Source organism: Yersinia sp. IP36721 (assembly GCF_003634395.1).
GTDB lineage: Bacteria > Pseudomonadota > Gammaproteobacteria > Enterobacterales > Enterobacteriaceae > Yersinia > Yersinia entomophaga.
Map to the genome: position 1 here is coordinate 57,672 of NZ_QCZL01000005.1, position 115,343 is coordinate 173,014.

The following is a 115,343-nucleotide window of genomic DNA, read 5'->3' on the forward strand; positions in this document are numbered from 1 at the left end:
GTCAGCCTTCAATTCGCGATGTGTCCTTTGATCTGCATAAAGGGGAAATTCTCGGCATTGCCGGTTTAGTGGGGGCGAAACGCACGGATATCGTCGAAACGCTCTTTGGCATTCGCGAGAAAATCAGCGGAACCATCAAACTACACGGTAAATCCATCAATAATAACAGTGCCAACGAAGCGATTAATCATGGCTTTGCGTTGGTTACGGAAGAGCGCCGTTCTACCGGTATCTATGCGTATCTGGATATTGGTTTCAACTCTCTGATTTCTAATATTCGTAATTATAAAAATAAATTTGGTCTGCTGGATAATAGCCGGATGAAAAGCGATACCCAATGGGTGATTGATGCCATGCGGGTAAAAACTCCCGGCCATAGAACCAGTATTGGCTCACTTTCCGGCGGAAATCAGCAAAAAGTGATTATTGGCCGTTGGTTATTGACTCAACCAGAAATATTAATGTTGGATGAACCGACGCGCGGTATTGACGTTGGGGCTAAATTTGAGATTTATCAGCTCATTACCGAACTGGCGAAAAAAGGAAAAGGGATAATTATTATTTCATCCGAAATGCCAGAGCTGTTAGGGATCACCGACAGAATTCTGGTTATGAGCAACGGTCTGGTTGCGGGAATTGTCGAAACGAAGCAAACCTCGCAAAACGAAATATTGCGTCTTGCATCCTTGCACCTCTAATCTAGTTGAAGGTTCTTATTATGAATGCGTTAAATAAGAAAAGCTTGCTCACTTATCTTAAAGAGGGCGGGATTTATGTAGTTTTGCTGGTGCTGCTGGCAATTATCATTTTCCAAGACCCAACTTTTTTAAGTTTGATGAATTTAAGTAATATTTTAACTCAGTCCTCAGTACGTATTATTATCGCGTTGGGCGTTGCCGGGTTAATTGTGACTCAGGGTACGGATTTATCCGCCGGACGACAGGTCGGTTTGGCTGCGGTCGTTGCCGCGACTATGTTACAAGCGATGGATAATGTGAATAAGGTTTTCCCTGATTTACAAACCGTACCTATTCCATTCGTTATTTTAACTGTCTGTCTGATTGGCGCAATTATTGGTTTGGTTAACGGTATTATTATCGCCTATTTAAACGTCACGCCGTTTATTACCACTTTGGGCACCATGATTATCGTTTATGGAATCAACTCCCTGTATTACGATTATGTGGGCGCCTCTCCAATTGCCGGCTTCGATCCTGCGTTTTCCTCATTTGCTCAGGGATTCCTGCGATTCGGTGATTTTAAACTCTCATACATTACGTTTTACGCATTGATTGCTATTGGCTTTGTTTGGGTGCTGTGGAATAAAACTCGTTTCGGTAAAAATATCTTCGCCATCGGTGGTAATCCAGAGGCGGCAAAAGTTTCTGGGGTTAACGTTCCGCTAAACTTAATCATGATTTATGCATTGTCCGGGGTGTTTTACGCCTTCGGCGGGATGCTGGAAGCGGGACGTATCGGCAGTGCCACCAACAACCTCGGTTTTATGTATGAATTGGATGCCATCGCAGCCTGCGTGGTTGGCGGCGTATCCTTTAGCGGCGGGGTAGGTACGGTCTTCGGCGTGGTCACCGGGGTTATTATTTTCACGGTCATTAACTACGGTTTGACCTATATCGGCGTAAACCCTTACTGGCAGTACATTATTAAGGGCGGAATCATTATCTTCGCCGTGGCGCTGGATTCACTGAAATATGCCAAGAAGAAATAAAGGCTAATTGAAAGACGGTCTCGATTAAGAGAAAAGCCAGCCAGGAGTCATCCGGCTGGCTTTTGTTTTTTTATACAGTTTATGGCGACTGAGATTCTTGGTTCTGGCGCCGCGAGGGACGCTTCGGCGGCATACGCCACTTCGATTCCCTCGCCGCACTCCCCCGTTACTACCTCGGTTGTTCAACACCCAGGTGCGGCACGCTCGCGGATCAGGTTATTTCTCTCGCTTATCAGCTGCCAGCTTATGTTCCAGTTCGACCAATTGTTCCGGTGATACCGCAGGATAACCCTGAGCATCATCAGGCACGATATGCACAGCCGGAATAGGAATCAGTGGCCCAAGAAAACGCGGCTCGCGCTTCAAAATATAGAGGTCAGTCAATGCACCCAAGCGAGCAAAAATCTCTCTGACTCGCACCGAAAGCATATTTTTCGGTGAAGGAACCGCATAGCACTGCGCCTGAATCCCCATGTGCATGGCTATAAACAGCGCGCGTTCGCAGTGGAAACGCTGCGTGACGATAATAAAATCGTTGGTGTCGAATACCTTGCGGGTGCGAACGATAGAGTCCAGCGTGCGGAAACCGGCATAGTCCAGCACGATATCTGCAGGAGCCACGCCAGCGGCAATAAGATCTCGTCGCATGGTCATCGGCTCATTATAACTTTGCTGCGCATTATCGCCGCTTAACAGCAGGTAGTTTACCTTGCCGCTGTTGTAGGCGTTAATCGCCCCTTGAATACGATAAAGGTAAAACTGATTGATGACGCCGGTACGATAATATTTTGCCGTTCCCAGCACCACGCCGACCTGACGATGAGGTAATTGTTGAATTTCATCATAGATATAGGGGGCGGTTTTCCAACTAATCCAACGATCGAGCACAATAGCCGACGCCATCAGCAATCCTGCGATGATAAATAAGCTGAAAATCAGGCGTTTCCACATTCTCGGGCCTTGGTTGCGTCGATGCTTGGGGTTATCTGCAAGGCTACTTTACCTGATACGGCGGCGCAAGACGTGACGAGGGCAGTTAAGCTGATTTTTGTCATTAAAAAGCAAGGATTTCTCTAACTGGATAGAGATTAACCTGCCCGAGGGCAGGTTGAGGTAAAACTAGAATGAGGTACGCTTGTAGGTTCGGTACTGAGGCTGCCAATAATTATGTTCGATAGCCTGCGCCAGCGCGTTATCAGAGGTGACGGTCGCCACGCCCTGTAACTGTGCGGCTTTACCCACCTGCATCGCAATACTCTTGGAAACAGCCTGAATATCATCGATATTCGGTAGTAAAGCCCCTTCACCGTGAATAGCCAGCGGAGAACAGTCGGCCAATGCGCGGCTGGCGGCCATCAGCATGCCATCGGTAACGCGACGGGCACCGGATGCTAATACGCCCAAACCGATACCCGGGAAGATATAGGAGTTGTTGCACTGAGCAATAGGGTAAATAGTCTCTTTGTAGCTGACCGGCGCGAACGGACTCCCGGTGGCGACCAAGGCTGCGCCGTTCGTCCAGTTCAGAATATCTTCCGGACGCGCTTCTACCCGTGAGGTTGGGTTCGACAGCGGCATCACGATAGGGCGCGCACAGTGGCTGTGCATCTCGCGGATCAATTCTTCAGTAAACAAGCCCGGCTGGCCGGATACGCCGATTAATACCGTTGGCTTGGCGTGACGAACCACGTCCAGCAGTGAGATAGCATCGTTTTTCAAATCCCAGTTTTGCAGATTTTCGCTTTTCTGCACCAGCTTGCTTTGGAAATCCAGCAGGTTTGGCAATTTATCTGTCAGTAAACCGAAGCGATCGACCATAAACACGCGGCTGCGAGCTTCTTCTTCACTTAAGCCTTCGGACATCATCTGCGCGATAATCTGTTCTGCGATCCCGCAGCCCGCGGAACCTGCTCCCAGGAAGGTGACGGTTTGATCCCGCAATTGACTACCGGCGGCACGGCTGGCGGCAATCAGGCTGCCCAGCGTCACGGCGGCGGTGCCTTGAATATCATCGTTAAAGCAGCAAAGCTCATCGCGGTAACGGTTTAGCAGTGGGGTCGCGTTTTTCTGGGCAAAATCTTCAAACTGCAATAATACGTTTGGCCAGCGGCGTTTGACTGCCTGAATGAATTCATCGACAAATTCGTAATATTCGTCGCCGGAAATACGCGGATGACGCCAGCCCATATACAGCGGATCATTCAGGCGTTGCGGGTTATTGGTGCCCACGTCCAGCACTACCGGCAGGGTATAAGCCGGGCTGATACCGCCACAAGCGGTGTACAGAGACAGTTTTCCGATGGGAATTCCCATGCCGCCGATGCCCTGATCGCCCAGACCTAAAATACGTTCACCATCGGTCACAACGATGACTTTAACGTTTTGTTTGGTGGCGTTTTGCAGCATATCGTCAATGCGATCGCGGTTCGGATAGGAAATAAACAGCCCGCGAGCACGGCGATAAATATCAGAGAAATGCTCACAGGCTTCCCCGACCGTTGGTGTGTAAATAATGGGCATCATTTCGCTCAGATGCGCTTCCAACAGGCGGTAAAACAGGGTTTCGTTGGTATCTTGAATATTGCGCAGATAGATGTGTTTATCATCATCATTTTTGAAGTCTTGGTACTGGCGATACGCTCGCTCAGCCTGTTCTTCAATAGTTTCAACTGCTTCAGGTAACAGTCCATGCAGGTTAAAGTGGCTGCGCTCGTCGTCAGTAAAGGCGCTGCCTTTATTCAATAAGGGAAATTCCAACAGAATCGGCCCTGCGTAGGGAATGTACAGCGGGCGTTTACTTTCGTATTCAAGTTCCATGAGTTTTACTCTTAAGCGTTATCGGATAGCCGTTACTGACTCCGATCCTAAGAGATAGGGAAAATATGTACAGCATTTGTTAGCAATTTATAACAATTGCCAACAGAAATGAGAGTTAAAGAGCAAAAATCAGCGTGGTAGTGATTTTAATTGGCGCGAATAATGGCGCTTATTAAAGCGCCTGATTACTTTAACTGTTAATTAATTACACAACTCATATTTATTAAACATTAGCACTCATTTTGCTTATTTATATGCGTTATGGGAGTTTGTAACAGTGAGTTCTATGCGCTGGCCGTATGACACTTCCAGCGTATTGCCATCGGGATCGGCAAAATACGCCCAATAACCGACGGGTTCACCGGAATCTTGCGGTGCAGATCGCAGACAACCCTCTGCGCTAGCCAGAGCAACCAATTCATCGACTCGTGCTCGACTCGCGCAGGCAACGCCGAGGTGTCCGAAAGGCCCTAACGCTGTGTCTTTTAGCTCCGGAGATTGCACTAGAACGATAGCAAAGGGGCGACTGTGATCGGTCATCCATGCTACTTCCATACCGGGTTTGCCTCCTGCCCGACGGTGAACCAGGGTCATTCCGGCGTAGCGCTGATAGAAATCCAGACTGATATCAATATTTTTCACCACTAATGCAATGTGGCTTAGCCCTAAATCGAGCGAATGATTGGTATCGATTACAGTGGTTGTCATAAGTATTTCTCCGGTTAATAACTTGAGGTTCTCTTAACCGGTCAAATGATTCATTATTCACTCAATGATTGATAATCGATATTTTATCTAGTGAGTATTCATTACATGAATAATTTGCGTGCCATAGATCTTAACCTGCTGGTTATATTGGATGTTTTGCTCAGTGAACGGCACGTATCCCGAGCGGCTACGCGGTTGCACATGAGCCAACCAGCAGTGAGCCACGCGCTGAATCGGCTACGTTATTTGCTGGATGATCCGTTGCTGGTGCGTGCGCCCGGTGGTTTTCAGCTTACCCGTCGGGCGCTTGAGTTAGTTGAACCTTTGCAGCAGGTCCTGGAGCAGGTTCGACAATTGGTAGGTTCTGCTCAATTTGTTCCAGCGCAGGCTAGCCAAAGCTTTCGCATGGCGTTATCTGATTATGGTGCAGCCATTGTGCTGCCGGGGTTGCTTCAGCGGTTACGCCAGCAGGCTCCGGGCATCGATCTGGTGGTGGTGCAGCTCAGCAGGGAGCAGATGGTTGAGCAAGTGCTTGCGGGGCAGTTAGATCTGGCGCTGGGTGTGTTTCCCCATTTGCCCGCTGGGTTAAGCAGTTGCAGGCTATTTGAAGAACATTTTGTCTGTGTTGCTGATGCGAATCATCCATTGGGGAATGAAAAGCGCCTAACGCTAGATGATTATCTGGCTCAGCCGCATTTGCTGGTTTCTATGCGTGGCGAAAGTGCGGGAGAAGTGGAGGCGGCACTGACGGAATTGGGCCTTCGACGACGGATTGTCGCAATTATGCCGCACTTTCTGGTGGCACCGCAGGCGGTGGTGGGGACGGATTTACTTTTGACGATCGCCAGCCGGGTCGTAGCGACTCAGCCAGAATCAATGAGGCTACAACGCCTTGAGCTGCCTTTTGTCGTACCGAGCTTTGATTTTGTGCAAATCTGGCATCCACGTAATAGTCACAAGGAAGATCAGCGTTGGCTGCGGCAGCAGGTGGTGGAAAGTCTCTGAAAACGAGCGCCCCGGCGAGGAAAGAAAAATCCGGGGCGGTTAAAGCGGTTAGAAAGTCGCGCGGCGAACGTCCGTGCAGCCGATAGCCGCCAGCGTGGCCTGAGTTGCATCCCACTGGCTTAATACCGGCGTTGCAGGTTCAGCCAGAACCGCGCGGCGCACAGTCAGACAATCGCTACCGGACATATTCATCAGAATCAGCGCGGCCTGAAGTGGAGGCAAGCTTGGGTTAAAAGCGGCATTTTCCGCATAGCGTCCGGCGAAAATTGCCCCCTTTGTATCTTCCAGAGCGACGCCGCTGTGCGCCTGGCTATAAGGTGCATGGCTGCGGTTAGCGGCCTCCAGAGCGGCCTGAGCCAAAGCGTCGCTATCATTAAGGTGATAACCGTGATCGACCGAATCCATCAATAATGTGCTGATTTCCAGATCGTTAGGGCCAAATGAATCAGGCAGATAGTCACCAAGCGTTGCCGCTGGACGACCTGGTAGATGGATATGTAAACCGGTGCCGCTGTTTAATTCATTCATAAACTGACGACAATGACCGCACGGAGTGTAATTTACGGTAATGGAGACTAAACCGCCTTCTCCCCGCAGCCAGGCGTGGGTAACGGCACACTGTTCGGCGTGAATGGTTTGTTGCAGCGGTGCGCCGTTGAATTCCATATTGGCACCGAAATACAGATTGCCGCTTTTACCGCGAGCGATTGCCCCTACTTTAAAATGGGATATCGGCGTGAGTGAGCAGGCGGCAGCCAGCGGTAACAGGGCGAATGCCAGTTCTGCATCATTCAGCCCACTGAGAGTTTTTACCGTTTCGACTTCTGCGGCGGTAAGCATTGCAGGGAAATGATCGTTGCTCAGCAGTGGCTCCAGGGCGGATTGCAATGCTGTTGGCAGCTCTGCCAGTGGGGCGCGAAAACGTGCTTGCATAGAAATTCTCTCCAATATTAACGGGAAACTATTTTAGGCAGCTTGCGCAGTCTTAATTGTGATGCGGATCTCGTTGTATATGAAATTTATGCAATGAATATATTAAATGAGAGATTTATCTCAAATTTATATACTTAAAATTACTTATTTGGTGTTCATTGCGCTTATTTAGCCGATTAAACCTGTTTGACCGAATAGCCTGTTTAACCGAATAAATGCAGCAATATCGGGAACAGGAACGGAGCCAACAATGAGGTAATGATCCCGCAAATCACCAATGCCAGTGAGCTAAATGCGCCTTCTTGAAAATCGACTTCAGCGCAGCGGGCGGTACCCAATGCGTGAGAAGCGGTCCCCATAGCTAACCCGCGGGAGGCTTTAGTGACAATTCTTAGCCGATTAAACAAGGTATGGCCGAATACTGCCCCTAAAATTCCGACAAAAATCACGCAGACGGCGCTGATAGCCGGAATGCCGTTTATAGAATCTGCCACTGCCATCGCGATAGGCGTGGTGACAGACTTCGGTAATACCGATGCGGCGATCTCCGGTGTTGCTCCCATCCATAAGGCTATCGCGGTGCCGCTGACCATCGCCGTGATGCTGCCGATAAAACAAATGGTGATAATGGATTTCCAGCGTGCGCGGATCTGGTGCAATTGCTCATACAACGGAAAAGCGAGCGCCACTACTGCTGGTTGCAGCAGGTCATTCAGAATTTTGCTGCCTTTAAAATAATTGGCGTAGGGCATATGGGTCAGCAGCAGCAAGGGAATGATGATGACCATAGATACCAGCAATGGATTGAGCAGTGGCATTTTCAACCAAATCGCCAGCTTACGCGCGCCAAAGAACACCAGCAGCGTTAAAGGCAGCGACCACCAGATATGCTCCATTATTTGTCCTCCGACTGTTCATCTACCGAACCGACGATCTTGCGTTCCCGATGGACAAACTGCGAGCTGTAACCCACCACGATCATGACCACTAACGTACTGATAAAACACGACACAATAATAGGACCAAACTGTTTACTGAGCTGGTCGTAATACTGCATCACGCCGACACCAATCGGTACAAAAAGCAGTGCCATATAGCGGATCAGAATATGACAGCCGGGTTTGACCCAGCGAGACGGCAGGATTTGCGAAGACAGCAGGGCGAACAGAATCAACATGCCAATAATACTGCCCGGAATGGTCATTGGCAGCAGCGCGGACAGTGCGTTACCCGCCCATAAACACAGGTAAATAAAGATAAAGGCCCGTAGGTATTGCCAGCAAAGTGTAATCACATTGCGCATAATAAGTGTCCTAAGTAACGGAGGCATTCATCATACAATTATGCCGAGAAATGTGCTACCGATCACACCATGAATTATATCTATGCTTTTATGCCATTTGCGATGGCACACTTTCGTGACGCTGGCATGACTCGCGCCCGGTTGGGCTAGATTTTTTCTGATGATTGATTAAATACATTATCCTGCGCTTTTGCCAACTGATAACCGCGATAGAAAAAGGCCAAACCGAGTAATGCTGCCACCATCAGCATCACAAACATCATTTCCGGCGCGGCGTAGGCCAGCAAAAATCCGCACATCACCGGATTGATAGCTCCCCCCAGATTGCCTAGATTTTGTGCCCCGTAATAGCTGCCTTTCAAATTCGCAGGAGCAATGAAGTCGATGAATAAATACTCCACTGGAATCACGATAATCTCGCCAAAAGAGAAGATGGTCATCGCTAGCATCCACATCGGAATAGAACCCTGAGCGGTCATAAAGCCTAACAGACCCACAATAAAGAACAGAGTACCGAGCATCAGCCAGCGTATTAGGTTCTGCTGATTCATACGACGACTTAATAAATACTGGAACGCAATCACAATCACGGCGTTGACCGTCATGATCGACCCTATCACCTGATAGGCAAATTTCGCGTTGGAAACGGTGATCAAATATTGCGAAAGGTAGCCAGTAAATTGCCCGAAGACGACGGCGCTCAACATGCTGCCGAGCGTGAAATAGACCAAGCGTTTATCCTGACGCAGAATGCGGAACGTTTGGGCGAAATTCAGCGGCGCAACGCTTTTGAGTTCAAGACTATCTTCCCGCTCTGGCGGGATGCCGAATTTGTCTAACAGAAATATCAGTGTGATAGCGACGGCTAAAGCCAGGCCACCAGACATCAAAAAAGGCAGCATAGGGCTGAACGCCGCCATCAGCACGCCCAGCGCCGGGCCAACCGCCCAGCCAACGTTAACTAACGTATAGTTTGCAGAGAAAGCTTTGATGCGCTGAGCCACCGGTAGCCAATCGGCGAAGCAGGCTTTGACCGCAATGCTAAATACCGAATAGGCCGAATGTAGCACTGCCAGCACTAAAATAATCCACGCCGGTTGTTCAATCCACGGCAAGGCAAAGAAGGTGAGGGCAAACAGGGCAATAGCCACAAAAATCAGATGATTTTTATTAAACTTATCGACCAGAAAACCGCCGTACAGGCTGGCAATAATCCCCAGAGTCAGGCTGGCACCCAAAACTAAACCGACGCGATCCGGCGCTAGCTGGAAGTGTTCTGCCAGATAAATGGTAATAAAGGGCAACGTAATGGCACGCCCAATAGTCAACACTAATGAAGACAGCAGAAGTGTGACCACCAACGGAGGAAATCCTTTCATAGTGTTATCTTTTTATTATGTTAATTGAATGTGACAATGGCTCAGGCAGATACCATAGACGATTGTAATAATAAAAAGAGAGGGGGAACGGAAAATATTTTTAGAAACAGCAGATCAACCTGAATCGATCCGCTGGTAGCAGCGCGTTATCCTAAATATTCGATAATAGAAAGACCGCCGTTGTAATCCGTACTGTAGATAATTCCTTGCGCATCGACAAAAACATCGCAGGATTGAACTACCTGCGGGCGATCCGGTCGCTTATCCATCATTTTAGTCGGCGCAGCGGGCACCAATGCGCCGGTTTCCCTCGGCTGGTATGGATTACTGATATCGTAGGCTCGCACACCGGCATTTTGGTAGGTGGCAAAAATCAGCGACGAGCTGATAAAACTGCCGGGACGGTTTTCATGCAAATTATGTGGGCCGAAATGTGCGCCTTTTTTGACGTAATCCCGTTCATTTGGTACCGGAAAGGTGGAAATACTAATGGGGTTACTCGGCTCGCGAATATCAAAGACCCAAATGTGCTTTTCCCCGTCTTCCTGATTATCCAATACCGCTTCGTCCAATACGATCAACAGATTTCTGTCAGGCAACGGCAGTGCAGTGTGAGTGCCACCGCCAAAAGGTGGGCTCCAGTTACGATGGCAAATCAGTTTTGGCTGGTAGCGATCGCTGACGTCCAACAGCGTCAAACCGCCGTCGCGCCAGCTTCCGTAGGCGGTATCCCCGCTGATAATGGCATGGTGCAGCGCATAGCGCTGACCGTCTGGCCAGCTTGGTGTTTCTCCGCCAGCGCTATGCATGCCCGGTAGCCAATAACGGCCAGCCACCGCTGGATTGCGTGGATCGGCCATATCGATAGTCAGGAAAATATAATCGCTGTAACCATCCAATAAGGCTGAAACGTAGGCCCAACGTCCGCCAACGTAAACTATTCGGTGAATTCCAATTCCATCCAACGGTAAAAAGCCGATTTGTCGCGGCTGGTCGGGAATGGAAATATCAAAAATTCGTAAGCCCGCGCTCCAGTTTCGCTCCCCCTGCCGGGTATTGACGGTTTTGCCTACCGATTGAGTGTAATAGACTTTTTCCTCGGCAAAACTAGCGTCAGCAAACAGATCTCGGGCATTAATCACCAATAGCAGATCGTCGTGAGTTTGTAGATGCACGTTCCAAGTATTCGGCGGCGCAGGGATAAAACCGCTGGGGCGCGGATTTTTTGCATCCCGAACGTCAACGATTGATACACCTTGAGAAACCATATGGCCGATATAGGCGTAGCCGCGATGCACCATCACCTGAACGCCATCAGGCCGCCCGCCCTGATCGCTATGGCCAATCAGCCGCATATTGCGGCTGTATTCTGGCTTTGGTAGCGAGCTGTGGGTTGTCATAAGTTTGCTCCGCGGTTATTGACCATTTTTGGCCGCCAGCGTGGCGAACCAAGGGGAATTAAAATCGTCAGATTGACCCCAGCCCGGAATAATTTTGCTCAGACTGGCGACGTTAACCGGCCCCGGCTGACTGGCGAGCAGAGCCTGAGGAATGGCGGCCGCGCGGAATTCATAGGTTGGCGGAGTTGCCTCTCCGGCAATTTTTTTCGCCACCAAACGCAGGTTAACCGCCCCAATTAACTTAGGATCAACCGCTACGCTGACTTTCCATGGACTATTTGCTTCGCGCATCAATTGCAAATCTTGATTTGAAATATCAATGCTATACAGTTTGATCTCATCGCGGCCATTTTCTTTCAATGCCTTGTAAGCACCTTGAGTAAAGGCATCCCAGGTGCCCCAAATAGCATCGATTTTTCCTTTTGGATACTTCGCCAAAACCGCGCCCACTTTATTCGCCGTGTCTCCCTGTACGTCAGAGGAGACGGCACCGATAGATTCCAGCTCATGAATGCCAGGATGCTGTTTTAGCAGCGCCTGATAAGCGGCCTGGCGGCGTTCCATCGGCGGGAAACCGGCAACCCATAGCTTGATAATATTGGCGTTGCCGTTGAAATCTTTCACTAACTGGCCGAATGATTCGTTAGTTAATGAGGCGTCATCTTGCTGCGTGAGGGTAACGCCGGGAATATTGCCTGAAACCGCGGTATCAAACACGGATACCGCGATGCCACTGGCGGCAATACGTTTCACCAGTTCGGTAGAATAGGGATCGCGGCCTTGAGACAAGATAATGCCGTCGTATTTTTGGCTAATAGCCTGATTGACGAAATCCTGAAAACGCGCGTCATCCCCGTTACTGAGGAAGGTATCGACTTTAAAACCCAGTTTTTTACCTTCTTTTAATACGCCGGAAAGGAACTGAGTGGTGTTGTCATCCGAACCCAGGTTGCGGATGACCGCAATTTTAATTTGTCCCTGATGATTAGCGATAGCGTTTGGCACCGGCGCCAATGTCGTGCTTTCGGCGGCAAAAAGCGGCAGGGTGGTAAGCAGGCTCAAAGCCAGCAAAGGGGGGGCAATTTTCTTCATCAGGGGCTCCGTTGTGATGTTGGTAATGTGTGCAAGCAAAGGGTAATTGATTTTGTTTTTATGGCTACCTTTACGTCTGGACGTCCAGATGGTTTTTTGCATCATAACCAATTATTTTTTGATAAGGAATTAACTTTGTTATGAATTTTTGGATTTATTTATATCTTTTAGTTTGGCAGCAGTCGTCACGCCGTTTGCAGCAATTCTGTTAGAAAAAGGCATATCGGCGGAAAGCTAAAAACCAGCTGAAAAGCGAGGTTAGTCGACTATCGGAAAAGGTGATGAATGGGTACTGCGATATCTATTAAGGATCGCAGAACAGAGAAAAACCTTGTGAATAACAATGTTGTTTTGGTTTTCCAATAAGTACCTATTGATAGCACTGCATTTTTTCTATTTTTGAATTATCTACGGTATTATTGGTCAGATATTGACGTAAAGTTTATGTGATGTTCATTAAGTGAATTAAATAAATAAAAACTAAACAGTAGTTAAACAAAATGGCTTATGCCAGCCTCCTGTTAGTCAATAAAAATAGACAGCGCTAAGGGAATAGAAGTCACCATGGGTAAAGTTAGCAAGCTATTCAATCGGTCTGGGGCCGATAACCATTCGATATTTAACTATACTGATGCAGGAAACTTCTACTCGGGTTTGAGTGATAACTTATCTTTCTACTCTATGTCGCGTGGAGAGTTTTTTATTGTTTTTATGCGCTATATATTGGTGCAACCGTTGCTGCTGATTTTGCTGGATGTGTTATGGCCTGAGCAGTTTGATGATTTAATCGTTATTTCCGTACAGTCGTGGCCAGCGCTCTTGTCTTTGGTGCTGCTGATGCCGTGCTACTACCGCCTAAGATCACAGGGTTTAAGTCCCTACCTGCTCCTGGTGCATTTGTTTCCACTGATTAGCTATCTTCCTCAAAATATGTTTACGCTGCCTTTATGCGGCGCATTTATACTTTATCTGTTATTTATCAATATTTATCCGGGTTATCATTTGGACTGTGAGCGGAAAACAGAACTTAAGAATGAGCAACCAGGAGAATATCCATTTGGATTGACGTTTGTTTGTTTTTTAGTCTTGAATTTATTACCCTTTCTTTATTTGGATATGGATGACGCCGCCATTTTGTTAATTATGGTTTCGTGGATCTCTTTCCTGTTAACCAAGTTTCACTGGCCAGTTGTGGTGATAAATATTGTTGGTTCTGTGGGTGTTTTTCTTTTCCTCAGCTCTGATTTCTCAGATTTGAAGCATCATAAGAATATTATTATTAATGCGGTGATAAAAATATCACTGTTGGATTCAGTGTTATTTCTGATGTTTTCCCTCAGCCTGTTCCTGAATATGTTGTTCTGGCTGGAAGAGTACCAGCGGGATAAAGGGAAAGTGGTGAAGCAATAGCGAGAGTAATAATACTCTTTATTTCAATAGGATAAAAAAATGCCGGTCAGGTTTCCCCTCCGGCATTTTTATTTCTTGCCAGCCACACTAACCCGGCTGGCAAACTCAGAACTTATTTAACCTGCATACCAGGCTGAGCGCCGCTGTCTGGGCTAAGCAGGAAGATATCTTTCCCACCTGGGCCTGCGGCCATCACCATACCTTCGGAAATACCGAAGCGCATTTTGCGTGGAGCCAGATTAGCTACCATGACGGTCAAGCGGCCTTCTAACGCTTTAGGATCGGGATAAGCGGAGCGAATACCAGAGAATACCTGGCGAGTTTCACCGCCAAGATCCAGAGTCAGTTTCAGCAGCTTATCGGAACCTTCAACGAAATCAGCTTGTTTGATCAGCGCGATACGCATATCAACTTTGGCAAAATCATCGAAATTAATAGTGTCCTGAATAGGATCATCTGCCAACGGGCCAGTAACGACGGCGGCGGGTGCCAGATTTTCTTTAGAATCGCCAACCATCTCGTTTACTTTATCCAGATCGATTCGGTTAAACAGCGCTTTAAACGGACTAATCTGATGATTTAGCAACGGTTGCTCAATACTATTCCAGGTCAGTTCGGTATTGAGGAAGGCCTCAGTACGTTCAGTCAGCGCGGGCAGCACGGGTTTCAGGTAAGTCATCAACACGCGGAACAGGTTAATGCCCATAGAGCAAATAGCCTGTAGATCGGCATCGCGGCCTTCCTGCTTCGCGACTACCCAAGGTGCTTGCTCATCCACATAGCGGTTAGCCACGTCAGCCAGCGCCATGATTTCGCGAATGGCTCGACCGCTTTCACGGCTGTTGTAAGCCTCGGCGATAGATGCTGCTGCATCGATAAAGGTCTGATATAGCTCAGGATCGGCCAGTTTATCGGCTAATTTACCGTCGAAACGTTTATTGATAAAACCGGCGTTACGTGAGGCCAGATTCACCACTTTATTCACGATATCGGCATTCACGCGCTGTACGAAGTCTTCCAGATTCAAATCGATATCATCGATGCGTGAAGACAGTTTCGCCGCGTAGTAATAGCGCAGGCAATCGGCATCCAGATGTTTCAGGTAGGTGCCCGCTTTAATAAAGGTGCCGCGAGACTTCGACATTTTAGCGCCGTTAACCGTGACATAACCGTGTACAAACAGGTTAGTTGGTTTGCGGAAGTTACTGCCTTCCAGCATGGCCGGCCAGAACAGGCTGTGGAAGTAAACGATGTCTTTACCGATAAAGTGGTACAGCTCGGTGGTGGAGTCTTCACGCCAGAATTCATCGAAATCCAAATCGCCGCGTTTGTCGCACAGATTCTTAAATGAACCCATATAACCGATAGGCGCATCCAGCCACACATAGAAATATTTACCCGGCGCGTCCGGTACTTCAAAACCGAAGTAAGGTGCATCGCGGGAGATATCCCATTGTTGCAGACCGGAATCGAACCATTCCTGCATTTTGTTTGCCACTTGTTCTTGCAGTGCACCGGAGCGAGTCCAGGCCTGAAGCATTTCGCTGAATGCAGGCAAATCGAAGAAGAAATGTTCGGATTCACGCATTACCGGCGTAGCGCCGGAAACGGCAGATTTCGGCTCGATAAGTTCAGTCGGGCTGTAGGTCGCGCCGCAGACTTCACAGTTATCGCCGTATTGATCCGGAGCTTTACACTTCGGACAGGTACCTTTTACAAAGCGATCCGGCAGGAACATGCCTTTCTCAGGATCGTACAGCTGAGAAATGGTGCGGTTCTTAATAAAGCCGTTTTCTTTCAAACGACGATAAATCAGGCTCGACAGCTCGCGGTTTTCATCACTGTGAGTGGAGTGATAGTTGTCGTAGCTGATGCCAAAACCGGCGAAATCCTGTTGGTGTTCCTGGCTCATCTCCGCGATCATTTGCTCAGGTTCAACGCCCAATTGCTGTGCTTTCAGCATGATTGGCGTGCCGTGGGCATCATCCGCACAAATGAAATGAACCTCATTGCCGCGCATTCGCTGGAAACGGACCCAGATATCAGCCTGGATGTGCTCGAGCATATGACCGAGATGAATAGAACCGTTAGCGTATGGTAGCGCGCACGTCACCAATAATTTTTTCGCGACTTGAGCCATAGTAGGAAATTGCTTTCTGTAATAGGAATAAGGGGTCTTTGATGTTAACCGATTCGGCCGGTTGTCGCTAGGGTCAGCGGACGACTGGCGGCGCTTAAGTCAAATCAGCGGGCTTTGACGCAGTTTTTCTTTATGAACTCCACGCGATTAGCCGAGTTCTGATATGCTAAAGCTTATTGTCTTTAGGTTAATAACGATAAATTCAAGGAGCCGGGATGAGCCCAAAATCCCCCGAGCAGACCACCCCTGACCTGCTGCAATCTCAAGTTTCCAAGGTGCTTACCACCTTCACCCATCCGACGCTGCAAAAAGACCTGATCACCCTGCGCGCTTTGCATCACTGTGCGCTGTTGGATAATGTGCTGCATATCGAACTGATTATGCCTTTCGCCTGGCAATACGGATTTGAAACGCTGAAAGAAACCGTCAGCGGTGAGCTATTACAGCTAACCGGTGCCAAGGCGATCGACTGGAAGTTATCGCACAATATTACGACGCTGCGCCGTGCCAACGATCAGCCGGGGGTAAAAGGCGTGCGTAATATCGTCGCCGTCAGTTCCGGTAAAGGCGGGGTAGGGAAGTCGAGTACCGCGGTTAATCTGGCCTTAGCGCTAATTGGGGAAGGCGCTAAAGTGGGCATTCTGGATGCGGATATTTATGGCCCGTCGATTCCAAACATGCTGGGTACGATGAATGAGCGCCCAACTTCGCCGGATGGCAAGCACATGTCGCCGATCCAGGCTCATGGGCTGGCCACTAACTCTATTGGTTATTTGGTGACAGACGAAAACGCCATGGTGTGGCGCGGGCCGATGGCCAGTAAAGCGCTGATGCAGATGTTGCAGGATACGCTGTGGCCGGATCTGGATTACCTGGTGATCGATATGCCTCCGGGCACCGGCGATATTCAACTGACGCTTTCGCAGAATATTCCGGTTACCGGCGCGCTAGTCGTAACCACGCCGCAGGATATTGCCCTGATCGATGCGATGAAAGGCATTGTGATGTTTGAAAAAGTGAATGTGCCGGTGCTGGGTATTATCGAAAACATGAGCATGCATATTTGCAGCAACTGCGGTCATCTGGAGCCAATATTCGGCACCGGTGGGGCAGAGAAACTGGCCGAAAAATATCACTGCAAGCTATTGGGGCAAATTCCACTGCATATCTCTTTGCGTGAAGATTTGGATCGCGGCGAACCGACGGTTATCAGTCAGCCTGCCAGCGAGTTTACCGATATTTATCGCCAACTGGCTTCAAACGTGGCGGCAGAAATGTACTGGCAAGGTGAAGCCATCCCGACGGAAATTTCTTTCCGCGCGCTATAAGATCTTCCCTAGAGCCAAAATGGCCTGTCCGTGCCTTACGCGCAGGCCATTTATTCTTTCAGCCAGGTTTTAGCCTTAAAATTCTGCTGCCAATGGGCTTATTTCCCCATTCTGCCAAATAATTCACCTATCTGGCCTGCATTGCTACGCCTTAGCGCTGGCGTCATGCCAGTGAACTCCTTATAATTGGCGCGTTCTTAGCACCCCCGTGCTTTGCCCCCCTTCACACTACGTAATCAGGTCTTTAATTTTATGACTGACAAGGCACATCAGTGCGTCATTATCGGGATTGCCGGCGCATCTGCCTCCGGGAAGAGTCTTATTGCCAGCACGCTGTATCGCGAATTGCGTGAACAGGTTGGCGATCAACATATTGGTGTTATTCCAGAAGATAGCTACTACAAAGATCAAAGCCACCTGTCGATGGAAGAGCGTGTTAAAACCAACTATGACCATCCCAACGCTATGGATCACAATCTGCTGCTACAGCATTTGCAATCGCTGAAAGCGGGCACCGCGATTGAATTGCCGCTGTATAGCTATACTGAACATACGCGTAAAGAAGAAACCGTTCGTCTCGAACCGAAAAAAGTGATTATTCTGGAAGGCATTTTGTTGCTAACTGATATTCGCCTACGTCAGGAAATGAACTTCTCTATTTTCGTCGATACTCCGCTGGATATCTGTCTGATGCGACGAATGAAGCGTGACGTGAACGAACGCGGTCGCTCCATGGAATCGGTGATGGCGCAGTACCAGAAAACCGTGCGTCCAATGTTCCTGCAGTTTATCGAACCTTCCAAGCAGTACGCTGACATTATCGTACCGCGCGGCGGCAAAAACCGTATTGCCATTGATATTCTGAAAGCCAAACTTAGCCAGTTCTTCGAGTGATATCCGTCTGGATCTTTGCTCTTTTCTATGGCAGTTTTTGTAACATACGAATTTAAATGGAGATTTGATCGATGAGACTGTGCGATCGTGATATAGAAGCGTGGTTGGATAATGGCAAGCTGGTTATCACTCCACGTCCGCCGGTAGAACGGATCAACGGCGCTACAGTCGATGTTCGCTTGGGCAACCAATTCCGCGTATTTCGCGGTCATACGGCGGCATTTATCGATTTAAGCGGCCCGAAAGATGAAGTCAGTGAAGCGCTGGATAGAGTCATGAGCGATGAGATTATCTTGCCGGAAGGTGAGGCATTCTTCTTGCATCCAGGTGAGCTGGCGCTGGCCGTAACCCACGAATCAGTCACTATTCCCGATGATTTGGTCGGTTGGCTGGACGGGCGTTCCTCTTTGGCTCGTTTAGGGTTGATGGTTCACGTTACCGCTCACCGAATCGATCCCGGCTGGCAAGGGCGTATTGTGCTGGAGTTCTATAATTCCGGTAAGCTGCCGCTGGCACTGCGTCCGGGGATGTTGATTGGCGCACTGAGCTTCGAGCCGTTATCTGGCCCGGCAGCGCGCCCGTATAACAGCCGTCAGGATGCAAAATATCGTGGTCAGCAAGGGGCGGTTGCCAGTCGTATCGATAAAGACTAAGTCGCGTTAGCCTGTATTCCTGTTTGGACAAGAGGACGTCATGAGAAGATTACTGACAACGTTAGCCATCTTGCTGGTGGTATTAGTCGCGGGGATGAGCGCGCTGGTACTTCTGGTTAATCCGAATGACTTTCGTGCCTATATGGTCAAACAGGTCGAAAAAAATAACGGTTACCGACTGGCACTGGAAGGGGATATGCGTTGGCACGTATGGCCGCGCTTAAGCATTATTTCTGGCCGAATGTCACTCACAGCACCCGGTGCTGATGCGCCGGTTGTCAGTGCAGAAAATATGCGGCTGGATGTCAAACTCTGGCCGCTACTCTCTCATCAGCTAGCGGTAAAACAGGTGATGTTGAAAGGTGCTGTGGTTCGCCTAACGCCTGATAGCGAAGCCCGTTTACAGCCAGATGCCCCTGTGGCTCCGGCGGGAAATGCGCCGGTAACGGAAAGCACATCCTGGAAGCTGGATATTGATAAGGTGCAGGTGGCCGATAGCCTGCTGATCTGGCAGCGAGATGCTGACCAAATTAATGTTCGCGATATCAATTTATTACTCGAGCAAGGCCCGCAACGTCAGGTAAAAGTCAACCTGAGCAGCCGGGTTAACCGCAATCAGCGAGATCTGACATTCTCCCTTGACGCCGACGTGGATATGCAAAATTATCCGCAACATATGGGCGCGAAAATCAGCCAGTTTACTTACAAACTGGATGGTGCCGACGTTCCGGTTGGCGGGATTGCTGGCCAAGGTTCGCTGGTGGCGACCTACCAGCAAAATAACCAGCAGGTCAGCATTGAGCAGCTTAACGTTAGTGCCAATAATAATGTGCTAACCGGCAGCGTTCAGGCGCGGTTGGGCTTTATTCCTCACTATGATCTGGATCTGAAAAGCGACAGTCTCAATCTGGATCAACTGTTTGGCTGGCAGGCAAAAAGCGCGGACACTTCCTCATCTGCCAGCAGCAGCAAACCTTTGGTAGCCGCAGCGCCGGTTATTGCCAGTCAGGAAACCGACGTGGGTCGGGATTTACAAGGGCTGCGTGATTTCACTGCCAAACTGGCATTAACCGCGACCAATCTGGTTTATCGCGGAATTAGCGTGAATCAATTTAACGTGCTGGCGGATAATCAGCAGGGAAAACTGTCGGTGAGCCGTCTGTCCGGTCAGGCATTAAAGGGTGAGTTTTCTTTCCCCGGCACTTTGGATGTCACCGGTAAGCGCTTACTCATTGCTGTTGAACCAACCATTAATCATGTGGATCTGGGGCCGGTGTTACAGGCTGCGGAATTGCCATTGGTCCTGACTGGGCAATTCTCGATGACTGGTCAGTTATCCGGCGAAGGGTTTGGCGTGGAGTCCTTTAGCCGCCGTTGGAACGGCGATGCGAAACTTTCAATGGCCAATGCCCAACTGCACGGCATTAATATCCAGCAGCTAATACAGCAGGCGGTCACGCGTAGCACTAGCGACGTGACCGCGGCGGAGCGTCTTGAACGCTATACCGAAGTCAGTCGTCTACAGACTCAATTGGCACTCAATAAAGGTTTATTGAAAGTCAGCGAGCTGAACGCGGATTCGGCTCTGATTTCGCTAAAAGGCAATGGTTCGCTGAACTTACCGGGGCAACAAGCCGATATGAATTTGGCGGTCCGTGTTATTCAGGGCTGGAATGGTCAGGATAAGCTGGTTAAAACGCTGCAAAATACCGATATTCCGCTGCGTATTTACGGCCCGTGGGCGAGTTTGAAATATCAGTTAGACGTAGAGCAGTTACTGCGCAAAGAATTGCAGCAACGAGCGAAAAGCGCTCTCAATGAATGGGCGGAGCGTAATAAAGATAAGCGCAACGGTCAGGATTTGAAAAAGTTGCTGGATAAACTGTAATTACATTTCGGGTTGGCAGTGGGGAATCCGGCTGCCAGCCTATTTTGGTTGATAAATTGTTATTTTATTGTTTGTACCTCTAACGTTTTTCCCCCTTAAAGCTAGACTTCTCATCACAGATTCCCTCTTCTGTATAAAATCCCTGCTTATCCTTGATAGATGTCATAAACTCGCGGACTGACTTTAGGCAGAGTGCAGAACGTATTTTTGTCCAATTCACGAAGAAAATAATACCCGGATGCGCTAAGTTCCGGCCTGTATCGGGTAAGAGAGGATTAATGTTGGATCTATTGATTGGGGTGGTTGTGGCGGTAGGCGTTGGCCGCTATATCATTAAGGGCTATTCAGCTACTGGGGTGCTGATGGTCGGTGGTTTACTGTTGCTGATAATCAGCGCACTGATGGGAAAAAGCGTGTTACCGGCCAGCGCCACGTCAACCGGCTGGCGGGCTACTGACATTGTTGAGTATGTCAAAATCCTGTTGATGAGCCGCGGTGGCGATCTCGGCATGATGATCATGATGCTGTGCGGGTTTGCTGCCTACATGACGCACATTGGTGCCAATGATGTGGTGGTGAAGATTGCCTCCAAGCCGCTGCAAATGATTAACTCGCCGTATTTGTTAATGGTCGCCGCGTATATTGTGGCTTGCCTGATGTCACTGGCGGTTTCTTCAGCTACCGGGCTGGGCGTATTACTGATGGCAACCTTGTTCCCGGTTATGGTGAACATGGGCATTAGCCGTGGCGCCGCAGCGGCAATTTGCGCCTCGCCGGCGGCGATTATTCTGGCTCCTACTTCTGGTGACGTCGTGCTGGCGGCAAAAGCATCGGAAATGCCACTGGTTGATTTCGCTTTTAAAACGACTTTGCCAATCTCTATCGCCGCGATTGTTTGTATGGCGATAGCGCATTTCTTCTGGCAACGTTACCTGGATAATAAAAGTCAGGAAAAGCATGAAATGATGGATGTGAATGAGATCACAACCAATGCGCCGAGCTTTTATGCCATTTTACCCTTTACGCCGATTATTGGCGTGCTGATTTTTGACGGAAAATGGGGACCAGAGCTACACATTATTACCGTTCTGGTGATTTGTATGTTGTTGGCCGCGGTTATTGAATTTGTGCGCAGTTTCAGCGCTAAAACGGTATTCGCCGGTCTGGAAGTGGCCTATCGCGGAATGGCGGACGCTTTTGCCACCGTCGTAATGCTGTTGGTGGCGGCGGGCGTATTTGCTCAAGGGCTGAGTACGGTTGGTTTCATCAGTGGGCTGATTGGACTAGCTCAATCCTTTGGGACTGGCGGCATAGTGATGATGCTGGTGCTGGTCACTATTACCATGCTGGCGGCAATGACTACTGGCTCAGGTAATGCACCTTTCTATGCCTTCGTCGAGCTGATCCCGAAACTGGCGGCTCAAATGGGGATAAACCCAGCCTATCTGGTTATCCCGATGCTACAGGCGTCAAACCTGGGACGCACCTTGTCACCGGTTTCTGGCGTAGTGGTTGCGGTTGCGGGGATGGCGAAAATATCACCGTTTGAAGTGGTAAAACGTACTTCAGTACCGGTTCTGGTCGGATTGGTGGTGGTTATCGTGGCGACCGAAATTCTGGTTCCACTGCGTTAAGACTTAAATAGATTAAGCAGTTAGACAGGGTGTTAAATGGATAGCGTCAGGCATAATACGTCAGAGCCTGACGCTATCGGCAGTTTCATTTCTTATACTTCGTCGTCCGGTTCCGGCACTTTCAGCGGAGTAATTTTCACTTTTAGAATCCGGTGGCTGCTCACTTCCTGCGGCTCAAACAGATAATCCCCGATCTGCAATTGCTCACCGACCTGAGGAATACGCTGGGTGTGTTCCATCAATAATCCCGCCAGCGTGTGATATTCCCTTTTTTCATCAATAGGTAAGGGTAAATACATCACCAAATCCTCGAGCGGCATATAACCGTTGGCAATCCAGGTACCGTCATCGATTTGCTGAATATCATGACGAGCATCCGGTACTTCACCGGCTACCGGCAGATTACCAGCGATGGTTTCCATCACGTCGGTTAATGTCACTACGCCTTCAATGGATCCAAACTCATCAACCACAAACGCGAAATGGGTTTGCGCCTGACGGAACTGCTCCAAAGCCATTAGCAGTGAAACTTGCTCAGGGAAAATCAGCGGCTGACGAATCAGTGCGCGTAAATCCAGTTTCTCTTGCGAAAGCTGCTGTTTTAATAGGTCAATAACGTGTACGACCCCTAAAGGCTCGTCGGTGGTGCTATCTTCGGTCACCACAATTCGGGTATGCAGATTTTTAGTCAGCAGAGCAGTTAGTTTTTCCGGTGGATCGTTCAGATCCAGATATTCCACGTCGTGGCGTGAAGTCATGATGCTGCTGACCGTTCGCTGAGCTAGTCCCAATACGCGCTCGATCATGCGCCGTTCCTGCTGGTTAAAGACTTCCTGATTTTGGCGCCCTTGATCTGCAATCAGGCTGGCGGTGTGGTTATCCAGCCCGGCTTCTTCATGTTTACCACTCAAGATCCGCAGTACCGCTTCTGCGGTTCGTTCACGCAGCGGACGCGCCGAGGTGAGGAAACGACGGCGGTTAAACTGCGCGAACTGATTCAGTGATTCAATAATTACTGAGAAACCAATAGCTGCATACAGGTAGCCTTTCGGAATATGATAGCCAAAACCTTCTGCGACTAAGCTAAAGCCGATCATCAGCAGGAAGCTTAAACACAAAATAACAATGGTTGGATGCGCGTTAACAAAACGAGTCAATGGCTTGCTGGCCAATAGCATCATGCCGATAGCAATGATTACGGCCGCCATCATGACCGCCAAATGGTCAACCATTCCGACCGCGGTGATGACAGAATCCAATGAGAAAATGGCATCCAGCACCACGATCTGCGCCACTACCGGCCAGAATTTTGCGGTTTTACGCTGATTATTTTGCTGGTGATCTTTACCTTCCAGCCGTTCATTTAGCTCCATAGTGGCTTTGAACAGCAGGAAAATCCCCCCAATCAGCATGATCAAGTCTCTGGCGCTGAAAGGGTGCTCGGCAAGAGTCACCAGCGGTGCAGTGAGCGTCGCCAGCCAAGAGATGCAGGCCAGCAGTACCAAACGCATCGCTAAAGCGCAAAGCAGCCCGGTGACTCGTGCTTTATCCCGAAGATGACGGGGGAGTTTATCTGCCAAAATGGCTATAAAGATGAGGTTATCAATGCCTAATACAATTTCTAGCACGATTAGCGTTGCCAATCCGGCCCAAATTGTTGGATCCATGATCCATTCCATATGCCCAGTTTCACCCTCTATTTCTACGGCTTATGCCGCAGTCAGAATAATGGGCGCTGATCGGGTAAAATTCAACTCTCAATAGCCTCGGGGCCAAGAACTGCGGGGGAATTGACCGAAGTGATGAGTCATTATCCGAAAATCAGACAGGTATATCGTAATGAGGCTGAGATTATCCTAAGGTAAAGTTAATTAGTGGGTTAGCCTATTGTTTACATGATCTAGAATGAACTTAATAAGCAACATGGTTTTATCGGTGACAGATGCAAAAAAATGACGATAGATACCTTGCTTGCTAATATATGGCGGATAAATATAGAGTGATTTTTACTCATCCATTTATCTGATTTGTAATAGATTGAGATACATTTTTGCTGTGGAACTGACCTGTTTAGGCATACATTCTCACTCTTGCTAAAAATGTGCCACCGCACTGAATTTAACTGGTTGATAGCTCGCCGCAGTAGGTTGTCTGAGAATAAGGTAGGGCAGATGAAGAAGAATTTGAAGGCTGTAATTCCTGTGGCTGGTCTTGGCACTCGAATGTTGCCAGCGACCAAGGCAATTCCGAAAGAAATGTTGCCGGTCGTGGATAAACCATTGATTCAATATATCGTGAATGAATGCGTAGCCGCCGGAATTAAAGATATCGTTCTGGTCAGTCACTCATCGAAAAATGCGATAGAAAACCATTTTGATACCTCATTTGAGCTAGAAGTTACGCTAGAGTCACGAGTAAAACGACAGTTACTTAATGAAGTGCAAAATATTTGCCCGCCGGATGTCACAATTATGCAAGTGCGTCAGGGGCAGGCCAAAGGGCTGGGGCACGCAGTGCTGTGCGCGCAGCCAATGGTCGGTGATTCGCCTTTTATTGTGCTCTTGCCGGATGTGTTACTGGATGATTCTACTGCCGACCTGTCGCGGGAAAACCTGGCCAGCATGATTAAGCGTTTTGAGGAAACCGGCCATAGCCAGATTATGGTGGAGCCTGTTCCGCAGCAAGATGTGTCTAAATACGGCATTGCAGATTGCGGTAACGTGAAACTGCAGCCGGGCGACAGTAGTCTGATGGCCGCCGTAGTCGAAAAGCCAAGCGTGGCGGAAGCGCCGTCAAATCTGGCGGTCGTTGGGCGTTATGTGTTGTCCGCGGATATCTGGCCACTGCTAAAGAAAACGCCGAGCGGAGCGGGCGGCGAAATTCAGCTGACCGATGCTATTGCTATGCTGATGGAGCAGCAACCGGTAGAAGCATTCCATATGACGGGCAAATCCCATGATTGCGGCGATAAACTTGGTTATATGAAAGCTTTTGTGGCCTACGGTGTTCGCCATGATACAGAAGGCGAAAAATTCTCTGCCTGGTTAAAACAGCAAATAGACGCATAACGCAGAATCCGCGCGTAATTTTTGAATAACAGGCTTTATTTGCATGAAAACTCGTTAGGTGAATATGACTAAATTAAAAGCAGTCATCCCGGTTGCCGGCTTAGGTATGAGAATGCTGCCAGCAACCAAAGCCATTCCAAAAGAAATGCTGCCAATCGTTGATAAGCCGCTGATTCAACACGTTGTTAACGAATGTGTTGCCGCAGGTATCACCGATATTATTTTGATCACACATTCCTCAAAAAATGCCATAGAAAACCATTTTGATACTTCCTACGAATTGGAGGCGATGCTGGAAGCTCGAGTGAAGCGCCAGCTGCTGGAGGATGTGCAATCTATCTGCCCGCCGGGTGTAACCATTATGCATATTCGTCAGGGTCACCCGGAAGGACTCGGCCACGCAGTGCTGTGTGCTAAGCCGCTGATCGACGGTCAACCTTTCGTGGTTCTGCTGCCTGACGTCCTCATTGATGACGCTAAGTCTGATTTGACCAAAGATAATCTGGCTCAGATGATAACGCGTTTTGAAGATACCGGCGCAAGTCAGGTGCTGGTTCAGCCAATGTCTGTTGAAGAGCTGCCAAACTACTCGGTCATTACCTGCGAAGCGCCGGGGCTGGCTCCGGGTGAGGCAAGCCCGATAGTGGATATGCAAGAAAAGCCAGAAAATCTGACCGGAATGAAGTCAAACCTGTCAGCGGTTGGCCGTTACGTTCTTTCCGCCGATATCTGGCCACTGTTAGAGAAAACCGAACCGGGTGCCTGGGGACGTATTCAGCTGACTGATGCTATTGCTGCGTTGAATGCTCTACAACCGGTGGATGCGGTAGCGTTGACTGGTCAGGCTTATAACTGTGGCGAAAAACTGGGTTATATGCAGGCCTATGTTGCTTACGGTTTGCGTCATCCGGTTCAGGGGGATGAGTTCAAGGCCTGGTTAAAGGATTTTGTGTCTTAATCCGCTGAAATGATCGTAAATCAGGCAACCGTTAGGTTGCCTTTTCTTTTGGGACGGCGATTATTTTGCCTCAGGCAAACGACTGCGTACAGCAACTGGCCGGTTGTGCTGTCTATCGCACCAATCACTACCCACCTGACATAATCCTGAGTTAACATGTTTCCCACTGCAAAAACCTGCGGGCTTATCGGCCAATCGCGGGTGTCATCCTTTAGACAGGAGTTTTTTTAATGTCCAAACAACAGATCGGCGTTGTCGGTATGGCGGTAATGGGCCGTAACCTGGCGCTTAACATCGAAAGCCGCGGCTATTCCGTTTCCATCTTTAACCGTTCATCAGATAAAACCGACGAAGTGGTTGCTGAAAACCCAGGAAAAAATCTGGTGCCGAGTTATACCGTTGAAGAGTTTGTGGATTCACTGGAAAAACCGCGTCGTATTTTGCTGATGGTGAAAGCAGGTGAAGCTACTGACAAAACTATCGCGTCGCTGACTCCTCACCTCGATAAAGGTGACATTTTGATCGACGGCGGTAATACCTATTACAAAGACACCATTCGTCGTAACCGCGAACTGTCTGAGCAGGGCTTTAACTTCATCGGTACCGGCGTGTCCGGCGGTGAAGAGGGTGCCCTGAAAGGCCCTTCAATTATGCCTGGCGGTCAGAAAGAAGCTTACGAACTGGTTGCTCCAATTCTGGAAAAAATTGCCGCTCGTGCTGATGACGGTGAAGCCTGCGTAGCTTATATCGGCGCTGACGGTGCTGGTCACTATGTGAAAATGGTGCACAACGGTATCGAATATGGCGATATGCAGCTGATCGCTGAAGCTTATTCTCTGCTGAAACAAGCGCTGGGTCTGAATAATGAAGAACTGGCTGCGACTTTCTCCGAATGGAATAAGGGCGAGCTGAATAGCTACCTGATTGACATCACAAAAGATATCTTCACCAAGAAAGATGAAGAAGGTAAATATCTGGTTGATGTGATTCTGGATGAAGCCGCAAACAAAGGTACCGGTAAGTGGACCAGCCAGAGTTCTCTGGATCTGGGTGAACCTTTGACTCTGATCACCGAGTCCGTCTTTGCTCGTTACCTTTCTTCCCTGAAAGATCAACGTGTTGCTGCATCTAAAGTGTTGACCGGCCCAACGGTTAAAGCTTTCGAAGGTAATAAAGCAGAGTTTATCGAAAAAGTTCGCCGCGCGCTGTATCTGGGTAAAATTGTTTCTTACGCTCAGGGCTTCTCTCAGCTGAAAGCGGCTTCCGACGAGAATAACTGGGATCTGCACTACGGTGAGATTGCTAAGATCTTCCGCGCTGGCTGTATCATTCGCGCGCAATTCCTGCAAAAAATCACCGATGCTTATGCAGATAATCCTAAGATTGCAAACCTGCTGTTGGCTCCTTACTTCAAACAGATCGCTGATGAATATCAGCAAGCGCTGCGTGACGTTGTGTCTTATGCGGTTCAGAACGGCATCCCAACGCCTACCTTCTCTGCTGCAATCAACTACTACGACAGCTATCGTTCTGCCGTACTGCCTGCCAACCTGATTCAGGCGCAGCGCGACTACTTCGGTGCGCATACTTACAAACGCACTGATAAAGAAGGCGTTTTCCACACTGAGTGGATGGAATAATTGCTTAGTTTAGCGATATAAGCGTGAATGCATGATATTTGGCAGCGCCCATCATTGTAACTGATAATCCGTTAGCCTGATGATGTGAGCTGCCCGTAATAGAACGTTTCTTGCAAACTATGCCTTAATCTGTAACAGCAATAGCCAGATTTCGCTAACGAATAGATAGTTCTAATGATGTATTGACCAGATCTGTCGTAATAAACAGCCCTCGCAGATTAAAATGTGAGGGCTTTTTTACGTCGAAATGCCATTGATAACGGGAAGGCTATTTCTCGTGGCGTTCCCGTAGGCGGCCGATCACTTTACTGAGATCCAAATTCTGATCTTGCAGCAGAACCAGCAAATGATAAATCAGATCGGACGCTTCATTCGTCAGTTCTTCTCGATCGTTTACCGTTGCCGCTAGCGCGGTTTCTACACCTTCTTCCCCAACTTTCTGGGCGATACGCTTGGTGCCGCTGGCGTAGAGGCTGGCGGTATAAGAACTTTCAGGATCGGCGTTTTTACGTTCAGCTAGCAATTGTTCGAGCTGATACAGGAAACCCCAGTCGCTAGCTGCCGGCGAAAAGCAGCTGTTATTGCCTAAATGGCAGGTTGGGCCAATCGGATTCACTAAAATCAAGAGGGTATCGTTATCGCAGTCAGGGTAGATATTGACTACGTTGAGGAAATGGCCAGAGCTTTCGCCTTTAGTCCATAGACGCTGTTTGGTGCGGGAGTAAAAGGTGACTTTGCCTGATTTCTCCGTTGCTGCCAGCGCTTCCCGATTCATGTATCCCATCATCAGAACTTCACCGGAGACGGCATGCTGAACGATAGCGGGCATCATGTTATCGACTTTTTTCCAATCTAGCTGGTTGATCTGTTGTTCAGTTAACACACTCTTATCTCCACGCCTTGTTCAGACAAATAGGTTTTTAACTCGCCAATATTAATGATCTGTTTATGGAATACCGATGCTGCTAAAGCGCCATCGACGTCCGCATCGCGGAAGGCTTGCAGGAAATGTTCCGGCGTACCCGCGCCGCCGGATGCGATCAAGGGTACACGGCAAATGGCGCGCATTTGTTTGAGCTGACGTAAGTCATAGCCGTTGCGTACTCCATCCTGATTCATCATATTCAGAACAATTTCACCGGCGCCGCGTAACTGTACTTCACGAATCCAGTCTTCGGTTTGCCAGGTGGTGGCTTTGGTGCGTTTTTCATCGCCGGTAAATTGATAAACCTGATAACTATCGCTTTCGGCGTCGTACCAGGTATCAATCCCGACGACGATGCACTGTACGCCATAGCGTTCGGCCAAACGAGTGATCAAGGTTGGATCGGCCAGAGCCGGAGAATTGATAGAGATCTTATCTGCGCCGTAAGTCAGGATCTGGCCAGCATCCTCGACGCTCTTAATACCACCAGCAACGCAAAAAGGAATATCGATCACTTCGGCAACGCGAGCTACCCAGCTTTTATCCACGACCCGACCATCGGATGATGCGGTGATATCATAAAACACCAGTTCATCTGCGCCTTCTGCGGCGTAACGCTGTGCCAGAGGAACGATATCGCCGATGATTTCATGGTTGCGAAACTGAACGCCTTTGACAACCTGCCCGTCTTTCACATCCAGACAGGGAATTATGCGTTTTGCCAGCATGCGATCGCCTCCTTCACATTAAATTTACCGTCTAGTAAGGCGCGGCCTACAATAACGCCTTGTACTCCGCTGGAGCGTAGTCTGGCAATATCGTCCAGACAGCCAATACCACCAGAGGCTTGAAAAGCCACTTGTGGATAGCTGGCGCAGACTTCCTGATACAGTTCGACGTTAGAACCTGCCAGCGTGCCGTCGCGAGATATATCGGTGCAAAGGACGTGTTTCAGACCAAAAGGCAGGTATTGTTCGATAATTTGTTCTAGTGTGACGTTGGAGTTTTCCTGCCAGCCGCTGATAGCTACTTCTTTACGGCCGGTTTTATCAATACGCACATCCAACGCCAGGACAATCGCATCGGCTCCGTAACGTTCAAACCAGCTCTGTACCAACTCTGGCTGCCTGACCGCCGTTGAACCAATCACCACGCGGGTGGCGCCAGCCTTCAACAAGGCTGCTACATCCTGTTCATTACGAATGCCGCCGCCGACCTGCACCGGTACTTCTACGCCGGCCAGTAGCTCACGTAATAATGGGATCTGGCGGGCCGCAGGATCTTTAGCTCCGGTTAAGTCGACCAGATGTAAAACCTGCGCGCCTTGCTGCTGATAATCCTGTAAACGCGGCAATGGGTGATTGCCGTAATCGCGCTGTTGGCCGTAGTCGCCCTGATGCAAACGCACCACTTTGCCTTCGATCAAATCCAAAGCGGGAATAATCATGGTGCCTACATCTCCAAAAAGTTTTTCAGCAATTGTGCGCCTGCTGCACCCGAACGTTCCGGATGAAACTGCACGCCAAAGAAGTTGTCTTTTTCAACCGCGGCGGTAAACGGCTCGCCGTAGTTGGCCTGGGCGATGGTATTTGGACATATTGGCATCGCATATCCGTGGACAAAATAGAAGTAGGTGCCATCGGCAATGCCGCGGAACAGATGATTACCTGCCTGAGCAGAAATCTGATTCCAACCCATATGCGGTAGCGGTAAGCCAAAATCGGTCATGAGTTTTACCGGTGCATCGATGATACCCAAGGTGTCGATACCGCCGCTTTCTTCACTGTGGCTAGCCAAAAGCTGCATGCCCAGACAAATCCCCAGAACCGGCTGAGTACAGGCTTTAATCAACTCGATCAGTTCTCGCTCTTTGAGCTGTTCCATGGCGGCATGGGCGGTACCTACGCCGGGCAAAAACAGCTTATCGGCTCGTAGTGCGATGTCCGGATCGCGGCTAATGACCGGTTCATAGCCCAAACGTTGAACGGCGTAGGTCACGGAGGAGAGATTGGCGCATCCGGTGTCCAGAATGACCACGTTCATTACAGCACTCCTTTCGAGCTTGGCAGCGTATTGCCTTCGACGCGAATGGCCTGACGCAGCGTGCGGCCAAAGACCTTAAACAAACTCTCAACTCGGTGGTGATCGTTGCGACCTTTGGTTTTCAGGTGCAGGGTACAGGCCATGGCGTAAGACAGCGAACGGAAGAAGTGCTCAACCATTTCGGTGCTTAAATCCCCAACGCGCTGATAATTAAATTCGGCTTTATATTCCAGATGCGGGCGGCCTGAGATATCCAGTGCGCAGCGCGCCAGACATTCGTCCATCGGTAGTACAAAACCGAAACGGCCAATACCACGTTTGTCACCCAGCGCACTGTTAATGGCTTCACCTAGCGCTAATGCGGTGTCTTCCACGGTGTGGTGATCGTCGATATAAAGATCGCCGCTAACCTGAATATCCATACGGAATCCGCCGTGGGTGGCTATCTGATCCAACATATGATCGAAGAAACCTACGCCAGTTTTGATTTTGCTGCCACCTTCCCGATCCAGCCACACGTTCACATCAATGGCCGTTTCTTTGGTCACGCGGTTAACGTGAGCGTGGCGATCTCGCTGAGTCAACTGTTTGGCTATCTGTGACCAGTTCAGACCATCACGTTGATAGCGCAGTCCACTGATGCCCATATTTTCGGCCAGCTGTAGATCGGTTTCTCTATCGCCAATCACATAGCTATTGGCTCCGTTCATCACGCCGTCGGTCAAATAGTTTTCTACCAGTGCCGTCTTAGGCTTGCGACAGGCGCAGTTATCTGCCGGGAGGTGCGGACAAATTAAGACGTCTTCGAAGTGGATGCCTTGGGAAGTAAAAATCTGCATCATCAAACTGTGCGGCGGATCGAAGGATTCCTGAGGGAAACTGTCCGTTCCCAGTCCATCCTGATTAGTGATCATCACCAGTTTGTAACCGGCTTTTTGCAGAGCCAGCAGAGCAGGTATCACTTCCGGTTCCAGCGCCAGTTTATCCAGCCGATCAACCTGATAGTCTTCTGGCGGTTCAGCAATCAGGGTGCCGTCGCGGTCAATAAAAAGAAATTTCTGGCTCATAACGTTCCCTTCAAAGGCTGGATGATGATGTATTGGTTGCATTGGGGCTATTTATACCGGGTAAAGTGGCTAGGGCTGAAATAACCCGTTCGCATTCCTGACGAGTGCCGATAGTGATACGCAGGCACCCAGACAATCCCGGCTGTTTATTCTGGTCTCTCAGGATAATACCTTGATCCCACAAGCTTTTAAACACGCTACTGGAAGCAGAAAATCGTGCCAGAACATAGTTGGTTTCACTGGTAAACACCTGTTCTACGCAGTCGCAATTTTGCAATTCGCCGATGAACCATTCGCGAGTTGTTCGTATCTCGGCCACTCGCTGGCGCATGGTGGCGATACCTTGCGGACTCAGTGCCTGCGCTGCGATATCCGCCACCGGAGTGGAAAGCGGATAAGGAGCAATCACTTTAAGTAGCAGCTGGATAATATCGTTGTTAGCTAGCGTAAAGCCACAGCGTAAACCGGCTAAAGCAAAAGCTTTAGATAGCGTGCGCAAAATCACTAAATTCGGATAATCTTTTAACCATTCGCTGACGCTAGCCTGCGGGCAAAACTCGATATAAGCCTCATCTATCGCCACCACAGCGCGGTCTTTGGCCAACTCCAGTACCTGACGCAAGTCCTGCTGATTAATCAGGTTGCCGGTGGGATTGTTTGGGCTACAGACATAAAGGACTTTTACGCCATCCAGACTGTCGGCAATCGCCGGTAAGTCCAACTGCCAGTCTTCTTTAGCGGGTACGGTACGCCGTTCTACGCCAAAGGTTTCTGCGCTGACCGAATACATGCCATAGGTCGGTGGGCAAAATAAAATGGCATCCTGACCCGGTTCGCAAAAGGCACGAATCAACAGTTCGATACCTTCGTCTGCGCCTCGGCTGACCAAGACTTGATCGGCCGCTATGCCTGCATAATCGGCATAGCGTTCAATGACTTGCTTAGGCTGACATTCTGGGTAACGGTTAAAGGTTTGCGCCGTTAAGGTAAAGTTCGGCGCTTGCGGATATTCGTTGGCGTTTAGCCATACATCGCCGTTACCGCCCAGTCGGCGCGCAGACATATAAGGAGTCAGCTCGCGCACATTGGCGCGGGCCAGTTCGATAATAGACGCACTCATTTTGACTCCTTTTTAATGGCGTTAAGGGCGGTAACTCGCAGGGTAACGGCATTTTTATGGGCCGTTAACTGTTCAGCCTGCGCCAGAGTTTCAATGGTCGGCGCTAAATCCAGTAAACCTTGCGGTGTTAACTGTTGCACAGTCATGCGTTTTACGAAGTCTGCCAAGCCTAAACTTGAATAAGTCGAGGTATAACCGTAAGTCGGTAATACGTGATTGGTGCCGGAGGCGTAATCGCCAGCGGATTCCGGAGACCAATCGCCAAGGAATACCGAACCGGCGTTATCAATCAGAGCGACCATTTTTTCGGGTTCACGCGTTTGCAGAATCAAGTGCTCCGGACCGTATTGGTTACTGATATCAATACATTGCTGGAGATCTTTGGTGACAATCAGACGACTGCTTTCCAGCGCCTGACGGGCGATAGAAGAACGAGAAAGCTGAGCTAGCTGTTTTTCCACTTCAACGGCAACGGCCTGAGCAATGGCGGCATCCGGAGTCAGCAAAATCACCTGAGAATCAGGGCCATGCTCTGCCTGAGAAAGCAAATCTGAAGCAACAAAGGCTGGCGTAGCGCCGCTATCGGCAATCACCAGCACTTCTGACGGACCTGCGGGCATGTCAATAGCTGCGCCGTCGAGGCGTTGACTAACCTGACGTTTCGCTTCCGTGACATAGGCATTGCCCGGCCCGAAGATTTTGTCCACTTTGGGTACGGATTCGCTGCCAAAAGCCATGGCGGCAATAGCCTGTGCACCGCCAAGCTGGAACACTTCTTCAATGCCACAAAGCTGCGCGGCATAGAGAATTTCATCGGCAATCGGCGGCGGTGAACATAGCACTACGCGTTTACATCCGGCGATGCGAGCTGGGGTTCCCAACATTAATACGGTTGAAGGCAGCGGGGCAGAACCGCCTGGAATATACAGGCCGACGGAAGCGATAGGGCGCGTGATTTGCTGGCAGCGCACTCCCGGCTGGGTTTCGATGTCAACCAGCGGCGTTTTTTGTGCTTTATGGAAAATTTCAATATTGCGTACCGCCTGCGCCATTGCCTGTTTAACATCATCCTTCAGACGTGCGGAAGCGGCGGCAATATCGGCAGCGCTGATACGAATATCGGCTACCTGCACTTTGTCAAAACGCTGGCTGAAGTCGCGCAGGGCGCTATCACCCTCGCTTTTCACCCGATCCAATATCTCATTCACCGCGGCAGTAATACGCTCTGAGGCGTTGATTGCCGGGCGTGTCAGTAACGCTTTTTGCTGTTCTAAACTGCATTGCTGCCAGTCGATCAGAGTATTGAAGTTCGTCGGCTGCATGGTTTACTCCATCATCTTTTCAATAGGAAGGACCAAAATAGAGCTGGCGCCCAGTGCTTTTAGTTTCTCCATGGTTTCCCAGAACAGGGTTTCGCTACTAACCATGTGCATGGCTACGCGGCTTTTATCACCGGCCAATGGCAGAATCGTTGGGCGTTCGGCGCCTGGAAGTAGGGTAATGATTTCATCCAGACGTTCGCTCGGCGCGTGCATCATGATGTATTTCGATTCTCGAGCTTGAATAACGCCTTGAATTCGGGTCATCAGTCGGTCGATTAGCTGCTGTTTAGCTTCTGGCATTTCGCCATCTCGTTGAATCAAACAGGCTTTTGAACGATAAATTACTTCTACTTCTCGCAGCCCGTTGGCTTCCAATGTTGCACCGGTAGAGACTAAATCGCAGATGGCATCGGCCAGACCCGCGCGGGGAGCCACTTCAACGGAGCCATTCAGTAAACAGGATTTAAAACGGACGCCTTGTTTATCAAGGTATTGCTTTAGCAGGTGCGGGTAAGAGGTGGCAATTCGGCTATTTTGCAAGCATTGTGGGCCGCTATATTCCGCATCCAGCGGGGTCGCCAGAGACAGGCGGCAAGTACCAAAATCCAGGCGGCGCAGGGTAAAGTAACGAGGATCTTCCCCTTGGGCGCGGCGGTTAAGTAATTCTTCTTCCAGTACGTTTTCGCCAATAATGCCCAAATCGACTACGCCGTCCATAACCAGACCGGGGATATCGTCATCGCGAACGCGCAGGATATCGATAGGCATGTTCTCTGCGAAGGCAATCAGGCGCTGTTGTTGCAGGTTGATTTTGATACCGCAGCGTGACAGCAGTTCTTGGGAATCTTCGCTCAGGCGGCCTGATTTCTGCATTGCGATACGTAAACGTGTTTTATCTAACATGGTAAACCTCATAACTTATTCATTTAAATTCAAAAGTTTTGGGCAACAAAAAAGCCCTCGGAAGATGATCTTCCGAGGGCTTTCTTTAATGCGTTCTTACGCCACCTGGAAGATTCGTTAACCGTCTTCCAGCACACATCGGCCTGTCAGACTAGTCAGGATGATGGTGATGATGGTGATTAAATTGAACGCGATTCATAATGGTTTCTCACTTGGGGTTATGGACTCGCTGCCGATAACCAGAATTTGTAAAGTATCGTTTGCTCTGTCAATCAACCTAAACTATCTGATGATGTGAAAGCAATCTTTTTTTATTAAGATGATTTTATTTCACGCATGATAACCCATGTGGTTCGGGGCTATCCTCTTATTCAGATGAATCATTGCTGGCGTGGAATTTGTAAGCCGTATATTTAGCTTGTTACGCCTTGGTATTATCCTGATTTGAGGGTAATTTGGCATGATGAATGGAAGACGACTCGGCCGAAGCCCAATGGCTTAGGAGCCTGAGCCATGAGTTTTTACTGCACAGGCAGGAGAGCAGATTGATGAAAAAGGTCGCTATCATAGGTTTAGGCTGGTTGGGAATGCCGTTGGCCCAGTCCTTGCTGCGGCGTGGCATTCAGGTGGTAGGGAGCAAAACAACGCCTGACGGTGTAGATGCAGCCCGCATGAGCGGTATTGAGTGTTATCAGTTGGTTCTGACGCCGGAGCTGATTTGTGATCCGGAAGATTTACCACATCTTTTCGATGCTGACGCCTTGGTCGTGACCTTGCCCGCTAGCCGCACCGCAGAGGGGGGCGAAAACTATTTTCTGGCGGTGCAGCAGGTGGTTGATAGTGCTCTGGTTTATGGTATTCCACGCATTATTTTCACCAGTTCCACCTCGGTTTATGGAGATACCGTTGGAAAAGTGAAAGAAGATTCGCCGCTGAATCCGGTTTCGGTGGCGGGGAAAACGCTGGTGGAATTAGAGCAATGGCTGCATCGATTGCCCCATACTTCTGTTGATATTCTTCGGCTTGCCGGATTGGTGGGCAATGAACGTCATCCGGGGCGTTTCCTGGCGGGAAAAACGGGCGTAAAAGGCGGTTCGCAAGGAGTGAATCTGGTTCATCAGGATGACGTGATCGCTGCCATTGAACTGCTGCTGAAGTTACCCAAAGGCGGACATACTTACAATTTATGTGCGCCTAAGCATCCGGCCAAAAAAGATTTTTACCCTGAGTTTGCCCGAACATTGCAACTCGCACCACCGGAGTTTGCTGCTGAAGAGGAAGAGCAGCCCAGCCGTCTGGTTGACGGTAGCCGGATATGCAGCGAACTGGGGTTTGAGTACACTTATCCGGATCCAGAAAGAATGCCGGTAAGCTAGTCGTTAGTGTGAAACGGTGTGGGGATCGGATTTCGGTTTGCAGTCGTTTGGTTAATCTTGAACTGGATGATATCAACCGAAATCTGATCCTTTTGACAGAGTAAAATTCAGCTTAATCCAATCTCGATCACTTGCTTAAACGCCGGACGCTGGCTGATTTGCTGATACCAACGTGCCAGATGCGGATGGTGGCTGCGTTCGATCGGTAAATTGAACCAGGCATAAGCGATGCAACCCAGAGGAATGTCTCCGACACCAAAGTGTTGGCCAGATAAATAAGGCTGTTTTTCCAATTCGCCGTTTGCAATCCCCATCAGAGCATCCCATTCTTTTATGCCCTGCTGAATCTTCTGTTTATCCTGCTGTTCCGGCGGAGTTCGTACCAAACCAACAAATGCAGCTTTGAACGGAGCGGCTAAAGCCTGAGCCCAATCCATCCATTTTTCTGCGCTGGCACGCTGTTGGATGTCTGCTAGGTAAAGTGTGCTCTTTTCGCCGTATTTCAATGCAATATAGCGGACGATCGTGTTAGATTCCCACAAAATAAAGTCGCCGTCTTGCAGGCAGGGAATCAGCCCGTTAGGGTTTAGTGAACGGTAATTTGGGTCGTCCAGCTTGCCAAATTTGCCGCCGGCATCAATTTGCTGATATTCAATGCCCAAATCTTCCAGACACCACAATACTTTTTTTACGTTGGTGGAATTGTTTCTACCCCATACTGTCAACATTGATTCCTCACTTATTGACCTGAATGATTCGGTATAATCGAAGTGTTATCGTCACTATAAGCCGGTTTCATAGCCTAAAGAAGTATGATTGTGTATCAAATACTCACCGTGCCAATGAGCGATATTCCATTCGTTGAGAATGGCGAGATCTGCCAATTGGTTATTGGGATTGATAACCGTCGCGTAATCTACAAACTCCAACATTGGCCTATCGTTTATTGAGTCGCTGTAGCCATAAGTATTGGAAAAACAGATAGGTGGCGAGTTTTTCAGCCACTCATTGATGCGCGCAACCTTACCTTCGCGAAAAGTGAGTACGCCGTAGGTATCTCCGGTAATCCGGTTATCTTCCAGCGCGACACCAATGGCCAACGCAGTATCGGCGCCTAATTGGCGAGCAATAGGTGCGACTAAATGCTCGCCGCTGGCCGAGATAATCAGAATATGATCTCCCCGCTGTCGATGCCAATCCAACTGCTCCTGCGCCTGCGGATATACTCGCGGCAAAATTTCCTGCTGAATAAAACTTTCAACCCAACCTGTCACTTCTTGTATGGAATAGCCGACTAGCGGAGCCAGCGTGGCGTGCATGTAACATTCCATGGAAAGATGACCGCGATAATAATCCTGCATCAATTCCTGTTCTTTTTTTAGCAAAGACAGCGGAGCCCGTTTTTTCGCCACTAACCAGCGCAACCACAGGCTGGCACTGTCTTCACAAATCAAGGTTTCATCTAAATCAAATAAGGCCAGGTCCATCGACTACCTCTCAATGCAATTATGACTGTTAAAGCGTGGCACTGTCGGGGGGATGAGCCTGGGCCAGGAACAACCACAGTGACAAAGCCATTAACCGTAAAGTAATCCGGTGAATGAATACTGAGTAGCGCATTGAATACACCACCTAAGAGTAAACGAAACCGCTGTTTCCTATGGCTTAGGTAATGGGTTACGGCAAAAGATTTGCTGTCTTCAATCTGTCCTTCGGCGGAAAAAGAGACAAAGAATAAGTCAAAAATGTGACCGTTTAATGGCGAAAAGCGGCATTTCGAAGGATTTTTACGGATATTCTTTACTCTTTCCGCGCACATCATTCGCCGTGAAAGAAATAACATAGAACCTAAAGATATTGGTGGCGGGCAGATTTTGCGTGTTAATTGTATATATCGTTTGGATATAGATTGTTAAGTAGATAGACGAGAATGCTCTTAATGAGAGGCGATTTTTACTCCACAAGAACCTTGTCGTCAGTCTGTTTTCCCCACAGCTTAGGAGCAGATTATGTTTGTTATTCGTTTGTATTGTTGTCCGGTATTCATGGGTTCTGAGCAGGATAAAACGCGGAATAATCATACTATCGGAGTAAAAAATGAGTCGCCAACCAACCTCTTACCGTCTACCTCTTCTGGATCTGTCTCAGCTTAAGCGCGGAGAAACGCAGCGCCAGGCATTTTTGACCGAATTACGCCATGCTGCGCGAGATATTGGCTTTTTCTACCTGACCGGACACGGAGTCGATCCCGAGCTGTCACGGCAAATTCAGAACCTTTCCCGACGTTTCTTTAACTTACCCACCGCCGATAAACTGGCGGTGGAGATGGTGCATTCCCCTCATTTTCGCGGATATAACCGAGCCGCTTCGGAGCTGACCCGCGGGCAACCAGACTGGCGCGAACAGTTTGATATCGGCGCGGAGCGTTCACCTTTGGAACTGCGTCCGGAAACGCCCGGTTGGGCGCGTTTACAGGGGCCAAATCAGTGGCCGCCAGCTTTGCCGGAATTGAAGCCTCTATTGCTACAATGGCAAGCAGAGATGACTCAAATGGCGCTGCATTTGCTACAGGCTTTTGCGCTGGCGTTGGAACTGGACGAACACGCTTTTGATGAGCTTTATGGCGATAAACCTAATGAGCATATCAAACTGATTCGCTATCCGGGGCGGGAAACTACCCAAAGCGGGCAGGGGGTGGGCGCTCATAAGGATTCAGGCTTCCTGAGTTTCTTGCTACAGGACCACCAAAAGGGGTTGCAGGTTGAGGTGGAAGACGGCTTATGGATTGATGCCGAGCCGTTGGAAAACACTTTTGTTGTCAACATCGGTGAGTTGCTGGAGCTGGCGACCAACGGTTATCTGCGCGCGACTGTGCATCGGGTTGAAACGCCGCCGGCGGGTGTCGATCGTCTGTCTATTGCCTTTTTCCTTGGGGCGCGTCTGGATGCAGTGGTGCCCTTGTATCAGTTGCCCGAACATTTGGCGGCTGAGGCCAACGGTCCCGCTAGCGATCCGCTCAACCCGCTATTTCGGGACGTCGGCGTTAACTATTTGAAAGGGCGCTTACGTTCCCATCCTGATGTAGCTCAACGCTACTACCCGGATGTGTTAGCCGCTGCCGAACTAACGATAGCTTAACCCTATTGCTGATAACCGAATAAATTGCCTGAGGTAATAACGATGAATAATACGTTTGCAATGGGTTTCGCGCGTACCGCGCTGATCACGACGCTGGCATTTTCCCTTTCTGCTCAAGCTTATGCGGCAAATGCCTTACGGGTGGCTGCCGATCCGGTGCCTCACGCCGAGATTTTACAGTTTGTGCAGACATTGGATCCGTCGCTGAATCTGAAGGTGATTGAAATTCCGAACGGTGTGAATTCTAACGAACTGTTGGCACATGGCGATGTGGATGCCAATTATTTCCAGCATGCGCCTTATCTCCATTCACAGGAACAGGCGCTAGGGCAAAAATTTGCCATCGTCGCGACGGTTCACGTGGAGCCGCTGGGTATTTATTCCCATAAGTATAAAACTTTCGCCGACGTACCGGAAAAGGGCACGATCGCCGTACCCAATAATGTTACTAACCTGAGTCGCGCTCTATATTTATTACAAGATCAGGGTCTTATCACGCTAAAAGCAGGATTTACCGATCCGGCTAAACATCAGGCTACGCCGAAGGATATTGCCGGTAATCCCAAGCAATTGAAGGTGCTGGAAATAGAATCGCCGCAGATTCCTCGTTCGCTGGACGATGTTGATTTGGCAGTCATTAACGGAAATTACGCGTTAGAGGCGGGGTTAAATCCAGCGAAAGATGCGCTTGGGCTGGAAAAAGCCGCTAGCAATCCTTATGCCAATATTCTGGTGACGACGCCTGCCTTAGAAAATGATCAACGTATCAGACAGTTAGTTAGAGATTTACAGTCGCCGCAGGTGGCTAAGTTCATCGCCGAAAAGTATGCCGGATCAGTCATCCCTGTGGTCGCCGTGGACAGTAAATCATGATCGCCATCGAACGGCTGAGTAAAACCTATCAGCATGCTGGGCAGCCGATGGTTGCCCTACAGGATATTTCGCTGACGGTGCCTACCGGTTCGGTGTTCGGCATAGTGGGGCGCAGCGGCGCGGGGAAAAGTACCTTAATCCGTTGCTTAAATTTGTTGGAGCGGCCCAGTTCAGGCCGTATTCAGCTTGATGGCCGCGAATTGACCACTCTTGGTGATAAAGCGCTGCGCGTCGAGCGTCAGAATATTGGTATGATTTTTCAAAATTTCCATCTGCTGCACTCGCGCAATGTCAGCGACAACGTAGCGGTGCCGCTGGAAATTATCGGCATAGGAAAAACCGAGCGAAAACGGCGAGTTACCGAGCTGTTGGCGTTGGTCGGATTATTGGATAAAGCCGAGGCTTTTCCCTCCCAGCTTTCCGGCGGGCAAAAACAGCGGGTAGGTATCGCTAGGGCGTTGGCGGCCAAACCGAATTATCTGCTGTCTGACGAAGCGACCAGCGCGCTTGATCCGGAAACTACCGCTTCTATTCTGGCGTTGCTTAGAAACATTAATCAGCAATTAGGTTTAACCATAGTGCTGATTACCCATGAACTGGAAGTGGTGAAATCCATCTGTCATTACGCGGCATTGATGGAGAAAGGCCGAGTGATTGAAACCGGCGCTATTGCAGATTTGCTGGCTGATCCTGCATCACGCCTTGGAAAATCACTGTTGCCGACTTGCGGCAGCGAGCTGTTGAGCGGTACGCCGGTAGCGGAATTGACCTTCTTCGATACGTTATTGGCTTCGCCGGTGTTAAGCGCATTGGCGCATCAGCATGCGGTTGGCGTCAGATTGCTGGGCGGCGGCGTAGAATCTATTGGCGGTCAACGGGTTGGGCGTTTGCAGGTGGATTTTAGTCATCCGGAAGGCGGGTTAAATCTGGCTGAAGTGCTGCAATTTCTAAACGAACGCGGCGTGAGGGCGGAATTGATATGAGTAACGGTATGGATTGGCAGGAATTAGTGGATTTGATCACAAATGCCACCGGTGAGACTTTGTATATGGTGATATTGGCCACGTTCTTCACCTTAGTAATCGGTTTACCTTTGGGTATTCTGCTGTTTATATCCCGTAAAGACGGCGTTTTTCCCCTATCGCGTATCAATGCTTTGATTGGCGCAATCGTGAATCTGGGGCGTTCCATGCCGTTTGTGGTGCTGTTGATCGCGTTGATTCCGGTTACCCGCTGGATCATCGGCACCACGCTAGGCAGTACGGCGGCAGTGGTGCCTATTACTTTAGGTGCCATTCCTTTTTTTGCCCGCGTAGTCGAAGCGGCATTGGACGAAGTGGATAAAGGGCGTATCGAAGCGATTTTATCTATGGGCGGTTCGGCGTGGCACGTCATCCAGAAGGTTTTACTGCCGGAGGCTCTACCGGCGCTGTTAGCTGGGGTGACGTTAACGGTAGTGATGCTGGTGGGATTTTCTTCCATGGCAGGCGTGATAGGCGGCGGCGGACTGGGCGATTTAGCCATTCGCTATGGTTATCAGCGATTTAATAATGAAGTGATGGTTGCCACCTTAGTGGTACTGGTGATTTTGGTTCAGGGAGTACAAAGTCTGGGCGATCGCTGGGTGAGGTCTTTAGCGCATCGACGCTAATATAACGCGTTTTAACCACTCAAACCCATACCAGCCCGCAGGCCACGCGGGCTGTTGTATTTCTCTTATGCTGACACCGCGGCGTTTTATTTCCAAAATGGTCGATTATAGTCACGCTTAATATCACTGCGGCTCATACCAATATCCCGTAGCTGGGTTTCAGTGAGTCTTTGCAGCGTATGCATTGCCAGCCGCCGTTGGTTCCAATCATACAAAGCATTCCCTATTTTTAGGCTGAAACGCAGTAAAACATTTCGCCGATTTTCTTTATCCTGTGATTGGGGTGAATGGCATTTATCCATCTGATTATTAACCATATTGCTCATAGCTCGTGACTCCTTATCGGTGGAATATCAGCATGAGGCTTTGGCTAAAAACATTACAGATGCAAATAGGGACTATTATTTCCATACAGATGTGAGATAAATGAACTGAATGGTGAGAAATTGCGCCATCTGTACTGGTTATCAATTTTCAGGTGGTGCTATTTGTGACACGTTATCAACAATTGGCTGATATTCTCAGCGAGCGTATTGAACAGGGTTTGTATTCTTGTGGTGAACGTTTACCTTCCGTCAGACTGCTAAGCGAGGAGCACGGCGTTAGCATCAGTACGGTCCAGCAGGCTTATCGTTCTTTGGAAAAGTGTCTATTGATAGAGGCCAGAGCCAAATCTGGCTATTTTGTGCGCGGGAATCCACGCCGTCCGGAACTGCCTGCGGTTTGCCGCCATGCTCAGAGGCCGGTAGAAATCTCGCAGTGGGAACACACGCTGGCATTTCTCCATGACAGTACCGAAGAAGACGTATTGCATTTAGGCTCAGGTACGCCCGATAGTTCAGGCCCCGGCTTAAAGGTGCTCAGTCGGTTGCTTAGCCGCATCAGTTTGCACCAAAGTGAAGCCATCATGGCTTATGGCAGTTTGCAGGGAAGCCTGATTTTGCGCGAGCAAATTGCCCGCCTGATGCTGGATAGCGGCAATCACCAGTCAGCGGAAAATATTATTATTACCGCCGGTTGCCACGGTGCTTTAGCGATTGCCTTGGGGGCGGTATGTCAGCCTGGGGATATAGTCGCCGTTGATTCACCCAGCTTTCATGGCGCCATGCAAAGTCTGAAAGGCATGGGGATGAAAGTGATTGAAATCCCAACGGATCCGGTGATCGGCATTAGTCTGGAAGCGTTGGAAATGGCGCTGGAACAGTGGCCGATCAAAGCCGTTCAGCTTACCCCCACCTGCAATAATCCGTTGGGTTACAATATGCCGGATGGGCGTAAAAAAGCCTTACTCACTTTGGCTCAGCGTTACGATATCGCCATTATTGAAGACGATGTTTACGGTTCGCTGGCCTACCAATATCCGCGACCGGCGACTATTGCCTCGTTTGACGACGATGGACGAGTGTTACTGTGCAGCTCATTTTCCAAGACGTTGGCTCCGGGGCTGCGCGTTGGCTGGATTGCGCCGGGGCGCTATTTAGAAAAAGCGTTACATATTAAATACATTACTGCTGGTCGAACCCCTACGTTACAGCAATTGGCGGTAGCGGAGTTTATTCGACAGGGAGATTTCACTCAGCACCTGCGACGGATGCGCCGTCAGTATCAGCAAAATCTCGATATTATGACCCATTGGGTGACCAAATATTTTCCGCCCAGCACTTGTCTGAGTCGGCCGCAGGGCGGTTTTATGCTGTGGGTAGAACTGCCGGAAGGGTTTGACTCTTTGCGCCTTAACCGCATTTTATTGCCTCACAAAGTGCAGATCGCCGCCGGTTTTATCAGCTCGGCGTCGGGGAAATACCGTAATTCTCTGAGGCTATGTTTTAGCAAACCGATGACGGACGAAATTGAGCAAACGGTTAAATTGGTAGGAAAAACGGTCAGTGAAATACTGGCGGAAGGTTAAAAAACCGATTGATAAACGGCCCGATAGCAGGCCGTTGGTGACTGAGATCTATTCTGGCTGGGATTAACCCGCCAATGCCTGCGCTAAATCGGCGATCAGGTCTTCGGTATCTTCAATTCCGACGGAAAGACGTAATAACTGCGGCGTAATGCCGTGTTTAAGGCGAATATCCAAGGGTATCGAAGCGTGGGTCATGCTGTAAGGAAGGCTGATTAGGCTTTCAACACCGCCCAAACTTTCCGCTAACGTAAACAGATGAGAACGTTTAATCACTTCGCGGGCATACTCGGGTTCGCCTTTCAGCCGCACGGCGATCATGCCGCCAAAACCGGACATTTGCTGACGCGCCAACTGATGCTGAGGATGACTTTTCAACCCCGGATAATACACCGCTTCCACCTGCGGTTGCTGTTCCAGCCACTGAGCGATATGCAACGCGCTTTCATTGTGGCGTGCCATACGCAACGCTAGAGTCCGCAGGCCGCGCAGCGTCAGGAAACTGCTGAACGGATCGAGAATCCCGCCTACCGCATTGTGTAAAAAACCGAGTTGTTCCGCTAATTCTGAGTTATTTCCTACCGCAGCGACACCGGCTACCACGTCCGAATGGCCGTTCAGATATTTAGTGGCTGAATGCACCACAATATCAAAACCCAAATCCAGCGGGCGTTGGATGTAAGGCGAGGCAAAGGTGTTATCCGCCACGCTGATTAATTGATGTTTTTTAGCAATTGCGGCGATGGCGGCCAAATCAGCCAGTTTTAGTAACGGATTGGTGGGCGTTTCTACCCAAATCATTTTAGTATCTGGTTGAATCGCCTGTTCCAGCGCGGTGGTATCCGCTGGTGAAACGTAGGTTACGCGCAGGCCAGCGGTGCGATTGCGCACTTTTTCCAGCAGGCGATAAGTGCCGCCGTACAGATCGTCCACGGCGACAATATGGCTGCCCTGATCCAATAACTCTAACACCGTCGAACAAGCCGCCAGACCGGAGGCAAAAGCGTAGCCTCGCGTGCCGTTTTCCAGCTCAGCAATGGCCTTTTCCAACGCGCTGCGGGTCGGATTGCCGCTGCGGGAATATTCGTAGCCGGTATGCTCTCCCGGTGCGGGTTGAGCGAAAGTGGAGGTCGCGTAAATCGCGGGCATCACTGCGCCAGTGCTGTCTGGGGTATAACCGGCGTGTACAGTCAGGGTGTCAAACTTTGCCATAATAAGGTCCTTGAAATATAAATTAAGCCAGTGCCTGGCGGCGGGCATTTAGCACATCGGTGCGGGTAATCAGGCCGAGAAGACGCTCCCCGTCCAGCACGATAGCCACATGTCCCTGATCGAATGTGGTGAGCAAGTCGGTGTAACTCGCTTCTTTCTGTAAGGTCTTTACCTGCCGCGTCATTGCTTCGCTGGCCGGTAAATTGAAATGGCGGGCATCTTTTTGCACGCTATTAAGCAAATCCCATTCGTCAATCAAACCGACGACGCGTTCGTTTTCCAGTACCGGTAGTTGGGAAATATCGTAAAGACGCATACGAGCATGAACTACCGCCAGCGAATCTTGCGGTGAAACCGAAACGGTAGCGCCGTCCTCGTGGCTATAGGTGATGTAATCGCGCAGATCGCCGTGCTTCGGGCGAGTCAGTAAACCCTGTTCCAGCAGCCAGTAATCGTTAAACATTTTCGAAAGATATTTATTGCCACTATCGCAAACGAAGGTGACGACGCGTTTCGGCTCGGTTTGTTCCTGACAATAGCGCAGGGCAGCCGCTAGCAGAGTTCCGGTGGAGGAACCGGCCAGCACGCCTTCTTCTTGCAACAGACGGCGGGCGGTGGCAAAGGCTTCCGCATCATCGATTTGGTAGGATTTCGTAACCTGCGAGAAATTGCTAAGGGGGGGAATAAAATCTTCACCAATGCCTTCCACCAGCCAGCTACCGGCTTCTCCGATCCGATCTTTCGCGACGTAATCCGCCAAAATAGAGCCTAACGGATCGGCCAGAACAAATTGAGTATTGGGGGCCACTTCGGCGAAATACTGGCTTAAACCGCTAAGCGTTCCGCTGGAACCAACGCCAACCACGATAGCATCTACCTGACCTTCCATTTGTTCGAATAATTCTGGGCCGGTGGCGTTACGGTGAGCCGCAGGGTTGGCCGGATTATTAAACTGATCTATATAAAACGCGCCGGGTATTTCCTGTGACAGTCGTAGCGCGTAATCCTGATAATAGGCCGGATGGCCTTTACCCACGTCGGAACGAGTCAACAGCACCTGCGCGCCCAATGCTCGAAGATGGAAGATTTTTTCTTGGCTCATCTTGTCCGGCACTACCAGAATCAGTTTGTACCCTTTTAATGCCGCGACTAACGCTAATCCCAAACCGGTATTACCCGCGGTGGCTTCGATAATGGTACCGCCCGGCTGTAAATCACCGTCACGCTCTGCCTGTTCAATCATTGATAGCGCCACGCGATCTTTAATCGAGCCACCGGGGTTCTGGTTTTCCAGTTTCACAAACAGCTGACAAGGACCAGTATCAAAGTGCGTGAGTTCCAGCAGGGGAGTGTGTCCAATAAGATCGATGACTGAACGCGGGATTGCCATAACTGCTCCAGAAGCCAAAAGAACGGATAAACGATGGCGAGAGCATAGCGCCTGTTACTTAGTCGCTAAAAATAACAAATAACCCTCTTATATTTCTTTTGGTTATATAAAGTGAGGTTTTAAGATGTTTGGGTGCTTAGATGGAAAGCCGTACAGCTATCAAGATGTTTAGCCGTGTAGCCATTGAAAACATGACCAAGCGTAAATAAGCGCAAAACATCACCCCTTTGTGGTCGTTATCGGATAGATTTAAAGAGGGTATGAAATTTTGACTAAGCTAAAGTCTCTACCCTAGTGAAAAAACGCGATTTTTTACGTATTGAATAACGGCTTAGTTCTGGGAATACCGCTTATTTCCTATTATTTGCAAGGATACTCTGGCGACCTCATGATGAAATATACAATCTCCTCCAAGCTAAAAAACGTCACTTTCAGTGCCGGTTTACTGTTGCTGGTGTTACCTGCCGTCAGAGCGGCAGATGAGCAACCGGCTCCTCCCATTGATGCTAAAGCTTACGTATTGATGGATTACAACAGCGGCAAAATATTGGCTCAGAACAATCCGGACCAGCGTCTGGATCCGGCCAGCCTGACTAAAATCATGTCCAGTTACGTGATTGGGCAAGCGATTAAAGCGGGCAAAATCCATCCTGATGATACGGTTACCGTGGGTAAAGACGCTTGGGCTACCGGTAATCCGGCATTGCGCGGTTCGTCGTTAATGTTTTTAAAACCGGGCGATCAGGTCAAATTGATGGATCTGAATAAAGGCATTGTTATTCAATCAGGTAACGATGCCAGTATTGCACTGGCTGATTATATTGCTGGCAGTCAGGACAGTTTTGTTGGTTTGATGAATAACTACGCCAAAGCTCTGGGGCTGGATAATACTCACTTCCTGACGGTACACGGCCTGGATGCGGAAGGGCAGTACAGTACCGCGCGGGATATGGCGGTATTGGGGCAGGCGCTGATTCGCGATGTACCGGAAGAATATGCGTTACATAAAGAGAAAGAGTTTACCTTTAACAAGATTCGTCAGATCAACCGTAATCGTCTGTTGTGGAACAGCAATCTTAACGTCGATGGTATGAAAACCGGTTATACCGCAGGCGCTGGCCATAATCTGGTTGCTTCGGCTACCGATGGTCCTATGCGTTTGATTTCCGTGGTATTAGGTGCGCCAAGTGACAGAGTACGTTTTAGCGAAAGTGAAAAACTGTTGAGCTGGGGCTTCCGCTTTTATGAAACCGTGGTGCCGATTAAAACCGACAAAGCCTTCGTGACTCAGAAAGTCTGGTTTGGCGATACCGGTCAGGTTGATTTGGGCGTAGCGCAGGATGCGGCTATCACCATTCCGAAAGGGCAAATGAAAAACCTGAAGGCCAGCTATAAATTAGATTCTACCGAGCTTCGTGCGCCTTTGGCTAAAAATCAGAAGGTTGGCGTGATCGATTTCCAGCTAAATGGTAAAAGCATCGAACAGCGTCCGCTGGTGGTGATGAACGAAGTGAAAGAAGGGGGCTTCCTTAGCCGCATCTGGGACTTTGTGATGATGAAATTTAGCCAATGGTTCGGCGGTATCTTTGGATAATCGCGACCTAGGTTAAATTCAGCGATAAAAAAACAGGGCCGCAATAAATAAATGCAGCCCTGTTTTATTTTTCAGTACTAAAGCGACTATCACTATAAAACTGATTCAGTATAAAACCGGTTAGAAGCAGAAAAACCGATCAGTCGCAGGGAACGATTTTAATCGCCAGCCCGCCGCGAGAAGTTTCGCGATACTTGGCGTTCATGTCCTTCCCGGTTTCGTACATGGTTTCAATGACTTTATCCAGGCATACGCTAGGCTCGCTGGTACGGCGCAGAGCCATACGAGCAGCGTTGACGGCTTGTACCGCTGAAATAGCGTTACGTTCGATACAAGGCACCTGAACCTGCCCGGCAACCGGATCGCAGGTCAGCCCAAGGTTATGCTCCATCGCAATTTCTGCGGCGATACACACCTGCGCCGGGCTACCGCCCATCAGTTCAGCCAAACCCGCTGCTGCCATCGAACAGGCTACGCCCACCTCGCCCTGACAGCCCACTTCTGCGCCAGAAATAGAGGCGTTCATTTTATATAGCGCACCAATAACGCCGGAAACCAAGAAGAAACGGCTATATGAGTTTTCGTTAACCGGACGAATAAACTTATCGTAATACGCCAATACCGCCGGAATGATACCGCAGGCACCGTTAGTTGGTGCGGTAACGACACGGCCACCGGCCGCATTTTCTTCGTTCACCGCCAGCGCATACATGTTAATCCAGTCCACTACCATCATCGGATCGGTGTTATTTTTGTCGTTGGTCACCAGCATACGGCGCAGGGCTGCGGCGCGGCGTGGAATTCGCATTGGCCCAGGTAACAAACCTTCGGTATTGATACCACGCTCGATACCGCTTTTCATCACTTCCCAAATGGCGGAAAAGTGCGCGTTTAGCTCTTCTTTGGTATGCAATGCCAGTTCATTTTGCAGCACTAATCCAGACAGAGACAGACCGGTTTCTTTACAGTGTTTCTGTAAATCACGGGCTGAATTGAATGGATAAGGTACAGAAACTTGATTGCTGGCTGCTTTGCCAAAATTCTCTTCGTCAACGATAAAGCCGCCGCCGATGGAGTAATAGGTTTTGCTGTACAGCAGTTTGTCACCGGCAAAGGCACTGATGGACATACCATTTTCGTGCAGTGGCAAGTTGGTTTCGTGGAAATTCATTCCCCCATGTAGCGGGAAATCCACCTCATGAGCGCCCTGAGCCAGTAGCAGACGCTCACGGTGTTCAACATCACGGATAAACTCCGGAATGTTATCGATATCAACGGTATCCGGCAGATTCCCTGCCAGGCCCATAATAATAGCAATATCGGTATGGTGACCTTTACCGGTCAGGGATAATGAACCGTAAACGTCTACGGAAATTCGGGTAACGGCAGAAAGATGCCCTAGTGCGATCAAGTCATCGGTAAACAGCTTACCAGCCTTCATCGGGCCGACTGTGTGTGAGCTGGAAGGACCAATACCAATCTTAAAAATGTCAAAAACGCTGACCATATACTCGCCTCCTTCGTGTTAAAGGCGTTAATTATGAAATTGCTTACATTACCGTGGAGTGGGGAGCCGGTACGATCGCACCGGCTTTTGAAACTTTAAGTCTACTGCTAACTGTTTTACCGTCCTAAAGATGAACGGTAGCGAAAAGTGGCCAGCGCAGCGCACCGGCCGAACAGTCTTATTTGAACAGGCTGAACAGAATTGCTGAGATGGCAATCAGACCCATAATCACAACGAATACGTTGCTGATATGGCCACTGTATTTGCGCATCGCTGGAACTTTGTGAATCGCATACATTGGCATCAGGAACAGAATCATCGCGATAACCGGGCCACCCAGAGTTTCGATCATGCCCAGAATGCTTGGGTTCAGGGTTGCAACGATCCAGGTTGTGACCAGCATGAACAGCGCAGTGATGCGGTTCAGTTTGTCGCCGTTAATGGTTTTACCGCGGCTACGCAGAGATTTAACCACCATGCCGTTGAAACCTTCACGAGCACCCAGATAGTGGCCCAGGAAAGATTTGGTAATAGCAATAAAGGCAATAACCGGTGCCATGTAGGCAATCATCGGGGTATTAAAGTGGTTAGCCAGGTAAGACAGAATAGAAATGTTCTGTGCTTTGGCTTCCATCAAATCTGCTGGAGACAGGCTCAGAACGCAGCTGAATACGAAGAACATCACGGTCAAAACCATCATGATGTGGCTGTATGCCAGAATGCGAGAACATTTCTTCTCAGCGTCCTGACCGTATTCTTCACGTTTTGCTACCGCAAATGCAGAGATGATAGGGGAATGGTTAAAGGAGAACACCATGACCGGAATAACCAGCCACAGGGTCATCAGCATACCGTTGCCCACACCGTTACCGTCGATAGACAGGTTTTGGAAGATAGCGCTGCTCCAGTTTGGAATCAGGTACAGAGCCAACAGCATCAGTACCGCAACAAACGGGAATACCAGAATACTCATCGCTTTTACGATGAAGTTTTCACCAAAACGAACGATGGTCATCAGACCAACGATCAAAATCAGGGACAAAATAGCCCGTGGTGGTGAAGGCAGGTGCATCTGGTGAGTAATAAAGCTATCAACAGTGTTGGTAATCGCAACGCTATAAACCAACAAAATTGGGTAGATAGCGAAGAAGTACAGCAGAGTAATCAGTTTACCTGCGCCAACGCCGAAGTGTTCTTCAACAACTTCAGTGATGTCTTCGCCCGGGTTTTTGCCGGAAAGAACGAAGCGGCAAAGACCGCGGTGCGCGAAAAATGTCATCGGGAAGGCGATGATAGCCATCACGATTAACGGCAGTAGACCACCGATACCGGCGTTGATAGGCAGGAAAAGCACGCCCGCGCCAATTGCCGTACCGTACAGACCCAGCATCCACATGGTGTCGCTTTTACGCCAGGTGCTGGTTTTGGTGTTTCCCGTGGATGAAATGGTGCCAGTTTGAGTAGTGTCCATAAAGATCTCCGATTTGAACACGAAATTGAAATTAAGATCCGAAAGTTAAATACCTGTTAGTGCGTTATAAGTCGCATAATCAGATGAAAAATTCAGTCACAGTAATGCGTTTTAAATCTTATCAGGTCGATTTGGTTCTCTTTAAGTAGTGCAAATAACCTGAAGTCGTAAAAATAAAATTTAATCCGCGGCGAGCAGTGATGTCTCTCTATGCTGATATTTTTATGGTTCTAATTCGTACCCTGGTTTTTGCTGGCGGCAAGATAACGATTCATAGTGAAAAGTACCGTGATCATGCTCTCAAATGCTGAATAAACGCCTTTAAACCCAGTTGTTATGAATTTCCATCTAATTGTTACAATTATGTTCGGTGTTTTGTACTGCACCTGCTTGATAAATGATAAAAAGCAAAACTGTATTTCAATTTAGATTGAGTCAGCGACTTAACCTTTGCTCTTTATATCTTGAGGCGCAATATATTTTAACCAGCGCGTCGAATCTAGCGGAAATCGAAATTTTCAGTATTTTATTGACGAAAGTCATAATGTCAAAACAACAGAAATTACATAACTTATTGATTTTAAATTGAAATTAGTGTTTATTTCCGTTGGAGGATAATGTGTTGATATTAATCAGTATCACGCAGCGCTGTTTGTTATATAAACAGTTAAATATCTGAGTAAAAGGAAAGAGTTAAATTCTATTTGTTTGACAAGTTTGCTTTAAATACTGACTTAAGGTTTATTTGTCATATGAAAGTGAGGCAAGTTACTTTTGTCTGACAATATAAAAGGCGAGTTTTAGTGCTTAAAGGTGTCTGGCAGTAATAAATGTTAAAATAATTTACTTTTCAAACCGACTGTTCGAACATTTAATAAACAACCATTAAAAGTGAAGTGCGTTTTTTATAGGCAGGAAGTCATTAACCATAATATAAAAAAGGTTATTTAATTATGCCGTCAATCGGGTGAAAATTTAATCCCTAACTGAAAAGTAAAGTACGTGATGATATTTATAATTTGCTATTTTGGCAGAATGAGGAACGGATAAAGTCAGTTAATCAAACTCAGTTCTACCGTCGGATAGAAAAAGGGGGAATTCATTCGCTAAACGGTACTTTCGGCTCAAAGATCGCCAAACATCGAACATGAGAGCCGCGTTTGCTAACTATTGTCGTTTAACTGTGGATTTCTATGCTGGTTTCGTTAAAGAACGAACGGAAGGAGCCATCAGGCTGGCGGTCGGTGACCAGAGTATCAAATAGCGTCAGTGGCCCAATACTGGCAGGTTTGATTTGGCCGAATTTACTGTGATCGGCTACCAGAATCTTGCGCTGAGATTTGTTCAGTGCGCGCTGTTTCCACGGAATTTCGTCGAAGTTAAAACAGGTTGCGCCGAATTCAATGCTCACTCCGGCGGCAGAGATAAAGGCTTTGTTCGGGCAAACGTTATCCAGCTCGTTATGCTGGCCGATGGGTGAGAAAATATAGTTGTTTGGCTTGAATTCGCCGCCGCACAAGATCACTTTGCAGTTCGGTTTATCTTGAAGCGAAAGAAAGGTATTCAGCGAATAACAGAGGGCAGTGAAGGTCAACTCTTCGGGAATTTCGTCGATAATTAGTGGGATAGTGGTGCCGCAATCAAAGAAAATTGTGTCGTTTTCTTCAATGAGCTGCGCGGCCAGTTGCCCAATTTTGCGCTTTTCCTCTACCTGTTTTGCCTGCTGATCGGAAACAAAATAGTTGTTAGCGCTGTTCGACTTGGGATCCATCACCACATAACCGCCCAGTAGAATCACGGCAGAAGGTTCCGCACTAAGATCCCGACGGATTGTCATTTCTGAAACTCGGAGCAAACTGGCCGCGTCTTTCAAATGAATTTTGTCGGAACGTTTTAAAGCGTGAGTCAGTTTATTAATACGTTCGGCACGGCGAGTTTCCATTAACGCTTCCCAACAAAGTAAACCCGGCCTAAGCCGGGTTAAAGATAATTAGTAGCTGGACGCAGCCGCTTGCTGGCCAGATACGATGGCTACACCTGAACTTGTACCAATTCGCGTTGCGCCGGCCAGAATCATTTTCTCGGCAGTTGCGCGGTCACGCACGGCACCTGAAGCTTTAACACCCATATCCGAGCCTACCGCAGCACGCATCAATTTCACATGTTCTTCACGGGCGCCGCCGGTGCTGAAACCTGTAGATGTTTTCACAAAAGCAACGTCAAGTTCACGGCACATTTCGCAAACTTCAACGATTTGCTCATTGCTGAGCAGGCAGGTTTCCAATATTACCTTCAACGGAATAGCGGCGCAAATATCGCGTACGGCTTTAATATCTGCTTTAACTTCAGCGACTTTACCGCTTTTTAACCAACCTACATTAATCACCATATCAATTTCTTGTGCGCCTGCTTCGATAGCCGCCTTGGCTTCAAATACTTTGCTGGAAGTCAGACCTGCGCCCAGAGGGAAGCCAATCACCGAGCAAACTTTCACATCGCTGCCCGCAAGCTGGCTGGCTGCCACAGGAACATAGCCGGAGTTTACGCAAACGGCGTAGAAATGGTGTTGTTTGGCTTCTTCACACAGTTTGACGATCTGCGCTTCGGTGGCGTCCATGGCTAATAGGGTGTGATCGATATAATTAGCATAGTTGATAGTCATAAAAAATGTCCTTGGTTTGTGTAGGCAATATCATTTGTTGTGATAATAGTAACATTTAACGCAAATGACAACCTTTATGTTGTTAATGTCACATGTAAAAGCCATATTTTGTTATTTAAATAACATTTAGTGATGGTGTTAGTTATTGCTATGAAAGAGATAGGAGATATAACCGGCTGATTTATGATGAGTTATCTTGAGAGACAGAGATTCTTGCGAGCAAACCGGCAGAGGTTCTGCCGGTAAAATGCGAACAGTTGGCAGAAATTAATCTTTTACCCAACCTTTACTGATAGGAAAAGAGAAGCAGCGTTGATAAAGATTCGCCAATCCTTTCGCGATGTTATCGCCAAACAGATTCCACAGTAACTGTGAAAATAAGCAGCCGACGATTGCCACCAAGAAGCCACCGACCATATCTAACGGCCAGTGTACACCAAGGTAGATCCGCGACCAGGCTATGGCCAACCCGACGATCAGCAAGGCAATGCCGGACCAAATCCGATGCCAGCATAAAAAGGCCAGCGCAAAGGTAAAGATGGCGGTGCCATGGTCGCTGGGGAAGGAGCTGTCCGGTGCGTGGGGTAAAAAGTTATAGCCGAAACCATCGACAAAGGGGCGATTATGCGGGAATAACATACCGATACAGACCGATGAAAGCATGGCAAAAATCAGCGCAATGGCGGTTTTACTGATGGTCTGACGCTGTAGCGACATTTGTTCTCGCGGGCCCCACAGCCATAGGCCGATCATCAGTAATGGAATGATGCTGATCAGATCTCTGGCAATAAAAATGGCGAACTTCACCAACCACTCGGGTGAATTGGGCGTGGCGTTAATCAGAGAAAACAAAAAATGATTTAATTGTTCCATTACTCAGTACCTTAATGACGGTGGTCATAACCACTAATCAACCAAAAAAGAGCCAATTGGCTAAGCCAGACCCACCACCCAGCCCACAGGTTATGAGTCAGAAAATGTGCCCCGCGCATGACCTGACCGAATCCCATTATCATTCCCAAACATACGCCGACTATCCAGCAAAGCGTAGCAAGGCGAGGGCGTTCAGGATAAAACAGGAAGAATACGGCCATCAGCGCAAAACCGCTGGAGGCATGTCCTCCGGGGAAACAGTGACCGGGGCCTGCGCCAGCCGGAGCTGTATCCATTAATATGTAGCTGGCGGCTTTTCCACCGTATTCCACCAGATCCCAAGGACAGGAATGAGCGCTGGTAGATTTCAATATCCCAATAACCAAAGGGCCAACGCCGATCAGCATCGTGGTCACCACCAGTCGAAAATTTCGGCGATAGACTCCCCAAAATAGCGAGCAGACGGCCGCGCTGATAATCGTGATTTTTAACAGCCGGTGATTGAACAAATCTAACCAGTAGTTATGTTCCCAAGGGAAACTCTGGGTTTTTGGATCAAACCAATAGCCACTTATCAGCAAGTCGAGTTGTTCATTACGAGATAACCACAGAAACACCAATCCGCTGATTGTTAACCCAAAAACCTGCCAAAGGTAAAAGGATAACGGCAATGAGTAAAGGGGGTTTGTCCTAATTATCACTCCCGTTGAGCCTTGATTTAATGATGATGGAGTGTTTTCACTGTTCTTCACGGTTAATCCAGCAGGATATTCATAATAGTCCCACTGTAATAATTCTATATTAAGAAAGCCTTAGGGCGCTTCTGACGCAGATAGGAGCCGTTTTAGAAAAGGGAATCAGCGTGTTAGTAACGCTAAGGATTAGGGCGAGAGAAATGAGCGTGCAGCCAAGGGAAAAGGGCTGATTACTTTGAAAACCGGGCAAATTAACAGGATAATAAACGCTGAAAAACGACTAAGAAGAAGATGTGATGCGTCGATTAAACAAAACTTTCGTTCCTTTGTACGCTATCGGTATTGCCTTATTGAGCGCCAGTGCTGCTGCGGAGCGAGTTAGCATAACGAAACCTTTCGTGTGCCCTGATATTTCACCCTTGCCACAGCATGTAACAAGTGAAGGTAATCTGGTGATCGATGGGCAAACCTATTATCTTTGGAATCCTAACGCAGCTGCGGCTTCAGCGCCTTTGACCAATACCATCTGGTCATCTGCTGACGGCAAGACCGAAGTTGATATTATGCAGTATCGAGACGGACGTTTTCAGCAGGCATTTATTTCGTTCTCTACCAACATTCGGAAACTGCCGTTTGGTGAAGATCCAGAGAGATATATCAACGGAGAGAGAGATTCCTACATGGACGGTGGACAGGGTTGCCATAACTGATCGTCAGTCATTCAGCCGAATCGCAGCCGCCGCACGGCGGTTTTTTTGTGCCTGAGCAGAGGTGTTTAGCTACGCTGCCGCCAATTTGCCGCCATTAAGCTGAATCAGTATTTAATCTTGTTGTTTATAGGGTTACTTTATTTCAGGCAAGAAAAAACCCGATTAGTCTTGAACCTAAGAAGGCGGGACTATCGGGCTCCTCAATATGGGGACATCAAAGAAAAGCAGTGGCACTAATTCAGACTACGGCTAAACCATTAAGTTCTTGCCGAATGCGAAAAATATAAAATTTATTGTACCTTCACCGAAAATAGATCGGCGCTATCCCCAAATTCCCGGCCAGATAATCACAATCAGCGAACCGGCCAGGGTCAGTAATACGTTAGCAATGGCGTAAGTGCCCGCGTAACCCAACGCTGGAATGTTACTGCGGGCCGTGTCGCTGATAATGTCCATCGCAGGGGCGCAGGTTCTGGCACCCATAATTGCTCCGAATAATAGTGCGCGGTTCATTCGTAAAATATAGGCACCGAACAGGAAGCAGATAATGACTGGCACCAGACTGACTATCAGGCCGGATATCAGCATTTGCCCACCCACGGCACCCAGACTGCTATTAATACCGCCACCGGCGCTCAGACCAACGCCAGCCATAAACACCATCAGCCCAAACTCTTTCACCATATTGAGCGCACCCTGCGGGATATAGCCGAAAGTCGGGTGGTTGGCTCGCAGGAAGCCCAGCATGATGCCGGCCATCAGCAAGCCTGCTGCGTTACCGATACCGAAACTGAAATTACTGAATTGGAAGGTAATCAGACCAATCATCAGGCCAATAATAAAGAAGGCACAGAAAGCCAGCAGATCGGTGACCTGACTATGAATGGAAATAAAACCGATTTTTTCCGCAACGCTTTTGACCCGACGGGCATCGCCGCTGACCTGCAAGACATCGCCTTTATTCAATACGATGCTGTCATCTATAGGCATTTCAATCTGGCTGCGAATAACACGGTTAAGGAAACAGCCGTGATCGGTCAGTTTCAAATGACTCAGGCGTTTACCTACCGCATTACTGTTTTTGACCACGATTTCTTCGGTAACAATACGCATATCCAGAAGGTCGCGGTCGAAAACTTCTTTACCGTTACGGAAACTGGGATCGAGGCGCGAATGAGCATCCGGGTAGCCAACTAGCGATATTTCATCGCCAACCTGTAACACCGCATCGCCGTCCGGATTAGCCAGAATGCCGTTGCGGCGAATACGTTCGATGTAACAGCCGGTCTGACGATAGATTCCCAGCTCGCGTAAATTTTTGCCGTCGGCCCAGGCTACCAGTTCCGGGCCGACGCGGTAAGCGCGGATCACGGGCAAATACACTTTACGCTGGCTATCGGTATCCAGACCGCGCTCACGGGCAATTTGCTGGGCGCTGGTCGGCAAATCCTGGTGTTGCAGTTTTGGCAGATAACGCGCGCCAAAAATCAGGCTAACCAAACCGATCAGGTAAGTTAGGGCATAGCCGAGGCTCAGGTTATCCTGTGCGTGTTGCAACGTCGGGTTATTGGCAATGGTATGGCGTAGGGTGTCTCCGGCACCGACCAGCACTGGCGTCGAGGTCATAGATCCGGCGAGCATACCGGCGGTGAGGCCAATGTCCCAACCGAACAGTTTACCCAACCCAAGCGCCAGAACCATGGCGCTTCCGACCATTACCAGCGCCAGCATCAGGTAGTTTTTGCCATCACGGAAGAATATAGAGAAGAAATTTGGGCCCGCTTCGACGCCGACACAAAAAATAAATAGCATAAACCCGAGGTTCAGGGCTTCGGTATTGATAGCGAAATGCTGTTGTCCCAATAGTAGAGAAACAACCAATACGCCGATAGAGTTACCTAACTGGACCGAGCCCAGCCGTAATTTACCGAGGCACAACCCCAGCGCGAGAACTACGAATAACAGCAGAATGTAGTTGCCGTTTAACAGATTTGCGACGTTTATATTCACGGAGGATAACTTATTGTTTAACCTGAAGTAGATAACGCTAAAAAGGGTTATGTGACCCGGTAATATCTGCATTCGTTGCCAGATAAATGCCTTCAGCAAAATCTGATGCATGTAACGGCAATGGCGGTGGTTATTCTAGTCTGTCCGAGGGATTACAGCCAGTAGTAAGCGGGGAAATCGGTGTTAGCGGATAAATATGCTTTTAACGGGGAAATTAATAGCGGGATCGGCCAAAAAATCAGGCCTTATCTGTGGGATTTTCGTGATTTTATTTTGAAGTTTCATGAGAGCGTTCAAGCCAAAATACAGAGAGGGTGCCGAAGCTCCCTCTCTTTATCGCACCTAAGCCATCAATTAATGGCTTAGGTATCGCTATTATTTGAACAGATTCAGATGTTCTTTAGCGTAAGCTTCAAAATCAGTGAAACCACCGATGTGTTTTTCATCGATAAAGATTTGCGGTACGGTTTCAACCGGCTTACCGACAGTTTTTTCTAAATCGGCTTTGGTGATATTTTCCGCATGAATGTCGATATAGTTGAAATCAAAATCGTCACGCTCAGCCTTCAGTTTTTCGGCCAGCTCTTTGGCACGGACGCAGTAAGGGCAACCAGGACGTCCGAAAATTACAGTAAACATGCAAAACTCCTTGATTATATTGAGTTAATCACTTCGTCTGCCAATCAGTGTATCTTCGATTGCTGAATGACTTGTCGCGTATTACTCACTTTCATTGGGTGTTACTATGCCCGTTGATGAGACGAAAACAAAGTAGGAATTGCCTGTTAATCCGATTATCCGAACCTATTTATATCCGTCGATTCTTTGGCTTAACCGATTATTTACATTCATTGAGTGTTGTAGCATTGGCGGATTCAACACCTTTGGCTAAATCTTATAAGTAGTTGTACAGGAGGAAAAGATGCGTGCTTTAGGCGATATGCCCAAAATGGTGATTATTTTGGAAGCCTTGGGAATGTTATTACTGGTGCTGGCCTATTTAAGTATCAATCATTATGTCACGCTGCCCGCTGGATTAAGCGAGCCTAGCGTCGCGATTATGATGATATTTATTGGTATTGGGCTAATGGTTCCAGCCGCAGCCTGCATAGTCTGGCGTGTGGCGCAGGGTTTTGGCCCGCTATTGGGAATGAATGGGATCGATAAAAAAGACACCGCCAAAACGGCAGATAAAGAGGAGAAAAAGCCTTAATCCCTGATAACGATAATGACAAAGACTTCTTTTTCCTGTTGTTTGCGTATCTCTTCGCATATTTCGCAGATAGTCACGGCTTTTGCTGTCAATTAGTCTGGATTGGTCATGGCGCTAACGGCGAATATTCCGTAAGCTATGCCACTTTTCTTGTTGCAAGAATCGTGAGGTAGGTTGCTATGGATTCACTCATCGTCCCGGATTTAGCCTTATTACGGCGTTGGCTGGATCAGTTAGGGATCTCGTTCTTTGAATGCGACTCATGCCAGGCACTGCATTTGCCCCACATGCAAAATTTTGAAGGCATATTTGATGCCAAAGTGGACCTGGTAGATAACGTTATTCTCTTCTCTGCGTTAGCTGAAATCCGGCCTACGGCGCTGATTCCGCTTGTTGCGGATTTAAGCCAAATCAATGCCAGCTCGTTAACGGCCAAGGCCTTTATTGATATTCAGGATGATAATCTGCCGAAGTTGATTGTTTGCCAGTCGGTGTACATCACCCAAGGTATTACGCTGGAGCAGTTTGGCCACTTTATGCAGCAGAGCGAAGAGCAGGTTTCGATGATTATTCTGGAAGCCCGAGCAAACGATCTGCTGTTCATCGGTGAAACCGAAGAGGAAGAAGGGCAGGTCGTGCCGACCTCTTTCCCGGTTATTCACTGATTTAGCTGGCCGCCATCCCCGGCGGCATGCTGTTTTTCATTTTTCCCGCCATAAGATCCTCTGCTTTTTACCCTAGTTTGCCAGATATTTAGCGCCGTTTATGCCACAAGTGGCGAATTACATAGATTAACTATGCATAAAAAGTCGATAAAAGGCGTTTTTTACGCTGGATACTGGCTCGTATAACTATCAGGGGTTATGCTTTATGCTCTGCAAAGGGCATATGATTACCCCCGCAAATTCGTGGTTATTGACGCTTAATCAATAACTCACTCCAGTGCATAGCCATGCATAACGAGTTTGTGGCAATAGCGCTCGATCAGGAAAGGTGTTGTACCCGTCGGGTACAAATTCAATTCTATGATTTACCCTGTTCTGGAGGAGTTCACGGATGTTCACCCAACGTAAAAAATGGTTATCGGGTGTTACTGCAGGCCTGCTTATGGCCGCGTCCGTCTCAGTTTCTGCTGAGGAAAAAATACTGCACGTTTATAACTGGTCTGATTATATTGCCCCAGACACGCTGGTAAATTTCCAAAAGGAAACCGGCATTAAAGTGGTTTATGACGTGTTTGACTCCAACGAGGTGTTGGAAGGGAAGTTGATGGCGGGGAGTACCGGATTCGATCTGGTGGTGCCTTCGGCCAGTTTCCTTGAGCGCCAATTATCCGCCGGCGTATTTAAGCCGCTGGATAAGAACAAACTGCCTAATTATAAAAATATGGACCCGGAATTACTCAAACTGGTGAGTCAGCACGATCCGGAAAATAAATACGCGATCCCTTATCTGTGGGCGACTACTGGCATTGGTTACAACGTTGATAAAGTGAAAGCGGCGCTGGGAACCGATGCGCCAATCAACAGTTGGGATTTGGTGCTGAAACCGGAAAATCTGGAGAAATTGAAAAGCTGCGGAGTGTCCTTCCTCGATGCTCCAAGTGAGATTTTTGCCACTGTGCTCAATTATTTGGGCAAGGACCCTAACAGCAGCGATGCCGCTGATTACACCGGCCCGGCAACAGATTTGCTGTTAAAACTGCGGCCAAATATTCGTTATTTCCATTCTTCCCAATACATTAACGATCTGGCTAATGGTGATATTTGCGTAGCCGTTGGTTGGGCTGGTGATGTTATGCAGGCCTCAAACCGAGCAAAAGAGGCGAAAAATGGCGTCAATGTGGCTTACAGCATTCCGAAAGAAGGGGCTTTGGCATTCTTCGATGTTTTTGCCATGCCTGCGGACGCTAAAAATCAGGATGAGGCTTACCTCTTCCTCAACTACCTGATGCGCCCGGAAGTGATCGCCAATATCAGCAACCATGTGTTTTACGCCAATGCCAATAAAGCCGCGACGCCTTTGGTGAATCCGGACGTTCGGGATAATCCGGGGATTTACCCGCCGGCGGACGTTCGCGCCAAAATGTTCACCCTGAAAGTTCAGTCGCCAAAAATTGATCGGGTGATGACTCGCGCCTGGACTAAAGTCAAAACAGGTAAGTAATACCGTTGATTGAGCCGTTGGCTGTTTTCAGCGGCCAATCTGGTATCACCTAAAATGATGAGGGGAGAAACAGTAGGGAAACCGGCTGTTTCTGTTGCTATTTTGTGCCGCATTATGATGTGGCCTCTTCTGCTTCTACGGAGAGCACGCAGAGTGAATGATGTAATTTCCCGTCCGCCGTTGAAATCCCTGAAGGCGTTTACCCCTTTATTGGAAATTCGCAATTTAACCAAAATCTTCGACGGTCAGGCGGCCGTGGATGATGTCAATCTAACCATTTATAAAGGCGAGATTTTTGCTTTGCTCGGCGCGTCCGGCTGCGGAAAATCGACGCTATTGCGGATGTTGGCGGGTTTTGAGTTGCCGACTCAAGGGCAGATTGTATTAGATGGGCAGGATTTGTCCCATGTGCCGCCTTACCAACGGCCAATTAATATGATGTTTCAGTCTTATGCGTTATTTCCTCATATGACCGTCGAGCAGAATATTGCCTTTGGCCTAAAGCAGGACAAATTGCCGAGTGGGGAAATTAAAAGTCGGGTAGAGGAAATGCTGGCGCTGGTGCATATGCAAGAGTTTGCCAAACGTAAGCCCCATCAATTATCTGGCGGCCAGCGGCAGCGGGTGGCGTTGGCGCGTAGTCTGGCTAAGCGACCCAAGTTACTGCTGCTGGATGAACCAATGGGCGCGCTGGATAAAAAACTGCGCGACCGGATGCAGTTGGAAGTAGTGGATATTCTGGAACGGGTTGGCGCGACCTGCGTGATGGTGACTCACGATCAGGAAGAAGCCATGACCATGGCTGGACGTATCGCGATTATGAATCGCGGAAAATTTGTGCAAATCGGTGAGCCGGAAGAAATTTATGAACACCCGAACAGTAGATTTAGCGCCGAATTTATAGGTTCAGTGAATGTCTTTGAGGGCGTGCTTACGGAACGCCAGGAAGATGCGCTGGTTATTCGCAGCCCTGGCCTGCGTCATCCGTTGAAAGTGGATTCAGACGCTTCTGTAGTCGACGGGGTGCCGGTGTTGGTTGCCCTACGGCCAGAAAAAATCATGCTGTGCGAAAGCGTGCCGGAAGCTGGTTTTAACTTTGCGGTAGGTGAAGTGGTACACATTGCCTATTTAGGGGATTTGTCGATTTACCATGTCAAACTCCATAGTGGGCAAACTATTAGCGCCCAGCTGCAAAACGGCCATCGTTATCGTAAAGGTATGCCAACCTGGGGCGATGAAGTGCGTCTGTGCTGGGAAACGGATAGCTGTGTGGTGCTGGGGAGCTAGAAGATGATACCTAATTCGGTTCAAGCAACGCCGGAGCCACCAACCCGCCAATCCGGTGTGTTAATCGCTCGCCTACAGCGTTGGCAAATGGCTCATGGCCGCAAACTGGTGATAGGTTTGCCCTACCTGTGGCTGTTTTTGCTGTTTATGCTGCCTTTCCTGATTGTATTTAAAATCAGTCTGGCTGAAATGGCCCGTGCGGTTCCTCCTTACACCGATCTCATGACATGGATGGATGGCAAGCTGGATATTTCTCTGAATCTGGGAAATTACCTGCAATTGCTCGACGATCCTCTGTATATCGACGCCTATTTACAATCTTTGCAGGTGGCTGGTATTTCCACCTTGTGTTGCCTGATCATTGGTTATCCGTTGGCCTGGGCGATTGCTCACAGCAGTCATTCGACGCGTAATATTCTGTTGTTATTGGTGATTTTACCTTCGTGGACGTCATTTTTGATTCGGGTTTACGCCTGGATGGGGATTCTGAAAAACAACGGTATTTTGAATAACGTGCTGATCTGGCTCGGCGTTATCGATCAGCCTTTGGTCATTTTACATACCAATCTGGCGGTATATATCGGCGTGGTTTATGCCTACCTGCCATTTATGGTGTTGCCGATTTATACCGCGCTAACCCGTTTAGATTATTCGCTGGTGGAAGCGGCCTCCGATCTTGGAGCCAAACCCTTTAAAACGTTCTTCAGCATTATTGTACCTTTGACCAAAGGCGGCATAATCGCCGGATCGATGCTGGTGTTTATTCCGGCGGTAGGGGAATTCGTTATTCCCGAACTGTTAGGGGGCCCAGACACCATCATGATTGGGCGCATTTTGTGGACCGAATTCTTTAGCAATCGTGACTGGCCGGTCGCTTCCGCCGTAGCAACCGTCATGCTGTTACTGTTGATCGCACCGATCCTTTGGTTCCATAAACATCAGAATAAAGAAATGGGAGGTCAAGGATGAATAACCTACCTGAGGTTCGTTCTGTCTGGCGACGGGTGATTCTGGTGGTGGGATTCACCTTTTTGTACGCGCCTATGCTGATGCTGGTGATCTATTCATTTAACAGCAATAAGTTGGTGACGGTGTGGGGCGGTTGGTCAACCCGTTGGTATACCGAATTATTCCATGATTCTACTATGTTATCGGCAGTCGGGCTGAGTCTGACCATTGCGGCGGCTTCGGCGACGATGGCGGTGATACTCGGCACTATCGCTGCTTTGGTAATGGTGCGTTTTGGTCGTTTTCGCGGCTCTACCGGTTTTGCTTTTATGTTGACTGCACCGCTGGTGATGCCGGACGTGATTACCGGGCTGTCTCTGCTGCTCCTGTTTGTTGCGATGGGGCACGCTATCGGCTGGCCGGCGGAGCGCGGCATGTTCACCATTTGGCTGGCCCACGTCACCTTCTGCACTGCTTATGTCACTGTGGTCATCAGTTCGCGACTGCGGGAGCTGGATCGTTCCATTGAAGAGGCCGCGATGGATCTGGGCGCCACGCCGCTAAAAGTGTTTTTTGTTATTACCGCTCCGATGATCGCTCCGGCGTTGATCTCAGGCTGGCTATTGGCTTTTACGCTGTCGCTGGACGATCTGGTTATTGCCAGTTTTGTTGCCGGGCCGGGGGCTTCGACGCTGCCGATGTTGGTATTCTCCAGCGTGCGTATGGGGGTGAATCCGGAAATCAACGCATTGGCAACGCTGATCCTGCTGGTGGTCGGGATTATCGGGCTGATCGCCTGGCGAATGATGGCGCGCTCGGAAAAGCAGCGATCGCGTGAATTACGCAAAGCCGCCCATGGCTGAAATTTCCCAAAGCTGCTAGGCTTTCTCTCGATCGCATGCCGTCTGCGGGCGGCGTTAATGTGAAAGATAACATCAGGTTGCGGGAGAGGGTGGATGAGTGTCAGTCTGGGAGAAGGGCAAGCCAATATGAAAGTTTCCGCAGCCACGCCAGTCGCCGTATTAGTCGGCGGCACCGCCATTATCGCGACTCGGGTTTTAGGCCTGTTGCTGCTGGTAGCCGAACTGGGCATGGGCGGAATGCAGCTTTTTATCGCGGAAAATCTGCAAAGTTGGGATTCTGGCCTGATCTTGCTGGCTAGTCTGGGGCTGGTTTTCCTCGAAATTGCCTGCGGACGAGCTGTCATCCGTCGTAAGAACTGGGGTCGTTGGTGCTATCTGCTGTGCCAGATTGTGGTGGTAGTTTATATGCTGCTGGCTTCACTGGACTGGTTGTATGTTGATGTATTCCGCATTGAGGGCGAAAACGAAGCCGAGGTGTTCCACAGTCTGTTAATACAAAAAATCCCCGACGTGGTGATTATGGGTCTGTTGTTTATTCCTTTCCATTCGAAGCGTTTTTTCCGCCAGTCAAAATGAGTGTTTCCCGACGCGGGGTGGTACAATCCGCCCCCATTGGCGGCCGAGAGCGCTGCAAATCTCAACGTAATAAATCATAACGGTCAATATTCATGCATTGCGCACAGTATACGGCGGGCAGCTGCCGTTCCTGTCAGTGGTTGGAGAAAGATTACTCCCAACAACTGGCGGATAAACAACATCATTTAGAAAATCTGCTGGCCGGGCAACCGGTAGCTCAATGGCTAACGCCGGTTTTCGGGCGTGAAAGCGCTTTTCGTAATAAAGCGAAAATGGTGGTTAGCGGCAGCGTAGAGCGTCCGTTATTCGGTATGTTGCATCGGGACGGAACGGCGGTGGATCTGAGCGATTGTCCGTTGTATCCCGCCAGTTTTGCTGCGGTATTTGCCGTTTTGAAGGTTTTTATCGCTCGTGCCGGTTTAACGCCCTATAACGTGGCGCGCAAGCGCGGCGAGTTAAAATTTCTGCTGTTAACCGAAAGCACCGTCAGCGGCGAGTTGATGCTGCGCTTTGTGCTGCGTTCGGAAACTAAGGTAGAGCAGTTGCGGAAAACCCTGCCGTGGCTACAGCAACAATTACCTCTGCTACGGGTTATTTCCGTCAATATTCAGCCGGTGCATATGGCAATACTGGAAGGGGAGCAGGAAATTCCGCTGACGGAGCAACAGGCGCTGGAAGAACGCTTTAATCAGGTGCCGCTGTATATTCGGCCGCAGAGTTTCTTCCAGACCAATCCTGATGTGGCCGCCGCACTGTACGCCACGGCCCGCGATTGGGTACGTGAGCTGAATATTGGTAGCATGTGGGATTTATTCTGCGGCGTCGGCGGTTTTGGTTTGCACTGCGCTACGGCGGAAACTCGTCTGACCGGCATTGAAATCAGCGCTGAAGCTATTGCCTGTGCGCGACAATCAGCGGAAAAACTGGGGCTGAAACAGGTCAGTTTTGCCGCATTGGATTCCACACGTTTTGCCACCGGCGAGACGGAAGTGCCGGAATTGGTACTGGTCAATCCGCCACGCCGGGGCATCGGCGCCGCGCTTTGTGGTTATCTTAGCCAAATGGCGCCGCCGTTTATTCTCTACTCCAGTTGTAATGCGGAAACCATGGCCAAAGATATCGCTGCGCTAGCGGATTACCGCATTGAGCGAGTGCAGTTGTTCGATATGTTTCCTCATACCAGCCATTATGAAGTGATTACGCTGCTGGTGCGGCGCGAGCCAACGGCTTGAGTTTCGAAAAGCTTAAGTGCTGAATCATAGAAAAAGCCGAAAATCATTGTTGAAATCCGGCTTTTTATCTCTGTAATTTCTCTGGAATATCAGGCAATTCTATTGATTGCAGGAATTATTGCGGGAACCATTTGTCATTAATGGTTTTATAAGTGCCGTCCGCCTTCACTGCATCAATCGCTTTATTCAGTTTGCCCAACAGCTCGGTATTCTCAGGGCGTACTGCAATGCCTAAACCTGTGCCGAAGTATTGTGCATCGGTAACGTGCTCTCCTACGGAAGCCAATTCAGGGTTACTCTTCAGCCATTCGTTGACCACGGCGGTGTCACCGAATACGCCGTCGATACGGCCATTTTTCAGATCTAAAATGGCATTCTGATAGCTGTCGTAAGACACGGTCTGAATTTCAGGATGCTTTTCCTGCATGTATTTCTGGTGTGTAGTACCGTTTTCCATTCCGAGACGCTTGCCTTTCAAATCGGCCAGAGAGGTGAACTTGCCTTTATGGGCAATCACAATCGCGGAGTTGGCGTAGTAAGGCTGAGTAAACGCGACCTGTTTGCTCCGCTCAGGCGTGATATCCATTCCAGAAATGACAGCGTCATAGCGACGAAATTTTAGCGCAGGAATCAGGCTGTCAAAGGCCTGATTGGTAAAGGTACAGTTGGCTTCCATTTGTTTACACAATGCTTTTGCCAAATCCATATCGAAACCTACAATCTCATTATTGGCCCCCATAGATTCAAACGGTGGATAGGTTGCCGAGGCGGCAAAACGAATGGTTTCCGCAGCGCTAGCGCTAAAGGCCATCCCGGTCAGAATTGTCGCCAGTAATATCTTTTTCATGCCTAAACTCCTGTCTGAAAGTCTTTAATAGGGTGCAACATTACTTATTGATTTTATTACCGCTAAGGAACTTTTAGCGGTGTGAAATACCATAATCAATTGGAATTACATTGCCACCTTGTGAATTAATATGCAAGAAAAGTGATTAAGAATATAATAAAAAAATCAACATAATCCTCTTCGCCAAAAGCGTGTTAAAAATGCCGCAGTGGGAAAAATGAGCTTGGTAATAATCAGGGGGGAAATTGCGTTTTTGACGTGGGATTTATTCTTGACATGAATAAAAAACCCCGGCAGATACCGGGGTTTCAAAGTGCAGTGATTTAAGGCTTAATTACGACGTTCGAAGGCCAGCGCCCGACGTTCAACCAGACGCATCAGTAGAGTCAGCAAGCCGTTAACACACAGGTAAACAATACCTGCCGCGCCAAATACCATCACGTCGTAGGTGCGGCCATACATCAACTGGCTGTAACCCATCACTTCCATCAATGTAATGGTGTATGCCAGTGAGGTACTTTTAAACACCAACACTACTTCGTTGGAATAAGACGACAGAGCGCGTTTAAAGGCGAACGGCAGTAAAATCCGCAGCGACTGGCGTTTGGACATTCCCAACGCTTCGCAAGACTGCCACTGACCGGCAGGAATTGCCCGAACCGCTCCATGGAACAGCAGTGTGGTATAGGCCGCGCTGTTCAGCGCCAGTGCGATCATGGCACACAGCCAGGGTTGCGAAAGTACATGCCACAGCCACGGATATTCGCGGATCGCCGGGAATTGGCCGGGGCCGTAGTAAATCAGAAAGATTTGTACCAGTAACGGCGTGCCGGTGAACAACGTGATGTAAATCTTCACCAACTGCGTGGCTATCGGGGTTTTCAGCGTCAGAATGATGGTGAAAATCAACGACAGTACCAACGCCACCAGCAGCGAAACAAAGGTCAGCGTCAGGCTGGTATGCAGCCCTTTTAGGATCTCAGGTAAATAATCAAACATCAGGATGGGCTCCGTTCAAAACGCGTGGTACGGAGTTCAATCAGCTTGATTACATACTGACTTAGCAGAGTCACCACCAGATAAATTGCAGCGGCGATCATATACCAGGTAAAAGGTTCCTGTGTGCGCGTCGCGATGCTTTTGGTCTGCAACATCAGGTCATTTACGCTAATCAACGACACTAACGCGGTGTCTTTCAGTAAAACCAACCACTGATTACCCAGCCCCGGTAGGGCGTGGCGCCACATTTGCGGCATAATCAGGCGGAAGAAGATCGTCGCCTGACTCATTCCCAGAGCCTGCCCGGATTCCCATTGACCGGCAGGAATCGCTTTGAGCGCGCCGCGCAGCGTTTGCGAAGCATAGGCAGAATACAGCAACGCCAGCGCAATCACGCCGCACAGGAAAGGGCTGACCTCAAATGTGTCGATATTCAGCTTCACCGGCAGTTCGAACAGATAGAAATTCAGAGTGAAGCCGTCTGACAGCATCATCAGTAATTGTGATGAACCGAAATAGATAAATAGCACGACCAGAATCTCTGGCAGGCCGCGTAGCAGCGTAACCCAGGCGGTGCCCAGATAGCTGATGACCTTCCAGCGGGAGGATTCCCAAACGGCGAACAACATTGCCAGAATGAGGCCGAGAACCAGTGCGCAAACGGCAAGGCCGACGGTCATGCCGGCGGCGCTTGCTAAAGGTTGAAATTCATTCATGGGTGCTTAAGTTACTGTTGGAACCATTTTTTGTAAATTGTCTGATAGGTGCCATCGGCTTTCACTTTCGCCAGTGCCGCATCTAACTTACCCAGTAATTCGGTATTGTTCTGACGTACCGCGATGCCCAGACCGGTACCGAAATAATCCGCATCGGAAATTTTGTCCCCGACCGGCATCAGTTCATGACTCTGCTTCAGCCACTCGTTGACCACTGCGGTATCACCGAATACTGCGTCCAGACGGCCATTTTTTAGATCCAGAATTGCATTCTGGTAGCTGTCGTAAGGCACTGCGGTGATTTCAGGGTGCTTTTCCAACAAGAATTTCTGATGCGTTGAGCCGTTTTGCATGCCGACGCGTTTACCTTTTAGCGCGGCCAGATCGGCGATTTTGCCTTTCTGAGCGATAAACAGCGCTGAGTTATCGTAATAAGGTTTGGTGAACGCAACCTGTTTTAGACGCTCAGGCGTAATATCTACGCCGGAAATCACTGCGTCGAAACGTTTGAATTTCAGGCTCGGAATCAGACTGTCAAAGGCCTGATTGGTGAAAGTGCAGTTAGCCTGCATCTCTTTGCACAACGCATTGGCCAGATCGATATCAAAACCCTGCATTTTATTATTAGCATCAATAAACTCGAACGGCGGGTAAGACGCTTCCGCCGCAAAACGAATGGTTTCAGCCGCAGAAGCAGACAGACTGATACTGGCAAGGACCGCTGCAATTAATAATTTTTTCATCGAAAATTCCCAATTAGATATCAATGTGACAGATAGCTGGCAAAAGCTTCGGTGTGAGGCTGGGCGAAATGACTGGCATCGCCTTGTTCCACTACGTGACCGTTTTCCATATAAACCACCCGACTGGCAGTTTTACGGGCAACTTCAACTTCATGTGTGACGATAACCTGAGTGATACCGGTCTCGGACAGCTCGCGAATTATGCTAACAATTTGCGCGGTAATTTCCGGATCAAGCGCCGCCGTTGGCTCATCAAACAACAGAACCTGTGGCTCCATCATTAATGCTCGCGCAATGGCCACTCGCTGCTGTTGCCCCCCGGAAAGATGCAGTGGGAAACGGTCGGCAAAGTCGGTCAGCCGTAAACGGGACAGCAATTTTTTCGCGCGCGCCATCGCCTGATCTTTAGATAGACCAAGCACCCGACAAGGCGCTTCAATCAGGTTTTGCACCACGGTCAGATGCGGCCAGAGATTATATTGCTGGAATACCATGCCTACATTCTGACGCAGTTCGCGGATCGCTTTCGCGTCAGGAGCTTGGGTAAAGTTAAAATGGTTACCCGCGATCTGTAATGTCCCAGAGCGTGGCATTTCCAAAAGGTTGAGCACGCGCAGTAAAGAACTTTTACCCGCGCCGCTAGGGCCCAGCAAAACCAGGGTTTCCCCCGCTGGACAGTTCAATGTGATGTCGAACAGCGCCTGATGTGCGCCGTAGTAACAGTTAATTCCGTTAAGTTGAATACTCATGCGCCAAATCTGAATAGCCAATGATGCGGGGAATGTTAACTTCCGCGGCATACTTATGCAATCTTTGTGCGTTAAAATTTATTAATAACCGGTTGGAACCCGCAAAGCTAGCATAACCTCTGGGTTTATTTCCCGTGGAGAGGAATTTGTCGTGTGGTGAATAAAACTGGCAGAGAATTCACTGAGGCGCATAAATGGCTGCCACCAGTGGTGCGATTCTCCGGCCAGTTTATTGTCTGAGCTAGCGCTGACCCAACAGCTGGCGCAGAGAGCTGGCTGGAGCATTGGCCCCCATAAAGCGAATATCGTCTACTACCCAGCAACTGCCTTCTCGTACCATCAAAACTTCATCCTGCCAGCGAGATTCCTTACCGTCCGGCGCGCGGTGTACCAGAGTCACTCGTAGCGGTATATTTTTGGCATCGGTGTTGGGAATGGTGGAGGCGCTGGCCACATCTGCGTCACTGACGCCGGCGTAAACGCTGGCGATGGCCTGATCGGCATGGGTGGTCGAACGGTTAGCGCTCTGCGTCTGGCGCGCCTTTTGAATATCCTGATACAGAGCCTGACTCAGGAAAGGACGCAGTTGTTCTGCGGAATAATTAGCAGACGCAGTGCCCGCAGCGCCCATTTGCTGTACGCGTAAGTTATAGAACTGTTCAGCGACTTGATCCGGGCCGCCTTCCACGCAAGGGCCGTTGCGACTGCCGATATCCTTAAACGCAGGTGTAACGGGAGTGGTACAGGCACTCAGCAGTAACGCCAAGGGTAATACCAGTGCAATATTTTTTTTGTTCATTTTATTACCTATGTGAAATGCCAGACATGCAACTCAATCATGCAGTTAATATAGTATAAATTTATTTTTACGGATGAACTTAGGGTGCGTCTTATTTACTTGGAGTTCATGTTCATGTTGTTATAAATATCTATCTGAAAATGATATGTACCGCCTATTATTTGGGCGATTTAGGATTTTTATCTTTGGTTTAAGGAATATGCCATGCAGTTATCTACCACTCCGACGTTAGAAGGTTTTACCATCACTGAGTATTGCGGTGTGGTCACCGGTGAAGCCATTCTGGGCGCGAATATTTTTAAAGATTTCTTCGCCGGCGTGCGGGATATCGTGGGAGGCCGCTCCGGTGCCTATGAGAAAGAATTGCGGAAAGCGCGACAAATTGCCTTTAAAGAACTGCAGGAAGAGGCCGTGCAGCTCGGAGCCAATGCCATTGTAGGCATTGATATTGATTATGAAACCGTAGGAAAAGATAGCAGCATGTTAATGGTTAGCGTCAGCGGCACAGCGGTTAAAGTATCCCGTTAGTGGTTAAATTGGCTTGGTAATCCGAATTGTTTGCTGATCGTGTCGGTATAGAATAAAAAGGTAACGAATATTTTACCTTTTTATTCAACTTATTAGGTTAATTCATTTAACGCATTCCTCTTACTCATACCTATTAACGCGAAACGCGAAATTAGTTTTTATTAGGTAAAATCCGGAGGAAACCGATAAGGATATCGAGATGAAACAATGCTTCTGGATGCTGTTTATTATGCTGTTGGTACCGTTTCATGCGCTGGGGGCTGTACAGGAAGACAAGGCTTTGGTTGACCAAGGGAGTTTTATGTTGAATGACTCTCGTCAGGCAATGGGCGTCGATCGGCGGATTCGCTTTTTGGTTTTACATTATACGGCACTGAATTTTCCTGAATCCCTTAACGTGCTGACAACCGAACAGGTCAGCGCGCACTATTTGGTTCCAGCTTATCCTCCCCGAGATCACCATAGTGGTAAACCCGTCGCCTGGCAGCTGGTTCCCGAGCACCTCAGAGCCTGGCATGCCGGAGTGAGCAGTTGGCGTGGGCGAACTAATCTCAATGACACCTCTATAGGCATTGAACAGGTAAACCCGGGATTCACCAGTACCCTGTTGGGGAAGATACATTGGTACCCTTACACACCTCAACAAATTGAACTGGTCACTGCTTTGGCACATAAAATTATCGAACGTTATGAAATAGAGCCACGTAATGTTGTTGCTCACAGTGATATTGCGCCACAGCGTAAAGAAGATCCGGGGCCTTTGTTCCCTTGGGAGCATTTGGCGAAGCAAGGGATTGGGGCGTGGCCGGACGTCGCGGATGTTCAATATTATCTGGGGAAGAGGCGTGCAGATCGGGCCGTGCCAGTAATGCCGCTATTAGCTAAACTCAGCTGTTATGGTTATGAAATCACGCCTGATATGACGCCGGAACAGCAGAGAAGAGTGATTAGCGCTTTCCAGATGCATTTTCGGCCTTCGGATATACGCGGTTTGCCTGATGCGGAAACCGAGGCGATAGCCGATGCATTATTGGTTAAATATCATAAGCCTGAGGAAAATAAGGATGTCGAGCTTCGGATGAGTGAATCTGCGCTCAATAGCGTGAGTGCCGAGTGCGATAAACTCTAAAAGTGTCGCGAAAAAGCAGCGTAGCCCGTTGGTTTCGCTGCTTTTCAGTATTACCCTCGTAGCTTTCCGTGTTCTTTCAGCCAGCGAGCAGTGCGGTTAATGCTTTCATCCAAAGAAACCAGCGAGCGATAGCCCAATTCTTTTTCTGCCCGGCGGGTATCCAAAGTCAGATCGAAGTTGAGCTTGGCGACGCCGTAGTGGGTCAGAACCGGCTCTTTTTCGCTTTTATTCCCCATTCTTTCCATGGTACGCGCCATCACGTCCAGCATTGGATAGGGAATCGAACGAATGCGGCACGGCATATCCAGCGCGTCCAACAGCTGCTGAACGATGGTGCGCAGCGGGCGCGGCTGCTGATTGGTGATATTGTAAGCGCGGCCAGATTCGGTGGTGGTGGATTGCGTCGCCAGCCACATGGCGTGAACGGCGTTCTCCAGATAGGTCATATCCACCAACGCTTCGCCCCCGCGTGGCAATAACAAGGTGCCGTAGTGCTTAATCATGTGTAATAAGCGCGGTAGCATCACTTTGTCATGCGGACCAAACAGCCCCTGTGGGCGCAAAATGGTAAAGTGGGTTTGCGGGTTAGACAGAGCCAACTGCCGGATCACTTCTTCCCCCGCAGCTTTACTGCGGGCAAATTCGTTAGCAAAACGCGCCGGTCGGAAATCTTCCTGAATATTTCGGTGATGGTGATAATCGAAGTAAATCGCTGGGGAAGAGATATGAATAAAATTCTCTACCCCGTAAGCGGTTGCCCATTCCCCCAAACGGCGAGTCGCGCGGACGTTCGCCAGTTCAAAAGCCTGCTCGGTACCCCAAGGGGAAGTGAAGCTGGAGCAATGCCAGAGCGTATCAACATCGGCCAGCATGGCTTTGGCCTGCGATGAAACCAGATTCGTTAAATCGGCATGAATAAATTCAGCGCCCATTTTTTCCAATAGGCTACCCATGGCCTGATTACGACCGGTTGCTGTCACTTTGATACCTTGACGGCGGAGATATTCAACGGCGTTTCGGCCTAACCCACTGGTTGCGCCGGTGACCAATACCTTCATAACGAATTCGGTTCCCACCAAAAATCAGAGTGCTGGCGGCAATATCATGCGCGCAGCAAATAAGGTGCCATTCTTTCGTGAAATGATGCGCTATGCAATCAGAAAGGGCTGACTAAGGGTTGCAAACTGTGTGGTTGATCGACAAATGCGCGCTATTTGTGCGCTTCCCGATCGTATTGCTCGGCCAGTTGCGCAATTCTCTTCGCCATGCCACGAAAAATAAACAGGTGAGCGGGCATCATAACGAACCAATACAGCAGTCCGCTGAAGCCTGCCGGATGCCACCAGGCCCGAACATCAAAGCGGCGTTTATCCCCTAAATCTTTGATGGTAAAGGTCAGCCGCCCCAATCCTGGCGCTTTCATACCAAACATCATGGCCAGTTGACGCAGTGGTTTTATCGTAATCACCTTCCAGCCATCGACTAAATCACCTAATTCCAGCGTTGGTCGGTCTGGTCGGCCGTAAACGACGCCTCCGCCTGCCAGATCGTCCATCCAGGCGCGGGTTTTCCACAGCGGATTACCGTAAAAATAGCCTTCCGGGCCACCGATTTGCTGCACGACATGCCACAAAGCTTCGCTGGAAGCTGTGGTATCCAATTGGCAACCGGCCTGTTTGGGATAGAAGCCGTAACCGGGACGCCAGCGGGCGCGGGCTTCCGGATCGTAACCCCAATCGGCGGAGTCAACGACTTTGTCTTCCTGCCGCAGGGTTTCCCGCACCGCATCGTCAAAGCTGATTAAATTCTGCGGTATTAATGCCTGTAACGGAGCGCCGTCTGCGGGTAAGTCATGATTCAAGCCCTGAATCAATGCGCTGGCAATACTGGTCGGCACCGAGGTAATCATGCTGATAAAATAGACCGAAATAAAACGGGTCGGCAGCGGAATCGGGATCAGCCAGCGACGTTTACCGCTAATGGCAATAAAGCGCTCAAACAGGGTCTGATAACTGATGTATTCCGGTCCGGCGACGTCAAAAATGCGGTTTTCATCAGAGGGATAATTCAGTATTTCCGTTAGATAAACTAATAGGTTATCCAGCGCGATAGGGGATGACTTGGAGCGAACCCAGCGCGGCGGCGTCAAAATTGGCAGGTTGTACACCATATCGCGCATCACTTCAAAAGCCGCTGAACCGGGGCCGACAATAATGCTGGCACGTAACTCAGTGACAGGTACGCCGCTTTGTCGCAGTAAATCGCCAGTCAATTTTCGGGCGACCAAATGTGGGGAACTGTTTTCCTCCGGTTGCAATGCTCCGAGGAATATCACCTGTTTTACCGAGGAGTTTTTCAGCGCTAGCTGCAAGTTACTGGCGGCCTGTCGCTCCTGTTCTACCAAGTCCTCGCCGTCGCCCATGGCGTGAACCAGATAGTAGAGAACGTCAATATCCTGTAGTGCGTGACATAGGGTCTCCGGCTGATACAGATCGGCAAAACAGCAGCGAACATTCGGCCACTGTTGTTCTTCCAGCCATTCAATTCGACGTGCAGCGGCGGTAACCTGATGCCCTTGCTGGCAAAGGCGTGGAATTAAATGCTGGCCGATGTAGCCACTGGCACCTAACACTAAGATTCGTTGTGGTGTCATGATAGTCACTCGGTAAGGTTGGCGGTAACAGAATCGATATCTTGGGCTGTTTCTGCCGAAATAGAAATGCCCTGGCGACAGAATATCACCAAGGCGACGTAGACAAAAAATATTATTAATTTCAGTTATGTAATGTCAAAAACTCATACCACAGTGCAACCACTCGTTCTAAATCACTTCGGCTAACGTCCAAATGCGTAATCATGCGGGTCACTGGCCCGGCGCTGATTAACACGCCGCGCTCACGCATCCACGGCCCCATTTGGGCCGCCAGCTCTGCCGACTGGCGAATGTACAATATATTGGTTTGAGCGCCGGGAGCGATAATCTCTACGCCGATATCCCGCAACTTTTGCTCCAGCCACACTGCGTTGTCGTGATCCTGCTGCAAGCGCTCCACGTTATGCTGCAAGGCGTAAAGTCCTGCAGCCGCCAGAATACCGGCCTGACGCATACCGCCGCCGGTCATTTTGCGCCAACGTATAGCGCGCTTAACGTATTCTTCGCTGCCGCACAGTAAGGAACCGACCGGTGCGCCCAATCCTTTGGAAAGACAGAGAGTCAGGGTATCGCAATACTGGGTGATTTCCCGTAGCGGAACCTTTAGCGCCACTGCGGCATTCATAATGCGCGCCCCATCAATATGTAAAGCCAGATTTTTTTCGCGGGTCAACGCCCATGCCTGTTGCAGATAACTGATGGGCAGCACGCGGCCGCTGTGCGTATTTTCCAGACTGAGCAGACGGGTTTGAGCAAACAGAATGTCATCAGGTTTGATGGCGGCCAGTACTTTATCCAACGGCAAACTGCCGTCGTCATTGGCATCCAGCGGTTGCGGCTGAATACTGCCTAAAACCGCTGCACCGCCCGCCTCGTACAGATAATTATGGGCTTTTTGTCCCACAATATACTCATCGCCACGCTGGCAGTGCGTTAGTAATGCTACCAGATTGGCCTGAGTCCCGCTGGGTAAGAATAATGATGCCGCTTTGCCGGAGAGCCGCGCTCCCTCGACTTCCAACGCCTTGACTGTTGGGTCCTCGCCGTACACATCATCGCCCACTTCGGCATTGGCCATTCGCTGACGCATGGCAGGAGAAGGGCGGGTTACTGTGTCACTACGCAGATCGATATACATATCGTGAAAGCTCTTGATAAAGGAAAGTCGCGAGGGCAGGATGAGTAACCTCACAGGGTAGCCGTCGGTTATTTTCCCCTGAAATCGTTAGTATCTGGCCGGATAAAAGTTTACCCGTGCCAGACCTTGATCGCTATCATATGTCACAAGATATATGTCACAAGACAAAGTGTGGTACGGCAATATCTGACATGTGACCGACTCATTGATTAACGTAGCCAGTTGGTTTTGGCCAGCTCAACCACTTCATCCCCGCGGCCATTGATAATGGCGCGCAGCATATACAGGCTAAAGCCTTTCGCCTGCTCAAATTTGATTTGCGGTGGCATGGAAAGCTCTTGCTTGGCGGTAACGACGTCCACCAATACCGGGCCTGGATGGGCGAAAGCCGTTTCCAGCGCGCTGTTCAGCTCGGATGCTTTCTCTACCCGAATGCCTTTTATTCCTGCCGCATTGGCAATGGCGGCGAAATTAGGATTGTGCAGATCCGTGCCGTCGGTCAGGTAGCCGCCAGCCTTCATTTCCATAGCGACAAAACCCAGCACGCTGTTATTGAACACCACAATTTTCACCGGCAGTTTAAGCTGCGCCAGTGATAGAAAATCGCCCATTAACATAGTAAAACCGCCGTCGCCGCACATTGCTACCACCTGACGTTCTGGTGCCGTTGCTTGCGCCCCTATCGCCTGCGGCATGGCGTTGGCCATGGAACCGTGGTTAAACGACCCCAGTAGACGACGTTTACCGTTCATTTGCAGATAGCGGGCGGCCCAGACCGTTGGCGTTCCGACATCGCAGGTGAAAATGGCGTCGTCGGTCGCATAATGGCTGATTTGTTGCGCCAGATACTGTGGATGGATCGGCTGATCGTCATTGGCTGTTGCCAGTCCATCCAGATCTTTACGAGTGGTTCGGTAGTGTTCCAGCGCTTTATCCAGAAAACGCCGGTCGCTTTTTACCTGTAGTTGAGGCAATAGAGCGCGTAGGGTCGTTTTGATATCACCCATCAGCGCCCTATTCACCGGGCAGTGAGCGCCAATGCTTCCAGGATTAATATCGATTTGAATAATGTTAGCGTGAGTAGGATAAAAGGCCCGATAAGGGAACTGAGTGCCGAGCAAAATCAACGTATCGGCATTCATCATGGCGTGATAACCGGAGGAAAAACCAATCAGCCCGGTCATTCCGACGCTATAGGGATTATCCCACTCAATATGCTCTTTGCCGCGCAGCGCGTGTACCACCGGTGCTTGCAGCATTTCTGCCAGTTTCACCACTTCGTCATGGGCGTCGGCGCAGCCGCTACCGCACATCAACGTAATGTTTTTAGCGGAATTTAAGGTTTCAGCCAGCGCTTCCAGTTCGCTCATCGGCGGCTGAATTAGCGGGTGTTTTGGGGTATGCCAGACCATCGGCGCATCTTCCGGCGCGGCTTGCAGTGCTACATCGCCGGGAAGCACAATCACAGAAACGCCGCGATTAAGGATGGCTTTGCGCATGGCGATTTCCAATACGCGCGGTAATTGCTCAGGATTTGTGACTAATTCGCAATAATGACTGCATTCGCGGAACAGTTCCTGCGGATGCGTTTCCTGAAAATAACCGCTGCCGATTTCACTGGAGGGAATATGTGCAGCAATGGCCAAAACCGGGACATGGTTACGGTGACAATCAAAAAGTCCGTTGATTAAATGCAGGTTTCCTGGCCCGCAGGAACCGGCACAAACCGCCAGTTCGCCGGTTAACTGCGCTTCTGCTCCAGCGGCAAAGGCCGCAACTTCCTCGTGACGAGTACCTAGCCATTCGATGGTGCCCATGCGATGCAAACTGTCACTTAATCCGTTTAAAGAGTCGCCGGTGACGCCCCAAATTCGTTTCACGCCAGCGAGTTCCAGCGTTTTAGCCACCAGTGTTGCTACGGTCTGTTTCATACTTCCCCCAAGATTTAATCGCGATGCTTTTATTCCAGGAGGAGAAAGTATGGTCTGTTTAAGAGTTAATGCCCTATTAACCGGGGTTTATATTGTGTAATAGGGCATTTTTTGTTGTCGTCAGGCCAATTGGGTATCGCCCTGCAATTGACAGCTACAGGCCAACACGTAACCCTGAGCGATTTCTTCCGGCGTCAGCGTCATGGTGCTGGTGGTCGTGTAATTACCGGAAATGATTCGAGTTTTACAAGAACCGCAGACGCCAGCACGACAAGCCGCGGAGACAGGCACCTTATTTTCTTCAAGTGCGAACAGTAAAGACGCGCCGACCGGAACTCGCAGTTGGCGTAGCGGGCGATTAATGGTTAATGTCAGTTGGTTGCCTGACTGTGGTTTTTCTTCTTCGATGTGGAACTGCTCTTGCTGGAAACGTTCTGGCGGTACCTGTTGCTCACGGCAATAATTTTCCACCCACATCCTATAAGGCGCGGGGCCGCAGGTCATCACTCGGTATTGTCGAATATCTGGCGCGATTTTCTGCATGATTTCGGCAGAAATTCTGCCGCTGAAAAAACCTTCTTTAGCCCCCGATTCTGCCATCAAAGTAATATGTAACCGCAGCGGGTGGGCTTCAATCAGCGCCTGCCATTCAGCGGAAAAAATAACGTCATCTGGGGTACGAACGTTAAAAATCACCCGAATATCGGCCTGTGGTCGGTGGGCTAACAGCCAGCGACACATCGACATAATTGGCGTCACGCCGCATCCTGCGGCCAGCATTAAATAACGGTCATCCTGATTATCGGCACAGGTAAATTCCCCCTGAGCGTCGGATAGCCACAGGTAATGTCCCGGCTGTACCTCTTGAGTTAGCCAACGAGAACCCGCGCCGTCGGGCAGGCAACGGATAGTCAAACGAATAAAGCGGCTCAGGCCCGGAGAAGAGGAAAGGGTATAGGCGCGCAGGGTATCTTCACTGTTGCGAATACTCACCAACGCATATTGGCCTGGTTGATACGGATAAAAATCGTGGTTGATTAATTGCAGGCTCCAAACATCTGGCGTTTCCTGCACAATAGAGTGCACCTGCATACGATTAGGGCACATTGGTGTTGGCATCGTCATAGCAAACCCTCGTGGTTGCGCGGTAATAGAAACGGTCAGCGCCGGAGGCGAATAGCGCTGACCGCACCGTGGCTTAGGCCACCAGAATTTCGTTCAAATCTTGTTCAACCGAGGTGATCGGGCGCATACCGAATTTTTCATTCAGAATGGCCAGCAGATTATCGGTCAGGAAGCCCGGCGCCGTTGGGCCGGTATAGATATTTTTGACGCCGAGAGACAGCAGCGTCAGCAAAATGACGATAGCTTTCTGTTCGAACCACGACAGCACCAGACTTAAAGGTAAGTCGTTGACAGTACAGCCTAATTGCTCAGATAGTTTTACCGCTAGCATGATCGCGGAGTAAGCATCATTACATTGGCCCACATCCAGCAGACGCGGTAAACCTTCCAGCGTGCCGAAGTCCAGTTTGTTAAAACGATATTTACCACAGGCCAGAGTCATGATTAGGCAATCTTGCGGAATATTGCGGGCAAAATCGGTAAAATAGCTGCGTTCGTCCCGGCTGCCGTCACAGCCGCCGACCAGAAAGATATGGCGCAGTTTTTTACGAGAAACCAGATCGATAACCGTATCCGCCGAATTTAATAGAGTCTGGCGACCAAAACCCACGGTGATCATGTGTTCTAGCTCGTTGTACGGGAATCCGGCCATACTTTTCGCTTGCGTAATAACATCTGAGAAATCATCGCCTTCCAAATGATTGACGCCCGGCCAACCAACAATGCTGCGGGTCCAGATACGATCGCCGTAATTACCCACGTTGGGATCGATAATACAGTTGGAGGTCATCACTATCGGGCCGGGGAATTTGGCAAATTCGATTTGCTGATTTTGCCAGCCGCTGCCGTAGTTACCCACCAGATGCGGGAATTTTTTCAGCTCGGGATAGCCGTGTGCTGGCAGCATTTCGCCATGGGTGTACACATTGACGCCTTGTCCGGCGGTCTGCTCCAATAACATCTGCAGATCTTTCAGATCGTGCCCTGAAATCAGAATGGCTTTACCGGCGACCGGGCGCACGTTGACCGCCGTTGGCTGCGGGTGGCCGTATGCCTGAGTTTCGCCGCTGTCCAGAATCGCCATCACGTTGAAGTTCATCTGGCCGATGCCCATAGCATTATTCAACAGGGTATCCACATCGCGCGGCTGAGTGCCCAGCCATGACATAAGCTCATGATATTGCGCGTAGATATTTTCATCAGACTGACCGAGTACGTGAGCGTGTTCCATATAAGCCGCTGCGCCTTTCAAGCCATACAAACACAGCATCCGCAGACCGTGAATGTCATCGCCAACCTCGGCTTTATCACTGTTTAAAGCGAACTGTTGAGACTGTTGTTGCAGTGTTGGAATGTCGTTAGCTTCCAATTGTAATTCGGCCATCGGGTGATCTACCGAGGCGCTGGCATCCAGCAAGCGGCAGCGTGCGGCCAGAGAATCACGCAGTGCGATAGCTTCCTTGGCATAACCGACGATGCGCTCAGAATCAAAGTTAACGTTGGTCAGCGTTGAGAAAAAGGCTCTGGGTGCGAAGCTATCGATATCTGGATCGATAATACCGAGCTGTCTGGCGCGTAATGCCCAAGCGGAAAGCCCCTGTAATACGGCAACCAACAGGTCTTGCAAATCGGACGTTTCAGCGGTTTTCCCGCACATACCCTGAGCGTAAGAGCAGCCATTGCCTGCCGGGGTACGAATGGTTTGTTCACATTGCACACAGAACATGATTCTTTCCTTTTAAAAGTGCATTTGTAATGCGTGTTTAAAAGCATAGATGTGCCAAGGCATCTTAAAAAGGCTTTTGTAATGCAACTTTAACTTATCTTGATTTGGCGCAATTTTTGTCGCGAATGAGACTTTTTCGCTTTAATGGTGAAATGAATAGAATTTAGCGGGCCAATACATTAGCCCGCTGGGGACGGAGAATATCAGGAGAATAGCGCGATCAGTACTGGAGCCAGTAAGCTCAATATGAAGCCGTGCACGATCGCGGCAGGTACCATTTCCAGGCCACCGCTACGTTGCAATACCGGCAGGGTGAAATCCATTGAGGTGGCACCGCAGAGGCCTAAGGCAGTGGAACGGCTGCGGCGAACCAGCGTTGGAATCAGCATAATGGCGACTAATTCACGGGCTAAATCGTTGAAGAAGGCGGCGCTGCCGATCACCGGGCCAAATGCGTCTGTCAGTAAGATACCCGAGAGTGAGTACCAACCGTAGCCGGAGGCCATTGCCAGACCGGTTTTCAGCGGTAAACCGAGGAATAACGCGGCTAACGCGCCGCCAGCCAGCGCACTGACAGCAACCACGATGGCGACAATAGTGCCGCGGCGGTTAAGCACAATCTGGCGTAAAGTCATGCCGCTATTACGCAACTGGATGCCAACCAAAAATAGCAGGAATATCAATGCTAATTCACTACCTTGAGCGGCAAATTGCAACGGTGGCCATTCGGTCAGACCCAATAGAAAGCCGATGATAACTACGCCGCACAGTTTCAGCGATTCCAGCGCCATATGTAATCGGGAAGGCAGAGCTTCCTGGCGGTGAGTATTTTTCCACGGCCTTTTATGTTCGAGCAAAAATAGCGCCAACAGGTTAGCGGATAAAATGCAGATAAAACATACGCTGGCGTATTGGAAAATAAGCAGTAGGTTTGCGCTAAGGTTTTCCAGAAATGCCAAGCTGATGCCCATAAAAAATAAAATAACGTAAACCATCCAGCTTAATAGCCGGTTAATCGCCTGAATTAAAGATTTACGGCTAAGCGGGATCAAATAACCGATAATTAACGGCAACAGAATGATCAGTAATCCTGAATACATGTGAGTTAAAGCGTCCTTTACGCGTCAGGCTGAATTAAGCAGACGTAAGGCTATAGCCGGTTGGCTATAGCAATGAGATCGGGCATTGTTGAGTGAAGGGGATAAGCTATCTAAAAAGGCGGATAGAGTAAAGGTGGAAAGACCGGCGGATGGCGCTTGACCTGAAAGGATTTTTTGCGCCATTCTCATGAATGTTAACGCGTTAATGACATAGGCTTCGCTGGTAATGATTTAACTTCGCACGGGAGGCGTAAATATGTTCCTAGAACGCGTGGAAATAGTCGGGTTTCGTGGCATTAATCGTATTTCTTTGACGCTGGATGATAATACGGTACTCATCGGGGAGAATGCCTGGGGTAAATCCAGCCTGTTGGATGCGCTCACTCTGTTGCTGTCTCCGGAACCGCGACTCTATCATTTCACCGTGCAGGATTTTTATTATCCCCCCGGTGATGAAGCGGCAAAAGATCGGCATCTTCAGGTTATTTTAACCTTCTGCGAGAAGGATATCGGCCATTGGCGTTCCCCACGTTATCGCCATTTGGCACCGCTGTGGAGCCAATGTGAAGACAGTTTGCATCGTATTTACTACCGAGTGGAAGGCGAACTGGCCGATGACGGCACCGTTTGTACCTGGCGCACTTTTCTGGATCTGGATGGCCAGCCGTTGCCACTCCACGATATTGAAAAACTGGCTTTAGGTATTATTCGTATCCATCCAGTGCTGCGCCTGCGGGATGCCCGCTTTATCCGCCGTTTACGTACCAGCGTGCCGGAAAGTATGCCTGGGCAGGATAAAGTTGCGCTGAATCAGCAGTTGGATCAGTTAGGGCGTGAATTAGTACGTAATCCACAAAAACTGACTAATACCGAGCTACGTCAGGGATTAGACGCTATGCGCCAATTGCTGGAACATTACTTTGCCGAGCAGGGTTCTCAAACGCCTCAGCGCAATCGGCCTTCGCGCCCGCAGCCGGAACGTCAGGCGTGGCAAGCGCTGGACAGCATCAACCGCATGATTGCCGAGCCGAACAGTCGAAGTATGCGGCTGATTTTACTGGGGATGTTTAATACGTTATTGCAGGCTAAAGGCTCGATTCATCTGGATCCGCACGCGCGCCCGCTGTTGCTGGTGGAGGATCCCGAAACCCGCCTGCATCCCATTATGTTATCGGTCGCCTGGGGGCTACTCAATCAGCTTCCTTTGCAACGCATCACCACCACCAACTCCGGCGAACTGGTTTCTTTGGTACCGGTAGAACGGATTTGCCGATTGGTGCGTGAGTCTGCGCGGGTGGCAACTTACCGTATTGGCCCGAAGGGGATGACGCCGGAAGACAGTCGCCGCATTGCCTTCCATATTCGTTTTAACCGCCCGTCATCACTGTTTGCCCGCTGCTGGCTATTGGTGGAGGGTGAGACAGAAATCTGGTTGCTTAACGAACTGGCTCGCCAATGTGGCTATCACTTTGAAGCTGAAGGGGTAAAAGTCATCGAGTTTGCGCAAAGTGGTTTACGTCCATTGCTAAAATTCGCCAATCGCATGGGCATTCAGTGGCATACCCTGACCGACGGCGACGATGCCGGTAAGAAGTATGCCGCTACCGTTCGGGATATTGCGGAGCGCAACGGTGATAATGAACGAGATCGCCTGACCATGTTGCCGGCGCCGGATATGGAGCAATTCCTATATCGTGCGGGATTTGGCCCGGTTTATCATCGAATATCAGCGATACCGATGAATGCCAAAATGCCGCCGCGCCGGGTGATTGAGAAAGCGATACATCGCACTTCCAAGCCCGATTTGGCTATTGAAGTTGCCACTCAGGCTGGGGTGTGGGGCGTGAGTTCGGTACCGCCAATTCTGAAAAAGATGTTTTCCCGCGTGGTGTGGCTGGCTCGGGGTCGCGCGGATTAACCGAGGTATTTTCAGCACAAGGGAAGTGGGCGCTAATCCCGCTTTCCAATTGATCCAATAACTGATAACGGCGGCGATATTCAGCGCGTTTCTTGCTAGGGATATCCTCAATGGCTTTCCGCGCTACGCGGGCAGGCAGCAGAAAATAACCTTCCTCGCTCATTTGGCCGCCCAGAGATTGCCAGAAACCATCATAATCGGCGTGTAACTTATCGCTTTTCCGTTGACGATAACGCCAGCTTTTATAGATATGAGTATCATTACCCACCGCTATAATCTGAGTGATCCCCAACATTTCGGCCAGACTACAGGCTGCTTCCAGCAGGATACGTTTCGGGAACAGGCCGTGACAGTTTTTGGTGCTGATTTGAATTTCTTCATGAGCTACCTGCGGTGCGGCTCCTTGTAACCCACCAATAAACAACGTTTTTTTCTGTCGATAACTCATCAAACTAAAGGTCATGAGCGCCAGTGTTTCACCTTGTTGATTGGTAAACATCAGCGTGGCTTCCCCTTCTTTATTGAGCATCGGCAACGTACCGAGGTAAACGCGGTACTGGCTGTCATTGCGTCCGCTTAATTCGGCCAATTTATAAGGCTTGGATTGGAGATATCCCGTCGCCAATGCTGATGGCATCAATTCATTGACCAACCGATAGTGCTCTTTGATCGCCTGTAATCCCTGACGTTTACTGAGATTGGCGCTGAGATACGGACGGTGCAGTTTGCAAGGTAAATCCGGCTGAGATTGCAGCAGCGTACCGAGCTGCGGGTTATTCGCCAATTCACTGAGTAGCGCCAGAGTAACCTGAGGATAAATCAGCGTTCTGGCCAGAAACTTAAAGCGAAAAGCCGGTTTTCGCCACACCTCCGGCAGGTTTTCTTCCCCTTTTATCAACTGCGAAATTAACTGCCAGCGACTTAAATGATTCGGCGCTGATGGGGGTGAAGTGAATAAATACATTGGAATATCCGTTTCGTTATCAAACTTTGTCTCTATTGAAGCAAGGGGGAACTAAACAGCGACTCAATGCGTCTTATGTTGGTATTATTTATATGATTTGATGTTTATATTACGTTTAAATTCGCGCACTCTCAGAGTGATAATTTAATCAGCGCTACGGTATTTTCATTAGCATTTGTCTATTTCAAGCATAAATTTTAATAAGGTAGGTAATTAATTTGACGTGGTTTAGCGGACGTAAACGACGCTGGATTCTGGCGATTGTGATTTTGGCAATTGGCGGTTTTTGGGCGATCAAGCATGGAATGGCACCGGCTGCGACACAGTATCAAACCGTCAAAGTGGTTAATCGGGATCTGCAACAAAACATATTAGCGATAGGTAAATTGGACGCGGTGCGCAAAGTTGATGTGGGTGCGCAGGTGAGCGGGCAGCTTGAACGGCTCTATGTGGAGATCGGCGATAAGGTCAAGCAGGGGCAACTGCTGGCGATGATCGATCCGCAGCAGGCACAGAACCAGATCAAAGAGGTGGAAGCGACGCTGCAAGATCTTAACGCTCAGCTGTTGCAAGCCAAAGCCGAGCGGCAGTTGGCGGAGGTGACGCTGAGCCGCCAGCAACAATTGGCGAAGCTACAGGCGGTTTCTCTTCAGGTTCTGGATCAGGCCGCAACGGATTTGGCGGTAAAAAAAGCAAAAGTTGGCACGATCAGCGCACAAATCAGCAAAACCAAAGCCAGCCTGGATACGGCCAAAATTAATCTGGATTACACCAAAATTTCCGCCCCGATGGACGGCGATGTAGTGCAAATTACTACGTTGCAAGGCCAGACAGTGATTGCCGCACAACAGGCGCCAAACATTCTGACGTTGGCCGATATGCGTACGATGCTGGTGAATGCTCAAGTTTCCGAAGCGGATGTTATCCACCTGAAACCGGGGCTGAAAGCCTCATTCACTGTATTGGGTGATCCGTCGAAGCATTTTGACGGTGTACTCAAAGATATTCAGCCAACGCCGGAAAAAGTGAACGATGCCATTTTCTATTCGGCCCGCTTTGAAGTACCTAATCCGGATGGCCTGCTGCGCCTGCAAATGACCGCTCAGGTATCGATTCAATTATCGAAAGTGGAACAGGCTAAAGTTGTGCCACTCTCCGCTTTGGGTAACGAATTGGGCGTGAACCGTTATGAAGTCGCGGTGCTAAAAAATGGTAAGGAAGAGAAACGAGAAGTGACCATCGGCATTCGCAACAATGTGGATGCGCAGGTGCTTAGCGGTCTGGAAGTGGGTGATGAAGTGATTACCAGCCGCGGCGTAGCGGAGGCTGAATAATGGCGGCTTTGCTTGAGTTAAAAGGCATTCGCCGCAGTTATCAGTCTGGTGAACAAACGGTGGATGTGCTGCAGGACGTTTCGCTGGAAATTAACGCGGGTGAGCTGGTGGCGATTATTGGTGCTTCCGGCTCGGGTAAGTCGACCCTGATGAATATTCTTGGCTGTCTGGATAAGCCAAGCGAGGGGATTTACCGCGTGGCCGGGCAGGACGTCGATAGCATGGACAATGATGCGCTGGCGGCTTTGCGTCGTGAACACTTTGGGTTTATTTTCCAGCGTTATCATTTATTACCTCACCTAAGTGCGGCGCATAACGTAGAAGTGCCCGCGGTCTACGCAGGTTTAGGAAAGCATGAGCGGCGGGAACGCGCCAAAATGTTGCTAACCCGTTTGGGATTAGGCGAGCGCATCAGCTATCGTCCCAGCCAGCTTTCCGGTGGCCAACAGCAGCGCGTCAGTATTGCTCGCGCTTTGATGAACGGCGGGCAGGTAATATTGGCCGATGAACCCACCGGCGCGTTAGACAGCCATTCCAGCGTTGAAGTGATGGTGATTTTAAAGCAACTGCAACAGCAGGGGCACACGGTCATTATTGTTACCCACGATCCTACGGTCGCGGCTCAGGCCGAGCGAATCATTGAAATCAAAGATGGCCGTATTATGGCGGACTCCGGCAGTAAAACACCGCCAAAAACCGCAGAGCCGGATACGCAAAGTCTGACGCCGCCAGCGCCTTCATGGCAGCAATTGACCGGGCGTTTTCGTGAAGCATTGCTGATGGCATGGCGCGCGATGGCCTCTAACAAGATGCGAACTGCGCTAACTATGCTCGGTATTATCATAGGTATTGCTTCGGTGGTTTCTATTTTGGTGGTGGGCGATGCGGCCAAACAAATGGTGTTGGCAGATATTCGCGCTATCGGGACAAATACCATCGATATTTACCCCGGAAAAGACTTTGGCGATGACGACCCCAGTAATCGGCAGGCGCTGGTTTATGACGATATGGTAGCGCTGAAAGCGCAGTCTTACATTAATGCGGTGTCACCGGTGATCTCTGGCAGTATGCGGCTACGCTTCGGAAATATCGATGTGGCCGGCAGTGTATCCGGAGTGAGCGCGCAGTATTTCCGTGTTTACGGTATCAGTATCGAGCAGGGCACGGCGATTACGCAGGATCAGGTCGATCGACAGGCGCAGGCGGTGGTGATTGACCGTAATACTCAGCGCCGACTTTTCCCGCATGTGAAAGATGTGGTGGGGCAAGTGATGCTGATCGGCAATATGCCTGCGACTATCGTCGGCGTGGTGGAAGAAAAACAATCGATGTTTGGCAGCAGTAAATCACTGCGGGTGTGGATTCCCTACACCACAATGGCTAACCGGTTGATGGGTAAATCTTATTTTGATTCGATTACGGTGCGAATCAACGATGGCTATAATAGTAAGGAAGCCGAACAACAGTTAGTTCGCTTGCTAACTTTGCGTCACGGTAAGAAAGATATCTTTACCTATAATATGGACAGCTTGCTGCAAACTGCGGAAAAAATCACTCGAACCATGCAATTGTTCCTGACGCTGGTAGCGGTCATTTCGTTGGTGGTTGGCGGTATTGGTGTGATGAATATTATGCTGGTATCGGTAACGGAACGAACCCGTGAAATAGGTATTCGCATGGCCGTAGGGGCGCGTTCCAGCGATGTCATGCAGCAATTCCTGATTGAAGCGGTGCTGGTTTGTCTGGTCGGCGGCGCATTAGGGATTACGCTTTCCTTTGCTATCGGTCTGGCGGTAGAAATGGTGATGCCCAACTGGCAGGTATCTTTCCCTGCGGTTGCGCTGGTCAGCGCTTTCCTGTGTTCGACAATTATTGGCGTGGTCTTCGGTTATTTGCCCGCTCGCAGTGCCGCCAGATTAAACCCAATTGACGCTTTGGCGCGGGAATAACGTTTACGGACATAGAATTTACGGGCAATAGGATAAACGAGCAGACGCCCAGGCGGTGTTAACGTAATATTATGGCGTTAGCGGGGGCATAAAAAATGATAAAAATGCCAGTCGCAGTTCGGCTGGCATTTTGAATTGCTGTGCTGCCGTAGATAAAAGCTAACGGCCCGACGGTGTGACGTTGATGTCAGGCGAGAGCCAGCATTTCCAGAGGCACAATCAGGCTGGCATGATTGCCTTTGGGGCCCTGGTGGACATCAAAGTTAACCTGCTGACCCGCTTTTAGCGTTCGATAACCATCCATCTGGATAGTAGAGTAGTGTGCAAAGATATCTTCGCCGCCGTTCTGCGGGCAGATAAATCCAAAGCCCTTGGCGTTATTGAACCATTTAACAGTACCCGTCTCCATACTTCTACGTTCCTCGCAAGGCTATTCTAATTTTAGATGAGGTAATCGCTGGTTAAAGTGAGCGCGGATTGGTTAAAACTCCATCAGCTCACAAATTTACACTCTAGTGGAAATGCGATTAACGTCAAGAGGACGGCTTTTCTCAGGCTGAGGAGTTCGCCAAAGTTTGATGCAGATAACGCTATTGCGCTTATTTAGTTACAATTTTGTTGTTGTCTGTGCGAACGTTCTCGCATGCTTCTAAAGCGACACTTCACGGCAAGAGATGTTAAAATAACAATAGAAATCTGTACCAAATGGTCTTATAACCGGAGCTGAGTGTTGCTCCTGTATGATTCAGTGAAACGATGGGTAAGCAATGGGCAATAACAACGACTGGCTTAATTTTGAGCATTTAGTCAAAGATAAACAAATCGATGCGCTAAAACCGCCGTCTATGTATAAAGTTATACTCAACAACGACGATTACACGCCGATGGAATTTGTGATTGACGTTCTGCAAAAGTTCTTTTCTTATGATATTGAACGTGCAACCCAGTTGATGCTGAACGTTCACTACAAAGGGAAAGCGATTTGCGGCGTGTTCACTGCTGAAGTTGCAGAGACAAAAGTGGCGCACGTAAATCAATACGCCAGGGAGAACGAGCATCCATTGCTTTGTACGCTGGAAAAAGCCTGATTAAGGCAATTTATTGGGGAGGTGCCTATGCTCAATCAAGAACTTGAACTCAGTCTTAATATGGCTTTCGCCAGAGCGCGGGAGCACAGACACGAGTTTATGACCGTGGAGCACCTGTTGCTGGCATTGCTGAGCAACCCTGCCGCGCGGGAAGCGCTAGAGGCATGTACGGTGGATCTGGTGGCATTACGCCAGGAGCTGGAAGCCTTTATAGAACAAACCACGCCAACGTTACCGGCCAGCGAGGAAGAGCGTGACACCCAACCAACGCTGAGCTTCCAGCGCGTATTACAGCGCGCCGTCTTCCATGTTCAATCATCTGGTCGTAATGAAGTTTCCGGTGCCAACGTTTTGGTCGCCATCTTCAGCGAACAAGAGTCCCAGGCGGCTTATCTGCTGCGTAAACACGATGTCAGCCGTCTGGATGTGGTGAACTTTATTTCCCATGGTGCACGCAAAGACGAGCCGGGTCAGGCGCCAAATGCAGAAAATCCGGTGAATGAAGAGCAGGCGGGAGGGGAAGACCGTATGGAGAACTTCACCACCAATCTTAACCAACTGGCGCGCGTCGGCGGTATCGATCCGCTGATTGGCCGCGAAAAAGAGCTGGAGCGTGCAATTCAGGTACTTTGCCGCCGTCGTAAAAACAATCCGCTGCTGGTCGGCGAATCCGGCGTCGGGAAAACCGCGATTGCCGAAGGTCTGGCATGGCGAATTGTGCAGGGCGATGTACCGGAAGTCATGGCCGAATGTACGCTGTACTCGTTGGATATCGGCTCGCTGCTGGCGGGAACTAAATACCGCGGTGACTTTGAGAAACGTTTCAAAGCGCTGCTGAAACAGCTAGAGCAGGATAAAGACAGCATTCTGTTCATCGATGAAATTCACACCATTATCGGCGCCGGTGCTGCTTCCGGTGGGCAAGTGGATGCCGCGAACCTGATCAAACCGCTGTTGTCCAGCGGCAAGATTCGGGTGATTGGCTCCACGACCTATCAGGAATTCAGCAATATCTTTGAAAAGGATCGTGCGTTAGCGCGCCGTTTCCAGAAAATTGATATCGTTGAGCCGACGCCCGAAGAAACGGTGCAAATTATCAATGGGTTGAAACCGAAATACGAAGCTCATCACGATGTACGCTACACGGCGAAAGCCATTCGGGCGGCGGTGGAATTGTCGGTGAAATACATCAACGATCGCCATTTGCCGGATAAAGCCATTGATGTCATTGATGAAGCTGGTGCGCGCAGCCGATTGATGCCGGCGAGCAAACGCAAAAAAACCGTCAACGTTTCAGATATTGAATCTGTGGTGGCGCGTATTGCTCGTATTCCGGAGAAAACTGTCTCTGCCAGCGATCGTGACGTACTGAAAAACCTGAGCGACCGTTTGAGTATGTTGGTCTTCGGGCAAGATAAAGCTATCGACGCTCTGACTGAAGCGATCAAAATGAGCCGCGCGGGTTTAGGTCATGAAAATAAACCTGTGGGTTCGTTCCTGTTTGCTGGCCCGACCGGGGTGGGTAAAACTGAAGTCACAGTGCAATTGGCCAAGGCGCTGGATATCGAACTGCTGCGCTTTGATATGTCCGAATATATGGAGCGCCATACGGTTAGCCGCCTGATTGGTGCGCCTCCGGGCTACGTTGGCTACGATCAGGGCGGTTTGCTGACCGACGCGGTTATCAAACACCCTCATGCGGTTCTGTTGCTGGATGAGATTGAAAAAGCGCATCCCGATGTCTTTAACCTGTTATTGCAGGTGATGGATAACGGTACGCTGACGGATAACAATGGTCGTAAAGCGGATTTCCGCAACGTGATTGTGGTGATGACCACCAACGCTGGCGTGCGGGAAACTCAGCGTAAATCGATTGGCTTCCAACAGCAGGATAACAGTACCGATGCGATGGAAGAGATCAAAAAGGTGTTTACGCCGGAATTCCGGAACCGTTTGGATAACATCATTTGGTTCAACCATTTGTCTCCTCATGTGATTCAGCAGGTTGTCGACAAGTTTATCGTCGAGCTTCAGGCGCAGTTGGATGCCAAAGGCGTGTCGCTGGAGGTCAGCGATGAAGCGCGTAACTGGCTATCTGAGAAGGGCTACGACAAAGCTATGGGCGCGCGGCCGATGGCGCGGGTGATTCAGGAAAATCTGAAGAAACCGCTGGCTAACGAACTGTTGTTTGGCTCTTTGGTTGATGGCGGCTCGGTGAGCGTTGGTCTGGATAAAGAGAAACAGCAACTGGCTTACGAATTCCAAAGCGCGCAAAAACGCAAAACGGAAGGCGCGGTACATTAGTCTTAGCGCAATAAGCTAGTTGAATCAGACGTGAAATAAATGGAAGGGCGATAGCGATATCGCCCTTTTTTTTGTACTCAGTCCGACTCATTCGAAATGGGAATGGTGCGGAAGGGGTAAATAACGGAAGGGGTAAATAACAGAAAAAGCAAAACGCCCTAGCCAATAAAATGGTAAGGGCGCCGGAGGGGGGACTACATCCTCAGAGCTCGCTAGCAACTAGCGACTGGGCAGCCGATTAACGGCTACGGAAGACAATGCGGCCTTTGCTCAGGTCGTACGGGGTCAGCTCTACAGTGACTTTGTCACCCGTCAGGATGCGGATATAGTTTTTACGCATTTTACCGGAGATATGAGCGGTTACCACGTGCCCGTTTTCCAATTCAACACGGAACATGGTGTTCGGCAGCGTATCAAGAACGGTGCCCTGCATTTCAATATTGTCTTCTTTGGCCATCGAATCCTCTAGGAGTAACTACCTTAGTTTTTAACCGGCAAGATAATGCCGAAAAACCCACATTATGTAAAGAAGTGTTGGCAGTCATCACACCATTTCTGCAAAATTAGTCTGCTGAGGAGGGGATAAAGCCTAATGTGGGGTGCTTTTGTAACATTGATCTTTACGGCATCGCGATTTCGACATCCAGCGATTGCGGTAACCAGCATTCAGCCGGTAGCGGACTAAACTGGAGTTGACTCAAGTGCTGCAAAAAGTGGCTGCGAGGGATCTCTCTCGCACCCAGCGACGCAGTGTGAGCGTTGAGGACCTGACAGTCAATCAGTTCTCCACCATGACGGGTAAAATGATGACAAAAAGCCATTAATCCGCTTTTTGAAGCGTTCTCCACCCTGCTAAACATTGATTCTCCGCAAAAAAGTGCGCCCATCCCAATACCATACAACCCGCCAACGAGTTCATTATTTAACCATACCTCCAATGAATGAGCGTGGCCCATTTCATGTAATTGGGCGTAGGCCTGCTGTACATCGTCACCAATCCAGGTTCCGTCATCGGGACGATCGGCGCAGGCGGCGACCACTTCACGGAACGCCTGGTTCAGTGTGAACCGAAATGGGCAGCGGCGCAGGAAGCGACGCATGCTACGGCTGATATGTAATTCTTCGGGGAACAGCACCGCTCGCGGGTCCGGCGACCACCATAAAATCATCTCGCCCGGGCTAAACCACGGGAAAATACCGCGCTGATAGGCCGCGAGTAACCGTGATGCCGATAAATCGCCACCTAACGCCAATAGGCCATTAGGCTCGCGCAGAGCCAGCTCAGGTGAAGGGAACGCGTAAGAATGTGATGAGAGGTGGGTAAGACGCATAAATCCCCTTAACGGCGCTTACAGGCGCTTTTGGCTGTAGAGTATTGATAATGCCGCCGTTATCCCAGCGGCATTTGATAACATTAGCCAGAAATCGTCTTAAACTCACAATAAAACTTAGCGGCGCTGACGGAACTGATAATACCGGCCTTTATTTTTCAATAAAGTCTCATGATCGCCCTGTTCAACGATCTGGCCGCCGTCCATCACGCAAATGCTATCCATTTGCTCCAGCCCATACAGGCGATGCGTCACCAGAATCAGACTCTTGTGCTGACAGTGTTGGCGCAGCAGCGCCAGTATTTGTTGCTCGGTTTCCGCATCCAGACCTTCGGTCGGTTCATCCAACAATAACAATGGAGCAGGATGGAGCAGCGCCCGCGCAATACCCAAACGGCGTTGTTCGCCACCGGAAAGTGGGCGACCGCCGTCTCCCATCCAGGCATTTAACCCTTCGTCATTATCCAGAAGATTACCCAGGCCGACTTGTTGTAACGCGGTGATTAGTTGCTCATCGCTAGCGGTTGGGCAGGCGAGCAGCAGGTTTTGTCGCAGCGTACTGCTGAAAACGTGTACTCGCTGGCTGACTACCGTCATCATCTGGCGTAGAGAAGCTTCGTCGTAGCTCGCCAGCGGCTGGCCGTTGAGCCGGATTTCACCCTGATTGGGATCCCAGGCGCGGGTGAGTAATTGTAATAGCGTTGATTTACCACAACCTGTGCGTCCCAGTAGCGCAATATGCTCTCCTGCGGCCAGTGACAGCGTTATATCCTGCAATACAGGCAAAGGCTGGTCTGGATAGGTAAAACTCACCTGTGCGACTTCCAGCGCTGCCTGTGAAGCGATCTCAGGGCCGGTTTGGGGGAAGGTGACTTCCGGCTTCTGTGCAATAAGCTGCGCCACGCGCTCAGCGGAAGTTATCACCTGCCCAAGATGCTGGAAAGCACCTGCAACCGGCAGTAGAGCCTCAAATGACGCCATCGAAGCAAAAACAAACAGGGCAATCAATGCGCCCGGTTGGCTATAATCGCCGATGCCAGCCGCGGCCAGCCACAGCATTAGCGTGACGGTCATACCGGTCGCCAGAATCATCAATGCCTGCGCCAAACCTGCCAGCGAAGCCTGTTGCTGCTGACGAGTCAACCAACGCCGTTCGATATCTTCCAAAGTATGGCGAAAACGTCCTAACGCGCCGAAGACCAACAGTTCGGCCTGACCTTGCAGCCAGGCGGTCAGTTGTGTGCGGTAGTGGCTACGGAATACGGTGAGATCGGCACCGATAGGTTGACCGGCGCGGTAGAAAATCAGCGGCAGAATTAGCAGCAGCCCCAGTAGAATGGCACCTAGGGTCAATGCCAGCTCGACATCAAGGAAACTCAGACCGAAGGTAACGGCAGCGATGATCGCCAGCGCGGCGATTAACGGCGAAATGACCCGCAGATACAGATGATCCAACGTATCGACATCAGCCACCAAGCGGTTGAGCACTTCACTCTGACGAAAACGGGCAATCCCGGCAGGGGAGAGCGGTAAAATGCGCTGAAAGGTAAATACCCGCAAATGCGCCAGCACCCGGAAGGTAGCATCGTGGCTCACCACGCGCTCGGCGTAGCGTCCGGCGGTGCGTAAAATGGCTGAACCGCGAACGCCCGCGGCGGGAAGCAAATAGTTAAAGGTATACAAACCCGGCGGGCCAGCGAGTGCAGTACCAGCGAGGAACCAGCCGGACAGCGTCAATAGGCCAATGCTGGCCAGCAAAGTAATAATAGCCAGCAAAATGCCGAGGCTAATCAAGAACCAATGACGGCGGTAAAGCGCCAGAAATGGAAGAAGCACGCGCATGATTAAAGCTCCTCACGGCGATAAGACAGCAGGTTGGCGAAAGGCCCCTCAGACTGACTCAGTGTGGTGTAATCCCCTTGCTGAACCAGCAGCCCGCGGTCCATTACCCAGATTTGGTCATAATCTAGCGTATCTTCTAACTGGTGCGTCACCAGTAGCGTAGTCTGCATTCGCGAAGCCTCGTTTAATGCTTTCATCACTAATTGTTCGCTGTGGGCATCCAGACTGGCGGTTGGCTCATCCAACAGCAGTAGCCGGCAAGGATTTAACAAGGCGCGCGCCACGGCGACGCGCTGTGCCTGACCAACGGATAGACGAGCCGAATGATCGCCGATTTCCGTGGCTAACCCGTTGGGCAAATCCCCGAGGAACTCATTGACGTAGGCACGTTCAACCGCCTGTTGCAGCTGCTGTTCGCTGGCGTCGGGCTGATTGAGCAGAATATTGCTGGCCAAAGTCTGCTCCGGCAAATAAGGGTTTTGGCCTACCCAGCTTAGCTGGCTGCGCCATGCCTGAGGGGCAAGTTCGCGCAGTTCAATGCCGTTAACCCGCAGAGAGCCACGATAAGGCAGAAAGCCCAGTAACAGATTGAGTAATGAGCTTTTTCCTGCGCCACTCTGCCCAACAATGGCAATGCGCTGGCCGGGTTGTAGCGTGAAATTCAACGGGCCAGCCAGGCGAGTGCCGTTGGGTGCCAGTATTTCCAGTTCGGCGGCTTCCAGCGTGATTAAACCTTCGTCGGGTAGGTTTTTATCCCCCTGACCGATAGCTTCGCCTTCGCTGGCGAGGAACGTCACTAATGATTCCGCCGCGCCAACGGCCTGCGCTTTGGCGTGATAGAAGGTGCCGAGATCGCGCAGTGGTTGGTAAAACTCAGGAGCCAGAATCAGCACCAGAAAACCGGCAAACAGGGTGACGCCCAATCCGTAGCTGCCAAAATTCAATTCGCCAAGATAGGAAAAACCGAAATAAACCGCGACAACGGCAATAGAAATAGCGGCGAAAAATTCGAGAACCGCCGAGGAAAGGAAGGCCATGCGCAGCACTTCCATGGTCCGGCTGCGGAAATCTTCGGAAGAATCACGGATTTGGTCGGTTTCGGCCTTCGCCCGATGAAATAAGCGCAAGGTGTCCAAACCGCGCAAGCGATCGAGGAAATTGCCGCTCAATCGCGCCAGTGCAACAAAGTTGCGGCGGTTAGCATCTGCTGCGCCCATGCCGACTAGCGCCATGAAAATCGGGATCAGCGGAGCGGTGACGAACAAAATGAGTCCTGCGGCCCAGTTAATCGGGAAAATCGCAATCAAAATCAACAGCGGAATCAGACCGGCCAGATACATTTGTGGTAAATAGCGCGAATAGTAATCCTGCATTTCCTCAATTTGTTCAAGAATAATGGTCGCCCAACTGCCGGCTGGTTTGCCTTTTACCCAGGATGGCCCGAGTTGTTCAAGGCGATCCAGCACGATTTTACGAATCTGCAATCGCACCTTCATGCCGCAGATAAAACCTACCCGCTCCCGTAGCCAACTGACCACGGCGCGCGCTGCGAAAGTTCCAGCCAGCAGCAAGAAGTCGTTGGTCAGAGCCTCTCGCGGCATCTGATCCATAATCAGCGCCTGCAATAATCCGGCTAATAACCAGGCTTGAGCGATGATCAATAACCCGCTGAGCAAACCAAGTAGCATGGAAAGGCGGAGCCAACGTTGCGCGGGGGCGCTTTGTTTTTTCAGCCAACGAATCAACTCATATTGTCTTGTTTTATTCATCAGGCAATTATTCTGCGCAGGAAATGGGATGATAAATTTATCAATAGATGTCTGCTCCCCGAAGAGGGCAAACCGGCGAAAGGCAATGTTACCTTGTCCCTACGCCTTGTGAAAACAAATAAGGGGGAAATAGTGGTTTTAAACAAGTTTAAGAAAAATACAGGAAGAGGTTATTTTGATTTACCTCATTGATTGTAAATCAAAAAGTAGAAATGATTCGTTTTTTGGTTTTTATTTCATCGATTATTACTGAAACCAACCAATCACAATTAAATAACAAGTGATTGACATGGGGAGTGGCGAGTTAAATAGGTTTTTTGCACTGTTATTTTATATTGTTGCCAACTGTATCTTTACTTTTTAATTAAACGGATTGCAGGTAATCCATGAGGCTTGGCCGTTTTGAACGCACGAACAACTCGGCGGAGATATAAATAAAGTGAAGCCACGAATAAAAAGGCGACTCATCTTGCGATTGAGCCGCCTGTTTCTTCGAGCTAGCCTGAGTCGTTCTTCAGGCCGGGTCGATTACTTATCGTTGACCAAGCCGTCCAGATAACGCTCCGCGTCTAACGCAGCCATACAGCCGGTGCCCGCGGAGGTAATCGCCTGACGATAAATATGATCCATGACGTCGCCGGCGGCAAATACGCCAGGTACGGAAGTCTGGGTCGCGTTGCCCTGAATGCCAGACTGCACTTTGATGTAGCCGTTTTCCCGTTCCAACTGATCGCCGAAAATTGCGGTGTTTGGGCTGTGGCCGATGGCGATAAATACGCCAGCAACTGCCAGTTCTTCGGTTTCATCGGTTTGGGTTGAACGCAAACGCACGCCGGTAACGCCCATTTGATCGCCCAACACTTCATCCAAAGTGCGGTCGGTGTGCAACACGATATTGCCGTTCTTCACTTTTTCCATCAGACGGTCGATCAGGATTTTTTCCGAACGGAAAGTATCACGGCGGTGAATTAGATGTACTTCTTCCGCAATGTTTGCCAGATATAACGCTTCTTCAACCGCAGTGTTACCGCCGCCGACTACCGCGACTTTCTGGCCACGATAGAAGAAACCGTCGCAGGTTGCGCAAGCGGAAACGCCTTTGCCTTTAAAGGCTTCTTCAGATTCCATCCCCAGATAACGGGCCGATGCCCCTGTGGCGATGATCAGAGCATCACAGGTATATTCTTCGCTATCGCCGAATAGACGGAACGGACGCTGTTGCAGATCGACTTTATTGATATGGTCGAAAAGAATTTCGGTTTGGAATTTCGCTGCGTGTTCGTGCATACGTTCCATCAGCGCCGGGCCGGTTAGACCTTCTGGGTCACCGGGCCAGTTTTCAACTTCGGTGGTGGTTGTCAGCTGGCCGCCTTTTTCCATCCCGGTAATCAAAACGGGCTTCAGATTGGCGCGGGCGGCATAAACTGCCGCGGTGTAACCCGCAGGACCTGAACCAAGAATAATTAATTTGCTGTGCTTAGCCGTGCTCATGAATACCTCTTTCCCACAATGGCGGACAATGTTAGGGATTGTAGGGAAAATGTGACAGTAAAAAAAGCGAACAAAAATGTTGTTAGCGATTTGTTTGATAGGTGATGACTATTTTCTCAGCGAAATGCATTAAGAATAAGCAGTTAGGAGAGAAACCTATCGGATGGGGCTTTTTTAATCGCGGCTACATTTGCTCTCGGACATGGCTGTCCGCAAGTGGTTGGCCTTAACCCTACGAATTTTGTGCCCTCATCTGTCACTTCCACCCGAATTCAGCGGAATTTTCTCTCTGAACATGAGGTAAAAAAAGCGTAAAAACGAGGGGAAAATGAGCGAGTGAGATTTTTTATCTGGCACGTTCTACTGATTTAACTTCTTTTACTTTGACAATCGGCTGTGCATTTGCGAAAACATCATAGGAAGAAGAAATTATCTGCGCGCCATAATTTCAGAATTGGTATCACTGATATCAATCGAAAACCCTGGAACGTTTTCGATTAATGCTGGGTGGCTACGTGCAGTGATTTCTCGGTATCGTTGGAAAACATCCCATTCGGCACCGCGATGTTTTCATCTCTTTCGGGACGCTAATAATCATCGAGTACCTCGCATGCGGTTGGACAGACAGGGTGTGAGATAGGAACATGTTGATATATTTGCACAAAAACAGGCTGTGGGTCTTTGTCTGTGGCAGGCTCAGAACACCGACTTCCGGTTAGGGCATGTGGCGGATTCAAGGAAATTAAGAGAGACAATAAGATGATAGACAATAAGAAACGCCCGGGGAAGGAGCTTGACCGTATTGACCGTAACATCCTGAATGAGCTTCAGAAGGATGGTCGGATCTCAAACGTAGAGCTTTCAAAACGTGTAGGTTTATCGCCTACGCCGTGTCTGGAACGTGTTCGCCGCTTAGAGCGCCAGGATTTCATTCAGGGCTACACTGCGCTGTTAAATCCGCAATATCTGGACGCTGCACTGTTGGTTGTTGTTGAGATTACTCTGAATCGTGGTGCGCCAGATGTGTTTGAACAATTTAACACCGCAGTGCAAAAACTTGATGAAATTCAAGAGTGTCACTTGGTTTCCGGCGATTTTGACTATTTGCTGAAAACCCGCGTGCCAGACATGTCTGCCTACCGTAAATTGCTTGGTGAAACCTTGCTGCGTCTGCCGGGAGTGAACGACACCCGTACTTACGTAGTTATGGAAGAAGTAAAACAGAGCAATCGTCTTGTGATCAAGACGCGCTAAACGGGCAGGTGCAAAACCTGAGTAATTTGGTTACACTCCTGTTTATTCATACAGTTTCAGCGCCGGGAAGGTTTCTCGGCGTTGTTTCTATTACCAATTCACAGGACCTGGAGAGCCTTTCTTGAGCCAGGAATATACAGAAGATAAAGAAGTTACCCTGAAGAAACTCAGCAACGGGCGTCGTTTACTTGAAGCCGTACTGATTGTGGTAACTATTTTGGCAGCGTACCTGATGGCCGCGCTGATCAGTTTCAACCCTTCCGATCCAAGCTGGTCACAGACCGCATGGCATGAACCTATTCATAATCTGGGTGGCAGCGTTGGCGCCTGGATGGCCGATACGTTGTTCTTCACCTTTGGTGTGCTGGCTTACGCCATTCCGCCGATCATGGTGATGTTGTGCTGGGCCGCATTCCGCCAGCGTGATGACAGCGATCATATCGACTATTTCAGCCTCTCTCTCAAACTGATCGGCACGCTGGCGCTGATTTTGACATCCTGCGGGCTGGCTGCGCTGAATGTCGATGATTTGTACTACTTTGCTTCCGGCGGTGTGATTGGCAGCCTGTTCAGTAACGCGATGCTGCCGTGGTTCAACGGCGTGGGCGCGACGCTGACGCTGCTGTGTATCTGGGCGGTAGGCTTAACCCTGTTTACCGGCTGGTCATGGCTAGTTATTGCCGAAAAAATCGGTGGGGTAGTGCTGGGTTCTTTGGCCTTTCTGACCAACCGTTCCCGCAGATCTGAGCGTCAAAGAGATGAAGATGACGATTATCTGGATGCCGAAATTGCCGATGAACCCGACGCTCAACCCGGCGTAGCCGCATCGGTCGTTGCTGCGACAACAGCCAACGCGAGTGATGACGTTGATGATGTCCTGTTCTCGGCACCATCGCTGACTAAAATCCCAACGGAAAGTCCTGGTGAAAATGCCGCTGTTGCTCCGGTTATCCCTGATGCTGCGCCACAGACGGCAGCAGCGCCTTATGATGATCCGCTTCTGAGCACGATGAGGGCAACAGACGTTGATGATACACAGACTCAGCATCAGCCGTGGGCTTCGACAGAAACGGCGCCGGCTGAAACTGCGTCAGCGCAAAATGTTAGCCACAGCGCATCGCCAATGACCGAGAATCTGGCGACACCGCCGCTATATTCCTTCGAAATTCCTGAAGAAACACCGGCACCGATCCGCCCAACCGCCGAGCCTGAGAAACGTGAGCCGCAAATGGGCACATGGGATGCCGATCCGCAGCCGTCGCCGTTTGATTTTACCGCCGCTCAGCGCCACAGCGATCGCGTGGAATCAACGCCTTATATGAATCCTGGTTTCGGTGACGAGTCGGGCGCTGAAAGCTCACCTTCGGCTGTCACCGGCTCTATTCCTGCCGTGGGTCATGGGGTGTCCACGGCCGCCGCGGCAACCTTTATGCCAGCGTTTACCGCTATAAGTGACAGTAACTCCCAGATTAAACAGGGTATTGGCCCTGAGTTGCCTCGTCCTAACCCTGTGCGTATTCCTACCCGTCGTGAAATGGCTTCTTATGGTATCAAGTTGCCGTCACAGCGCATGGCAGAGCAGGAGCAACGCGCTCGTCAGGGCGTTGAGCCTCAGCCTAGCGCGCCGCAAAGTGTGGAAGCGCAGCACGACGAAGATGCGTTGCAACAGGCCATGCTGCGTAAAGCTTTCGCCGATCGGGAAAACCAGCGCTACGGTGAAAATTATGCCGCAGAGCCAGAGCCGCAGATCGAACCGGAAGATGAACAAGCGTTGCAGGACGCGGAGCTGCGTCAGGCCTTTGCTGCTCAACAGCAAAGTCGTTACGGGATATCTTCTGAATCTGAGCCAGTCGTGGTGCCAAGTCGCCCGGTTGATACGCATAATGCATTCACCTTCTCGCCGGTTGCGGATTTGGTCGACGATACGCCGCGCGAACCGCTGTTTACGCTGTCACCTTATACCGAAGAGCCCACGCAGCCGGAACCGCAGTATCAGGCTGAACCTCCAGTGCAGCAGCCAGCCGCACCCGTCTATCAGCAGCCGGTGGCTCCTCAGCCTGCGGCACCAGCGGAGTCGGCCTATTCGACAGCCCAGAATGCGCCGACTTATCCGACGGCTGCTCCGCAGGCACCGGCCGCACCTCAACCGGTACCGCAGCCTGTTCCTGCTATGGACAGCCTGATTCATCCGTTCCTGATGCGTAACGATCAGCCGCTGCAAAAACCAACGACACCACTGCCGACGCTGGATCTGCTGGCTTCTCCGCCAGAAGAGGAAGAACCGGTGGATATGTTTGCCTTGGAGCAAACTGCGCGTTTGGTTGAAGCGCGTCTTGGAGATTATCGGGTCAAAGCCGAAGTGGTGGGAATATCGCCGGGGCCGGTGATTACCCGCTTCGAGCTGGATTTGGCTCCAGGGGTGAAAGCTTCACGTATTTCTAACCTGTCGCGCGATTTGGCGCGTTCTCTCTCTGCCATTGCGGTGCGCGTGGTGGAAGTGATTCCAGGTAAGCCTTATGTCGGGTTGGAGTTACCGAATAAACGTCGCCAGACCGTCTATCTACGAGAAGTGCTGGACTGCGCTAAATTCCGTGATAACACTTCGCCGCTGGCTATTGTGCTGGGTAAAGACATTGCCGGGCAGCCGGTGGTGGCGGATCTGGGCAAAATGCCACACTTACTGGTTGCGGGTACGACGGGTTCCGGTAAATCGGTCGGTGTTAACGCCATGATCCTGAGTATCTTGTATAAAGCGACTCCGGATGAAGTTCGTTTCATCATGATCGACCCGAAAATGCTGGAACTGTCAGTGTATGAAGGTATTCCTCATTTGTTGACCGAAGTGGTTACCGATATGAAGGATGCCGCTAATGCGCTGCGCTGGTGTGTGGGCGAAATGGAACGACGTTATAAGCTGATGTCCGCGCTTGGCGTGCGTAATTTAGCGGGTTATAACGAACGCGTGGCGCAGGCTGAAGCTATGGGGCGTCCGATTCCCGATCCGTTCTGGAAACCAGGCGACGGCATGGATATCGAACCGCCAATGCTGGTGAAACTGCCATACATCGTGGTGATGGTAGATGAATTTGCCGATTTGATGATGACCGTCGGTAAGAAAGTGGAAGAGCTGATTGCCCGTTTGGCGCAGAAAGCGCGTGCCGCAGGTATTCATCTGGTGCTGGCGACTCAGCGTCCATCGGTGGATGTGATCACCGGCTTGATTAAAGCTAACATACCGACTCGGATTGCCTTTACCGTGTCCAGCAAGATCGATTCCCGTACCATTCTCGATCAGGGCGGTGCAGAATCGTTGTTGGGCATGGGTGATATGCTGTATATGGCGCCAAACTCATCGATACCGGTGCGAGTGCACGGTGCCTTTGTACGCGATCAGGAAGTGCATGCGGTGGTTAACGACTGGAAGGCTCGCGGGCGTCCGCAGTACATCGAAAGCATCCTTAACGGCAGTGATGACAGCGAAGGCGGTAGTTTAGGGCTGGATAGCGATGAAGAACTGGATCCGCTGTTCGATCAGGCTGTCAGCTTTGTGTTGGAAAAACGCCGAGCCTCTATTTCCGGGGTTCAACGCCAGTTCCGCATTGGTTATAACCGAGCTGCCCGTATTATCGAACAGATGGAAGCCCAGCAAATCGTTAGTCCGCAAGGCCATAACGGTAACCGTGAGGTGTTAGCTCCACCGCCTCATGAATAATCGTTATCAATGATCGGATCATGACGTATAAAAGGGCCGCATTGCGGCCCTTGAGCTAAAAGATAAAGCGCGTTTAAATTGATAATTAAAGCTTTTCAGCGGTCGTTCTAAGGTTTCAGGCTACGACCAGAAAGATTGGTAACATTGACGCACAATCATTCTTTTAGTGAATGCTGTGCAAAGAAGCGTAAACCATGCTGTTTATCAGATTATTGTGCTATAGCTGAATAATAGGCTTCGGCTAGAGTGCAGATAGTTAATTATTGAATAGGTCCCTATGGCAATATTTGCCGGGGTAATAGCATTTACAAGGTATTTGGAATCATGAAAAAGCTGCTCGTTGCCTGCTGTTTGCTCTCCAGTGTTATTTCCGCCTCCGCTTTGGCCGATGCAAGCCAGGATCTTCAAGGCCGCCTGAGCAAAGTGAACAGTTTCCACGCTAAGTTCTCGCAGTACGTGACCAGCGCTGACGGCGCGGCGGTACAAGAAGGTGAAGGCGACCTGTGGGTAAAACGCCCAAATCTGTTCAACTGGCATATGACTTCGCCAGACGAAAGCGTGCTTATCTCTGACGGCGAAACGCTGTGGTTCTATAATCCTTTTGTTGAACAGGCGACGGCAACCTGGTTGAAAAACTCAACCGGCAACACACCGTTTATGCTGATTACCCGCAATAATCCGGATGACTGGAAACAGTACAATGTGAAACAGAAAGGCGATGATTTTGAGCTGACGCCAAAAGCGCCGAGCGGTAATCTGAAACAGTTCGCCATCAGCGTGACGCCAGGCGGCACGATCAAAGGCTTTACCGCCGTCGAACAAGACGGCCAGCGCAGCGCCTATGTGCTGAAAGGCCAGCAAAACAGCACGTTCGATGCCAGCAAATTCAAGTTTACCCCGCCGAAGGGGGTTACACTGGACGACCAGCGCCAGTGAGGTGTGAGTGAGTAATCTATCCCTCGATTTTTCTCAAAACGAGTTTCAGCCATTGGCCGCGCGTATGCGGCCTTTAACGTTGGCTGAATATATCGGACAGCAGCATTTATTAGCTCCGGGTAAACCATTGCCACGTGCGATTGAAGCAGGGCAACTGCATTCGATGATCCTATGGGGGCCGCCGGGAACCGGTAAAACCACGTTAGCTGAAATTATTGGCCGCTATGGGCAGGCAGATGTGGAGCGTATCTCTGCCGTGACCTCCGGGATCAAAGAGATCCGCGAAGCGATCGAGCGGGCGCGTCAAAACCGTGATGCTGGGCGGCGGACTATTCTGTTTGTTGATGAAGTACATCGCTTCAACAAAAGCCAGCAGGATGCGTTTTTGCCTCATATTGAAGACGGTACTATTACTTTTATCGGTGCCACCACCGAAAATCCCTCTTTCGAACTCAATTCGGCTTTGCTTTCTCGAGCCCGGGTCTATTTGCTGAAAGCGCTGACAGCGGCAGATATCGAGAAAGTGATCGATCAGGCGATGTCTGATAGTACCCGCGGTTTGGGCGGTCAGAATATCAAGTTACTGGATGAAACCCGCCGCATGATGTCGGAGTTGGTGGGAGGAGACGCTCGCCGGGCGCTAAATAGCCTGGAAATGATGGCGGATATGGCTGAAATTGATGCCAAAGGTGTGCGAGTACTGACTCCTGAATTATTGAAAGAAGTTTCGGGGGAGCGTAGCGCTCGCTTTGATAACAAAGGCGACCGCTATTACGATCTGATTTCGGCGCTGCATAAGTCGGTACGAGGCTCGGCGCCGGATGCCGCGCTGTATTGGTACGCCCGTATTATTACCGCCGGTGGCGATCCGCTATATGTAGCCCGGCGTTTGTTAGCCATTGCTTCGGAAGACGTCGGCAATGCCGATCCTCGCGCGATGCAAGTCGCTATTTCTGCCTGGGATTGCTTCACCCGCGTCGGCCCGGCAGAAGGTGAAAGAGCCATCGCCCAAGCCATTGTTTATCTTGCCTGTGCGCCCAAGAGTAATGCGGTTTATACCGCTTTCAAAGCGGCGATGCGTGATGCACGTGAAATGCCTGATTTTGATGTGCCAGAACATCTGCGGAACGCACCAACCAAATTAATGAAGGAAATGGGGCTGGGCGCGGAGTATCGTTATGCTCATGACGAACAAAATGCCTACGCGGCCGGTGAGAACTATTTCCCGCCGGAAATGGCGGCAACCCGCTACTATTCGCCGACTTCACGCGGTCTTGAAGGTAAAATAGGTGAAAAGCTGGCATGGTTGGCTGAGCAGGATCAAAATAGCCCGATAAAACGCTACCGCTAGCCTTGTCGTTGCGGTAAGGTTATCTTTATAACTACTTGGTAAGCGGAGAATACTTCGCTTACGTCAGTAAGATTTCTTCTAACAACCCTTTATTTTTTTAACTACAAGCACAGGACTAGCATGCTCGATCCCAATATGCTGCGCAATGAGCTAGACGCAGTCGCAGAAAAACTTGCTCGCAGAGGTTTTAAACTTGATGTTGATACGTTGCGCGCACAAGAAGCACGCCGCAAAGTTTTACAGACCGAAACAGAAAATCTGCAGGCAGAACGTAACTCTCGATCGAAAATGATCGGTGCGGCAAAAGCTCGTGGTGAAGATATCGAGCCATTACGTCTTGAAGTTAATGCGTTGGGTGACCAGCTGGATGCCGCTAAAGCTGAATTGGAAACGCTGCAAAACGAAATTCGCGATTTGGCGCTTTCTATTCCTAACCTGCCGGATGATTCTGTGCCAGTCGGTAAAGATGAGAACGACAATCTGGAAGTGAGCCGTTGGGGCGAACCGCGCCAGTATGATTTTGACGTTCGCGATCACGTTGCTCTAGGTGAAATGGCTGGCGGTCTGGATTTTGCTGCTGCGGTTAAGCTGACCGGCGCGCGTTTTGTGGTGATGAAAGGGCAAATTGCCCGTATGCATCGCGCATTAGCGCAGTTCATGCTGGATCTGCACACTGAAAAGCACGGCTATCTGGAAACTTACGTTCCGTATCTGGTTAACCACGCCACGCTTTACGGCACTGGCCAATTACCTAAATTTGGTGGCGATCTGTTCCACACCAAACCGCTGGAAGAAGAGTCTGACAGCAGCAACTACGCGCTGATTCCAACGGCAGAAGTGCCAGTAACCAACCTGGTACGCGACGAGATTCTGGAAGAAGAATCCCTGCCATTGAAAATGACTGCCCATACGCCGTGTTTCCGTTCAGAAGCCGGTTCTTATGGTCGGGATACCCGTGGTCTGATTCGTATGCATCAGTTCGATAAAGTCGAAATGGTACAGATCACTCGTCCAGAAGATTCCATGGATGCGCTGGAAGAACTGACCGGCCACGCGGAGAAAGTACTGCAATTGCTGGGTCTGCCTTATCGTAAAATGTTGCTGTGCACCGGCGACATGGGCTTCGGTTCAAGCAAAACCTACGATCTGGAAGTGTGGCTGCCCGCGCAGAACACTTACCGCGAAATCTCCTCATGTTCCAATATGTGGGATTTCCAGGCGCGTCGTATGCAAGCGCGCTGCCGTAACAAAGTTGACCGTAAACCACGTCTGGTTCATACCCTGAATGGTTCTGGTCTGGCTGTTGGCCGTACTTTAGTCGCGGTACTGGAAAACTATCAGCAAGCGGATGGTCGTATTCAGGTTCCCGAAGTATTACGTCCGTACATGGGCGGCTTGGAATACATTGGCGGCTAAGCCATAGATTTCAGCTGTTGATGTTCAAAGCCTCGCATTGCGGGGCTTTTTAATGGCCTAAATTTGGGCGTTTATTTCGGAATATCTCCTGAGATGAGGGAAGTTCCTGAAAGTAAAAGTGGAGAAACTCAACATTTTGTTTGCAGGCTTATTGTTTGATGAGATAGCATAAAAACCACGCTGGTAGCATATCGTGCTATTACCACTGTCAGAGCAATTGACTTTTTTATCACCAGTGGCATGATGCGCTCACTTTCCATCGCGCCAACGGTCCTCGTTTCACTATGTCCGCATACTCTCGCCCAGTGCTATTGTTGCTCTGTGGGCTTTTGCTATTTACAGTTTCAATCGCGGTATTAAATACATTAGTTCCCCTGTGGCTTAGCCACCAGCATTTGCCAGTGTGGCAAGTGGGTATGGTAAGTTCTTCATATTTCAGCGGTAATCTTGCGGGAACCTTGATCGCTGGCCGACTTATTCAGCGTTTGGGCTTTAATCGCAGCTATCACTACTCTTGCCTGTTATTTGCGGCGGCGACCTGCGGGCTGATGCTGTCAGTCGATTTCTGGAGCTGGTTGGGCTGGCGTTTTATGGCCGGTGTAGCCTGCGCGTTGATTTGGGTAATTGTAGAAAGCGCATTGTTACGCAGCGGCACGCCAACTAATCGTGGACAGCTATTGGCGGCGTATATGACGATATATTATCTGGGCACCGTGGGTGGCCAACTGCTCTTGGGCATGGTCTCTACCCAGTTGGCCAGCGTGATTCCTTGGGTGAGCGCGTTGGTGATTACTGCGATGTTGCCACTTCTATTTGCTCACTTCGCTAATCAGTCGGCTGAAACCACCCATGTGAAGGTTTGGCCGATGTTTAAGCGTCGTAGCGCTCGCTTGGGTATCAATGGCTGTATTATCTCAGGTATCGTGCTGGGATCGCTCTACGGGCTAATGCCGCTGTATTTATCCCATCAGGGGATGAGCGATGCCAACGTCGGATGGTGGATGGCGCTGCTGGTCAGTTCGGGGATCTTCGGACAATGGCCGGTAGGGCGCATGGCCGATCGCTATGGTCGCCTGCTGGTGCTGCGTATTCAGGTATTTGTCGTGATATTGGGCTGTATCGCGATGCTCAGTAACTATGCGATGGCGCCAGCGCTATTTATTCTGGGGGCGGCAGGTTTTACGCTCTATCCAGTCGCTATGGCCTGGGCCTGTGAAAAAGCCAGTTCCGATGAGTTAGTGGCGATGAATCAGGCTTTATTGATGAGTTACACCATCGGCAGTCTGGCTGGGCCGACCATGACATCAATGCTGATGCAGAATTTTTCTGATAATTTATTATTCGTGATGATTGCGGGAGTGGCATTGGTGTATCTGATGATGCTGCTGAAGAAACCGGATCAGCAACACACGCCTTTTGCGGCGGTGTAACGCTCTCTGCCAGCCGGTTGCGAAATCCCGGCTGGCAGAATAAACGATAAGTCAGTAAATCACTTTGTGACCGTAACTTTCCAGGATACCTTTCACTCGATCCATAATTTCTTTGGATGGTGGCTTAACGCCGTCCAGCTTATATTCTTCGCCCATGGCTACCCATTTATGCTTGCCTAACTCATGGTAAGGTAGCAATTCGATTTTCTCGATGTTAGTCATATTTTGGGTAAACTCACCTAACATATGGGCGGATTTATCGTCATCTGACCAACCCGGAACCACAACGTAGCGAATCCAGGTTTTCTGGTTGCGTTTCGCCAGATAACGAGCGAATTCCAGAGTACGATGGTTAGACACGCCGACCAGATTTTGATGAATGGAATCATCCATTTGTTTCAGATCCAACATCACCAAATCGGTTTCATCCAGCAATTCATCAATCACCGGATCGTAACGGCGAACAAATCCGTTGGTATCCAGACAGGTATGAATGCCTTCTTTATGACAAGCGCGGAACCAGTCACGCACAAATTCAGCCTGTAAAATGGCTTCGCCGCCGGATGCGGTCACGCCGCCGCCGGATGCGTTCATAAAGTGTCGGTAGGTCACGGCTTCTTTGACCAGCTCTTCAACCGTCACTTCCTTACCGCCGTGGGTATCCCAAGTGTCGCGGTTGTGACAGTACAGGCAACGCATCAAACAGCCTTGAAAGAAAACGATAAAGCGGATGCCGGGACCATCAACGGTGCCACAGGATTCAAATGAGTGAATGCGACCAAGTACTGACTTAGCCACCCCCTCTGCAACGGGGCTTTCCGTTGTATTACAATTGGTTATGTTGTTCATAAAGTTCCAGTTAGAGCTATTTGGTGCTGAATGATGGACATTATATGGACATTCCTTTTAAAGGATTCAAGGCTACGGCATCTTGCAAAAAGTCTGGAGCATAATGCGCGTATGTCATCGTTTGTTGAATGGTGGAATGCCCTAGAATTCGTTGTAGTGTAATAATATTACCTCCATTCATCATAAAGTGTGTGGCGAAAGTGTGCCTTAATATGTGTACAGCTTGACCATTTGGAATGTCGGGTTTCATTGCCCTTAGTATTCTACGGGTTTTTGTGTAGTTTGACTCAAATAGTAAGCCTGTACTCCGCACCTTTATCAGCTTGAATAATTCTGCTGAGATAGGAACAGAGCGTCGTTTCCCGTTTTTTGTTTTCATAAAGGTAACCATGTTGTTGAAAACATGCTCACCTTTTAAGCCAGCAACTTCACCCCATCTACCACCGGTTGCTAAACAAATTAGCGCTACACTTCGATCATCTCCCGTCAATCTGGACAGCAAACTGCTTATCTCATCAGACGACAGAAATGACATTTCCGCTTCTGCTTCTTTAAACTTTTTGATCTCACTGAATGGATTTTTGCAGTGATATTCGCCAGCATTGATTAGCTTTGTGAACATACCCATTAGGATTGCATGGTGTCGGTTAACGCTTGAACCTTTAAGCCCATTATTCAGCATCTGAACGCGATAGTCCGTTATAGATTTTTTTGTCAATTGGTCTGCTCTAGTCACGCCCATTTGAGCAAATTTTGCCAAAATGGTATTGAGACGGCCTCTCTCAATTTCACCGCGTGAATGGCTCTTACCATGATAAATCCACCATAATCCCAATAAGTCGGTTAACTTTCTTCGATCTGCGGGTTTCTCAAGCCAATCTTTGTTGTGGTAATTAACCAGCACATGTCGTTCAAAAATCAGTGCTTCACCTTTGGTACTGAATTTACGCCGGACTCGCTTTCCTTCGGAACCCTGCGGCCTTACGTCCACTTCATATTTTCCATCGTCGAGTCTCTTAATTGACATAAGAAATCTCTCCAATGAAATCATTGTCTTGGAATATTATTTCGAAAATATAGCTTTGATAAATACTTAACCAATCTCTTTCCCGAAGTGGGTAGAGATTATTCCGACTTGCCCATCAGGGGAGAGTGCCGGAGCGATCTGTCCAGCTCCGGGATTAATTTCATCAAACATAAACCAATCCCGATATTTCCTAAATCTTGGGTGTTTGAATAATTTCATTCCAGCCTCAAAAGACATCTTAGCCTTTCCTGACTCATAGTTATGGTAAGTAACGTAATTAAGTCCTACCAAATCAGCAACTTCCTTTATTTTCATTCGCTCAGATTCTCTCATGAGCTTAAGTTTCTCGCTTTGAGGTGTTGACATAAAACTACAGATCTCTTATTTTTATACAACAATGAAACCCCGCATCAGACTTAACTAGTGCTAATTAGTGCTAAGTCGAAATGCAGGAACCACAAAGGAGAATAGCAAATGTCAGATGTCGCTAAAACTCTTGGATCTGAAAGTTTATTAGATAATGGAGATTTTCTATCTAAAAAAACAATCAGATTGTCAGAAAAACCCGCCAATCTTCTTTCGAAAGAAGGTTTCGCTCTGTATGTAGGTAAGACCGTTACAGCCGTTGTATCAATGGCAAAGGCTGGGAAGTTGCCCGCGTTCTATATGGCTGATCCCTCTAAACCAGGCGGTCATGCTGAGTTGTGGATCAGTCGGTCAGAGTGGGATAAATACGCTGAGCAATTAGTTGAAGATGCTCCATCTGAGTGGCACGGATGGAAAGACCGAATCAGTGCCAAAAAACCAGGAAGAGGGCATCGAAGTGTTTCTGGTGTGGCAGCATGAGCCACTCAATAACCCCAATCAGCAAAAACTCAAAAGGTTATCGCTCGTTTGTGCTCGCTTATCGCCGCAGTACGGCAATTAACCCAATTGCGCGGTATGAGGTGCTGTTGGGCGATCAGTCGTTTGGCTATTTCTACTCACAATCTCTGGCGACTCAATACATTGACTGGTTGTATAGCCAACGCACAACGGGAGCCGCAGCATGAAATCCATTTGCTTACCGGTGGCTAACGCCATATTACGAACCTACACGGCTGAAATAGCTGAGTTAAATCTCTGTGCATCAGATAAAGGCGAAGCTTTCTCGTTTAGCCCTCATCTTCGTGCACGTGAAAAAGAAGTTATCACCTGTAATGCCATTGCAGGATTAACCATGATCACAACGATAGCCTGGCAGTTATGCGGCTCTGAATTAAACGCTTTTCATCAGCTCAGTGCGGCCCTGCAAGAATTCAAAACGTCCGGCATTGCCCCGCAACCATTTAACGATGAGGTCGAGACATGCCCGGCCAATTAGCCGAATTAACCAGCGGAGCAATAGCCTTATTGGCAGCACTCGTTTGGATTGCCTTTCTTTCAGCCCGTGCGGTTATTCACGATCACCGTAGCCGCATAATCAACAAAAAAGAAACCGAACGCAAAACGTACCAGCAACTTTAAAGGATAAGAAATGAAGCAAGCCTATTTCATATTGATCAATGAGTTGTTGCAGCAATACCACTTCAAGGCCGAAAACCTGCGTATCGCTTCCGCTGTTGCCGACGAGGTGCGAATGTTTTCCCTTAATGATTATGCTTTTCGCCTGAGTGTCGGCTTGGAAGGGCTGCTAAGCACTGCGCAAGCGTCTGGAGATCACACTAGCGCTCAGGCGTTGGAATTACTGGTCACTCAGTGTAATGGCGGCGTCGTACCGGAATCGTTGGGATTCATTAGCGATATGGCCGCGTAATTCACTCTCCGATCGAGAGGTACATGATGGAGCAAGTCAACACAGATAAATCCCCTCTCGCGATGCAAGAGTGGGTACAGCAAACAGGTTTACATCATTTAAACCGCATCAGAGTCATGTTTAATCGCGATCCCGATGAAGAATTTGAAGAGCATTTGGAATTACTGAGTACAGGCAAGTCCAAAGGACTTATTTATTACGCCGCTGGGATAAAAAAACAACGTCATTCAGTGCCGTTTAGACAATTAGATATTCATGAACGTCAGGCCGTTCGTAAAGCGACCTTAGCGTTATGGGTAGATTTAAATTCAATACCCAGAAGTTTGATTTAATCCCTATTTAATTACATCCGATCAAATCAGGCGCTATGACTGCGTCGGGATCCCTATTACCTAAAATCAGGTTTTTAGAATGAGAAATAATCGAACTGAATTAAATATCGCTTACAGCGATAGCCTCAATAATATGCGAATGGATGAGAGAAAAAATCAGGCAATTATCACTTCTGTTCATTTAGAGAATCTGGCAAACGTGATTGTTGCCCGTAGTTTAAACGTTAAGGAAGCGGTACAGCTGCTGCGCGAAGAGTCCGAAAAGATTCAGAATCAAAGCCATGAGTGTGCAAACAATGGCTATTAATCGCTCCCCTTTGAAATGGGCTGGCTCCAAGGCCCGTATTATGGAAACCCTGGGCCAGCATTTACCTGCTGGTAAGCGGCTGGTTGAGCCGTTCGCCGGTTCCTGTTCGGTCATGTTGAATACGGATTATGACGACTATTTGATAACGGATATTAATGCTGACCTGATTAACTTTTACAACATCGCCAAAAGAGAAACGAGCGGGCTAATCAACCTGGCCTCGTCCTTGTTTATGACGGCTAACACCGCCGCGCAATATTATGAATTCCGCAATGTCTTCAATACCGGCAACAGTGACGCACTCCGCAGAGCGGTAATATTTCTGTATCTCAATCGCCATTGTTTTAATGGTATGTGCCGCTATAACCAAAGCGGCGGTTTTAATGTTCCTTACGGTAAATATAAAGCGCCTTACTTCCCCGAAGCTGAGATCCGTTTCTTTGCAGAAAAGGCCAAGAACGCCACGTTCCTATGCTGCGACTTTTCCGAGACGCTGAATATGGCAGTCCCAGGCGATGTGGTTTATTGCGATCCACCGTATATCCCAACGTCTAAAACGGCCGATTTTACCCACTATCACACTGATGGTTTTACCGATGATGATCAACGTCGCCTAGCTTTGGCGCTGGTAAATACCGCTGATAACGGTTGCAAGGTGGTGGTTTCCAATAGCGACACACCCCGCGCTGCCGAGCTTTACGCTCTTTTCGCCGTCCACAGTATTACCGCGCCGCGCTCTATCAGTTGCAAAGGCGATGGCCGTCAGAAAGCGCAGGAGATTATTGCTACGCTCGGAACGATTCAATGAGTATTGAGTCACCGACTGAATGGGCTTACACCTGGAATAAGCCCATTCCTGCCATTGGCGGCTATCAGTCGCCCATTCCTTTTGCTGTGGTTGAAAGGCCGCAGTCTCACCCGTTGGTCGTTCGCTATCTTAAACGCCAGGAAAAATTGGGTTATACCGAATTCAGAGAGCCTAACCGCACACTGTTAAATATCCGTAAACAGCGGGCTGAACAGGAGCGCGTTAATTATCAGCGTAGCCAGCAACAATGGGCTGAAACGCCGGAAGGCATTGAAGAACGGATTAACCAACAACCCGTTTTTATTAAGTCCTATTTCCAAAATAAAATCAGATGGCTACGTGATAATCGCGGCACTAAACAGACCAATGCATTTTTGACCGGTACCGGCAAGAATGCATTGCTGCGTTTGGATGCGGTACGTCAATATCAGGGCGTTAGCCAGAGCCATACTGCCGAGTTAAAAGTTTACCTGCATGGTGTTTTCGGTCATCTGGCAGAGCTAAGTAAACGCCGGGTAAAGTCCATCGCTAACGAGGTGGCCGGGCGTATTAACGAAATGTTTTGTACCGAAGTGGAAACCCCGACCGGCGAAGTTGGCGATCTGTCCGATGCGGCGTTGCTTCATATTTATCGCAATATCGCTTTTGAAGTGCGAACCCTGCGAGTTCAACCTCCACGCTGGCGCGAACTGGGGCCGCGTCCTGGGCAACCCGGCGAGGAGCCTTTAGATCGCACGGTTTGCCTTTCCGCGATTGCCCGGATGATTAATCCCGATTGGTGGGAACGGAAATTGTGGCGGTTGCGCAATGACTGGCGGGAAAGCCAGCTCCGCGCTGCCGGTTTTATCCATAAACGGGCTGCGCCTTATATCAGCAAAGAGGCGCTGGCCGACTGGACAGAGCAAAAGCGCCGGAATCGCGAGTTCTTCAAAAAACATGAGCTAATAGACGATGAAGGTCACACCGTTTCTTTAGAGGCAATGGTGGACGCCAGTATCAGCAATCCAACCATTCGCCGCCATGAATTGATGGCGCGCATGAAAGGGATTGAACTTGTCGCACAGTCGCGTGGGGATGTGGGCGTGTTCTATACCATCACTTGCCCATCGAAGTACCACGCTACCAATCAAAGCGGTCACGCTAACCCCAAGTGGGATCATAGCACCCCGCCGCAGGCGCAAGCCTACCTGTCTAAATTATGGGCGAATATAGGTTCGAAGCTGGGGCGTGATGGCCTGCGG

Annotated in this window: 104 protein-coding genes, 1 pseudogene and 1 other annotated feature (2 of these 106 cut by a window edge); of the genes and pseudogenes, 49 read left to right on the forward strand and 56 right to left on the reverse strand. The window is 49.5% G+C overall.

Going from position 1 to position 115,343, the window contains the following annotated elements; all coding sequences use genetic code 11:
• Positions 1 to 698: the 3' end of a galactose/methyl galactoside ABC transporter ATP-binding protein MglA gene (mglA, locus tag DBA33_RS06720; protein WP_120805963.1), read on the forward strand. It extends 823 nt beyond the left edge of the window; only the last 698 of its 1,521 coding nucleotides appear in the window; its start codon lies beyond the left edge, outside the window; the stop codon is at positions 696 to 698.
• 20 nt (positions 699 to 718) lie between these two features.
• The gene (gene mglC, locus DBA33_RS06725; protein ID WP_049596609.1) at positions 719 to 1,729 is read left to right on the forward strand and encodes a galactose/methyl galactoside ABC transporter permease MglC; all 1,011 of its coding nucleotides are present in this window, start codon (positions 719 to 721) and stop codon (positions 1,727 to 1,729) included.
• A gap of 216 nt (positions 1,730 to 1,945) precedes the next feature.
• Here the strand turns inward: mglC and sanA are convergent, their stop codons facing one another.
• From sanA to DBA33_RS06740, 3 genes are all read right to left on the reverse strand, one after another.
• On the reverse strand, positions 1,946 to 2,680 hold the full coding sequence (gene sanA / locus DBA33_RS06730) for an outer membrane permeability protein SanA (protein ID WP_064512726.1): 735 nt from the start codon (positions 2,678 to 2,680) through the stop codon (positions 1,946 to 1,948).
• Between the two features lie 168 nt (positions 2,681 to 2,848).
• Positions 2,849 to 4,546: an NAD-dependent malic enzyme gene (locus DBA33_RS06735; protein WP_120805965.1), complete on the reverse strand. Its 1,698-nt coding sequence runs from the start codon at positions 4,544 to 4,546 to the stop codon at positions 2,849 to 2,851.
• Between the two features lie 246 nt (positions 4,547 to 4,792).
• A complete protein-coding gene (locus DBA33_RS06740; RefSeq protein WP_120805967.1) occupies positions 4,793 to 5,254 on the reverse strand; it encodes a VOC family protein in 462 nt (153 codons plus the stop codon).
• 105 nt (positions 5,255 to 5,359) lie between these two features.
• Here DBA33_RS06740 and DBA33_RS06745 point away from each other — a divergent pair, with 105 nt between their 5' ends.
• The gene (locus DBA33_RS06745) at positions 5,360 to 6,259 is read left to right on the forward strand and encodes a LysR family transcriptional regulator (protein ID WP_120805969.1); all 900 of its coding nucleotides are present in this window, start codon (positions 5,360 to 5,362) and stop codon (positions 6,257 to 6,259) included.
• Between the two features lie 48 nt (positions 6,260 to 6,307).
• Here DBA33_RS06745 and cdd read toward each other — a convergent pair whose 3' ends face one another.
• From cdd to DBA33_RS06775, 6 genes are all read right to left on the reverse strand, one after another.
• Entirely contained in the window at positions 6,308 to 7,192 is an 885-nt protein-coding gene (gene cdd / locus DBA33_RS06750) for a cytidine deaminase (RefSeq protein ID WP_120805971.1), read from the reverse strand.
• A 203-nt stretch (positions 7,193 to 7,395) separates the two neighbouring features.
• On the reverse strand, positions 7,396 to 8,091 hold the full coding sequence (locus DBA33_RS06755) for a CidB/LrgB family autolysis modulator (protein WP_120805973.1): 696 nt from the start codon (positions 8,089 to 8,091) through the stop codon (positions 7,396 to 7,398).
• The gene (locus DBA33_RS06760) at positions 8,088 to 8,495 is read right to left on the reverse strand and encodes a CidA/LrgA family protein (RefSeq protein WP_064512737.1); all 408 of its coding nucleotides are present in this window, start codon (positions 8,493 to 8,495) and stop codon (positions 8,088 to 8,090) included. The genes DBA33_RS06755 and DBA33_RS06760 overlap by 4 nt, the downstream gene beginning before the upstream one ends.
• 146 nt (positions 8,496 to 8,641) lie before the next feature.
• Positions 8,642 to 9,874, reverse strand: a complete 1,233-nt coding sequence (locus DBA33_RS06765; protein ID WP_064512739.1) for an MFS transporter — start codon at positions 9,872 to 9,874, stop codon at positions 8,642 to 8,644.
• Positions 9,875 to 10,020: 146 nt separating this feature from the next.
• Positions 10,021 to 11,274 carry an LVIVD repeat-containing protein gene (locus DBA33_RS06770; RefSeq protein ID WP_064512742.1) on the reverse strand — a complete coding sequence of 418 codons (1,254 nt, stop codon included), beginning with the start codon at positions 11,272 to 11,274 and terminating at the stop codon, positions 10,021 to 10,023.
• Positions 11,275 to 11,289: 15 nt separating this feature from the next.
• Positions 11,290 to 12,366: a sugar ABC transporter substrate-binding protein gene (locus DBA33_RS06775; RefSeq protein ID WP_120805975.1), complete on the reverse strand. Its 1,077-nt coding sequence runs from the start codon at positions 12,364 to 12,366 to the stop codon at positions 11,290 to 11,292.
• A 564-nt stretch (positions 12,367 to 12,930) separates the two neighbouring features.
• Between DBA33_RS06775 and DBA33_RS06780 the strand changes: the two genes are divergently transcribed.
• A complete protein-coding gene (locus DBA33_RS06780; protein ID WP_084414267.1) occupies positions 12,931 to 13,776 on the forward strand; it encodes a hypothetical protein in 846 nt (281 codons plus the stop codon).
• Between the two features lie 112 nt (positions 13,777 to 13,888).
• Here DBA33_RS06780 and metG read toward each other — a convergent pair.
• Positions 13,889 to 15,928, reverse strand: a pseudogene (gene metG / locus DBA33_RS06785) (methionine--tRNA ligase); the annotation flags it as partial.
• 203 nt (positions 15,929 to 16,131) lie between these two features.
• Between metG and apbC the strand changes: the two are divergent.
• The 5 genes from apbC to dcuC all read left to right on the forward strand — a co-directional run bounded on the left by apbC (position 16,132) and on the right by dcuC (position 22,313).
• A complete protein-coding gene (gene apbC / locus DBA33_RS06790; protein WP_120805977.1) occupies positions 16,132 to 17,244 on the forward strand; it encodes an iron-sulfur cluster carrier protein ApbC in 1,113 nt (370 codons plus the stop codon).
• A 252-nt stretch (positions 17,245 to 17,496) separates the two neighbouring features.
• On the forward strand, positions 17,497 to 18,138 hold the full coding sequence (gene udk / locus DBA33_RS06795; protein ID WP_064512750.1) for a uridine kinase: 642 nt from the start codon (positions 17,497 to 17,499) through the stop codon (positions 18,136 to 18,138).
• 71 nt (positions 18,139 to 18,209) lie between these two features.
• On the forward strand, positions 18,210 to 18,791 hold the full coding sequence (gene dcd, locus DBA33_RS06800) for a dCTP deaminase (RefSeq protein WP_049596596.1): 582 nt from the start codon (positions 18,210 to 18,212) through the stop codon (positions 18,789 to 18,791).
• 40 nt (positions 18,792 to 18,831) lie between these two features.
• A complete protein-coding gene (gene asmA / locus DBA33_RS06805) occupies positions 18,832 to 20,679 on the forward strand; it encodes an outer membrane assembly protein AsmA (protein ID WP_120805979.1) in 1,848 nt (615 codons plus the stop codon).
• Between the two features lie 278 nt (positions 20,680 to 20,957).
• Positions 20,958 to 22,313 carry an anaerobic C4-dicarboxylate transporter DcuC gene (dcuC, locus tag DBA33_RS06810; RefSeq protein WP_120805981.1) on the forward strand — a complete coding sequence of 452 codons (1,356 nt, stop codon included), beginning with the start codon at positions 20,958 to 20,960 and terminating at the stop codon, positions 22,311 to 22,313.
• 92 nt (positions 22,314 to 22,405) lie between these two features.
• Here the strand turns inward: dcuC and DBA33_RS06815 are convergent, their stop codons facing one another.
• Positions 22,406 to 23,992: a TerC family protein gene (locus tag DBA33_RS06815; RefSeq protein ID WP_064512754.1), complete on the reverse strand. Its 1,587-nt coding sequence runs from the start codon at positions 23,990 to 23,992 to the stop codon at positions 22,406 to 22,408.
• A 492-nt stretch (positions 23,993 to 24,484) separates the two neighbouring features.
• On the opposite strand from DBA33_RS06815, the gene galU reads away from it, so the two are divergent.
• From galU to gndA, 3 genes are all read left to right on the forward strand, one after another.
• A complete protein-coding gene (gene galU, locus DBA33_RS06820) occupies positions 24,485 to 25,381 on the forward strand; it encodes a UTP--glucose-1-phosphate uridylyltransferase GalU (RefSeq protein ID WP_064512756.1) in 897 nt (298 codons plus the stop codon).
• 64 nt (positions 25,382 to 25,445) lie between these two features.
• Positions 25,446 to 26,339, forward strand: a complete 894-nt coding sequence (locus tag DBA33_RS06825; RefSeq protein WP_064512758.1) for a sugar phosphate nucleotidyltransferase — start codon at positions 25,446 to 25,448, stop codon at positions 26,337 to 26,339.
• A gap of 230 nt (positions 26,340 to 26,569) precedes the next feature.
• Complete coding sequence (gndA, locus tag DBA33_RS06830) at positions 26,570 to 27,979, forward strand: NADP-dependent phosphogluconate dehydrogenase (protein ID WP_120805983.1); 1,410 nt, start codon at positions 26,570 to 26,572, stop codon at positions 27,977 to 27,979.
• A gap of 268 nt (positions 27,980 to 28,247) precedes the next feature.
• Here the strand turns inward: gndA and hisIE are convergent, their stop codons facing one another.
• From hisIE to hisL, 9 genes are all read right to left on the reverse strand, one after another.
• Positions 28,248 to 28,862: a bifunctional phosphoribosyl-AMP cyclohydrolase/phosphoribosyl-ATP diphosphatase HisIE gene (gene hisIE / locus DBA33_RS06835; protein WP_064512762.1), complete on the reverse strand. Its 615-nt coding sequence runs from the start codon at positions 28,860 to 28,862 to the stop codon at positions 28,248 to 28,250.
• Positions 28,856 to 29,632, reverse strand: coding sequence for an imidazole glycerol phosphate synthase subunit HisF (gene hisF / locus DBA33_RS06840; protein ID WP_064512764.1), 777 nt, complete (start codon positions 29,630 to 29,632; stop codon positions 28,856 to 28,858). The genes hisIE and hisF overlap by 7 nt, the downstream gene beginning before the upstream one ends.
• Positions 29,614 to 30,351: a 1-(5-phosphoribosyl)-5-[(5-phosphoribosylamino)methylideneamino]imidazole-4-carboxamide isomerase gene (gene hisA, locus DBA33_RS06845; RefSeq protein ID WP_064512766.1), complete on the reverse strand. Its 738-nt coding sequence runs from the start codon at positions 30,349 to 30,351 to the stop codon at positions 29,614 to 29,616. The genes hisF and hisA overlap by 19 nt, the downstream gene beginning before the upstream one ends.
• A gap of 5 nt (positions 30,352 to 30,356) precedes the next feature.
• Complete coding sequence (gene hisH / locus DBA33_RS06850) at positions 30,357 to 30,947, reverse strand: imidazole glycerol phosphate synthase subunit HisH (RefSeq protein ID WP_064512768.1); 591 nt, start codon at positions 30,945 to 30,947, stop codon at positions 30,357 to 30,359.
• Positions 30,947 to 32,014: a bifunctional histidinol-phosphatase/imidazoleglycerol-phosphate dehydratase HisB gene (gene hisB / locus DBA33_RS06855; protein ID WP_064512770.1), complete on the reverse strand. Its 1,068-nt coding sequence runs from the start codon at positions 32,012 to 32,014 to the stop codon at positions 30,947 to 30,949. The genes hisH and hisB overlap by 1 nt, the downstream gene beginning before the upstream one ends.
• Before the next feature lie 10 nt (positions 32,015 to 32,024).
• Positions 32,025 to 33,134 (reverse strand): histidinol-phosphate transaminase, encoded by a 1,110-nt coding sequence (gene hisC, locus DBA33_RS06860; protein ID WP_064512772.1) that lies wholly within the window; start codon positions 33,132 to 33,134, stop codon positions 32,025 to 32,027.
• Entirely contained in the window at positions 33,131 to 34,456 is a 1,326-nt protein-coding gene (hisD, locus tag DBA33_RS06865; RefSeq protein WP_120805985.1) for a histidinol dehydrogenase, read from the reverse strand. Before hisD ends, hisC begins: the two co-directional genes overlap by 4 nt.
• Positions 34,457 to 34,459: 3 nt before the next feature.
• On the reverse strand, positions 34,460 to 35,359 hold the full coding sequence (gene hisG, locus DBA33_RS06870; protein ID WP_049596582.1) for an ATP phosphoribosyltransferase: 900 nt from the start codon (positions 35,357 to 35,359) through the stop codon (positions 34,460 to 34,462).
• 45 nt (positions 35,360 to 35,404) lie between these two features.
• Positions 35,405 to 35,535, reverse strand: a sequence feature (His leader region).
• On the reverse strand, positions 35,511 to 35,558 hold the full coding sequence (hisL, locus tag DBA33_RS06875; RefSeq protein ID WP_002231208.1) for a his operon leader peptide: 48 nt from the start codon (positions 35,556 to 35,558) through the stop codon (positions 35,511 to 35,513). (Overlaps the previous feature by 25 nt.)
• A 349-nt stretch (positions 35,559 to 35,907) precedes the next feature.
• On the opposite strand from hisL, the gene DBA33_RS06880 reads away from it, so the two are divergent.
• Positions 35,908 to 36,735: an SDR family oxidoreductase gene (locus DBA33_RS06880; protein ID WP_064512776.1), complete on the forward strand. Its 828-nt coding sequence runs from the start codon at positions 35,908 to 35,910 to the stop codon at positions 36,733 to 36,735.
• A 107-nt stretch (positions 36,736 to 36,842) separates the two neighbouring features.
• On the opposite strand, the gene DBA33_RS06885 is transcribed toward DBA33_RS06880, so the two are convergent.
• Both DBA33_RS06885 and DBA33_RS06890 read right to left on the reverse strand, forming a co-directional pair.
• Positions 36,843 to 37,463, reverse strand: a complete 621-nt coding sequence (locus DBA33_RS06885; RefSeq protein ID WP_120805987.1) for a glutathione S-transferase — start codon at positions 37,461 to 37,463, stop codon at positions 36,843 to 36,845.
• 54 nt (positions 37,464 to 37,517) lie between these two features.
• Positions 37,518 to 38,222 carry an HAD family hydrolase gene (locus tag DBA33_RS06890; RefSeq protein WP_120805988.1) on the reverse strand — a complete coding sequence of 235 codons (705 nt, stop codon included), beginning with the start codon at positions 38,220 to 38,222 and terminating at the stop codon, positions 37,518 to 37,520.
• A 610-nt stretch (positions 38,223 to 38,832) separates the two neighbouring features.
• Here DBA33_RS06890 and DBA33_RS06895 point away from each other — a divergent pair.
• The 4 genes from DBA33_RS06895 to DBA33_RS06910 are packed head-to-tail and all read left to right on the forward strand — an operon-like array spanning position 38,833 to position 42,397.
• Positions 38,833 to 39,873 (forward strand): isopenicillin N synthase family oxygenase, encoded by a 1,041-nt coding sequence (locus tag DBA33_RS06895; protein WP_064512781.1) that lies wholly within the window; start codon positions 38,833 to 38,835, stop codon positions 39,871 to 39,873.
• A 42-nt stretch (positions 39,874 to 39,915) separates the two neighbouring features.
• Positions 39,916 to 40,746: a MetQ/NlpA family ABC transporter substrate-binding protein gene (locus DBA33_RS06900; RefSeq protein WP_120805990.1), complete on the forward strand. Its 831-nt coding sequence runs from the start codon at positions 39,916 to 39,918 to the stop codon at positions 40,744 to 40,746.
• Complete coding sequence (locus tag DBA33_RS06905; protein WP_120805992.1) at positions 40,743 to 41,729, forward strand: methionine ABC transporter ATP-binding protein; 987 nt, start codon at positions 40,743 to 40,745, stop codon at positions 41,727 to 41,729. The genes DBA33_RS06900 and DBA33_RS06905 overlap by 4 nt, the downstream gene beginning before the upstream one ends.
• Entirely contained in the window at positions 41,726 to 42,397 is a 672-nt protein-coding gene (locus DBA33_RS06910; RefSeq protein WP_064512787.1) for a methionine ABC transporter permease, read from the forward strand. Before DBA33_RS06905 ends, DBA33_RS06910 begins: the two co-directional genes overlap by 4 nt.
• A gap of 86 nt (positions 42,398 to 42,483) precedes the next feature.
• Here DBA33_RS06910 and DBA33_RS06915 read toward each other — a convergent pair whose 3' ends face one another.
• The gene (locus DBA33_RS06915) at positions 42,484 to 42,723 is read right to left on the reverse strand and encodes a DUF1127 domain-containing protein (RefSeq protein WP_064512789.1); all 240 of its coding nucleotides are present in this window, start codon (positions 42,721 to 42,723) and stop codon (positions 42,484 to 42,486) included.
• Between the two features lie 164 nt (positions 42,724 to 42,887).
• On the opposite strand from DBA33_RS06915, the gene DBA33_RS06920 reads away from it, so the two are divergent.
• Positions 42,888 to 44,306, forward strand: coding sequence for a PLP-dependent aminotransferase family protein (locus DBA33_RS06920; RefSeq protein ID WP_120805994.1), 1,419 nt, complete (start codon positions 42,888 to 42,890; stop codon positions 44,304 to 44,306).
• 63 nt (positions 44,307 to 44,369) lie between these two features.
• Here the strand turns inward: DBA33_RS06920 and DBA33_RS06925 are convergent, their stop codons facing one another.
• Positions 44,370 to 45,515 (reverse strand): PLP-dependent aspartate aminotransferase family protein, encoded by a 1,146-nt coding sequence (locus tag DBA33_RS06925; protein WP_064512793.1) that lies wholly within the window; start codon positions 45,513 to 45,515, stop codon positions 44,370 to 44,372.
• 22 nt (positions 45,516 to 45,537) lie between these two features.
• Positions 45,538 to 46,905, reverse strand: coding sequence for a cystathionine beta-synthase (locus DBA33_RS06930; protein ID WP_120805996.1), 1,368 nt, complete (start codon positions 46,903 to 46,905; stop codon positions 45,538 to 45,540).
• A 388-nt stretch (positions 46,906 to 47,293) separates the two neighbouring features.
• Here DBA33_RS06930 and DBA33_RS06935 point away from each other — a divergent pair, with 388 nt between their 5' ends.
• The gene (locus tag DBA33_RS06935) at positions 47,294 to 48,499 is read left to right on the forward strand and encodes a serine hydrolase (protein WP_162975175.1); all 1,206 of its coding nucleotides are present in this window, start codon (positions 47,294 to 47,296) and stop codon (positions 48,497 to 48,499) included.
• A 139-nt stretch (positions 48,500 to 48,638) separates the two neighbouring features.
• Here DBA33_RS06935 and DBA33_RS06940 read toward each other — a convergent pair whose 3' ends face one another.
• The 6 genes from DBA33_RS06940 to DBA33_RS06965 all read right to left on the reverse strand — a co-directional run bounded on the left by DBA33_RS06940 (position 48,639) and on the right by DBA33_RS06965 (position 55,683).
• On the reverse strand, positions 48,639 to 50,006 hold the full coding sequence (locus tag DBA33_RS06940; RefSeq protein WP_120805998.1) for an L-serine ammonia-lyase: 1,368 nt from the start codon (positions 50,004 to 50,006) through the stop codon (positions 48,639 to 48,641).
• 178 nt (positions 50,007 to 50,184) lie between these two features.
• Complete coding sequence (locus DBA33_RS06945) at positions 50,185 to 51,477, reverse strand: HAAAP family serine/threonine permease (protein WP_064512800.1); 1,293 nt, start codon at positions 51,475 to 51,477, stop codon at positions 50,185 to 50,187.
• Positions 51,478 to 52,654: 1,177 nt separating this feature from the next.
• Complete coding sequence (gene deoR, locus DBA33_RS06950; protein WP_064512802.1) at positions 52,655 to 53,419, reverse strand: DNA-binding transcriptional repressor DeoR; 765 nt, start codon at positions 53,417 to 53,419, stop codon at positions 52,655 to 52,657.
• 48 nt (positions 53,420 to 53,467) lie between these two features.
• Positions 53,468 to 54,139 (reverse strand): deoxyribose-phosphate aldolase, encoded by a 672-nt coding sequence (gene deoC / locus DBA33_RS06955; protein WP_064512803.1) that lies wholly within the window; start codon positions 54,137 to 54,139, stop codon positions 53,468 to 53,470.
• Positions 54,140 to 54,406: 267 nt separating this feature from the next.
• Complete coding sequence (ybjG, locus tag DBA33_RS06960) at positions 54,407 to 55,012, reverse strand: undecaprenyl-diphosphate phosphatase (protein ID WP_064512805.1); 606 nt, start codon at positions 55,010 to 55,012, stop codon at positions 54,407 to 54,409.
• An 11-nt stretch (positions 55,013 to 55,023) separates the two neighbouring features.
• The gene (locus DBA33_RS06965) at positions 55,024 to 55,683 is read right to left on the reverse strand and encodes a phosphatase PAP2 family protein (RefSeq protein ID WP_064512806.1); all 660 of its coding nucleotides are present in this window, start codon (positions 55,681 to 55,683) and stop codon (positions 55,024 to 55,026) included.
• A gap of 320 nt (positions 55,684 to 56,003) precedes the next feature.
• On the opposite strand from DBA33_RS06965, the gene DBA33_RS06970 reads away from it, so the two are divergent.
• A complete protein-coding gene (locus tag DBA33_RS06970) occupies positions 56,004 to 56,417 on the forward strand; it encodes a hypothetical protein (RefSeq protein ID WP_120806002.1) in 414 nt (137 codons plus the stop codon).
• Positions 56,418 to 56,738: 321 nt separating this feature from the next.
• Here the strand turns inward: DBA33_RS06970 and DBA33_RS06975 are convergent, their stop codons facing one another.
• Together DBA33_RS06975 and DBA33_RS06980 are read right to left on the reverse strand one after the other, a co-directional pair.
• Positions 56,739 to 58,427, reverse strand: coding sequence for an aspartate:alanine antiporter (locus DBA33_RS06975; protein WP_049596833.1), 1,689 nt, complete (start codon positions 58,425 to 58,427; stop codon positions 56,739 to 56,741).
• Between the two features lie 375 nt (positions 58,428 to 58,802).
• Positions 58,803 to 59,066, reverse strand: a complete 264-nt coding sequence (locus tag DBA33_RS06980) for a GrxA family glutaredoxin (protein WP_064512811.1) — start codon at positions 59,064 to 59,066, stop codon at positions 58,803 to 58,805.
• A 283-nt stretch (positions 59,067 to 59,349) separates the two neighbouring features.
• On the opposite strand from DBA33_RS06980, the gene DBA33_RS06985 reads away from it, so the two are divergent.
• From DBA33_RS06985 to rlmC, 8 genes are all read left to right on the forward strand, one after another.
• Positions 59,350 to 59,640: a YbjC family protein gene (locus tag DBA33_RS06985; RefSeq protein ID WP_120806004.1), complete on the forward strand. Its 291-nt coding sequence runs from the start codon at positions 59,350 to 59,352 to the stop codon at positions 59,638 to 59,640.
• Positions 59,641 to 59,819: 179 nt separating this feature from the next.
• Positions 59,820 to 60,305, forward strand: a complete 486-nt coding sequence (locus tag DBA33_RS06990) for a YbjN domain-containing protein (RefSeq protein ID WP_064512815.1) — start codon at positions 59,820 to 59,822, stop codon at positions 60,303 to 60,305.
• Positions 60,306 to 60,696: 391 nt separating this feature from the next.
• Complete coding sequence (gene potF / locus DBA33_RS06995; protein WP_120806006.1) at positions 60,697 to 61,806, forward strand: spermidine/putrescine ABC transporter substrate-binding protein PotF; 1,110 nt, start codon at positions 60,697 to 60,699, stop codon at positions 61,804 to 61,806.
• A 153-nt stretch (positions 61,807 to 61,959) separates the two neighbouring features.
• Positions 61,960 to 63,093 carry a putrescine ABC transporter ATP-binding subunit PotG gene (potG, locus tag DBA33_RS07000; RefSeq protein WP_064512819.1) on the forward strand — a complete coding sequence of 378 codons (1,134 nt, stop codon included), beginning with the start codon at positions 61,960 to 61,962 and terminating at the stop codon, positions 63,091 to 63,093.
• Positions 63,094 to 63,096: 3 nt separating this feature from the next.
• Complete coding sequence (potH, locus tag DBA33_RS07005) at positions 63,097 to 64,062, forward strand: putrescine ABC transporter permease PotH (RefSeq protein WP_064512820.1); 966 nt, start codon at positions 63,097 to 63,099, stop codon at positions 64,060 to 64,062.
• Positions 64,059 to 64,904, forward strand: a complete 846-nt coding sequence (gene potI, locus DBA33_RS07010) for a putrescine ABC transporter permease PotI (RefSeq protein ID WP_064512822.1) — start codon at positions 64,059 to 64,061, stop codon at positions 64,902 to 64,904. Before potH ends, potI begins: the two co-directional genes overlap by 4 nt.
• 93 nt (positions 64,905 to 64,997) lie before the next feature.
• Positions 64,998 to 65,480: a YbjO family protein gene (locus tag DBA33_RS07015; protein WP_084414268.1), complete on the forward strand. Its 483-nt coding sequence runs from the start codon at positions 64,998 to 65,000 to the stop codon at positions 65,478 to 65,480.
• Positions 65,481 to 65,572: 92 nt separating this feature from the next.
• Positions 65,573 to 66,712: a 23S rRNA (uracil(747)-C(5))-methyltransferase RlmC gene (gene rlmC, locus DBA33_RS07020; protein WP_064512824.1), complete on the forward strand. Its 1,140-nt coding sequence runs from the start codon at positions 65,573 to 65,575 to the stop codon at positions 66,710 to 66,712.
• A 115-nt stretch (positions 66,713 to 66,827) separates the two neighbouring features.
• Here rlmC and artJ (DBA33_RS07025) read toward each other — a convergent pair whose 3' ends face one another.
• The 6 genes from artJ (DBA33_RS07025) to DBA33_RS07050 form a co-directional block, all read right to left on the reverse strand.
• Positions 66,828 to 67,559, reverse strand: coding sequence for an arginine ABC transporter substrate-binding protein (gene artJ, locus DBA33_RS07025; protein WP_120806008.1), 732 nt, complete (start codon positions 67,557 to 67,559; stop codon positions 66,828 to 66,830).
• 330 nt (positions 67,560 to 67,889) lie between these two features.
• Positions 67,890 to 68,558: an arginine ABC transporter permease ArtM gene (gene artM / locus DBA33_RS07030; RefSeq protein ID WP_064512828.1), complete on the reverse strand. Its 669-nt coding sequence runs from the start codon at positions 68,556 to 68,558 to the stop codon at positions 67,890 to 67,892.
• A complete protein-coding gene (artQ, locus tag DBA33_RS07035) occupies positions 68,558 to 69,274 on the reverse strand; it encodes an arginine ABC transporter permease ArtQ (protein WP_064512830.1) in 717 nt (238 codons plus the stop codon). The genes artM and artQ overlap by 1 nt, the downstream gene beginning before the upstream one ends.
• Before the next feature lie 11 nt (positions 69,275 to 69,285).
• Positions 69,286 to 70,017, reverse strand: a complete 732-nt coding sequence (gene artJ / locus DBA33_RS07040; RefSeq protein WP_064512832.1) for an arginine ABC transporter substrate-binding protein — start codon at positions 70,015 to 70,017, stop codon at positions 69,286 to 69,288.
• Positions 70,018 to 70,037: 20 nt separating this feature from the next.
• A complete protein-coding gene (gene artP / locus DBA33_RS07045; protein ID WP_120806077.1) occupies positions 70,038 to 70,766 on the reverse strand; it encodes an arginine ABC transporter ATP-binding protein ArtP in 729 nt (242 codons plus the stop codon).
• A gap of 241 nt (positions 70,767 to 71,007) precedes the next feature.
• A complete protein-coding gene (locus DBA33_RS07050) occupies positions 71,008 to 71,565 on the reverse strand; it encodes a lipoprotein (protein WP_064512834.1) in 558 nt (185 codons plus the stop codon).
• A gap of 204 nt (positions 71,566 to 71,769) precedes the next feature.
• On the opposite strand from DBA33_RS07050, the gene DBA33_RS07055 reads away from it, so the two are divergent.
• Both DBA33_RS07055 and DBA33_RS07060 read left to right on the forward strand, forming a co-directional pair.
• Positions 71,770 to 72,093, forward strand: coding sequence for a heavy metal-binding domain-containing protein (locus DBA33_RS07055; RefSeq protein WP_064512836.1), 324 nt, complete (start codon positions 71,770 to 71,772; stop codon positions 72,091 to 72,093).
• Positions 72,094 to 72,322: 229 nt separating this feature from the next.
• The gene (locus DBA33_RS07060; protein WP_240442690.1) at positions 72,323 to 73,222 is read left to right on the forward strand and encodes an N-acetylmuramoyl-L-alanine amidase; all 900 of its coding nucleotides are present in this window, start codon (positions 72,323 to 72,325) and stop codon (positions 73,220 to 73,222) included.
• Between the two features lie 50 nt (positions 73,223 to 73,272).
• Here DBA33_RS07060 and DBA33_RS07065 read toward each other — a convergent pair whose 3' ends face one another.
• The 7 genes from DBA33_RS07065 to DBA33_RS07095 form a co-directional block, all read right to left on the reverse strand.
• The gene (locus DBA33_RS07065; protein ID WP_064512840.1) at positions 73,273 to 74,280 is read right to left on the reverse strand and encodes an NAD(P)-dependent oxidoreductase; all 1,008 of its coding nucleotides are present in this window, start codon (positions 74,278 to 74,280) and stop codon (positions 73,273 to 73,275) included.
• Between the two features lie 152 nt (positions 74,281 to 74,432).
• Entirely contained in the window at positions 74,433 to 75,875 is a 1,443-nt protein-coding gene (locus DBA33_RS07070; protein ID WP_120806012.1) for a DUF2867 domain-containing protein, read from the reverse strand.
• Between the two features lie 121 nt (positions 75,876 to 75,996).
• Positions 75,997 to 77,013, reverse strand: a complete 1,017-nt coding sequence (gene ltaE, locus DBA33_RS07075) for a low-specificity L-threonine aldolase (protein WP_120806014.1) — start codon at positions 77,011 to 77,013, stop codon at positions 75,997 to 75,999.
• A gap of 209 nt (positions 77,014 to 77,222) precedes the next feature.
• On the reverse strand, positions 77,223 to 78,944 hold the full coding sequence (gene poxB / locus DBA33_RS07080; protein WP_064512846.1) for a ubiquinone-dependent pyruvate dehydrogenase: 1,722 nt from the start codon (positions 78,942 to 78,944) through the stop codon (positions 77,223 to 77,225).
• A gap of 120 nt (positions 78,945 to 79,064) precedes the next feature.
• Positions 79,065 to 80,069: an NADH oxidoreductase gene (hcr, locus tag DBA33_RS07085; RefSeq protein ID WP_120806016.1), complete on the reverse strand. Its 1,005-nt coding sequence runs from the start codon at positions 80,067 to 80,069 to the stop codon at positions 79,065 to 79,067.
• A 73-nt stretch (positions 80,070 to 80,142) separates the two neighbouring features.
• Positions 80,143 to 81,795, reverse strand: coding sequence for a hydroxylamine reductase (gene hcp, locus DBA33_RS07090; protein ID WP_064512850.1), 1,653 nt, complete (start codon positions 81,793 to 81,795; stop codon positions 80,143 to 80,145).
• Positions 81,796 to 81,998: 203 nt separating this feature from the next.
• Positions 81,999 to 82,895: a lysine exporter LysO family protein gene (locus DBA33_RS07095; protein WP_064512852.1), complete on the reverse strand. Its 897-nt coding sequence runs from the start codon at positions 82,893 to 82,895 to the stop codon at positions 81,999 to 82,001.
• A 256-nt stretch (positions 82,896 to 83,151) separates the two neighbouring features.
• Here DBA33_RS07095 and DBA33_RS07100 point away from each other — a divergent pair, with 256 nt between their 5' ends.
• Complete coding sequence (locus tag DBA33_RS07100; RefSeq protein WP_064512854.1) at positions 83,152 to 84,813, forward strand: ATP-dependent endonuclease; 1,662 nt, start codon at positions 83,152 to 83,154, stop codon at positions 84,811 to 84,813.
• Here the strand turns inward: DBA33_RS07100 and DBA33_RS07105 are convergent.
• A complete protein-coding gene (locus tag DBA33_RS07105; protein WP_064512856.1) occupies positions 84,704 to 85,777 on the reverse strand; it encodes a VirK/YbjX family protein in 1,074 nt (357 codons plus the stop codon). The genes DBA33_RS07100 and DBA33_RS07105 overlap by 110 nt on opposite strands.
• Before the next feature lie 218 nt (positions 85,778 to 85,995).
• On the opposite strand from DBA33_RS07105, the gene macA reads away from it, so the two are divergent.
• Both macA and macB read left to right on the forward strand, forming a co-directional pair.
• The gene (gene macA, locus DBA33_RS07110) at positions 85,996 to 87,111 is read left to right on the forward strand and encodes a macrolide transporter subunit MacA (RefSeq protein ID WP_064512858.1); all 1,116 of its coding nucleotides are present in this window, start codon (positions 85,996 to 85,998) and stop codon (positions 87,109 to 87,111) included.
• Positions 87,111 to 89,060 carry a macrolide ABC transporter ATP-binding protein/permease MacB gene (macB, locus tag DBA33_RS07115; protein ID WP_064512860.1) on the forward strand — a complete coding sequence of 650 codons (1,950 nt, stop codon included), beginning with the start codon at positions 87,111 to 87,113 and terminating at the stop codon, positions 89,058 to 89,060. The genes macA and macB overlap by 1 nt, the downstream gene beginning before the upstream one ends.
• A gap of 187 nt (positions 89,061 to 89,247) precedes the next feature.
• Here the strand turns inward: macB and cspD are convergent, their stop codons facing one another.
• On the reverse strand, positions 89,248 to 89,469 hold the full coding sequence (gene cspD / locus DBA33_RS07120) for a cold shock-like protein CspD (RefSeq protein WP_049596538.1): 222 nt from the start codon (positions 89,467 to 89,469) through the stop codon (positions 89,248 to 89,250).
• A gap of 358 nt (positions 89,470 to 89,827) precedes the next feature.
• On the opposite strand from cspD, the gene clpS reads away from it, so the two are divergent.
• Both clpS and clpA read left to right on the forward strand, forming a co-directional pair.
• The gene (gene clpS, locus DBA33_RS07125) at positions 89,828 to 90,148 is read left to right on the forward strand and encodes an ATP-dependent Clp protease adapter ClpS (protein WP_004717325.1); all 321 of its coding nucleotides are present in this window, start codon (positions 89,828 to 89,830) and stop codon (positions 90,146 to 90,148) included.
• 27 nt (positions 90,149 to 90,175) lie between these two features.
• Positions 90,176 to 92,452 carry an ATP-dependent Clp protease ATP-binding subunit ClpA gene (gene clpA, locus DBA33_RS07130; RefSeq protein ID WP_120806018.1) on the forward strand — a complete coding sequence of 759 codons (2,277 nt, stop codon included), beginning with the start codon at positions 90,176 to 90,178 and terminating at the stop codon, positions 92,450 to 92,452.
• A 238-nt stretch (positions 92,453 to 92,690) separates the two neighbouring features.
• On the opposite strand, the gene infA is transcribed toward clpA, so the two are convergent.
• The 5 genes from infA to trxB form a co-directional block, all read right to left on the reverse strand.
• Entirely contained in the window at positions 92,691 to 92,909 is a 219-nt protein-coding gene (gene infA, locus DBA33_RS07135; protein ID WP_002211347.1) for a translation initiation factor IF-1, read from the reverse strand.
• A 163-nt stretch (positions 92,910 to 93,072) separates the two neighbouring features.
• Positions 93,073 to 93,783: a leucyl/phenylalanyl-tRNA--protein transferase gene (gene aat, locus DBA33_RS07140; protein WP_064512864.1), complete on the reverse strand. Its 711-nt coding sequence runs from the start codon at positions 93,781 to 93,783 to the stop codon at positions 93,073 to 93,075.
• 117 nt (positions 93,784 to 93,900) lie between these two features.
• Entirely contained in the window at positions 93,901 to 95,625 is a 1,725-nt protein-coding gene (gene cydC, locus DBA33_RS07145; protein ID WP_120806020.1) for a cysteine/glutathione ABC transporter ATP-binding protein/permease CydC, read from the reverse strand.
• A gap of 2 nt (positions 95,626 to 95,627) precedes the next feature.
• Positions 95,628 to 97,394 carry a cysteine/glutathione ABC transporter permease/ATP-binding protein CydD gene (gene cydD / locus DBA33_RS07150; protein ID WP_064512869.1) on the reverse strand — a complete coding sequence of 589 codons (1,767 nt, stop codon included), beginning with the start codon at positions 97,392 to 97,394 and terminating at the stop codon, positions 95,628 to 95,630.
• 528 nt (positions 97,395 to 97,922) lie between these two features.
• Positions 97,923 to 98,885 (reverse strand): thioredoxin-disulfide reductase, encoded by a 963-nt coding sequence (gene trxB, locus DBA33_RS07155; RefSeq protein ID WP_064512871.1) that lies wholly within the window; start codon positions 98,883 to 98,885, stop codon positions 97,923 to 97,925.
• A gap of 759 nt (positions 98,886 to 99,644) precedes the next feature.
• On the opposite strand from trxB, the gene lrp reads away from it, so the two are divergent.
• The 6 genes from lrp to DBA33_RS07185 all read left to right on the forward strand — a co-directional run bounded on the left by lrp (position 99,645) and on the right by DBA33_RS07185 (position 108,984).
• Positions 99,645 to 100,139, forward strand: a complete 495-nt coding sequence (lrp, locus tag DBA33_RS07160) for a leucine-responsive transcriptional regulator Lrp (RefSeq protein ID WP_004717338.1) — start codon at positions 99,645 to 99,647, stop codon at positions 100,137 to 100,139.
• Between the two features lie 121 nt (positions 100,140 to 100,260).
• Entirely contained in the window at positions 100,261 to 103,851 is a 3,591-nt protein-coding gene (locus tag DBA33_RS07165; RefSeq protein WP_120806022.1) for a DNA translocase FtsK 4TM domain-containing protein, read from the forward strand.
• A 324-nt stretch (positions 103,852 to 104,175) separates the two neighbouring features.
• Complete coding sequence (gene lolA, locus DBA33_RS07170; protein ID WP_064512875.1) at positions 104,176 to 104,787, forward strand: outer membrane lipoprotein chaperone LolA; 612 nt, start codon at positions 104,176 to 104,178, stop codon at positions 104,785 to 104,787.
• A 7-nt stretch (positions 104,788 to 104,794) separates the two neighbouring features.
• The gene (locus tag DBA33_RS07175) at positions 104,795 to 106,138 is read left to right on the forward strand and encodes a replication-associated recombination protein A (RefSeq protein ID WP_064512877.1); all 1,344 of its coding nucleotides are present in this window, start codon (positions 104,795 to 104,797) and stop codon (positions 106,136 to 106,138) included.
• Positions 106,139 to 106,258: 120 nt separating this feature from the next.
• Positions 106,259 to 107,554: a serine--tRNA ligase gene (gene serS / locus DBA33_RS07180; RefSeq protein ID WP_064512879.1), complete on the forward strand. Its 1,296-nt coding sequence runs from the start codon at positions 106,259 to 106,261 to the stop codon at positions 107,552 to 107,554.
• Positions 107,555 to 107,838: 284 nt separating this feature from the next.
• Positions 107,839 to 108,984 (forward strand): MFS transporter, encoded by a 1,146-nt coding sequence (locus DBA33_RS07185; RefSeq protein ID WP_064512881.1) that lies wholly within the window; start codon positions 107,839 to 107,841, stop codon positions 108,982 to 108,984.
• A gap of 51 nt (positions 108,985 to 109,035) precedes the next feature.
• Here the strand turns inward: DBA33_RS07185 and pflA are convergent, their stop codons facing one another.
• From pflA to DBA33_RS07200, 3 genes are all read right to left on the reverse strand, one after another.
• Positions 109,036 to 109,833, reverse strand: coding sequence for a pyruvate formate lyase 1-activating protein (gene pflA, locus DBA33_RS07190; protein WP_120806024.1), 798 nt, complete (start codon positions 109,831 to 109,833; stop codon positions 109,036 to 109,038).
• Positions 109,834 to 109,873: 40 nt separating this feature from the next.
• Positions 109,874 to 110,860 (reverse strand): tyrosine-type recombinase/integrase, encoded by a 987-nt coding sequence (locus DBA33_RS07195; protein ID WP_120806026.1) that lies wholly within the window; start codon positions 110,858 to 110,860, stop codon positions 109,874 to 109,876.
• 66 nt (positions 110,861 to 110,926) lie between these two features.
• Entirely contained in the window at positions 110,927 to 111,226 is a 300-nt protein-coding gene (locus DBA33_RS07200; RefSeq protein WP_120806028.1) for a helix-turn-helix transcriptional regulator, read from the reverse strand.
• 108 nt (positions 111,227 to 111,334) lie between these two features.
• Here DBA33_RS07200 and DBA33_RS07205 point away from each other — a divergent pair, with 108 nt between their 5' ends.
• From DBA33_RS07205 to DBA33_RS07240, 8 genes are all read left to right on the forward strand, one after another.
• Positions 111,335 to 111,706 (forward strand): Cox family DNA-binding protein, encoded by a 372-nt coding sequence (locus DBA33_RS07205; protein WP_120806029.1) that lies wholly within the window; start codon positions 111,335 to 111,337, stop codon positions 111,704 to 111,706.
• Positions 111,703 to 111,912: a hypothetical protein gene (locus DBA33_RS07210; protein ID WP_120806031.1), complete on the forward strand. Its 210-nt coding sequence runs from the start codon at positions 111,703 to 111,705 to the stop codon at positions 111,910 to 111,912. The genes DBA33_RS07205 and DBA33_RS07210 overlap by 4 nt, the downstream gene beginning before the upstream one ends.
• A complete protein-coding gene (locus DBA33_RS07215) occupies positions 111,909 to 112,223 on the forward strand; it encodes a hypothetical protein (protein WP_120806033.1) in 315 nt (104 codons plus the stop codon). The genes DBA33_RS07210 and DBA33_RS07215 overlap by 4 nt, the downstream gene beginning before the upstream one ends.
• 153 nt (positions 112,224 to 112,376) lie before the next feature.
• Positions 112,377 to 112,655 (forward strand): hypothetical protein, encoded by a 279-nt coding sequence (locus DBA33_RS07220; protein ID WP_120806035.1) that lies wholly within the window; start codon positions 112,377 to 112,379, stop codon positions 112,653 to 112,655.
• Between the two features lie 23 nt (positions 112,656 to 112,678).
• Positions 112,679 to 112,987: a DUF5347 domain-containing protein gene (locus DBA33_RS07225; RefSeq protein WP_240442688.1), complete on the forward strand. Its 309-nt coding sequence runs from the start codon at positions 112,679 to 112,681 to the stop codon at positions 112,985 to 112,987.
• Positions 112,988 to 113,066: 79 nt separating this feature from the next.
• Entirely contained in the window at positions 113,067 to 113,294 is a 228-nt protein-coding gene (locus tag DBA33_RS07230) for a DUF2732 family protein (protein ID WP_120806037.1), read from the forward strand.
• Positions 113,269 to 114,102, forward strand: coding sequence for a Dam family site-specific DNA-(adenine-N6)-methyltransferase (locus DBA33_RS07235; protein ID WP_240442689.1), 834 nt, complete (start codon positions 113,269 to 113,271; stop codon positions 114,100 to 114,102). The genes DBA33_RS07230 and DBA33_RS07235 overlap by 26 nt, the downstream gene beginning before the upstream one ends.
• Positions 114,099 to 115,343: the 5' end (the start) of a replication endonuclease gene (locus tag DBA33_RS07240; RefSeq protein ID WP_120806041.1), read on the forward strand. 1,344 nt of this gene lie beyond the right edge of the window; only the first 1,245 of its 2,589 coding nucleotides appear in the window; its start codon is at positions 114,099 to 114,101; the stop codon falls past the right edge of the window. The genes DBA33_RS07235 and DBA33_RS07240 overlap by 4 nt, the downstream gene beginning before the upstream one ends.

Bases quoted from the DNA above. Each gene is read 5' to 3' on its own strand.
- hisB (WP_064512770.1), bottom strand. From the start codon at position 32,014: ATGAGCCAGAAATTTCTTTTTATTGACCGCGACGGCACCCTGATTGCT.
- DBA33_RS07065 (WP_064512840.1), bottom strand. From the start codon at position 74,280: ATGAAGGTATTGGTCACCGGCGCAACCAGTGGGTTAGGCCGAAACGCC.
- artJ (WP_064512832.1), bottom strand. From the start codon at position 70,017: ATGAAAAAATTATTAATTGCAGCGGTCCTTGCCAGTATCAGTCTGTCT.
- DBA33_RS06775 (WP_120805975.1), bottom strand. From the start codon at position 12,366: ATGAAGAAAATTGCCCCCCCTTTGCTGGCTTTGAGCCTGCTTACCACC.
- DBA33_RS06895 (WP_064512781.1), top strand. From the start codon at position 38,833: ATGAGTCGCCAACCAACCTCTTACCGTCTACCTCTTCTGGATCTGTCT.
- gndA (WP_120805983.1), top strand. From the start codon at position 26,570: ATGTCCAAACAACAGATCGGCGTTGTCGGTATGGCGGTAATGGGCCGT.
- DBA33_RS06970 (WP_120806002.1), top strand. From the start codon at position 56,004: ATGCGTCGATTAAACAAAACTTTCGTTCCTTTGTACGCTATCGGTATT.
- DBA33_RS06905 (WP_120805992.1), top strand. From the start codon at position 40,743: ATGATCGCCATCGAACGGCTGAGTAAAACCTATCAGCATGCTGGGCAG.
- clpA (WP_120806018.1), top strand. From the start codon at position 90,176: ATGCTCAATCAAGAACTTGAACTCAGTCTTAATATGGCTTTCGCCAGA.
- DBA33_RS07235 (WP_240442689.1), top strand. From the start codon at position 113,269: ATGAGTGTGCAAACAATGGCTATTAATCGCTCCCCTTTGAAATGGGCT.
- DBA33_RS07095 (WP_064512852.1), bottom strand. From the start codon at position 82,895: ATGTATTCAGGATTACTGATCATTCTGTTGCCGTTAATTATCGGTTAT.
- DBA33_RS07200 (WP_120806028.1), bottom strand. From the start codon at position 111,226: ATGTCAACACCTCAAAGCGAGAAACTTAAGCTCATGAGAGAATCTGAG.
- artM (WP_064512828.1), bottom strand. From the start codon at position 68,558: ATGTTTGATTATTTACCTGAGATCCTAAAAGGGCTGCATACCAGCCTG.
- DBA33_RS07210 (WP_120806031.1), top strand. From the start codon at position 111,703: ATGAGCCACTCAATAACCCCAATCAGCAAAAACTCAAAAGGTTATCGC.
- DBA33_RS06740 (WP_120805967.1), bottom strand. From the start codon at position 5,254: ATGACAACCACTGTAATCGATACCAATCATTCGCTCGATTTAGGGCTA.
- udk (WP_064512750.1), top strand. From the start codon at position 17,497: ATGACTGACAAGGCACATCAGTGCGTCATTATCGGGATTGCCGGCGCA.
- clpS (WP_004717325.1), top strand. From the start codon at position 89,828: ATGGGCAATAACAACGACTGGCTTAATTTTGAGCATTTAGTCAAAGAT.
- aat (WP_064512864.1), bottom strand. From the start codon at position 93,783: ATGCGTCTTACCCACCTCTCATCACATTCTTACGCGTTCCCTTCACCT.
- DBA33_RS06890 (WP_120805988.1), bottom strand. From the start codon at position 38,222: ATGGACCTGGCCTTATTTGATTTAGATGAAACCTTGATTTGTGAAGAC.
- dcd (WP_049596596.1), top strand. From the start codon at position 18,210: ATGAGACTGTGCGATCGTGATATAGAAGCGTGGTTGGATAATGGCAAG.
- poxB (WP_064512846.1), bottom strand. From the start codon at position 78,944: ATGAAACAGACCGTAGCAACACTGGTGGCTAAAACGCTGGAACTCGCT.
- hisD (WP_120805985.1), bottom strand. From the start codon at position 34,456: ATGCAGCCGACGAACTTCAATACTCTGATCGACTGGCAGCAATGCAGT.
- artP (WP_120806077.1), bottom strand. From the start codon at position 70,766: ATGAGTATTCAACTTAACGGAATTAACTGTTACTACGGCGCACATCAG.
- cydC (WP_120806020.1), bottom strand. From the start codon at position 95,625: ATGCGCGTGCTTCTTCCATTTCTGGCGCTTTACCGCCGTCATTGGTTC.
- DBA33_RS06745 (WP_120805969.1), top strand. From the start codon at position 5,360: ATGAATAATTTGCGTGCCATAGATCTTAACCTGCTGGTTATATTGGAT.
- DBA33_RS06900 (WP_120805990.1), top strand. From the start codon at position 39,916: ATGAATAATACGTTTGCAATGGGTTTCGCGCGTACCGCGCTGATCACG.
- DBA33_RS07015 (WP_084414268.1), top strand. From the start codon at position 64,998: ATGAGTGTCAGTCTGGGAGAAGGGCAAGCCAATATGAAAGTTTCCGCA.
- DBA33_RS06910 (WP_064512787.1), top strand. From the start codon at position 41,726: ATGAGTAACGGTATGGATTGGCAGGAATTAGTGGATTTGATCACAAAT.
- potH (WP_064512820.1), top strand. From the start codon at position 63,097: ATGATACCTAATTCGGTTCAAGCAACGCCGGAGCCACCAACCCGCCAA.
- hisA (WP_064512766.1), bottom strand. From the start codon at position 30,351: ATGATTATTCCCGCTTTGGATTTGATCGAAGGCAAAGTGGTGCGTTTG.
- DBA33_RS06760 (WP_064512737.1), bottom strand. From the start codon at position 8,495: ATGCGCAATGTGATTACACTTTGCTGGCAATACCTACGGGCCTTTATC.
- DBA33_RS06885 (WP_120805987.1), bottom strand. From the start codon at position 37,463: ATGTTGACAGTATGGGGTAGAAACAATTCCACCAACGTAAAAAAAGTA.
- potF (WP_120806006.1), top strand. From the start codon at position 60,697: ATGTTCACCCAACGTAAAAAATGGTTATCGGGTGTTACTGCAGGCCTG.
- mglC (WP_049596609.1), top strand. From the start codon at position 719: ATGAATGCGTTAAATAAGAAAAGCTTGCTCACTTATCTTAAAGAGGGC.
- DBA33_RS06935 (WP_162975175.1), top strand. From the start codon at position 47,294: ATGATGAAATATACAATCTCCTCCAAGCTAAAAAACGTCACTTTCAGT.
- deoR (WP_064512802.1), bottom strand. From the start codon at position 53,419: ATGGAAACTCGCCGTGCCGAACGTATTAATAAACTGACTCACGCTTTA.
- ybjG (WP_064512805.1), bottom strand. From the start codon at position 55,012: ATGGAACAATTAAATCATTTTTTGTTTTCTCTGATTAACGCCACGCCC.
- asmA (WP_120805979.1), top strand. From the start codon at position 18,832: ATGAGAAGATTACTGACAACGTTAGCCATCTTGCTGGTGGTATTAGTC.
- DBA33_RS06825 (WP_064512758.1), top strand. From the start codon at position 25,446: ATGACTAAATTAAAAGCAGTCATCCCGGTTGCCGGCTTAGGTATGAGA.
- DBA33_RS06780 (WP_084414267.1), top strand. From the start codon at position 12,931: ATGGGTAAAGTTAGCAAGCTATTCAATCGGTCTGGGGCCGATAACCAT.
- hisF (WP_064512764.1), bottom strand. From the start codon at position 29,632: ATGCTGGCAAAACGCATAATTCCCTGTCTGGATGTGAAAGACGGGCAG.
- dcuC (WP_120805981.1), top strand. From the start codon at position 20,958: ATGTTGGATCTATTGATTGGGGTGGTTGTGGCGGTAGGCGTTGGCCGC.
- trxB (WP_064512871.1), bottom strand. From the start codon at position 98,885: ATGAGCACGGCTAAGCACAGCAAATTAATTATTCTTGGTTCAGGTCCT.
- DBA33_RS06930 (WP_120805996.1), bottom strand. From the start codon at position 46,905: ATGGCAATCCCGCGTTCAGTCATCGATCTTATTGGACACACTCCCCTG.
- cydD (WP_064512869.1), bottom strand. From the start codon at position 97,394: ATGAATAAAACAAGACAATATGAGTTGATTCGTTGGCTGAAAAAACAA.
- DBA33_RS07100 (WP_064512854.1), top strand. From the start codon at position 83,152: ATGTTCCTAGAACGCGTGGAAATAGTCGGGTTTCGTGGCATTAATCGT.
- DBA33_RS06815 (WP_064512754.1), bottom strand. From the start codon at position 23,992: ATGGAATGGATCATGGATCCAACAATTTGGGCCGGATTGGCAACGCTA.
- cspD (WP_049596538.1), bottom strand. From the start codon at position 89,469: ATGGAGACGGGTACTGTTAAATGGTTCAATAACGCCAAGGGCTTTGGA.
- infA (WP_002211347.1), bottom strand. From the start codon at position 92,909: ATGGCCAAAGAAGACAATATTGAAATGCAGGGCACCGTTCTTGATACG.
- artJ (WP_120806008.1), bottom strand. From the start codon at position 67,559: ATGAAAAAGATATTACTGGCGACAATTCTGACCGGGATGGCCTTTAGC.
- hcp (WP_064512850.1), bottom strand. From the start codon at position 81,795: ATGTTCTGTGTGCAATGTGAACAAACCATTCGTACCCCGGCAGGCAAT.
- DBA33_RS06915 (WP_064512789.1), bottom strand. From the start codon at position 42,723: ATGAGCAATATGGTTAATAATCAGATGGATAAATGCCATTCACCCCAA.
- DBA33_RS06880 (WP_064512776.1), top strand. From the start codon at position 35,908: ATGAAAAAGGTCGCTATCATAGGTTTAGGCTGGTTGGGAATGCCGTTG.
- hcr (WP_120806016.1), bottom strand. From the start codon at position 80,069: ATGACGATGCCAACACCAATGTGCCCTAATCGTATGCAGGTGCACTCT.
- serS (WP_064512879.1), top strand. From the start codon at position 106,259: ATGCTCGATCCCAATATGCTGCGCAATGAGCTAGACGCAGTCGCAGAA.
- DBA33_RS07195 (WP_120806026.1), bottom strand. From the start codon at position 110,860: ATGTCAATTAAGAGACTCGACGATGGAAAATATGAAGTGGACGTAAGG.
- DBA33_RS07220 (WP_120806035.1), top strand. From the start codon at position 112,377: ATGAAGCAAGCCTATTTCATATTGATCAATGAGTTGTTGCAGCAATAC.
- DBA33_RS06980 (WP_064512811.1), bottom strand. From the start codon at position 59,066: ATGTTTACTGTAATTTTCGGACGTCCTGGTTGCCCTTACTGCGTCCGT.
- cdd (WP_120805971.1), bottom strand. From the start codon at position 7,192: ATGCAAGCACGTTTTCGCGCCCCACTGGCAGAGCTGCCAACAGCATTG.
- DBA33_RS06940 (WP_120805998.1), bottom strand. From the start codon at position 50,006: ATGGTCAGCGTTTTTGACATTTTTAAGATTGGTATTGGTCCTTCCAGC.
- DBA33_RS07230 (WP_120806037.1), top strand. From the start codon at position 113,067: ATGAGAAATAATCGAACTGAATTAAATATCGCTTACAGCGATAGCCTC.
- pflA (WP_120806024.1), bottom strand. From the start codon at position 109,833: ATGAACAACATAACCAATTGTAATACAACGGAAAGCCCCGTTGCAGAG.
- DBA33_RS07055 (WP_064512836.1), top strand. From the start codon at position 71,770: ATGCAGTTATCTACCACTCCGACGTTAGAAGGTTTTACCATCACTGAG.
- apbC (WP_120805977.1), top strand. From the start codon at position 16,132: ATGAGCCCAAAATCCCCCGAGCAGACCACCCCTGACCTGCTGCAATCT.
- sanA (WP_064512726.1), bottom strand. From the start codon at position 2,680: ATGTGGAAACGCCTGATTTTCAGCTTATTTATCATCGCAGGATTGCTG.
- DBA33_RS06735 (WP_120805965.1), bottom strand. From the start codon at position 4,546: ATGGAACTTGAATACGAAAGTAAACGCCCGCTGTACATTCCCTACGCA.
- DBA33_RS07205 (WP_120806029.1), top strand. From the start codon at position 111,335: ATGTCAGATGTCGCTAAAACTCTTGGATCTGAAAGTTTATTAGATAAT.
- hisC (WP_064512772.1), bottom strand. From the start codon at position 33,134: ATGAGTGCGTCTATTATCGAACTGGCCCGCGCCAATGTGCGCGAGCTG.
- DBA33_RS07105 (WP_064512856.1), bottom strand. From the start codon at position 85,777: ATGTATTTATTCACTTCACCCCCATCAGCGCCGAATCATTTAAGTCGC.
- lrp (WP_004717338.1), top strand. From the start codon at position 99,645: ATGATAGACAATAAGAAACGCCCGGGGAAGGAGCTTGACCGTATTGAC.
- rlmC (WP_064512824.1), top strand. From the start codon at position 65,573: ATGCATTGCGCACAGTATACGGCGGGCAGCTGCCGTTCCTGTCAGTGG.
- DBA33_RS07185 (WP_064512881.1), top strand. From the start codon at position 107,839: ATGTCCGCATACTCTCGCCCAGTGCTATTGTTGCTCTGTGGGCTTTTG.
- DBA33_RS06765 (WP_064512739.1), bottom strand. From the start codon at position 9,874: ATGAAAGGATTTCCTCCGTTGGTGGTCACACTTCTGCTGTCTTCATTA.
- artQ (WP_064512830.1), bottom strand. From the start codon at position 69,274: ATGAATGAATTTCAACCTTTAGCAAGCGCCGCCGGCATGACCGTCGGC.
- DBA33_RS06985 (WP_120806004.1), top strand. From the start codon at position 59,350: ATGCGTGCTTTAGGCGATATGCCCAAAATGGTGATTATTTTGGAAGCC.
- DBA33_RS07215 (WP_120806033.1), top strand. From the start codon at position 111,909: ATGAAATCCATTTGCTTACCGGTGGCTAACGCCATATTACGAACCTAC.
- deoC (WP_064512803.1), bottom strand. From the start codon at position 54,139: ATGACTATCAACTATGCTAATTATATCGATCACACCCTATTAGCCATG.
- DBA33_RS07050 (WP_064512834.1), bottom strand. From the start codon at position 71,565: ATGAACAAAAAAAATATTGCACTGGTATTACCCTTGGCGTTACTGCTG.
- potI (WP_064512822.1), top strand. From the start codon at position 64,059: ATGAATAACCTACCTGAGGTTCGTTCTGTCTGGCGACGGGTGATTCTG.
- DBA33_RS07060 (WP_240442690.1), top strand. From the start codon at position 72,323: ATGCTGTTGGTACCGTTTCATGCGCTGGGGGCTGTACAGGAAGACAAG.
- DBA33_RS06925 (WP_064512793.1), bottom strand. From the start codon at position 45,515: ATGGCAAAGTTTGACACCCTGACTGTACACGCCGGTTATACCCCAGAC.
- DBA33_RS07225 (WP_240442688.1), top strand. From the start codon at position 112,679: ATGATGGAGCAAGTCAACACAGATAAATCCCCTCTCGCGATGCAAGAG.
- lolA (WP_064512875.1), top strand. From the start codon at position 104,176: ATGAAAAAGCTGCTCGTTGCCTGCTGTTTGCTCTCCAGTGTTATTTCC.
- hisG (WP_049596582.1), bottom strand. From the start codon at position 35,359: ATGTTAGATAAAACACGTTTACGTATCGCAATGCAGAAATCAGGCCGC.
- macB (WP_064512860.1), top strand. From the start codon at position 87,111: ATGGCGGCTTTGCTTGAGTTAAAAGGCATTCGCCGCAGTTATCAGTCT.
- DBA33_RS07070 (WP_120806012.1), bottom strand. From the start codon at position 75,875: ATGACACCACAACGAATCTTAGTGTTAGGTGCCAGTGGCTACATCGGC.
- ltaE (WP_120806014.1), bottom strand. From the start codon at position 77,013: ATGTATATCGATCTGCGTAGTGACACAGTAACCCGCCCTTCTCCTGCC.
- hisH (WP_064512768.1), bottom strand. From the start codon at position 30,947: ATGAACGTGGTCATTCTGGACACCGGATGCGCCAATCTCTCCTCCGTG.
- DBA33_RS06945 (WP_064512800.1), bottom strand. From the start codon at position 51,477: ATGGACACTACTCAAACTGGCACCATTTCATCCACGGGAAACACCAAA.
- galU (WP_064512756.1), top strand. From the start codon at position 24,485: ATGAAGAAGAATTTGAAGGCTGTAATTCCTGTGGCTGGTCTTGGCACT.
- DBA33_RS06770 (WP_064512742.1), bottom strand. From the start codon at position 11,274: ATGACAACCCACAGCTCGCTACCAAAGCCAGAATACAGCCGCAATATG.
- DBA33_RS06990 (WP_064512815.1), top strand. From the start codon at position 59,820: ATGGATTCACTCATCGTCCCGGATTTAGCCTTATTACGGCGTTGGCTG.